Raw genomic sequence first — 115,343 nt, 5'->3', positions numbered from 1 at the left:
AATTCGGTCAAGGTGATCGAGAATTCGGAAGGCGCGCGCACCACGCCGTCGATCATCGCTTACATGGAAGACGGCGAGATTCTCGTCGGCGCGCCTGCGAAGCGTCAGTCGGTCACGAACCCGAAGAACACGCTGTACGCGGTCAAGCGCCTGATCGGCCGCCGCTTCGAAGAAAAAGAAGTGCAGAAAGACATCGGCCTGATGCCGTACAAGATCATGAAAGCCGACAACGGCGACGCATGGGTCGAAGTGCGCGATCAGAAGCTCGCTCCGCCGCAAATTTCGGCTGAAGTGCTGCGCAAGATGAAGAAGACCGCTGAAGACTACCTCGGCGAGCCGGTCACGGAAGCCGTGATCACGGTTCCCGCGTACTTCAACGACAGCCAGCGTCAGGCCACCAAAGACGCAGGCCGCATCGCCGGTCTGGAAGTGAAGCGGATCATCAACGAACCGACCGCAGCCGCTCTGGCATTCGGTCTGGACAAGGCCGAAAAGGGCGACCGCAAGATCGCGGTGTATGACCTGGGCGGCGGCACGTTCGACGTGTCGATCATCGAAATCGCCGACGTTGATGGTGAAATGCAGTTCGAAGTGCTGTCCACGAACGGCGATACGTTCCTGGGCGGTGAAGACTTCGACCAACGCATCATCGACTACATCATCGGCGAGTTCAAGAAGGAACAGGGCGTCGATCTGTCGAAAGACGTGCTCGCGCTGCAGCGCCTGAAGGAATCGGCTGAAAAGGCCAAGATCGAGCTGTCGTCGAGCCAGCAAACCGAAATCAACCTGCCGTACATCACAGCCGACGCATCGGGTCCGAAGCATTTGAACCTGAAAATTACGCGTGCGAAGCTGGAAGCGCTGGTTGAAGAGCTGATCGAACGCACCATTGAACCGTGCCGCGTGGCCATCAAGGACGCAGGCGTGAAGGTCGGCGAAATCGACGACGTGATTCTGGTCGGCGGTATGACCCGTATGCCGAAGGTGCAGGAAAAGGTTAAGGAATTCTTCGGCAAGGACCCGCGCCGTGACGTGAACCCGGACGAAGCCGTGGCCGTTGGCGCCGCGATTCAAGGCCAGGTTCTGTCGGGTGACCGCAAGGACGTTCTGCTGCTCGACGTGACCCCGCTGTCGCTCGGCATCGAAACGCTCGGCGGCGTGATGACGAAGATGATCAACAAGAACACCACGATCCCGACCAAGCACGCACAGGTCTACTCGACGGCCGACGACAATCAGGGTGCCGTGACGATCAAGGTGTATCAGGGCGAACGCGAAATGGCAGCTGGCAACAAGCTGCTGGGCGAGTTCAACCTCGAAGGCATTCCGCCGGCACCGCGCGGCACGCCGCAGATCGAAGTGAGCTTCGACATCGACGCGAACGGCATTCTGCACGTCGGCGCGAAAGACAAGGCGACCGGCAAGGAAAACCGCATCACGATCAAGGCGAACTCGGGTCTGTCCGAAGCCGAAATCGAGAAGATGGTGAAGGACGCCGAAGCGAACGCGGAAGAAGATCACAAGCTGCGTGAGTTAGCCGATGCCCGCAACCAGGGCGACGCGCTGGTCCACAGCACGAAGAAGGCGCTCACCGAATACGGCGACAAGCTCGAAGCTTCCGAGAAGGAAAAGATCGAAGCCGCGCTCAAGGACCTCGAAGAAACGCTGAAGAGCGGTTCGAGCGACAAGGCCGCGATCGAAGCCAAGATCGAAGTGGTGGCCACCGCCTCGCAGAAGATGGGCGAGAAGATGTACGCCGACATGCAGGCTGCGCAAGGCGCGGAAGCCGCGGCAGCAGGCGCGGCGGGTGCGGGCGGCGCGGGTGCATCGGCGGGTGGCGCGAGCCAGCAGCAGGACGACGTGGTCGACGCCGAGTTCAAGGAAGTCAAGAAAGACTAAAGCCAGGTCGCATTTCGACCGTAAAGCCGCACACAGCACTGTGTGCGGCCCGGCTGCACAAGGGATTGCGTCCAACCGGGCGACATGAACGTGCGAAAGCGGTTATCGCGCCTGGCGAGCCTTTTGGGGCTCTCCGGGCACATTTGTTTTATGGAGGGCGTTGTTTTCAGGCCATGTTGAAAGGGCATGAAACAGCGGCCGGACGAGTCGTTAGACTCCAGCATTCAAGAGGAGCCACCGCGTCGCATTGCGCGAGTGGCGTTGAACCGATATGGCGAAACGGGATTACTACGAGGTTCTGGGCGTCGCAAAGAACGCGAGCGACGACGAAATCAAGAAGGCTTATCGCAAGCTCGCGATGAAGCACCACCCCGACCGCAATCCGGGCAACAAGGATGCGGAAGGGCATTTCAAAGAGGTGAAGGAAGCCTATGAAATGCTGTCGGACTCGCAAAAGCGTGCCGCGTACGACCAGTACGGCCACGCGGGCGTCGATCCGAACATGGGCGGTGCCGGAGCGCAAGGCTTTGGCGGTTTTGCCGACGCATTCGGCGATATTTTCGGCGACATCTTCGGCCAGGCAGCCGGTGGCGCCGCGCGTGGCGGTGGCGGCCGCGCGGGCCCGCAGGTGTACCGCGGTGCCGATCTGCGCTACAGCATGGAAATCACGCTCGAACAGGCCGCACACGGCTACGACACGCAGATCCGCGTGCCGAGCTGGGTCTCGTGCGAAATCTGTCACGGTTCGGGTGCCAAGCCCGGCACCAAGCCGGAAACCTGCCCGACCTGTAGTGGTTCGGGTTCGGTGCGGATGTCGCAGGGCTTCTTCAGTATTCAGCAAACCTGCCCGAAGTGCCACGGCACCGGCACCTACATTCCCGACCCGTGCGGCCACTGCCACGGCGCGGGTAAGGTGAAGGAAACCAAGACGCTGGAAGTGAAGATCCCGGCAGGTATCGACGACGGCATGCGTATCCGTTCCGCCGGCAATGGCGAGCCGGGCATCAACGGTGGCCCGTCGGGCGATCTGTACGTCGAAATTCATATCAAGCAGCACTCGGTGTTCGAGCGCGACGGCGACGATCTGCATTGCCAGATGCCGATTCCGTTCACTACCGCGGCGCTCGGCGGCGAGATCGAAGTGCCGACCCTTGCGGGCCGCGCCAGCTTCACGGTGCCGGAAGGCACGCAATCGGGCAAGACGTTCCGTCTGCGTGGCAAGGGCATCAAGGGGCTGCGTTCGAGCATTGCCGGCGATCTGTACGTGCACGTGCAAGTCGAAACGCCGGTCAAGCTGACCGAGCCGCAGCGCGATTTGCTCAAGCAGTTCGAAAAGGCGCTGGTCGAGGGCGGTTCGCGGCATAGCCCGCAAAGCAAGAGCTGGTTCGATCGGGTGAAGAGCTTCTTCGATTAATGACAGTTTGATTTTGGCGGTAAGCATGACGGCAGATGAGCACGGCGCGGTTTTCGCATTGCTCGACGATTGCGACGCGTTGCCGGCGCGCCCTTCGAGTCGTCTGTACACGGGGTTTGTGCAGGAATGGGTGTGTGCGGATGCCGCGCAACTCGAAGCCGTGTGCGAGCGCGTGGCTGCGGAAACCCTGCGGGGTTTGCATGCCGTCGTGCTCGCCGACTATGAGTTCGGGCGGGATCTCCTCGGCGCCGAGGCGCATTGGTCTCTGAAAACGCAGCGTGGCGATGCCACGCTGCGTTTTTTATTGTTCGAACGTTGCGAGAAGCGTTCGCGTGAAGAGGTCGACGCGTGGCTCACGGCACGCGACCAGGGCGCGGTCGAGCCATCGGTGGCGGGCACGGCCAACGTGCGCGCGAGCGTCGATCCGCTGCAGTTCAACGCGGCGATCGACGGGGTCCACGCAGCCCTGCGCGCGGGCGATTCCTATCAGGTCAACTACACCTACCGGCTCGGCTTCGACGTGTTCGGCTCGCCCGTCGCGCTATATCGGCGGCTGAGAGCGCGCCAGCCGGTTCGCTACGGTGCGCTGATCGCGTTGCCGGACGGCGATTGGGTGTTGTCGTGCTCGCCGGAGCTCTTCGTCGAAAAGCAGGGCGAGACGTTGCACGCGCGGCCGATGAAAGGCACCGCGCCGCGATCCGACGACCCGGCGGCGGACCGGCGCGCTGCCGAATTCCTGGGCAACGATCCTAAAAACCGCGCCGAAAACGTGATGATCGTCGACCTGTTGCGCAACGATCTGTCGAGGGTGGCGCAGACGGGCTCGGTCAAGGTGCCGGCGCTCTTTTCGGTTGAGCCGTATGGGACGGTCTGGCAGATGACGTCCACTGTGCATGCGGCGTTGCGGCCCGGCACGTCGTTCGCCGGGATACTGCGCGCGCTGTTTCCCTGTGGCTCGATCACGGGCGCGCCGAAGCATCGCACGATGCAATTGATCGATGAACTCGAGAGCACGCCGCGTGGGCTCTATACCGGCGCCATCGGCTGGCTGGATGCGCCCTCGGCGGTTGCGGATGCAACGGGTGCGGGCACATCCACACCGGCTGCGAACGAAACCGCCTGCGGTGACTTCTGCCTGTCCGTCGCGATCCGCACGTTGACGCTGAGCCGGTCGGCGCAAACGGGGCAACTGGAAGGCAAGATGGGCATCGGCGCGGGGATCGTGCTCGACAGCGTCGCCGCCGACGAATACGCGGAGTGTCAATTGAAGGCCCGCTTTCTGACCCATGCCGAGCCGGGTTTCGAACTCTTCGAAACAATGTATGCGACGCGCGAAGAGGGCGTGCGGCATTGGTCGCGCCATCTTGCGCGGCTCTCGTCGAGCGCGGCGGTACTCGGCTTCAAACTCGACGATACGATCGCCAACGCCCTTCGCGCGGAGATCGCGGCGAAGTGCGCGGCGCTGCCCGCACAAACTCCGCATCGCATGCGGCTCGCGTTGAGCAAGGACGGTACGGCGAACATCACCGTGGCCGTGCTGACGCCGCTAGCCGACTCCACTGTCGGCGTGTTGCTCGGACCCGATCACGCCTTCCCGGCAACCGACGCCTACGACTTGCTGCTGCGTCACAAAACCACTCGCCGCGCCGAATACGATCGCGGCTGGCGCGAAGCCGAAGCGAAGGGCGCGTTCGACACGCTGTTCTTCAACGGGCAGGGCGAATTGACCGAAGGTGGCCGGTCGAATGTCTTCGTGAAGTTGGCTGGGCGCTGGTGGACGCCGCCGCTTGCGTCGGGCGTGCTGCCAGGCGTGATGCGCAGCGTTTTGCTCGAGGAGGCGTCGGGTCTGCAGGCGGCCGAACGTGTGCTCACCCGGACCGATCTGCAAAACGCCGAAGCGCTGATGGTGTGCAATGCACTGCGAGGCGCGCTGCCGGCGCGGATCGTGGACTGAGAGAGGCGCGCCGCCACGGGCTGGGACAGGTCGACCGGTCGCCGAAGAAAGACAACCGGCCTTGTATGCGTTTGAACGCGATATCGGATACGCGCCAAAGCGACCGACAACGGGCACGAAACGGCCCGTTCCGCTCGATCCTCTAACGCTCGAAACTCAGAACGTGTGCTCCGGCCCAGGGAACGAGCCGTCCTTCACGGCAGCGACATAAGCTTCCACGGCCGCGAGAATACTCGGCTGCCCCTGCATGAAATCCTTCACGAAGCGCGGCCGTTTGCCGGGGAAAATGCCCAGCATGTCGTGCAGCACCAGCACCTGACCCGAACAATCCAGTCCCGCGCCGATACCGATCGTCGGAATGCGCAGTTGCTTCGTGACGTCGCTTGCGAGCAGCGTCGGGATCGCTTCCATCACGATCAATTGCGCGCCGGCCGCCTGCACGGCGAGCGAGTCGCGCAGCAACTGCGTCGCGCCCGCTTCGGTCTTGCCTTGCACCTTGAAGCCGCCGAACGCATGCACCGATTGCGGCGTCAGGCCGACGTGAGCGCACACGGGAATCGAGCGCTCCACGAGGAAGCGCACCGTGTCCGCGAGCCATTCGCCGCCCTCGAGCTTCACCATTTGCGCGCCGGCGCGCATCAATTCAACCGAGCTTCTGAATGCCTCGTCCGGCGTGCCGTAAGTGCCGAACGGCAAGTCGGCCACGATCAGTGCCGCGGGCCGCGCGCGCGCCACGCTAGCCGTGTGATACGCGATGTCGGCGAGCGACACGGGCAGGGTGGTCGTCTGGCCTTGCAGCACGTTGCCGAGCGAGTCGCCGATCAGCAGCACGTCGACGCCCGCGCGGTCCAGCAGCGCGGCGAAGCTCGCGTCGTAACAGGTGAGCATGGCGATTCTTTCGCCGGCGTCGCGCATTGCCTGCAGTTTCGGCACGGTGATAGCGTTCCGGCTCGCTTCCTGCAAATAGGTCATGGGTCAATCCGTTGAGAAAAAAGAGGTGGCCACGCCGCTCAGAGCGACGTGCCTTTGACAAAGAATTCCTTGCGGCCGCGCATGGTTTCAATGCGTTCTGCGAGCAGCGCAAGGTCCGCGTCGGAGTCGAGCGGATTCAGGTGTTCGGCGTTGACCGTTAGCACGGGCGTGCGGTCGTAGTGATAGAAAAACTCGTTGTACGCATCGCACAGGGCGTGCAGATAGGCGTCGGAAATCTGCAGCTCCATCGGCACGGCGCGCTTCTGGATACGCGCGAACAGCACCTCAGGGCTCGCCTGCAGATAGACGACGAAGTCCGGCGCCGGCGCGCTGGCTTCGATACGCGCGGCAAGCGCGCGATACAACTGCCACTCGTCTTCCTGCAGCGTCAGACGCGCGAAGATGTCGTTCTTCTGCGTCATGAAATCGGCGATCAGCGGCGTGCCCGACACGTGCGCCGCGCTTACGTCCTGAGCCTGCTGCGCGCGTTGCAACGCGAAGTGCAGTTGTGTGGGTAACGCGTAACGCGCGGTGTCGCGGTAAAAACGTTCGAGAAAAGGATTGTCCTGCGGCCGTTCGAACAGTTCCTGCATCGACCAGCGCTGCGCAAGGCGCCGTGCGAGCGACGTCTTGCCGACGCCGATCGGCCCTTCGATCGCGAGATAGCCGAACGGCGGCCGCAGTTGCGGTGCCGTGACGGTGAGCGGCGATGAATTCATTCGCAGGGGCCCTTGCCGGCAGTGCCTTCACCGGCGGTCAATGCATTGAGCATAGGACACTGGCAAGGCCCTTTCACCTTCTCGATGCGCTGATCGCTCACGCCGCTGAGCAGCGCCTCGGCGCGGCCATGTTGCGGAATGACCAGTGCGGCGTCGATCTCGACGAGCGGCACCAGCGCGAAGGCGCGTTCAGTCAGGCGAGGATGCGGCACGATCAGATCGGCTTCGTCGATCGATTGATCGCCGAACAGCAGAATGTCCAGATCGAGTGTGCGCGGTGCGTTGCGAAACGGCCGCTCACGGCCGAACTGATGCTCGATCTTGTGGCATAGCGCAAGCAGATGCCGCACGGGGAGCGTCGTATCGACCTTCACGACGCAGTTGAAATAGTCGTCACCGCCCGCGTCGATCGGGGCAGTGCGATACAGGCTCGACTTGGCGAGCACGGTGATGGTGTGCTGTTGTGCGAGGCACACCACCGCGTCTTTCAGGGTCTGGCGCGCGTCCCCGAGATTCGCGCCGAGGCCGAGATAAGCAACCGTCATGGCATAACTTCCTGCAACTATCGTTCGACGGCAACAGCCAACGCTGTGTCAGTCTTCGTGCGAGCCATTATGGCCTGCTTCGTCGGCTGTGCGTTCGGCTGGCGTGCCGCCCTCCAATCCGTCGCCCGGCTTGCGGCTTCTCGCGCCACTGCTGCGCCGCCGTCGTTTTCTGGGGCTTCGGTCCTTCCCGCCTTGCGTGAGCAATGTCTCACGTGCGGCGATGTCTCCGTCTATGAACTCCGTCCACCACGCACCGACCGACTCATCGAGTTCGCCCGATTCGCAGCGCAACAGGAGGAAATCATACCCCGCTCTAAATCTTTGGTGTTCCAGCAGCTTCAGCGCGCTTCTTCCCGAGCGTTTCTCGAGGCGTAACTGCAGACCCCAGATCTCGCGCATATCCGATGAGAAGCGCTTGTGGATCGCGAGTTTCTCGGTCTGCATGTCGAGCACCTCGTCCATTGCGCGATGCAGTGCGGGGACCGGATATTCGCCGTTCGCTTCGAATTTTTGCCAACGCTGCTGCACGTCGTGCCATAACAACGTGGCGAACAGGAAGCCCGGCGACACCGGTTTGCCGGCGCGCACGCGGGCATCCGTGTTGTTCAACGCAAGCGTGATGAATTTCTCGCCGATGGGTTGTTCGAGCACCACGTCGAGCAGGGGCAGCAGGCCATGATGCAGGCCTTCCTGCCGGAGGCGTTTCAAACACGCGAGCGCATGGCCGGAGAGCATCAGCTTGAGCATCTCGTCGAACAGGCGCGCCGCAGGCACGTTGTTGATCAGATCGGCCATGTTGGCGATCGGCTCGCGCGTGCTGTCCTCGATCTCGAAGTCGAGCTTCGCCGCGAAACGCACCACGCGCAGCATGCGCACCGGATCTTCGCGGTAACGCGTGGCCGGGTCGCCGATCATGCGCAACAGACGCGCGCGCATGTCGGCCATGCCGTTGTGATAATCCAGCACGGTTTGCGTGGCCGGATCATAGTACATCGCGTTGATCGTGAAGTCGCGGCGCGTGGCGTCTTCGTGCTGCTCGCCCCACACGTTGTCGCGCAGCACGCGGCCGCTTGCATCAACTGCATGGGTGCGGCGATCGAGTTCGTCGCGCTTCAGGCGGCGCGGCGGCGCCGCGTCTGCCGCGGGTGGATCGACCAGTGCGCGGAACGTGGAGGTTTCGATGATTTCCTGCCCGAACTGCACGTGCACGATCTGAAACCGCCGACCGATGATGCGCGCGCGGCGGAACAGCTTCTGCACCTGTTCAGGCGTGGCATCGGTCGCGACGTCGAAGTCTTTCGGTTTGATGCCGAGCAGCAGGTCGCGCACCGCACCGCCGACGATGAACGCGCGGTGCCCGGCCTGTTGCAGACCCTCCGTCACGCGAATCGCGTTCCGCGAGATGAGCGACTGGTCGATGCCGTGCACGTCGTGCGGAATGATGACCGGCACGTCCGGGTCGCGTACGGTTTTCGCGGGCACGCTGGCGCGGGTGGGCTTGCGGCGCGCTTTGCTCGCGCCTGACGGCGTGCGCGCCGGCGCGTTGCCGGTGTCGTCTGCTTCGGCTTCGGCGGGCAGGGTGTCGTCAGCGGGTGCCGCGTCCTGGCCGAATAGCTTGCGGATAAATTTTTTGATCACGAGGGTTGGAAGAGTTCGAGGATGCGCCAGCCTTTGGCCTGCGCATGGGCGCGCAATGTGTCGTCGGGATTGGTCGCGATCGGGTCCGTGACTTTTTCGAGCAGCGGGATGTCGTTGTGCGAATCGCTATAGAAATAGCTGTGCTCGAAGTCGCTCCACGTCTTGCCGAGCGAGGCGAGCCACGCTTCGGTGCGCACGATCTTGCCTTCCTTGTAGCTCGGCGTGCCGGTGGGGCGCCCGGTGTACGGCGAATGCGGCTCGCCGTCGACGGTTTCCGCTTCGCAGGCGATCAGCGTGTCGACGCCGAATGCCTGCGCGATCGGGCGGGTGATGAATTCGTTGGTGGCGGTGACCACGCAGCACAGGTCGCCGGCTTCCTGGTGCTGCTTCACCAACTCCTGCGCCACGGGGAAGATCGCCGGCTTGATGACTTCGTGCATGTACTGCGCGTGAAAGTCGGCGAGCTGCGCGCGCGTGTACTTCGACAGCGGCGTGAGCATGGCGATCAGATAGGCGTGAATGTCGAGCCGGCCGGCTTTGTAGTCGGCGAAAAAGCGGTCGTTTTCACGGGCGAAATTTTCGGCGTCGACCATGCCGTGTTTCACCATGAAGCGGCCCCATTCGTGGTCGCTGTCGGTGGGGATGAGCGTGTGGTCGAGGTCGAAGAGTGCGAGGTTAGCCATGGGGGCCTATTTTACTTGAAGCGGCGGATGAAGCGGATGAGGTCGCCGAGTTGGGCGCGGCACGCCGTTCTTCGGCGTCCGGCGAGGCCAGCATGGTGCGCAACAGTGGCAGCGTGACCGCGCGTTTCTGTTCGAGCGAAAAGCGGTCGAGCGCGTCGAGCAGCGCCATCAGACTCGGCATGTCGCGGCGAAAATGGGTGAGCAGGTAGGCCGGCACGTCGTCGGCGAGCATGATGCCGCGCTCGCGTGCCGCGTGTTTGAGGACTGCGGCCTTGCCTTCGTCGGGCAGCGGCGCGAGATGGAACACGAGGCCCCAGCCGAGGCGCGTGCGCAAATCCTCGCGCACCGTCATACCGATGGGCGGCGCGTTGCCCGCGGCGACGAGTGCGCTGGTGGGATGCGCGCGCACTTCGTTGAACAGGTTGAAGACGGCGATTTGCTGTGCGGCGGAGAGTGCGTCGCAATCGTCGATCGCATACAGGGCGACGCGCGGGTCGAAGCTGAAGGCGGCGAGACTGCTCTGCGGGCCGGCGAAGCGCGCGTGCCCCGGCGACGCTTCGTGCACCAGCGCCTGCAGCAGATGCGTGCGGCCGCTGCCGGACTCGCCCCAGATGTAGAAGGTGCGATCGGCGACCGGGCCGGCGGCGAGCGCGTTCTCGAGCTCGCGCAGGCGCGTGACCAGCTCGGCGTTGGCGCCGGCGAAGAAATTGTCGAATGTCGATGGCGGCGGGGTGCCGAGATCGAGCGTCAGTTGACGAAGCACAGTAGGTTAATGCCGAAAATGAGGCCAAGCCGCAAATGGCCCGTCACGCGGGCCGGAATAGTCAACAAGCAGTCAGTTCTTATAAAGCGTGCTCGCCAGATAGCTTTGGCGCAACTCGCGCATGGCGACCGACAGGATCGCGCTGACGGGCAACGCCAGCAATACGCCGAAAAAGCCAAAGAGCTGCCCGAACGCGAGCAATGCGAAAATCACCGCGAGCGGGTGCAGGCCGATCCGTTCGCCCACCAGACGCGGCGTGAGAAAGAAGCTCTCCAGGATCTGGCCGACACCGTAAATCAGCGCGACCGCGCCGAAGCCGTACCAGTCGCCGAATTGCAGCAGCGCCGCGAGCAGCGCCAGCGCGAGACCGGTGGCAAACCCGATGTACGGGATGAACACCGCGAGCCCCGTGAAGATCCCGACCGGCAACGCGATCTCGAAGCGCGCGAGGCTCAGCGCAATCGCATAGTATGCGGCGAGCACGCCCATGACGAGCAACTGGCCGCGCAGATATTGCGACAGCATCTGGTCCATGTCGCGCGCGAGTTGCAGCGTCTTGTCGAGCCAGCGGCGCGGCACCACGATCTGTATGCGGGCGAGCATGCGGTTCCAGTCGTACAGCAGGTAGAACAGCACGAGCGGCACCATCACCACGTTGCCGACCACCGTCATCATGACATTGCCGCTCGTGCGGATGGAGGTCCACGCATACATCGCCACCGTCTGCGCGCTGCCTTCGAGCTGCCCCATCACGAGATCGCGGATACTGGCGAAGTCGAGTGAATCGGCGAGGCCCAGCATGGCCAGCTTGGGTTGCAGCCAGGCGTTCACGTGCGCGAACAGCACGGGCACCTGCTGCCGCAACTGCGGCCCTTCTTTCTGGATGACGGCGAGCACCAGCAGCACGAGCAAGGTCATCAGCAGCGTGAAGAGCAGCATCATGAGCAACGCCGCAAGACCGCGCGGCACGCGCCGGCGCACCATCCACGCGACGCCCGGCTGCAGAATGTACGCGAGAATCGCACCGAGCAGAAACGGCGTGAGAACCGGACTCAGCAGCCAGAGCAGTATGCCGATGCCTAGCGCAATGGCAAGCCAGGTGAAGGCGCGGCGCTGGACAGGTGTCGGAATCGAGGAGTTCTCTTGCAAGGTTGTTTCCCAGGTGTCGTTCAGGACCGGATGATTCAAATTCCAGCCAGTCGGCCGGCATCGGGTAAAATCGCATTTTACCGACCTTCGAGCTCGTCCCCATGAATCAACCGAAATCCGCCCCGAATTCAACTGGTTCGGCCCAAGGGTTGTCGTATCGCGACGCCGGCGTGGACATCGACGCGGGCGACGCCCTTGTCGACGCGATCAAGCCCTTTGCCAAAAAGACGATGCGCGATGGCGTGCTGGGCGGCATCGGCGGATTCGGCGCGCTGTTCGAAGTGCCGAAGAAGTATAAAGAGCCGGTGCTCGTGTCCGGCACCGACGGCGTCGGCACCAAGCTGCGCCTCGCCTTTCAACTGAACAAACACGACACCGTCGGCCAGGATCTGGTGGCGATGAGCGTGAACGACATTCTCGTGCAAGGCGCCGAGCCGCTGTTTTTCCTCGACTATTTCGCTTGCGGCAAGCTGGACGTCGGCACGGCGGCAACGGTCGTCAAGGGTATCGCGCACGGCTGCGAACTGTCCGGTTGCGCGCTGATCGGCGGCGAGACGGCGGAAATGCCGGGCATGTACCCTGACGGTGAATACGATCTGGCCGGTTTCGCGGTCGGCGCGGTGGAAAAGAGCAAGATTATCGACGGCAGCACGATTGCCCCGGGCGACGTGGTGCTCGGTCTGGCTTCGAGCGGCATCCATTCGAACGGTTTTTCGCTGGTGCGCAAGATCATCGAGCGCGCGCAGCCTGATCTGAACGCGGATTTCGACGGCCGCTCGCTCGCCGACGCGCTGATGGCGCCCACGCATATCTACGTGAAGCCGCTGCTGGCGCTGATGCAGCAAGTCGCCGTCAAGGGTATGGCGCACATCACGGGTGGCGGGCTGGTCGAGAATATTCCGCGCGTGCTGCGTGAAGGTTTGACGGCTGAGCTGGACCATCGCGCCTGGCCGCTGCCGCCGCTGTTCTCGTGGCTGCAAAAGCACGGCGGCGTGGCGGATGCGGAAATGCACCGTGTGTTCAACTGCGGTATCGGCATGGCCGTGGTCGTGTCGGCTGCGGATGCTGACGCTGCAATCGGTTTGCTGTCCGCCGCCGGCGAGCAGGTCTGGAAGATCGGCGTGATTCGCGAAAGCGCGGCCGGTGAGGCTCAGACCGTAGTGGTCTAAAGGCTTCGGAGTCTGCGCGGCGCGCTTTCAGAGTGCGCCGCGCGGGTCCGACGCTGCAAGGCTCAATGCCTCAGATGCAACGCTTCACAGCCCAGCTTCACAGCCCCGCTTTGCAGCCCCGTCTTACAGCTCCGCTTCACAGCCACCCTTCACATCAACGCTTCAATCGCCTCAAGCACCCGCGCTGTCGCGTGCGGATCGCAGCAATCCACCACCACTCGTTCCGTCATGCTGCGCAGCCATGTGAGCTGCCGCTTGCACAATTGCCGCGTTGCAAAGACCCCCTTGTCGCGCATGGTCGAATAATCGACCGCGCCATCCAGATATTCCCAGACCTGCCGATAGCCCACGCAACGCATGGACGGCATCTCGGGCAATAAGTCGCCGCGCTCGCGCAACTTCACGACTTCATCGACGAAACCGCTGGCCAGCATCGCATCGAAGCGCTTCTCGATCCGCGCATGCAGCACACCACGATCCGACGGCTCCAGCGCGATCGGCACGAAGCGCCATGCGGCGGCGGCGTCATCCACTCGGGCCGGCGCGGCCAGCAAGGCGGACATGGCCTGCCCGGTCAGCATGTAAACTTCCAGCGCCCGCTGAATGCGCTGTGAATCGTTCGGTGCGAGGCGCGCGGCCGTCACGGGATCGATCGCGGCAAGCCGGGCGTGCATGGCCGGCCAACCCTCGCGTGCGGCGTCGGCATCGAGCGTGGCACGCAGGTCGGCGTCGGCGGCAGGCAGATCGTTGAGCCCCTGGGTGAGCGCCTTGTAGTACAGCATGGTTCCGCCGACCAGCACCGGCAAACGCCCGCGAGCGTGGATCTCACTGGTCAGCCGCAAGGTGTCGGCGCGAAATTGCGCGGCGGAGTAGGCGTCGGTCGGATCGACGATATCGATCAGATGATGCGGCGCCACCGCGCGCTCTTCAGCGGTTGGCTTGGCGGTGCCGATATCCATCTCGCGATAGACCAGCGCCGAATCGACACTGATGATTTCCACCGGACGCCGCGCGGCCAGCGCCAGCGCGGCGGCGGTCTTGCCGGACGCGGTCGGCCCGAGCAGGCACGGGACCGTCGTGGGTGTGCGTGAAGTCATAGGCCAGGCGGTCGCGTGTCGCGGCAGCGTCACGTCACTGACCACGCATGAACAGCCGATCGAGATCGGACAGCGTCAACTGATACCACGTAGGACGTCCGTGATTGCATTGATCGGCACGCTCGGTCGCCTCCATCTGACGCAGCAGCGCGTTCATTTCATCGAGCGTCAGGCGCCGGTTCGCACGCACCGCGTGATGGCACGCGAGCGTGCCGAGCAGTTCGTGCTGACGTTCGGTCAACACGCGCGAGCCGCCAAATGCATGCAGGTCGGAGAGGACCGCGCGCGCCAGCGCCTGCAAATCCGCGTCTTTTAGCAACGCCGGCACGGCGCGGATCGCGAGCGTGGTCGGCGACAGCACGGCGAGGTCGAAACCGAGTGCGTCGAGCGTGTCGCGCTCTTCTTCCACGGTGCCGATTTCGATCGGGTCGGCCTGCATCGACAGCGGGATCAGTAGCGGTTGCACGGCAATCGTGCGGTCCGCCAACGCGTTTTTGAACTGCTCGTACAGAATGCGCTCGTGCGCGGCGTGCATGTCGACGATCACCAGACCGTGCGCGTTCTGCGCCAGCACGTAGATGCCGTGGATCTGGCCGAGCGCGAAGCCGAGCGGTTGCTCGTCGGCGGCGTGGAAAGCGGGCGTGGAGTACGGCGCGGACGCGTTATACGGCGACGGCGTTTCGCCGGCCGAATCGCGGACCTCGAAAAGCGTGGCGCCTTCCGCTGTGCCGGCATGCGTGTCTTTGCGGCCGAAGAGCGCGTCGTAGAACGCGAGCGGTTGGGCAACCGGCAGCGTGCCTTGCGTCATGCGGGCCTGACGCATCCAGGTATTGCCGGACTGTGGCGACGATCCGAAGCCGCCTGCTGTACCGCTTGATCCACCACCGAAACCGCTACCGAAACCGCCTGCACCCGCACCGGGGCTGCCTCCGCCGATGCCCGCACCGCCGAGCGGCGTCGCGCCGAACGAAGCCGGCCCGCCAGCGGAGGGCGCCAGATGCGCCGCATGCCCGCCCGCTGTCGTTTCCGGCGACGCGCCCGCATGCCGCGCCAATGCGCGCTGCACGGCGTGGAACACGAACTGGTGGATCGAGCGCGAATCGCGAAACCGTACTTCGATTTTCGACGGATGCACGTTCACATCGACCGCTTCAGGCGGCAGATCGAGAAACAGCACATAGGACGGGTAGCGCTCGCCGTGCAGCACGTCTTCATAGGCGGCGCGAACGGCGTGCGTGAGTAGCTTGTCGCGCACAAAACGGCCATTGACGAAGAAGTACTGCTGATCGGCGCGCCCGCGGCTCGCGGTCGGCAGGCCCGCACAACCGTAGACCGCAAGCGGGCCGGCGGATTCGTCGAGCGGCAGATGCGCCGTGGCAAACGTGTCGCCGAGAATCTTCGCGACCCGCACGGGCGGCTCGCTGGCGTTCCAGTGTTCGACGGCCTTGCCGTTATGCAGCACCGAAATCGCGACATCCGGCCGTGCCAGCGCCGCGCGGCGGATCTGTTCGAGGCAGTGGCCGAGTTCGGTCTGCTCGCTCTTCAGAAATTTGCGGCGCGCCGGCGTGTTGAAGTACAACTCGCGGACTTCGATCGTGGTGCCTTGTGTGCCCGCTGCGGGGCTCAGCACGCCGGTTTGCGCATCCACGCGCACCGCGTGCGACGCGTCGGCCGTGCGGCTCGTGATGGTCATCTGCGCGACAGATGCGATCGAGGCCAGCGCCTCGCCGCGGAACCCCAGCGTCGCGACGGCTTCCAGTTCGGCAAGCGAGCGGATTTTGCTGGTCGCGTGGCGCATCAACGCAAGAGCGAGTTCGTTCTCGGGGATGCCGCAGCCGTCGTCGGTGATCGAGATGCGCTTCACGCCGCCTTCGTCGAGCAGAATGCGCAGCGACTGCGCGCCCGCGTCGAGCGCGTTTTCCAGCAGTTCCTTGACGACCGACGCCGGTCGCTCGACCACTTCGCCGGCGGCAATCTGACTGATCAGTTGATCGGGAAGGGGCTGGATCGCGCGCAACGGGCGTGGTGCGGGCGCGGCGGCGGAAACCGCGGTCGCGGCGTCGAGGCCGGCTGGCGTTTCGGAGAATTCGGACATGGCGAAATTATAGCGATTCGGCGCGGCAGGCTCGCGGTGCGCTCGAGCGCACCGAAGCGCGGGAGATTTTTAATCGCCACCGGGCACTTTCTGTATCATGACGCGGTCAATTTGCCGCGGCGAGTGAGCGTTTGCCGCCATCGCCAGCTGGTCTGCTCATACGGCCATTTCCGCCACCGTCACATTCGCTTAATAAAGGATTCTCTTTGGACACGTTGCTACATTTCGTCAACCTTGTCTTGCACATCGACAAGTTCCTCGGAGACTTTATTCACGTGTACGGCGCCTGGGTCTACGCGGTGCTGTTTCTGATCGTGTTCTGCGAAACCGGGCTCGTGATTCTGCCGTTTCTGCCGGGCGATTCGCTGCTGTTCATCGGCGGGGCTTTCTGTGCGACCGGAGAAATGAACATTGGCTTGCTGATCGTGTTGCTGCTCGTGGCGGCCATCAGCGGCAATACCGTCAACTACATGATCGGGCGGGCCATTGGGCCGCGGGTGTTCAATTCGCACATTCCCTTTCTCGAGCGTTTTCTCGATCGCAGCGCGCTGCAGAAGACGCACAACTTCTACGAGAAGCATGGCGGCAAGACTATCGTGCTGGCGCGTTTCATTCCGGTGGTGCGCACCTTCGCGCCGTTCGTTGCGGGTGCATCCGAAATGACGGTGAGCCGGTTTCAGTTGTTCAATTTTGCCGGCGCTTTTTTCTGGGTATTGCTGTTGACGTTGCTCGGTTATTTTTTCGGCAACATTCCGTTTATCCGTCAGTATCTGAATGTGATCGTACTGGTGGGTATCGGTGCTGCGGTTGTACCGGTCGTGCTCGGCGCGTTGTGGAAGATGATGCGCAAGAACGCATCGAATGCGGGAAGCCGCTGAGGTTTTGCCGCAGGGTTAGTCCGATAAAAAACGGCGTCGCGAATCTCGCGACGCCGTTTTTGTTTGGTCTTTCTGAATCGCACGGAATTGACAATTAACAATTGGCAACGCGATTAATTGCGCCGTGTCAGCCGGTGGCGATTCTCGTCGCGCGGCAACACTCAGCTCACTGCACGCGGCGCCAGTGGCGTTTCCGGCGTCGGGTAGCCGGCTTCCTTGAACGTCTGGATGATCGCGCGGTTGGTGTCGAAGTAGACCTGCCAATAGCTCTCATTGTGCGTGTAGGGCCGCACGCAGAGCAGGGGGCCTTCCGGCGTGAAGCCCAGCACTTCGATGTCCGGCGCGGGACTCTCGGCCACGTTCGGAATTTGCGTGACAGCCGCCTTCAGCCGGTTCATCGCATCCGTCGGATCGACGCCATTGGCGATCTTCGCTGTCAGCTCGACGCGGCGCACGGGCAAGAGGCTGTAGTTCGAGATCGTGTCGGAAAAGATCTTGTTATTGCCGACGATAGTCGTCACGTTGTCCGGCGTCACGATGGTGGTGCCGAACAGACCCAACTCCGAGACCGTGCCGGTCACGCCGCCCGCGGTGACGAAATCGCCGACCTTGAACGGCCGCAGCACCTGCATGAATACGCCCGCGGCGAAGTGGGCAAGCAGGCCGCCCCAAGCGGTGCCAATCGCAAGGCCGAGGCCGGCGAGCAGCGCGGCGAACGAAGTGGTCTGTACACCGAATACCTGCAGGATCGCGAGGATCAGCAGCAGATTCAGCAGTGCGCCGAGAATCGAGCCGAGATAATGCGCCAGCGTGGGATCGACCCTTCCGTTGCGCGCCAGCACCTTGCGCAGCAGGCCAATGATCAGGCCGATGAGCCAACGGCCGACGATCCACAGGACGATCGCCCCGACGACCTTGGTGCCGAGGTCGATGCCCCGGGTCATGATGAAGACGCGAACGGTTTCGAGATCCAAGATGTTCCTCGTTGGGTAAGTTGCCTTCGACTGATTGAACAGCGGTGGTGCAATACAGCGGCAAATGCCCGGCGACGGGCGCAAACGGTAACACTCGGTGTTCGGAAGTTATAGGCGACGGCGCGCGCATCCGCAAGGACCGTTCCAGTTCCCTGATGGCTCGTCCGGGCTTGTCTGGCGGGAGAAGTCGGCCGCTTTGGCGGACGCGTTCGCAGCGATTGTGATTGGTGCGCGCTACATCGGCAGATGCGATTTCGAATACGGCGACGTTTGAATGACAAGGGTTGCGCCGGTACTGACTTTCGCGAAGTGCGAGCGGCGTGCCACATGGCGCCAGGCGAGCGCGACGATGATCGCGAGCCAGTATGCGCAGGCGCGCTCGAAGAACGCTATCGATGTGCTGAAGTGGCCATAGCGGCTCTGCGAGTCGGCGAACACCAGGAAGGTCAGCGCGGCATCGAGCAGGAACGCGACACACGCCAACGCGCCGAAAATGTGTGAACCATCGAGCGACGCGCCAGCTATGCGGCGGTTGCACAGATGACAGACGGCCAGCACGAAAGCCAGCAGAGCCAGGTTCGAGAGGAGATCGAACAGAAAATTGGTCATATGGGTGGAATGAAAGCGCGGGGCTGCGGTGTTGCCAAAGCGTCTGCTTACGCAGAGTCACAGCGTGTCTTGCTGGACCGGCGGCGATCATTGCACGTCTTTATGTCTCAATAAATGTTCAGGTTCGGAGTCCGTTGTTTCCTGGTTGAGCCGTGAAATTGGCTACGGAAAATGCCGGTGAAGTCATGCGAAATGGCGGCAAAGGCTGTCGGAAATATCCTTTGATCACGTGTTCTCACGTAGTTAGACATTGCCTCGCCTCATTGCAGTCTCTCTCGATCGACACGCGCTTCGCAAGCCACGCTAACCGGCTCAGCGAAGCGGCGAAAGGCGTCGCTTCGCGGCACGCGTACCCAGACGCCGGAAGCGCTCCTTCTTATGCTCTTCTTCGAAGTGGGCAAGCGACGGTTTCACCAGATCGCTGCGCGACACGATGCCGATCAGTCGCCGTGTGTCGACGTCGTCCACGACGGGCATGCGCTCCAGACCGTGAACGGCGAGCCGTGTTGCGACGAGGCGGCAGGTTTCGCCCGGCAATGCGACCACGGGTGTGTGCGTTCCCATCAGTTCAAGCAGCGTTGCCGCGGCGTGCTTGATGTCGCGAGCGGCACTCATGCGCTCAAGGGTCGCGCGGTCAATAACCCCAGTCACCGCGCCGTCCCGAATCACCGGATAGGCTCGATGCTTTTGCGCCGGGCCGAAGTGTCGTGCAAGCGTTTCGTCGATAGTCGCGTGTGCGTCGATCGTTTCGACGTCACGCGTCATGACCTCGTCGACGTAGTGGCGCTCCAACGGATCGACACCATATTCGCGGTAGATGTGATATCCACGGCGCGCGATTTTTTCCGTCATGATCGAGCGGCGCATCACGACTGTGGCAAAGCCGTGCGCGACCAGTGTGGCGGCGAGTAGCGGCAATAGCGCGTTGCTGTCATGGGTCAGGCCGAACGCGAACACGATTGCGGTGAGCGGAGCGCCCAAGGTCGCGCCGAGCGTGGCTGCCATGCACACGAGCGGCCACAGCGCCGGATCGTTGCCCGGCATCAGATGGCTCAACACTACGCCGAGCCCGGCGCCCAGCATCAGCAGCGGCGCAAGCACGCCGCCCGAGGTGCCCGAGCCGAGCGCGACGACCCACATGACGGCCTTCACGAGCAGTAGCGCGAGCGCAACCTGAAGCGCCAGATGCAGATGCAGCAGGTCGCCGATGACGTCGTAGCCGACACCCAGCGCGCGCGGCTCGATAAAGCCGCCAATTCCGACGACGAGTCCGCCGAGCGCGGGCCACCACATCCAATGGATACTGAGTTTGCCGAACAGATCTTCGGTCTTGTAGAGCGCGGCGGAGAGGCCCGTTGCCAGCGCGCCTGACAGTAAGCCGGCGATCACGCAGGTGAACAGCGACAACGCGCCGGGCGGCGCCGTTTCGAGCGGAAACAGCGGCCCCGCGCCGAACAGTGCGCCGCGCGCGAAGCCTGCCACCGCGCAGGCGAGCGCGACCGGCAAGAAACTGCGTGGCCGCCATTCGAACAACAGCAACTCGACCGCGAGCAGCACTGCCGCGACCGGCGTGCCGAACACCGCGGTCATGCCGGCTGCGGCGCCGGCGACCAGCAGCGTTTTACGCTCCGCCGCGCTCACGCGCACGCACTGCGCGATCAATGAACCCAAAGCGCCGCCCGTCATGATGATGGGACCTTCCGCGCCGAACGGCCCGCCGCTGCCGATCACGATGCCGGATGACAGCGGCTTGAGGATCGCCACCTTCGGCGACATACGGCTCTTGCCGAACAGGATCGCTTCGATGGCTTCCGGAATGCCGTGGCCTCGAATCTTCTCCGAGCCGTAGCGCGCCATCAGGCCGACGATCAGGCCGCCCGCCACCGGCACCAGCACGACCCAGATGCCTAACGTGTTGTGCGCCGGCGATCGATCCGCGAAGGAAAGCGTGCCGAAGAAAAACAGGTTCGTGAACAGGTGGATCAGATTCAGCAGCACGAAAGCCGCCGCCGTACTGATCACGCCGATGCACGCCGCCAGCAAGGCGATGCCGGGCAGGCGGCGGTTTTCGGCGAAGTCGCGCTTGTGGGTGTCGGCTGTCATGATCGGGACGAGATTGAGGTGAGTGGGCAGTGAGCGGCGTGGCGCGGACTAGAGATCGATTTGCGGCACGTTGAACGCGCCTTCGAGCGACTTCAATTCGGCGCGGTGCAGCGCGGCCAGTTTGGCCAGGGTCTTTTCGCCGGGCTTTTGCAGGTGTACTTCCACCTGGCGGCGATCGGTCTCGCTGACCTTGCGTTTGACGAGGCCGAGCGCTTCGCAACGCGATACCAGTGCCACGACGCCGTGATGCTGGGCTTGCAGCCGCTCGGCCAATTCGCCGATGGTCGCCCAGTCCCGCTGCGGATAGCCTTTGATGTGCAGGAGCAGCAGATATTGCAAAGGCGTGATGCCTTCGGTTTGGGCGGCCTGTTCAGAGAAGCGTTCGAATCTGCGCATCTGATAGCGGAACTCGGACAACTGCTCGAAATCGGACTTTTCCAGTTCGCGGCGTGGGGTTTTCATTGAAGCGTGGGTTTATCGGGAAATGCGATTTATATCATAACGTGATGTATTTGGGCGTGACGATGACGCTAGTCGAGACGGGTTGTCAGGCCGCGCGCTGCGACGCTTGCTGTGGCATGCGGGGCTGGCGGTATAAACCGGAGATCAGATTCGCCTGAGTCACCATCCCCGCGAGTTCTCTCGTCTGGCTGTCCAGCACTGGAATGTGGTGGTGCCCAAAGTCAGCGAATAGCGGCACCAGGTCCGCGATGGGCGTGGTGGTGTCGACCGTGCGGACGGGAGTTGTCATCAGCGTGCCGACGGTCGGTTCTTTCGCGCGGCGCCGGCCGAACAACCGGTGTCGAAGCCGTGTGAAAACGCCCGTTTGCCGGCCGCTGCCAAGATCGGCCCGCGTGACGATACCGATCACGTGCCGCTCTTCGTTCGTGACCGGCAGCGCCTTGATGCCGTGACGTTGCAGGATGCTCCACGCAGTCGTTGCGCGCGTCTGCGCCGACACGGTGATCACGTTACGCGACATGATGTTCGCGCAGGTGATCTCGTCGAAGCTGCGCGCGTAGGTTTGCAACTGCAAGGCGCGCAGCAGGGATTCCAGATCGTCAGGTGCGATGTCGAGCAGTTCGCTTTGCCGCTTGAGCACGGCGTCGAGATCCGCACGCGTGAAGCCGGGCCGCGGCTGAGCGTCCGGATCTGATTTGCTAGCGCCTGGCCGTGCCGAATGGGGATAACGGTGGCCAGTGATCGCGTGATACACGATTGCGGCGCCGAGGAGCGCCGCGGACTGAAGCGCGATCGGCGCGAGCACGAAGCGGTAGCCGAGCGCATGCACGGCCGGTCCGCCCAGCACGGCCGTGAGCGCGACCGCTCCGGATGGCGGATGCACGCAGCGCAGCACGAACATGGCGCAGATCGCGGCGGCGACGGCGACGGGAGCCGCGTGCAGCGGATCGCCGATCCAGCTTGCGCAGGCAACGCCGACAGTCGCCGAAACAAGGTTGCCGCCGATGATGGACCACGGTTGCGCAAGTGGACTCGCCGGCACCGCGAACAGCAGCACGGCCGAAGCGCCCATGGGCGCCACCAGCAACGGGATATTCCCGCCCGAACCGAGCAGCAGATGCGTGATGGCGGCGGTGAACGCAATGCCTATCAATGCACCGACGCACGAACGCAAACGCTCCTTCCACGCGAGAGCGACGGGCGGCGGTGCGAGGCGGGCGAGCCAGCGGTTGAGGGTAGGGCGGGGCAAGGTCGGTTGCGTTGGGTGAGGTTTGTGGGCTGGCGCGAGGGTTTCAGTGGATGGGCAGCGGGGCTGCGGTGGGTGAGATTATATGTGATTGTGATATAAATTGGCGCGAGGGTAGTTGTGTGGATTGACGAGCCGTGTGAGTGACTGGTCATCACAGGCCGGGCGCGGCGGGTTTCTCGTCGCTGTGCTAAGGCCGGAAGTGATGAGCGGAAAGACGGGGGACGGGCAGAAGAGGCGGTACGGAAACCCTAAATGCCGACCGCGACGCAACGCGGGGACGCATAGCGTAAAGAAACCGTGCCGAAAAAAGAAAAGGGCTCGCACGCTGACGCGTGCAAGCCCTTGAATCTTTTGGTAGGCCGTACGGGATTCGAACCTGTGACCAACGGATTAAAAGTCCGCTGCTCTACCAGCTGAGCTAACGACCCAAAAGAGAGCGAAATTATAGCGATAGCCCCGGCGAGCTGTCAACCCATCGAGCCTACGTAAGCAATCACCACTTCAGATAGTGAAAAGCCCAGGTATCACTACCCGGGCTTTTCAGCGAGAGGCGCGCGTGGCTATGACTTCGGACACTGCGCGTTACTGCCAGCTACTTGATCTGCGAGAGCTTGCTCTGGGCCGATTGCGCGACGTCCGAGCCGCCGTACTGCGCGACGATCTGCTCCAGCGTCTTCTTGGCCGCGGCCTTCTGACCCTGCTCGAGCTGATTGTTCGCAATCGCCAACAATGCTTCAGGCGCACGCGGATGCTGCGGATATTTCTGCACCACACCTTGCCAGGTCGCCGTCGAGCCCTTGTAGTCGCGCAACGCATACAACGCGTTGCCCAGCCAGTACTGCGCGGTCGGCTGGTAAGGGCTGTTCGGAAACTTGGAGATGAAGGTGCGGAACGACGCCGCCGCATTCTTGAAGTCGCCGTTGCGGAATTGCTGCGAAGCCGCGTTGAACGACTCGGTCTCACCCGGCTGCACCTCGCCCTGGACGCCGTCCACCGTTTGCTGCTGCGGCTCGAATTTCTTCAGGCGCGTATCCAGATCGGTGTAGTAGTCCTTTTGCTGCTTTTGCAGCGTGACGAGCTGATTGCCCATGTCCTCGTTCTGTCCACGCAACGTCGCGACCTGCTGATTGAGCTGGTCGAGACGATTGGACTGATCGAGGATCGTGCGTTGCGCGGCCGACAACTGACTCGACAGGCTATCGGTCTTCGAGCGCAGATCGAGAATGGCCTGACGGGCCTGATCGTCGTCGAAGATGCCCGCATGCGCGGGCACAGCCGCGAAGGCCGTGCCTGCGACGCAGGCCGCTGCGGCAAACCGCAGCCAGGAGAAACGATGCGTCATTCGGCTCATCACCCGTTACTTACTGTTGGTATACGAGGTCGGCGCGGCGGTTTTGTGCCCACGACGATTCGTCATGACCCGTAGCTTGCGGCTTTTCCTTGCCGAGGCTCACGGCTTCCATTTGCGAGTCCGTCACGCCCATCAGCGACAGCGAACGGCGCACAGCTTCAGCACGCTTCTGGCCGAGTGCCAGGTTGTACTCGCTGGTGCCGCGTTCGTCGGTGTTGCCCTGGATCAGGACGTGGCGTTGCGGATGGCTCTTCAGGTATTGCGCGTGTTGTTGCAGCAGCGATTGGTAGTCGTCCTTCACCGAGTAGCTGTCGAAGTCGAAGTAGATGCTGCGCTTGGCGAGCGGGCTGTTCGGATCGTTCAGCGGGTCGACGTTGACCGTCGCGACATCGTTCGGGTTCGGCTGTGCCGAGACCGTGCCACCCTTGTTAGCGTTCTCGTCGAGCTTGACGCCCGAGTGACATGCGGCCAGTGCACCGACCATCAATACAGCAAAAGCGAAGCGAAGTTTTGACATCATTTGGTTACTCTCCTTGTGTTATTGCATAAACGTTATTGCATAAACGGGCCCCAGGACGGCTCGCGTACGCTGCCACCCTGAACGGACAGGACCTGCCGAGTGCGACCGTCGGTCGATACTGCGGCCAACACGCCACGGCCGTTCACCTGTGTGGCGTAAAGAATGTACTGACCGTTCGCCGCGAAGCTCGGCGATTCGTCATGTGTCGTGTCCGTCAGGCCTGTGGCGGTGTTGCCTTGCAGGTCCTGGATATAAAGCTTGAAGCCGCCGCCGACGCGCGAGATATAAGCGAGCTGTTTGCCGTCCGGGCTCACGCGCGGGCTGGTGTTGTAGCTGCCCGTGAACGTGACGCGCTGTGCGGCGCCGGCGTTTTCGCCTTGGGCCGACATCTTGTAGATCTGCGGCTGGCCGCCACGGTCGCTGGTGAAATAGATCGACTGGCCGTCAGGCGAGAAGCACGGTTCGGTGTCGATCGAGCTGCCTTGCGTGAGACGGCGCAGGCCGCTGCCGTCTGCATTGACGGCGAAAATCTGCGTGTTGCCGGTGCGCGAGAGCGCGACCGCCAGCGTACGCCCGTCCGGCGACCACGCCGGCGCACTGTTATTGCCCTTCTGGTCCGACACCACGATGCGGCGGCCCGTGGGCAGATCGTGAATGTAGACGATCGGCTTTTTCTTTTCGAACGAAACGTAAGCGACCTTGGTGCCGTCAGGCGACCATGCCGGCGAGATGATCGGCTCGGGGCTCGACAGCGCGATGTGCGCGTCCTGGCCGTCCGAATCGGAGATCTGCAACTGATAACGGCCGCCCGTCTTGATGACGTACGACAGGCGCGTGGCAAACACGCCGCGGCCGCCCATGAGCTTCGCGTAGATGTAGTCGGCAACCTTGTGCGCGCTCATGCGCAAGCCGCTTTCCGGGCTCACCAGCACGAGGCCGCCGAGGCTTTCGCCCTTGACGGTGTCGTACAGCTTGAAGCGCACTTCATATTGACCGTTCGGCAGGCGGTTCACGCTGCCCGACACGAACGCGTTGGCGCCCTTGGCCTTCCAGCTGCCGAGGTCGACGGAATCCGTTTCGGCGACCGGGGTGGAGCCCGCGTCGATGTTAGTGAATTTGCCGCTGCGCTGCAGATCCTGACGCACGATCGTGCTGACCTGCTGCGGCGAGTTCGCTTCATTGGCGAAATTCGCCGTTGCGATCGGAAACTGGGTGGACCCGACGCCCGTGACGAGGACGTTGAGTTGTGCGTTGGCGGCGCCACCTACGGCGATCAGGCACGACGCTACAAGTGTCCGCAGGCCTAGCTTGGTCATCAAACTCATGCTGTATGGATTCCCCAAAAACGGTTTTACTAACGCTTCAAGACAGCAGACAGACCCGAAAACAACTAATTCGTTCCCGAGCGCGCCCCGATGGGCGGGGCGCTGCGTTTGCTGTCGACTGACTGTCGAACTGCTGCAATCAACCGGCCGGGCGCAACGTAATCAGGAAGCTGGTCGGTGTCTTGCCATTGATGTCCTGAGGCATCGGATCAGTACGCTGGACGGCCCGCAGCGCCGCGTCGTCCCACGCTGCGTTGCCGCTGCTGCGTGAAATCGTTGCGCCAAGCAAGGTGCCCGTCGGCGAGCAGCGCACGGAGACGACCGTCTCCAGGCCGCTGGTCTCACCGCCCCACGTGATGTTCGGGCGCACTGCACGACGCACCTTGTCCGAGTAGCCCGGCGAGGTCGCCGTGCCACCCGAGCCGCTGCCCGTGCCGTTCTTTCCGAGGCCATCGCTGGTGGTCGAGCCGGTGCCGCCGGTCGCGAGGCCTTGCATCTGCGCGAGGCGTGCGCGACGTTCCGCATCCAGTTTCTTCGCTTGCGCCGCGGCGTCGGCTTGCGCTTTGGCCTTCGCGGCTTTCTGCGCGTCGGCCTTCTTCTGCGCTTCAGCCTCGGCTTGCTTTTGCTGTTCCTGCTGCTGTTCCTTCAACTGCTGTTGCTTTTGCTGCTCGGCCAATTGCTGTTGCTTCAGCTTGTTGGCCTCCTGCTGTTGCTGCTGTTGCTGCTGTTGTTTCTGTTTCGCTGCGGCAGCCTTTTGTGCCGCGAGTTGCGCTGCCTGTTCGGCCGCCAGTTGCTGCTGTCGCTTCGCTTCAGCTTCCTGCTGGGCCTGCAGCTTCTGCTGACGTTGCTGCTCGGCCAACTGAGCCTGGCGAGCCGCCTCCTGTTGCTGGCGCTTCTTTTCCTGCAGCGCGATGTCGGCCTGCTCGTCGCGCACCGGCGGGGCAGGGGCGACCGGCACGGGCGCGGGCGGTGGCGGGACGGGACGCGGGATCACCGCGTCGGGCACTTCGGTCCACAGTTCCGCTTCAGCGCCCTCAGGCGTACTGTTTTGCCACTGAATGCCGTGATACAGGAAGAATCCGAGCAGCGCGTGCATCACCAGCGCGAACGCAAAGGCTCGCCCGGTGCCGCGTTCACGCGGTGGCTGGAGCGGGTATTCGGAGTTCTTGCGGATCATTGCGATTTGACGAGCAATCCAACGCGCTTGACGCCGCGAGCCTTGAGCTCGGACATCACGTTCATCACGACTTCGTACTTCACGGTCTTGTCGGCGGCGATGACGACCGGCTGATCCGGATGCGATTGCGCGCGCTCGGCGATAAAGCCGTTCAGATCGGCCTTGGTCATGTCTTCCTGCTGCTGCGCACCCGAATCGTCCTTGTATTTGACGCTCATGTTGCCGTCCGCGCGAATGTTCACGATGACGGGCGGCGTTTGCTGCTGCGGCGCCGCGCCACCGACTGTCGGCAGATTGACGATCGACGGCGCGACGAGCGGCGCGGTCACCATGAAGATCACGAGCAGCACGAGCATTACGTCGATATACGGCACGACGTTGATGTCGGCCATCGCGCGGCGCGAGCGGCTGCCGCGCATGCTGGAGGAGCGAGAGCCTGCCATCGTGGACTCCTTACTGTGCCTGACGCTGCAGGATGTTCGAGAATTCTTCGATAAAGGTCTCGAAGCGGATCGCCAGACGGTCGATGTCGTGCGCGTAGCGATTGTAGGCAACCACGGCCGGAATCGCAGCGAACAGGCCAATTGCGGTAGCCGTCAGCGCTTCGGCGATGCCCGGCGCGACATTCGCCAGGGTGGCCTGCTGCACGTTGGCGAGGCCGCGGAACGCGTTCATGATCCCCCACACCGTGCCGAACAGACCGATATACGGGCTGACCGAGCCGACCGACGCGAGAAACGCGAGATTGGCTTCGAGCACGTCCATTTCACGCTGGAACGCGGCACGCATGGCACGCCGCGCGCCGTCGAGAATCGCGCCCGGATCGTTCAGACGCTTTTCCTTGCCCTTCAGGAATTCGCGCATGCCGGACTCGAAAATCCGCTCCAGGGCGCCGATCGTGTGGCGGTTGTTCGCGGCACTTTGATAAAGCGCCTGCAGGTCGCCACCCGACCAGAAATCGCGTTCGAAACGTTCAGTCTGCGCGCGCGCCCGACGGATCGCAAACCACTTGCGGAAGATGAAGGTCCACGACAACAGCGACAACAGCAGCAACAGGGCCATGACGGCCTGCGCCAGCAGGCTCGCATTGAGTACGAGGGAAACGATCGACAGATCTTGTGTAGTGTTCATAAAGGTTCGTTTTAACGTCCCGGAAGGGGGCGTCCGGCTGCAAGGCCGCTCGAAGCTTGCCGTGAGCAAAACGGAAGCATCGGCGATATTGCAAGCCGAACCATGCTTTGTGTTGCTTGATCGTTACGAGTTCACTGGCCCCGTAACAACGGGGTTCAGTCATTGTCCGTTGACACGCCGCTGTCGCTCACGCCCGGACCGCGCCGCAAGGCGGCAAGAACCGGCGGAGGAATCGCGGCCGGCCGCAGCGCGATGCGGTCCACGCAGCCGACCCGGATGGAACCGGTAGCAAGCAGCGTGCCGTCGCGCCACGCTTCCTGCGCGAAATCGACCGAAGCGCGGCCGAGACGCTCGATCCGGCTGACTACGTTGACGACATCGTCGAGCCGGGCCGGCGCCCGGTAATCGACCGCGGTGCTGCGGACGATGAAAATCGCCCCCGACTCTTCCGTGAGCCGATTCTGGTCGACGCCGCACGCGCGCAGCCATTCGGTGCGCGCCCGTTCGAAAAATTTCAGGTAGTTCGCGTAAAACACGATGCCGCCGGCGTCGGTATCTTCGTAGTACACGCGGATGGGCCACGTATAGCCGATTTCCGTGCCGGGCTGGCTGGTCGACATATTCATGCGGCGCATTTTACCGGAACGCACACCCCAAGGTCTGTTTCAAGATGTGCGCCCCGTCTGGCGGGCGTTAGCCGCGATGAACGGACAACGCGGAGAACGATTGCGCCACCGGCATCAGCTCGATCGTGTTGATATTGACGTGCGCCGGGCGCGTGGCGATCCAGTAGATCGAGTCCGCGATGTCTTCGGGTGTGAGCGGTTGCACGTTTTCGTACATTTTGGCGGCTTTGTTGTCGTCGCCGCGAAAACGGACGTTCGAGAACTCGGTGCCGCCGCACAGGCCAGGTTCGACATTCGTCACCCGCAGCGCAGTGCCGGCCACATCGGCGCGCAGATTCAGGCTGAACTGATGCACGAACGCTTTGGTGGCCCCGTAGACGTTGCCGCCCGCGTACGGCCAGCTGCCGGCTGCCGAGCCCAGATTGAAAATGTGGCCGCGGTTGCGCTCCACCATGCCCGGCAGTAACGCGTGCGTGACCTGCACGAGACCTGTGCAGTTGGTCTCGATCATGGTGTTCCACTCGTCGAGACTCGCTTTCTGCGCCGGTTCGATGCCGAGTGCGAGGCCGGCGTTATTGACCAGCACGTCGATTGCGGCGAAGTCCGCCGGCAGCGAGGCAGGAACGGCCTCGACGGCGGCGCGGTCGCGTACGTCGAGTTCATACGGCAGAAGCGCGTCGCCGAGTTCATCGGCGAGTGCCTGCAGACGGTCCTTGCGGCGAGCTGTGGCGACCACACGATGGCCACCCTTGACGAAGGCGCGAGCGATAGCGGCGCCGAATCCCGCGGACGCTCCGGTGACGAACACGATCATTGCTGTGGTTCCCTGGCAGGTAGGAGAGAAAGGCCCCAAGCCTACTTCCATTGCCGCGCTGCGGCAAGGGTAAACCAGCCGTACGAGAGGCTTTGGGAGGGACGCGCCGCGGCCCGCCGGCGCTGTTCCGTCAGACGTTTGCGCGCTGCACAAGGCGGCGCTGAGGGCCGTCCAGTCGGCACCTGCGGCAGCGGCCGGAAGCCGGTTGCCTATTCGATCCTCTTCCAATAAACTAACGCGCTCATCCCTGCGTGACTGGCGATAGAACCGGTTCAAGCAATCGGATTCAAGGTGGAGCAACCCACCGTGAAGCGCAGGGTGCCGTTTTGCCGTTCGCCTGGGCAGCCGTGATCCGCGCGCATTGATCTGCGCTGGCGGTGGCTGTCCTGCCTCGCGTGTGCGGCGACTCTCCATCCGCCACGTCAGGGCTGGCCCAGCCGCCAGCAGCGCTGCGTACCCTCTACGCAAGATTCGGCGCACGATCCGGTCAACCTGAACACATTCAACGGAATCCGTATGTTTGACAGAGCCCAAAGCACCATCGCCAACGTCGATCCTGAACTCTGGAAGGTCATCGAGCAGGAAAACCGCCGTCAGGAAGAGCACATCGAACTGATCGCGTCGGAAAACTACACGAGCCCGGCTGTCATGGCTGCGCAAGGCTCGCAACTCACGAACAAGTACGCCGAAGGGTATCCGGGCAAGCGCTATTACGGCGGCTGCGAGTACGTCGATATCGCCGAGCAGCTGGCGATCGACCGCGTGAAGGAACTGTTCGGCGCCGAAGCCGCCAACGTGCAGCCGAATTCCGGCTCGCAGGCCAACCAGGGCGTGTTCTTCGCCATGCTCAAGCCGGGCGACACGATCATGGGCATGAGCCTCGCGCACGGTGGCCACCTTACGCACGGTTCGCCGGTCAACATGTCGGGCAAGTGGTTCAATGTGGTGAGCTACGGCCTGAACGAAGCTGAAGACATCGACTACGATGCCGCAGAAAAGCTCGCTCAGGAACACAAGCCGAAGCTGATCGTGGCGGGCGCCTCCGCGTTTGCGCTGCGTATCGATTTCGAACGCCTGTCGAAGATCGCCAAGTCGGTCGGCGCGTACTTCATGGTCGACATGGCGCATTACGCCGGCCTGATCGCCGCGGGCGTCTATCCGAACCCGGTTCCGCACGCCGATTTCGTCACCACCACCACGCACAAGAGCCTGCGCGGCCCGCGCGGCGGCGTGATCCTGATGAAGGCCGAGTTCGAAAAGCAGATCAACTCGGCCATCTTCCCGGGCATTCAAGGTGGACCGCTGATGCACGTGATCGCCGGCAAGGCCGTCGCGTTCAAGGAAGCGCTGTCGCCCGAGTTCAAGGCGTACCAAGAGCAAGTCGTCGAAAACGCGCGCGTGCTGGCGGAAACGCTGGTCAAGCGCGGTCTGCGCATCGTGTCGGGCCGCTCCGAAAGCCACGTGATGCTCGTCGACCTGCGCGCAAAGAAGATTACCGGCAAGGCTGCGGAAGCCGCGTTGGGTGCTGCTCACATCACGGTCAACAAGAACGCGATTCCGAACGATCCGGAAAAGCCGTTCGTGACGAGCGGCGTGCGACTCGGCTCGCCGGCCATGACCACGCGCGGTTTCGGCGTCAAGGAAGCCGAGCAGGTAGGTAACCTGATCGCCGACGTGCTGGACAACCCGGAAGACGCCGCAACGATCGAACGCGTGCGCGCGCAAGTCGCCGAGCTGACCCAGCGTTTCCCGGTTTACCGCTAAGCCGCCATGCACTGCCCCTTCTGCCGTCACGCCGATACGCAGGTTGTCGACTCGCGCGTATCCGAAGACGGCGCAACGATTCGCCGGCGCCGCCGCTGCCCGGCCTGCGACAAACGTTTTACGACGTATGAGCGGGTCGAGCTGGCGTTGCCGTCGGTCGTCAAGAAGGATGGCAGCCGCACGGAATTCGACCGCCGCAAGATCGTCGCGAGCATGCAACTGGCGCTGCGCAAGCGCCCGGTGGCCGCAGACGCGATCGACGCGGCGGTTGCCCGCATCGAGTATCAACTGCTCGGCAGCGGCGAGCGCGAAGTGCGCAGCGAGCGCCTCGGCGAACTCGTGATGAACGAGTTGCGTGCGCTCGACACCATTGCCTACGTTCGTTTTGCGTCTGTCTACCGGCGCTTCGAAGACGTCTCCGAATTCGAAGACGTGATCGAAGAATTTCGCCGCGCCTCTTCTCCTCCCAAGCCTCCCCGCAAACGCTGAACGCAGTCGCATCTCGCGTTGCGTCTGAGTAGCCGTTTTTCCCTGCGTCGTTTCGCGCATCCGCATCTCCCGTTGCCGTTATGGTTCGTCGCGTGCATTTTTGCGCGGGATAGCGTCTGAGTGCCACCTGGCCATTCGGCCGATTGTTGAGCGATTTGCAAATCGCTAGATTGGCTGCATTCTTCGAATCGATCAGGGATGCAGATGAAATGGAATGCAGTCTGTCCGCCGCGACGCCGCGGCTTCACGCTTGTCGAAACGCTGGCCGTGGTCGCGCTGCTTGCCGTGATCGCCGTACTGGGTACGCCCTCGTTCGTCGCGTGGTACGTGCGCGATCAGGTCGACGCCCGTGCGAAGGCGCTTGCCTCGACGCTTGCCTATGCGCGTAGCGAAGCGTTGCGCCAGGGCGCGCGAGTCACCGTCTGCCGGACCGATGCGGCCCGGCATTGTCTTGCGGCGGGGCAGCCGTGCGGCAATGGTGTGGCTGACTGGTCCTGCGGCTGGGCGGTCCTCGCTGAACGAGGCGGATCGTCATCGCTATTGCGCGCGCAGCCTCTCTTTGCAGCCGTGAGTATCACCGGCACGCAGACGAATCTCACGTTCACGCCGCCAGCGGGGCAATTGATCGGCACCTTCCGCAGTTTTGATATCGCGCCGCGTGCGCCGTCCAAGGCCACGCAAGGGGCCACGTGGCGGCGTTGCATTCGTATTGCCGCGGGTGGTCGCGCGCGGATCGCCGAAGGCACTTGCGGAGCGGCGTCATGAACCGATACCCGCAGAACCGGTATTCGCGCTGTTGCGGGTCGGCGTGTGGTGGCAGCTCATTGATCGAGGTCATGCTGGCTGTCGCGTTAATGGCGGTCACAGCGCTGGGCTTGATCGCCGGGCAATTGTGGACCGTGCGTGAAGCCCGCGCGATGTCGATGCGCGAACACGCCGCCTGGATAGCCGACTCCGTTGTGGAGGCGACGTACGCGTCTTCCGCGGGCGACGCGGCATTCAGGCAATGGAGCGCGCGGGCAGCGGTAGTTTTGCCGCATGGCGAAGCCTCGGTGCGTGACAACGGCGGTGTGTCCTTTGCGCGTGTTACGTGGGCAGCGCTGCGCGACATGCCGCATTCCGACGATGTGATCGACAAGCCCGTGCCCTGCGGCGGAGCGGATCTTCCCGTGGGGTCGTCATGCGTAGCGCTGGCGTTTGCACAATGATGCGGCGATCGAATCCCGCTCGCGGCCACACGCTGATCGAATTCGCGATTGCCATGGCGCTGGGGCTGCTGGTGACCGCGGGTGCTGTCTCGCTATATACGGCCCAGCGCAGTGCATTCGAACACGCGAGCGATGCGATGCGGATCCGCGAATCCGGCCTCATTGCACTGACGCTGATCGGCCAGCAATTGCAAATGGCCGGCTTCGTACCCGCGGACGTCGCGCGGTACAACAGTCCCGCACCGTTGTTCGGATGCTCGGGTGGCCGTCCGACCGGCGCTGACGATAGCCTTGCCTGCGAGACCTTGCCTAGTCATTCAGACGGCGTCGCGGTCAGCTATGTCGGTGACAACGTGTCCACATGGCCGTCCTCCAGCGGGCAAACAACCGACTGCCTCGGGCAGGCCGTGACCGGCGCCAGCGCAGCGCTCGGCGACAAGGGTGTGCTGGTCGTCAACCGGTACTTCGCCAGAGTCAGTGCTTCGACCGGTGAGCCGGAGCTTTATTGCGAGGGCAACGGCAAGGCGGGGTCCGCGCAGCCGCTGGTCGAAGGTGTCGAGCGCGTGCGGGTCAAGTACTGGTTGGCCGGTGCGCTGGCTGCAAGCGACGCGTCAGCCGTGACGGCCGATCAATGGGCGAAGGTCGTCGCCGTCGATCTCTGCGTGCTCGTGCGTGGTGCGCCACGAGGACAGCGTTCGCGCTATGTCGATTGTGACGGCGTCGGCGCTCTGGCTAGCGATTCGCGTCCGCGCCAGGCGTTCTCGCGGCGCGTTGCGATACGCAATCACGCGGAGGATGGGGCGTGACGAAACGGCGAATCGAACAGCAACAGCACCTGGCAGTCAGGCGATGCGTTAGGCGTCACGATCAAGTGGAAGACTTTTCGTGCTTCAGTCGAGTGCCCCGCGACAACCGTTCACGCATTCGGCAACTCGGTGCAGTCTTACCGATCGTCCTGCTGATTTCAGCGATGATGTTGGCCACTTCCGCGGCCTGGTTCGAGACATCGATTGCGGCAGCGCGTGGCGCCACCAACGTTCGCGAATACCTGCAGGCTTTCCATGCTGCAGATTCGGCGTTGACTTTGTGTACCCGCAGTGTGATCGCGAGGGCAACCACCCAAAGCGCGGCGCCGCTGCCGACCGTATCCGGCGAACCCGTTCAATGGAAACTCGAAGCCGCGTTCGAAGCCGGCGCCGTTACGCCCGTAGCGCAATGGCCCGGATCGCTACGAGCGCCGCAATGTCTGGTCGAGGCCTGGCGTCTGGCAACTCGCACTGATGCTCGAGCGTACTTATTGACTTCGCGCGGCTTCGGCCGGACGAATGCGTCGCAGGTGTGGTTGCAGGTGGAGCTGGTAATCGATGGAGAGAAGATTGAACGTCATTGGCGCCGCGTCGCCGCGCGGCCTTTCTGATTGGAGGTGTCATGAAGCCGCATACATCCGCCTTCACGCTGCTCGAATTGATGATCACGCTGGCGATTGTCGCCGCGCTGGCCGTGTTTGCCGTGCCTTCGTACCGCAGCCATGTCGCGCGAACTCATCGAATCGATGCGGCGGCCGCGCTGTATCGCGCGGCCCAATTCGTCGAGGGAGCGTCGAGCGACAACTTGTCGGCATTGCCCCCAGGTCTCGATCAGGCGCCGCAATTCGGCACACCCGTTTATCGCCTGCATGTTCTGCCCGCCGACGATGCGAACGGTGGCTACGCGATAGAGGCGGCGCCGAGCGAATCAGGTCCGATGCACGACGACACCTGCGGCATTTTCACGCTCGATGCGACAGGATTACGTAGCAACAAGAGTGGCACAACCGGCGGTTCAAACAGCGGAACAAACGGTTCGACAACTGCTAGCGCCGATTGCTGGAATACAAGCTAGCAAACCGGCAAGACGGCAATCAGCGTCAAGCTTCAATAACCGCTATTCGTCGAGTCGGCCCTGTCGCCAGACGACGCAGCGGAATCCTGCTTCATCTGTTGCCAGATCCGATAGGCTTCCCATCCGGCAAGGGCGAGGCTGCCCCATTTGAGCACAGGCTTGGCGCCCGCTGCGACCGTTGCGCGCAGTGGCTTGGCGAGGAGGATCGAAGCGATCGAACTGATGAGCGGATACTGTTTGAGGAGGGCGCCAATGCTTCCCGCGTTAAGAAAGCTCGCCTTCGAGCCTTGGCCCACACGCATGCCACCGAAGCCCGGCAGGATGAACTTGAGCCAACTGAAGTGCGTCACTGCCTGCCGCAATTCGATAGTCGCCTGAGCGAGTTCCATGCGCTCGACATCCGCGCGCACGAGCAGCAGTTCCTTGCGCAGCGCGCGCAAATGAGGTGCGCTCAGATCTTTGGCCTGGTGGCGCTTGTTACGGAAGGCGGTATCGGAATGGATCTGGCTCATGGCGTGTCGGCGGCAGTGAAGGTGGGGCGGTAGAACGGCGCTGCAAATCGCGCGAAATTCTTAAGGAAGACGCAGGGCACGCCGTTGCGTCTTCCGGGTCACGGTTTGCGGAATACGTCGCGGTCTTTTTCGAACTCGGCAATGGTCGCCTCGAACACCATCGGGGCATTGCGCAATCCGCTGCGCGCTTTCAGCGCACAGGCTAATCCCGCAATCGCATAGACCGCGGTGATGCCGGCGAGCGCTTGCCAGCGGTAGGTGTCCCAGAATGCGATGGCGATCAGCGCCGTGAGCGCGATCAGTGCCATTGTGGCGAGCATCATGGCGGCGAGGCCGAGAAACAGCACGCCGAGCAGACGGTCCTTTTCTTCGGCGAGTTCGATGCCGACCAGTTCCAGCCGCGTTTGCAAAATGGCAAACACGGAACCGATTATGCGGCGCAAAGGACTATGTTCTCCGCGCTGCGATTGTGTGTCGATCGTCATGGCTGTGGGCGTTGCGCGTGAAGGCCTAACCGGCGCGCACGCGCGCCAGAAGAAGCGGACCGGCCAGGCTTGCGCCGGTCAACTCGATTCGCTGATGCGCCGGACGGTTAGGTCCGACGCCGTCGCCAGTGTTACTTGCGGTTGATCAACAGCCCAAGCAGCACGCCGGCGCCCGCGGCGATGCCGATGGATGCCCACGGGTGCTCGTGCACGTAGTCGTCGGTGGCGCGGGCCGCTTTCTTACCTTTTTCGACCACTACGACCTGAACGTCAGCCGCTTTTTCCCTGGCCTGCTTCAGGCGCGTCAGCGCCGTTTCACGAAGTTCCGAAGCGCGCTCGCCGGTGGCGCTCGCGGCTTGTTTCAGCAGATCTTCAGCGTCCGCGAGGACGGTTTTGATATCCGACATCAATCTCTCCTTGTTGACTTCCGACATTGACAGCTCCCCTTCGTCTCACGCCACGCGTGAATCGTAACCAAAGAAACGGCCGCTGGCGAGCGCAGGGCTCGGTTGGTTCACAACTTCGCACGAACCGTTCCCGGTTGAAGCATAACGACAAAACCCCCGCCGCCAGCACAATATGCGGCAAAGTTTGCCTAGAATGGAGTTGATCTGTCCCGCAAAGTTTCCACTAAATCAGTGAAAATTACAAAAACGCATAAAGTAGTGACGCGATGTTCGTTCGTCACACACCGTCGCTCCCGTATGCTTTATCTTTGCGGGGCGCCGTCGGTGAATGCTGTCGCGGCAATGTCCAAACCTCTAGGAGATGCATGATGAGTCTACGTCTTGGCGATATCGCGCCGGATTTCGAACAGCAGTCGAGTGTCGGCCCGATCAAATTCCATGAATGGCTGGGCGATAGCTGGGGCGTGCTGTTTTCGCATCCGGCTGACTTCACGCCGGTCTGCACGACCGAACTGGGCTTGACGGCGAAGCTGGCTGATGAATTCGAGAAGCGCAATGTGAAGACCATCGCGTTGTCGGTCGACAGCGCCGAGTCTCACAAGGAGTGGATTAAAGACATTAACGAGACTCAAGCCGCCAATGTCGGCTTCCCGATTCTCGCTGATGGCGACCGGAAGGTTTCCGAGCTGTACGACATGATCCATCCGAATGCGAACGAAACGCTGACCGTCCGCTCGCTGTTCGTGATCGACCCGAAGAAGAAGGTGCGGCTCATCATCACCTATCCGGCCAGCACGGGCCGCAACTTCGACGAAGTGCTGCGTGTGATCGATTCGCTGCAACTCACCGACAATCACTCGGTCGCGACACCGGGTAACTGGAAGCAGGGTGATGACGTGGTGATCGTCCCGTCGCTGAAGGACGAGGAAGTCATCAAGCAGAAATTCCCGAAGGGCTACAAGGCGCTGCGCCCGTATCTGCGCATGACGCCGCAGCCGAACAAGTAAGCGGCGGTGAGTGACAAAGCGCGCCATGCACTGCGGCGTGCTGCGTCGAACAAAAAAAGCCAGTTCATATGAACTGGCTTTTTTATCGTGTTGCGCAAACGCCCCCAACGGCCGGCGGCATCAGCGCACCGCAGGTTTCAGAAGAAAGCCTGAATGCCCGTTTGCGCGCGGCCAAGAATCAGCGCGTGAATGTCGTGCGTGCCTTCATAAGTGTTCACGACTTCCAGATTCACCAGATGCCGCGCCACGCCGAACTCGTCCGAGATGCCGTTGCCGCCGAGCATGTCACGTGCGAGCCGCGCAATGTCCAGCGCCTTGCCGCATGAATTGCGCTTCATGATCGAGGTGATCTCGACGGCCGCGGTGCCTTCGTCCTTCATGCGGCCAAGTCGCAGCACGCCTTGCAGTCCGAGCGTGATTTCGGTCTGCATGTCGGCGAGCTTCTTCTGGATCAACTGGTTCGCGGCGAGCGGCCGGCCGAACTGTTTGCGATCCAGCACGTACTGACGCGCGGTATGCCAGCATGCTTCGGCCGCGCCGAGCGCGCCCCAGGCAATACCATAGCGCGCCGAGTTCAGACAGGTGAACGGACCGCGCAAACCGCTGACTTCCGGGAAACGGTTCTCTTCCGGCACGAACACTTCGTCGAGCACGATTTCGCCGGTAATCGACGCACGCAGGCCCACCTTGCTGTGAATAGTCGGCGCCGACAGGCCCTTCCAGCCCTTCTCGAGAATGAAGCCGCGAATCGCGTCCTTGCCGTCTTCTTCGAGCTTCGCCCACACCACGAACACGTCGGCGATGGGCGAATTGGTGATCCACATCTTCGAGCCCGACAGCGAATAGCCGCCGTCAACCTTCTTGGCCCGCGTGACCATGCTGCCCGGATCTGAACCGTGGTTCGGTTCGGTCAGGCCGAAGCAGCCGATCCATTCACCGGTGGCGAGCTTCGGCAGGTATTTCTGCTTCTGTGCTTCCGAGCCGAATGCGTGGATCGGCACCATGACCAGCGACGATTGCACCGACATCATCGACCGGTAGCCGGAATCGACGCGCTCCACCTCGCGCGCAATCAAGCCATACGCGACGTAGTTCAGGCCGGGGCCGCCGTATTGTTCGGGAATCGTCGGGCCGAGCAGGCCGAGTTCGCCCATCTCGCGAAAGATCTCGATGTCGGTCTTCTCGTGGCGGAACGCTTCGAGCACGCGCGGCTGCAGTTTGTCCTGCGCATAAGCCGCAGCGGCGTCGCGCACCATGCGTTCGTCTTCGGTCAGCTGCTGATCCAGCAGCAACGGGTCTTCCCAGTGAAACTGCGCGGCCTCGGCCATGGCTTATCTCCTGATTCCTTGCTTGACTAAACGTGCGTGAAGCTTGACTTAAGTTCCGCTATGCGAAACAATGTTTTGCAAACCACGTCCGAGTGTATCACCCCATGACGCCTGCATCCACTCCCTCCGAACCGCTCGACGAGCGCAAATTCGTCGTCGCCCTCGCACGCGGGCTGGATTTGCTGCGCGCGTTCAAGCCGGGAGAAACAATGCTCGGCAACCGCGATTTCGTCGAACGCACCGGCTTGCCGAAGGCGACCGTCAACCGGCTCGCCTACACGCTGACCGTGCTCGGCTATCTGCGGCTCGACGAAACCTTGGGCAAATATGCGCTCGACGCCGGTGTGCTGTCGCTCGGTTTCGCGCTGCTCTCGGGCACGGACACGCTCGAACTCGCTCGCCCGCACATGCGCACGTTCGCGCGCGAGGTGGGCGCGGCGGTTTCGCTCGGTTGCCGCGATGGGCTCGACATGATTTATCTGGAGACGATTCGCAGTGAAACCGCGTTGACGCTCGGACTCGCTTCCGGCTCGAAACTGTCCATGTTGACGAGTTCGATGGGGCGCGCCTATCTCGCCGTCCAACCGCTCGACGTGCGCGCCGCGCTGCTGGCCGAACTGCGGAAGGCGGCGGGCAAGGAAGGCGACGAACTGGTCGCCGATGCGGAGAAAGAAATCGCTGCCTTCGCCGCGCAACGCTGCTGCTATTCGTTCCGCGCGTGGCACGACGATGTCAATGCGGTCGCGGTGCCGTTTCGCGAGCCGCGCGAAGGCCGCTGGCTGGTGCTGAGTTGCAGCGGGCCGGCTTCGTCGATGGGAGAGGAGGTGTTTCGTGACAATGTCGCGCCGCGGCTGAAGGCGCTCGCGCGGCGTTTGGGCGATACGGGCTGAAGCGGCGGGTGCGGCTACGTGACTTGGCGTACGTCTGCTCGACCGGGCTCGACGAGATCAATCAGTTCAACCGCCAAACGGCTCAACGGCTCAACGGCTCAACGGCTCAACGGCTCAACGGCTCAACGGCTCAACGGCCCAACCGCCCAACCGCCCAACCGCCCAACCGCCCAACCGCCCAACCAACTCAAACCGCCCGGTCGTGATAATGCGCATTGAACAACGGCCCTTGCACGAAGCGCACGTCGTATTGCTGTAAAGCGTCGAACTGCGCTTCATCCACCACACGATTGAAGATCAGCGGAATCCGCAAGCGGCCGGCATAACCCACTAACGGTTTAACCGTCGCATCGCGCAAAGCGGTGCCCGCATCCATCTTGAGGAAGTCGAGCCGCGCGGTCTCCGACACCGACAGAATCTGTCCCGCGTTGGACAGATTGCCCGCCACCTTGAAGCCATAGTGCTGATAGCTCTTGGTCAGATAGCCGAGAAAAGTCTTGTGCGCGACCGCCGCAGCCGGCAACTCGATCACCACCCGCGACGGGTTCAATCCGAACGACACCAGCACGGTCGAAAAATGCCGCCCGTGGTCGTACTTCACACTCTTGAGCAGCCGCTCGTGTACTCGAAGAAAGAGCAGCCCATGCCGCTGCGCGCCGAAGAAATTGATGGCGTGCAGCGCGCGTGACATGCGGTCGAGTTCGACGAGATCCCGATCGTCGGCGATCCGGTCGAACGGATCGAACACGTCGGACGGCGCAGCGTCGAGCAAGTGCGTGACAGCCTGAAAGCCGAGTTCGTCGCCGAACCGGTCAACCCCCTCGGCCCCCGACGAAAGCGACTGCGCCAACGCATGCACGCTGATATCGAAGATCGGCTCGTAGGCGCTGGCGAGTTCCAGCTCTTCGAACCGCGCCAGCGCGACGTCGTGATGCAGGCCTTGCCCCATCGCCAGATGCGCGCCGAGAAACGGATGATCGGCGGCGCGGGCAATGAGAGCGGGGATTGTCGGCGGAATCATGTAGACGTATGGATGGCGATGGAGAGGCGCGCGGCAACGCAATCCGGTTGCCGCATCCATTGATGGTAGCAGTCCGCACCGCGCTCACATGAACAAATTGCTCATAACGTTATCCGCCGAACGCTCGTATCCACGGGCCACGGCGCGTTTGCGCAACCGTTTTTCAGGGTTTACGTTAATTTCACTATACGTAATTAGTTTTACCATACGTAAATCGCAGCACGCCTGCGATGGCGGGAATATTTGTGCCGCGTGGCCCGCATGTACCGGACACGCGCGCTTTTGGGCCGGTTCGGCCGCACCGCCGCCCAACCACCCAATCAGCAAGAGGGGAGACGACCCAATGAGCGCTAAACCGGCGGCGGCCGCCGCGAACGTCATCGAAGTCGAGCGCGTGCTCGGCGAAACGCATCACCCGGCATTCCAGCTGATGCTGCTCGTTCTATGCGGGCTGTGCCTCGTGATCGACGGTTTCGACGCGCAGGCCATGGGCTACGTCGCGCCGAGCGTGATCGGCGAATGGCATGTGTCGAAAGCGGCGCTCGGTCCGGTGTTCAGCGCCAGTCTGTTCGGCATGCTGCTCGGCGCGCTCGGGCTGTCGGTGCTGGCTGACCGCGTCGGCCGCCGTCCGGTGCTGATCGGCTCGACGTTTTTCTTCGCGCTGTCGATGCTCGCCACGCCTTTTGTCACGACGATCCCTGCCTTGATCGCACTGCGCTTCATCACCGGGCTCGGACTCGGCTGCATCATGCCGAACGCGATGGCGCTGGTCGGCGAATTCTCGACACCCGCGCATCGCGTCAAGCGCATGATGCTGGTGTCGTGCGGCTTCACGCTGGGCGCGGCGCTCGGCGGCTTCATCAGCGCCGCGCTGATTCCGGCCTACGGCTGGCGCGCGGTCTTCTGGGTTGGCGGCGCGGTGCCGTTGCTGCTCGCGCTGGCCATGCTTGCCGCGCTGCCGGAGTCGCTGCAATTCCTGGTGCTCAAGGGCCGCAGCGAGCGCGCCTTGCGCTGGCTCGCGAAATTCAACCCGGCGTTGACGATCGATGCGAATACGCGTCTCGTCGTGCGCGAGAAGGGCAACGACGGCGCGCCGGTCGCTGAACTATTCCGCGCCGGCCGTGGCCCGGTGACCTTGATTCTGTGGGCGATCAGCTTCATGAACCTGATCGATCTGTACTTCCTGTCGAACTGGCTGCCCACCGTGATGCGCGACGCCGGCTATTCGCCGAGCACGGCGGTGATCGTCGGGACGGTGCTGCAAACGGGCGGCGTGGTCGGCACCTTGCTGCTCGGCTGGTTTATCGAACGCTTCGGTTTCGTGCGCGTGCTGTTCGTCTGTTTCGTGGGCGCGGCGCTGGCGGTCGGCACGATCGGCACGGTAGCGCATGCGTTGCCGTGGCTGTTGATCGTCGTGTTCGCGGGCGGCTTCTGCGTGGTCGGCGGACAGCCGGCGGTCAACGCGCTGGCGGGCCATTTTTATCCGACCACGCTGCGCTCGACTGGGATCGGCTGGAGCCTCGGCATCGGCCGGATCGGTTCGGTGATCGGGCCGCTAATCGGCGGTCAACTGATTGCGCTCAATTGGTCGAACGCGTCGCTGTTTCATGCGGCGGCCGTGCCGGTGCTGTGCTCCGCGCTGCTGGTGATCGCGCTGGCCGCGGCGACGCGCCAACGCGGCCGCCCGTCCGAGGCGCAGACCGCGTGAGATGACGAGATCGAGTATCAACGGAGAACCTTGCATGGATACCCAAACACGTACGCCGAACACCGCCAGTTCGCGGCTTGAAATCGAGCCGGGCTATCAGTCGGGCTTCGCGAACGAATTCGCGACCGAAGCTCTGCCGGGCGCGTTGCCCGAAGGCCGCAACTCGCCGCAACGCGCGCCCTATGGTCTTTACGCCGAACAGGTGTCGGGCACGGCGTTCACTGCGCCGCGCGGTCACAATCGCCGCTCGTGGCTGTACCGGATTCGTCCGGCGGCTGTGCACAAGCCGTTCACGCAGTTGCCTTCGGAGCGACTCGTCGCCAACTTCGCCGAGGTGCCACCGACACCGCCGAACCAGTTGCGTTGGGACTCGCTGCCGATGCCCGCCGAGCCGACCGACTTCGTCGACGGCTGGGTGACGATGGCCGGCAACGGCGCAGCGGAATCGATGAGCGGTTGCGCGATTCATCTGTACGCGGCGAACCGCTCGATGCAGGACCGCTTCTTCTACAGCGCCGACGGCGAATTGCTGATCGTGCCGCAGCAAGGGCGCCTCCATATCGCCACCGAAATGGGCCGGCTCGACGTCGAGCCGTTCGAGATCGTGGTGATACCGCGCGGCGTGCGCTTCGCGGTGAGCCTGCCGGATGGTACGGCGCGCGGCTATATCTGCGAGAACTTCGGGGCATTGCTGCGTTTGCCGGATCTTGGCCCGATAGGCTCGAACGGCCTCGCCAATCCGCGCGATTTCCTCACGCCGCATGCGGCCTACGAGGATCGTGAAGGCAAGTTCGAACTCGTCGCCAAGCTGAACGGCAACCTGTGGCGAGCGGACATCGGCCATTCGCCGCTCGACGTGGTGGCGTGGCACGGCAATTACGCACCGTACAAGTACGATCTGCGCCGCTTCAACACGATCGGCTCGATCAGCTTCGACCATCCGGACCCGTCGATCTTTCTGGTGCTGCAATCGCAAAGCGACACGCCGGGCGTCGATGCGATCGACTTCGTGATCTTCCCGCCGCGCTGGCTGGCCGCCGAAGATACGTTCCGCCCGCCCTGGTTCCATCGCAACGTCGCGAGCGAGTTCATGGGTCTCGTGCACGGCGTGTACGACGCGAAGGCCGAGGGTTTCTTGCCGGGCGGCGGGAGTCTGCATAACTGCATGACGGGTCACGGCCCGGACGCGGACACGTTCGAAAAAGCCTCGCATGGCGACACGTCGAAGCCGATGAAAGTCGGCGACACGATGGCCTTCATGTTCGAGACGCGCACGCTGATCAAGCCGACCCGCTTCGCGCTCGAAACCGCGCAATTGCAGGCGCATTACTACGAGTGCTGGCAAGGTCTCAAGAAACACTTCAATCCGGAGCAACGATGAACGCATTGAGCGATCTTCAGGCGACGCTCGATCCGTCGCGCAAAAGCTGGGTCGAGTCGGCCAACGAGCCGAGCAATGATTTCTCGATTCAGAATCTGCCGTTCGGCATTTTCAGCGACGCTCTGAATGCGACGCGCCGCGTGGGCGTGGCGATCGGTGGCAGCATCGTCGATCTGGCCGCGCTCGAAAGCGCGGGTCTGCTGAGCGTGCCTTCATCGGGTGTGGGCGAGAGCGTGTTCGTACGCGACACGTTGAACGATTTCATCGCGCTGGGACGCGACACATGGCGCAGCGTGCGCGTTCAGTTGAGCAAGCTGCTGTCGCGCAATGACGCGACGCTGCGCGACGACGCCGAGCTGCGCAGCCGCGCGCTGATCCGCCAGGCCGACGCGCAATTGCATCTGCCGGTGCAGATTCCGGGCTACACCGATTTCTATTCGTCGAAGGAGCATGCGACGAATGTCGGCTCCATGTTCCGCGATCCGAAGAATGCGCTGCTGCCGAACTGGTCGGAGATGCCGATCGGCTACAACGGACGCGCGTCGTCGGTGGTGGTGAGCGGCACGCCGGTGCGTCGTCCTAACGGACAGTTGAAGCTGCCGGATCAGGAGCGTCCGGTGTTCGGCGCGTGCCGCAAGCTGGATATCGAGCTCGAAACGGGCTTCGTGATCGGCGCTGGCAACGCCCTGGGCGAGCCGGTTGCGTGCGCGGATGCCGAAGCGCATATCTTCGGCATGGTGCTGCTGAACGACTGGAGCGCGCGCGATATCCAGCAATGGGAATACGTGCCGCTCGGGCCGTTCAACGCGAAGACTTTCGCGACCACGATCTCGCCGTGGATCGTGACGCTCGACGCGCTCGAACCGTTTCGCGTCGCACAGCCGGCGCAAGAACCGCAGCCGCTCGACTACCTGCGCCACGACGGCGAGCATGCTTTCGACATCACGCTGGAAGTGACGCTGCGCCCAAAGCAGGCAGAGCGGGCGAGCACGATCACGCGGACCAACTTCAAGCACATGTACTGGACGATGGCGCAGCAGCTCGCGCATCACACGGTATCGGGCTGCAATACGCGCGTGGGCGACCTGATGGGCTCGGGCACGATCAGCGGGCCGACGGAAGATTCGTTCGGCAGCCTGCTCGAACTGACATGGAACGGCAAGAAGCCGCTGGAGTTGCAGGAAGGCGGCACGCGCAGTTTTATCGAAGACGGCGACGAGTTGACGCTCGCGGGTTGGTGTCAGGGCGAGGGTTATCGAGTGGGCTTCGGTGTGTGCGCTGGGGAGATTTTGCCGGCGTTGAAGTGACGCTGAAAGACCGCGCGAGCAGCACGCAAGCCGCATGACGAAAAACGGGGAAGCCAGGATGAACGGCTTCCCCGTTTTGCTATTCGCGCATCATGACGCGGTGACACCTTCAAGGCAGGCTATCAGCCGACGCTCCCCACCGGCGCATGCCGCTTCTCCCACCAGACCGCGCCGAGAAACGCCAACGCCGCAGCGAGCAGCACGCCGACTATCGCGTCGTTACCCACACTCTTCATCAGCGCACCGGCCACCAGCGGGCCGCCGAAACTGGCCGCGCTCCACGAGGCGCCAACAAGCGAGCTGGCCGACACCAGCGCGACACCGCGAAAGCGTTCACCGCAGGCCACCAGCGAGAGCGTGTAGATCGCGCCTGCCGCCGCGCCGAGCACATAGAGCAGCGGCCAGCAAAGCCACGGTGAAGTGACCGCCCAAGGCAGAAACGGCAGTAACGCTACGACGACCACACCGCAACCTATATGCACCCGCTCGCGGCCGAGCCGGTCGGCGAGCCAGCCGATCGGAAACTGCATCGTCGTATCGCCGAGCAGCAGAGCCGAGGCGAACAGCACGGCCACCTCGCTCGTGATGCCGTGCGACATCGCGAAGAGCGGCAGCAACGAGAGCGCGATCGTGTCGAACAACGCGAAGAAGCCAGTGCCGATCACGAGCGCCGGCATCTGCGGTAAGACATGACGCCAGCTGCCGTGCGCCGCGTGCTCGTCGTCGGAGGCTTGGGGTGTCGTGCGGATCGCGGCGAGCATCGGCAGCGCCAGCAGGAAGATCGCGCCGCACAGCAGGAAGCGCCAGTGCGCGAAGCCCGCGATCTGACTCACCAGCACCGGCCCCGCCATCTGGAACAGCGTGAAGTTGGTGGCGTAGATGGCGACGACGCGGCCGCGCGAGGCGTCGTCGGCCAACTGGTTGACCCAGGCTTCGCCGATCGTGAAGAGGAGCATCAGCGCTGCGCCGCACAGCACGCGCAACACGGCCCAGAGCCACAGGTTCGCGGTGAGTTGCATCAGCGCGGTGGCGAGCGCCACCACCAGCACGGCACCGACGATCACCTGGCGGCCGCCGAAGCGCGCCGCGATCCAGCCGGCGAGCGGCACGATGACGAGCCCGCCGCCCGCTTGCGCGGCCGTCAGCAGACCGACCACGTCGGTGCCATAGCCGGCTTGCGTGAGCGCGAGGGCCGTGAGGGGAAGTGTCGCGCCGCTGCCGAGTCCGACAACGGCGACACTGAGGATCAAAGCGAGGAAATCGCGAGTGAGGATGACTTTCATCGGCCGAGATGCTACTACGGCCGCGAGTCATGCGCAGTCTGGATCGAGGTTGCGATGCGAGCCGTTGCTGCGCCGGCTGGCCGGCACGAGTGTGGCCGTGAGTCGTCGCGCAGGGTACGGATAAGCGGCGATAAGGGCGCCGATCAGGCCAATCAGCCCGCCACGGCGACCCGTTGCGCGCGCCGGTCGATCGACACCGACCACAGCGTCAGCACGAGCGCGCCGATCGAGGTCGCCACGCCGACCCACGGCAGCGTCGTGAGCGGCGCGCCCGCGCCGATCGCCATGCCGCCGAGCCACGCGCCCGTCGCATTGCCGAGGTTGAAGGCGCCCTGGTTCAAGGTCGAAGCCAGATTCGGCGCATGGCTCGCGCGGTCGACGATCAGCATTTGCAGCGGCGGCACGATGGCGAAAGCGAGAACGCCCCAGGCGAAAATCGTGATCATCGCCGGGATTTCGGCATGCATGGTGCCGGCAAAGATGGTCAGGATGACGACGATGGCGAGCAGAAACGCCACCAGCGAAGGCATCAGCCGCCAGTCGGCGAGCTTGCCGCCGAGCGTGCTGCCCACCGTCAGGCCGAGACCGAACAGCAGCAACACGAGGGTCACGGCATGCGGCGTAAAGCCGGTCACGTCTTCGAGAATCGGCGTGATGTACGTGAAGGTGGAAAAGAGACTCGCCGATGCGAGCACGCTGATGCCGAGCACCATCAGCACTTGCGGGTTCTTCAACACGCTGAATTCGCGGACGAGGCTCGCCTTCTGCATTTCGATCTTCGCCGGCAGGCACACGGCGAGCGCGGCTGCCGCGACGAGGCCGATGCCCGTCACCGCCCAGAAGGTGGCGCGCCAGCCCACCGCCTGGCCGAGCGCGGTGCCGAGCGGCACGCCCAGCACGTTGGCGAGCGTGAGGCCCGTGAACATCAACGCGATGGCTTGCGCACGGCGGTTCGGCGCGACGAGGCCGGCAGCCACCACCGAACCGATGCCGAAGAACGCGCCATGGCAGAACGCCGTGACGATGCGCGCGGCCATCAGCACCGCGTAACCCGGCGCAACCGCGCACAGCAGATTGCCGACGATGAACACGCCGATCAGACTCATCAGCGCCTTCTTGCGCGGCATGTTGGCAACCGCGATCGCGACGATCGGCGCGCCGATGGTGACACCGAGCGCATACGCCGACACCAGCATGCCGGCCGCCGGGATCGAGACGGCCAGGTCGCGCGCGACATCGGGCAGCAGCCCCATGATCACGAATTCGGTGGTACCGATTCCAAAAGCGGCAACGGCAAGGGCGAGCAGAGGCAAAGGCATGATGAAGGAGCGTGAATCGGCGCGACGGGGGAACGTCGCGCGGCCGGCGCGCGTTTTCGGGGCGAGAACGCGTGCGCCGGACAAGGGGGTAAAGCAGTAGGGGATTCTACCTAAGTCAAAACAGCCTTGCTGAGCGTCAGGGCCGTTGTTGTTTTTCGCTGAAAACCGCGGCGGCTCGAACTCGCTTTTTGGCTAACGTGGGCCGTCGCCGGTATCGAAGATGTTGCCGTGGCGGCCTGCGCCTCCGGCGAAACGCGCCGCGCCGGCCACGCCTTCTTCGAAGACGGCCTGATAGCCGCCCGCGCCTTCGCGACGCAGTGCTTCCGCGAAATCATCCAGCATGCTGTTTTCCAGCACGGAGCGGCGATCGGCGAGCAACGCCGCCTGCGGCAACGCGGCGAGCTCCGCCGCCAGCTGTTCGGCTGCCGCGCGTGCCGTGCCTTTGGCTACGACGCGGTTGGCGAGGCCGAAGCTGAGCGCTTCCTGCGCACTCACCGCGCGGCCGGTCAGAATCAGGTCCAGCGCGCGTGACAGTCCGATCAGACGCGGCAGGCGGATCGTGCCGCCGTCGATCAACGGAATTCCGACACGACGGCAGAACACGCCGAGTACGGCGTCGTCTTCGACCACTCTCAGATCGCACATTGCGGCCAATTCCAGACCGCCCGCGACCGCATAGCCCGCAATCGCGGCGACGACCGGCTTGCTGAACCTCATGCGCGTCGGTCCCATCGGACCGGGGCCGCGACCGTCGGCGTGTAGCTCGTTGCGGCGGGTGTCGTCGGCGAGAGCGGTCAGGTCCGCGCCGGCGCAGAAGGTGCCGCCCGCGCCGAACAGCACCGCCGCGCGCCAGGCCGGCTCCGCTTCGAAGCGGGCGAACGCGGCGCTGAGCGCTTGCGCGACAGGACGGTCGACGGCATTGCGACGCGCGGGCCGCTCAAGAACGATCGTGGCGACGCCGATATCCTCATTAGCTTCGATGCGCACGTGGTCATTGAAATTATGCGATGGTTACCATCGTTGTCTCCGTATCGATCCGCGTTACCTGCTCATTCGGGTTTTCGCGCGGTGTGTTCATGCAGCGTAGTTAATACCGTGGCCTGTCATGCTTCTTTCACAATCGGCTCGTAGCTTTAGCGCTCTCCTAACGCGCTGGCGATATTTCGCCGGCTTATCGAGCCTGCCTTTGCCCTTGTCCAATTCATCGTCAACCGCCGCGCCGGCTTGTGCCGAGACGGTCTGGACCGTGCCGCTGCAAGAGCATTCATGGTACGACCATGTGCGCCTGAAACGCGTCTTCGTCACGGATGGCACGCGCCATCAGGTCGTGCTCGTCGACGTGCGCAAGCTGCTCGTGTGCGCCGATCGCGACAACACCGATTATGTTTTGAAGCCGGTCGCCGAATGGCATTCCGGCAAGGTGCGCGGCATTCGCGAGTTTCTCGATCCGGAGAACCCGCGCATTCCGCAGATGCCGTACGTGACGATCTCGACGCGTCGCGGGCCGGGTCTGCTCGGCTGGTTCGGGCTGGAGCGCGAGGGCGTGGTGGCCTTCCGCAATGGCCAGCATCGCGCGCGCTATCTGGCCGACGCGGGCGCGCGCTGGTTTCCGGTGGAAGTGCACGAGCGCGAAGCGATGTTGCTGCGTGAGCTTTGCGGCGCGGCAGACGACGCGCGCACGGCGGTCCGCGCGACGCCGCTGAACGGCAGCGGCGGAGTTTAAGCGGGCGTGCGCATGGCGATCTACGCGCGACTTCGCTGAACCACAGCGGCGGTGCCTAAGGTATCGGCGCTTAACGGGCGGGCGCACGCTGGTCTGCGCGACTTCGCTGAACAGCAGTAGCGGCGTTTAAGCGGGCGCGCGCAAAGCGATCCAAGCGACACCGCAAAACACCAGCAGTGGAATCTAAACCGCCGCGCGCACCACGTTGCGCGGCGTGCCGGCCTGCCACGCCGCGACGTTCGCGAGCGTGGTCTGCGCGATCTCGCTCATCGCCTCGCGGGTGAAGAACGCCTGGTGCGCGGTGACGATCACGTTCGGGAACATCAGCAGGCGCGCCAGCACGTCATCCTGCAAGGGCAGGTTCGAGTGGTCCTCGAAGAACAGGCCGCCTTCTTCTTCATAGACGTCGAGCCCGAGGTGGCCGAGCTGGCCGTCCTTCAACGCGCCGATCAATGCATTGCTTTCGACGAGACCGCCGCGGCCCGTGTTGATCAGCATCGCGCCGCGCTTCATCTTCGCGAGCGCGGCGGCGTCGATCAGGTGGTACGTGCCCGTCACCAGCGGGCAATGCAGGCTGACGACGTCGGACTCGGCGAGCAGCGTGTCGAGCGGCACATAGCGGGCGCCGAGCGCGAGCAGGTCGTCGGCGGGCGTGCCGGGATCGTGCGCCAGCACCTGCATGCCGAAGCCCGCCATGATGCGGCCGAACACACGACCGATCATGCCGGTGCCGATCACGCCCACGGTCTTGCCGTGAAGATCGAAGCCGAGCAGTCCATGCAGTGAAAAGTCGCCTTCGCGCGTGCGTGCGGCGGCGCGCGGCAAACGCCGGTTCAGCGCCAGGATCAAGCCGACCGCATGCTCGGCCACGGCGTGCGGCGAGTAGGCGGGCACCCGCGCGACGGTGATGCCGAGGCGTTCGGCCGCGGCCAGATCGACGTGATTGAAGCCCGCCGAGCGCAGCGCGATCATGCGCGTGCCGCCGGCATGGAGCCGCTCCAGTACCGCCGCATCGACGCTGTCGTTGACGAACGGGCACACCACTTCATAGCCTTGGGCGAGGACGGCGGTCTCGCTGTCGAGGTGCGATTCCTGGAAATGCAGCTCATAGCAGTGTGACGCATTGGCTTCGCTGAACGTGTCGCTGTCGTACTGGCGGCTGCTGAAAAGAATCATGCGCATGTCGGACTCCGAAGATGGCGTGCCAATGCTAAAGATCATTTTTTGCGAAGATGAATTGGCCAGGAGTTGAAAATAATATTGACAGCTTCGCCGAACTACAATATTTATTAAAAAAGCAGTCTTAAGAAAGCATGTTCACTCATGCTGTAATAATTGGCCATCAGCAGACTAAGTCTTTTTCACGGCGTTGGGCTACTTCGCGAGGAAAGAGTGACTGTCGAGCTATCGAAAATCCGTTCCACCGCCACGGACGCCGTTGCAATGCGGCATCTCCCCTTGGACGCGATTCGCGTCATTCAATTGCCATAAATTGTGTTTTCACTCAGTCGCTATGCCGGTTGAGTAATGTGGCGCGACATACTGGGTGAAAATGAATTCATTGGTATTTGGGGAATGAATCTTTCGGCATCCTGCCAATCAACCCAAAAATCGGCGAGCCAACATGATCGGTGAATTGCTGAGATCTCAACCCGAGATCGCGCTGTTCGCAAGCCTTGCAATCGGATATTTCATTGGCTCGTTCCGCATCGGACCCATTCAGCTGGGCGGCGTGTGCGGCACGTTGATCGTCGCGTTGCTATTGGGCCAGACAGGCGCACGCCTCGCTCCCGATCTGAAGAACATCGCGTTCGCGTTGTTCATCTTCGCGCTGGGCTTCACCGGCGGATCGCAGTTCTTCGCCAATGTCGGGCGCGGCTGGCGCTACGGTCTGCTGTCGGTGGTCGAGATCGTTTCCGTGCTGGCGCTGATCATGATCGCCGTGGTCGTCATGCGGCTCGACGCCGGCACGGCGGCCGGTCTACTGGCCGGCGCGGCGACGGAGTCGGCCGTGATCGGCACGGCGTCCGAGGCGATTTCCAAGCTCGGCTTCAGCGATTCCGAAACGCTGCGCTTGCAGGCCAACATCGTGACCGCGTACAGCGTGAGCTACCTGTTCGGCCTGATCACCATCGTGCTCTTCACCAGCCAGTTCGCGCCGCTGCTGTTGCGCGTCAATCTGCGCGACGAAGCCGAGCGCGTGTGGCGCAAGCTCGGTGGCGACGGCGCGTATGGCGAGGGTCAGCGCGCTGCCGCGCCGGCGCTCGTGGGCCGCGCGTTCGAAGTCGGCGCGGCGGCCGGCACGACGATCCGGGCATTCGAACAGCAGTACGGCTTCAACCTGACGGTCGAGCGGGTCCGGCGCAATGGCGCGGAGGTGCCCGCCGAACCGCAACTCACGCTCACGCGAGGCGACGTCATTCTGGTGGGCGGGCGGCGCGAAGCGATCGTGGCGGCCGCCGCAGGTCTCGGTGCCGAAGTGGACGGCGCGGACTTCGGCCAGGTGATGGCCGAGAAGCTCGACGTCGTGCTGACACGCCGCGACCTGCACGGCCTGACGGTCGCGCAGGTGCGCGAGCAGGCGGCGCCCGAAAACGGCCGCGGCGTCTACATCGCGGCGGTCACGCGACTCGAGACCACAGTGCCCGCGCTGCCCGGCACCGAACTCAATCGCGGCGACGTGCTCACGCTGGTGGGCGGCAAGGCGGATGTCCTGCGCGGCGCGAAGCGTCTGGGCTACGTGGTCGCGGCCACGCAGAAGACCGACTTCGTTTATCTGGGGCTCGGCGTGCTGGTCGGCATGGCGATCGGTCATCTCGGCGGGCGGGTCGGCGGCGTGTCGATCGCGCTCGGCACGGGCGGTGGCTGTCTGCTGTCGGGGCTGCTGTTCGGCTGGATCCGTTCGCGTTATCCGGTGATCGGCTCGCTGCCTTCGGCGGCGGCGCAAATCCTCAAGGACTTCGGCCTCGCCACTTTCATCGCCGCGGTGGGTTTGTCGGCGGGACCGGACGCCATCAAGCTGGTGCGCGAGTACGGACTCGCATTGCCGGTGGCCGGGATTCTGATGGTGCTCGTGCCCGGTCTGCTGTCGCTCTGGATCGGCCGCATGTTTCTCAAGCTCGAGGCGCCCATGCTGCTCGGCGCGATCGCAGGCCAGCAATGCAGCACGCCAGCGATCAGCGCACTGGTGGGCGTTACCGGCAACTCCACCCCGGTGATCGGCTACACGATCACGTATGCACTCTCGAACATTCTGTTGCCGCTAATGGGGCCGGTGGTAGTCGGCCTCGCCGGGAAATTCCACTAGGCGGCCAGATGTGCCGGGCGTGGCAAGCCATGCCACGTTTGGCCGATGCAGCAGACGGCACGCGCGGCGCGACACGATTGCGCCTCGCCTGCGCGGGCAGCAACCAGTACTCAGTATCGCAAACTATCCAGCGAGGGCACGATGGACTGGCTACATCATATTTTTCAGAAATCTCCGGAGATGGCGCTATTTCTGTCGCTCGCGGCCGGGTACTTCATCGGACAGATCAACTTCGGCAAGTTTCAGTTGGGCGGCGTGGGCGGCTCGCTGCTGGCTGCGGTGGTGATCAGTCAGGCGGGCGTGACGATCGACAACGGCGTGAAGTCGGTCATGTTCGCCGTCTTCATCTACGCGGTCGGCTACGACTCCGGCCCGGGCTTCTTCAACTCGCTGAACCGCAAGACGCTGCGTGAGATTGCCATGGCCGTGTTTCTGGCGGTCACCGCGCTGATCACCGTGGTGGTGTGCGCGAAGCTGTTCCACCTCAACAAGGGGCTCGCCGCCGGACTCGCGGGCGGCGCGCTGACGCAATCGGCGATTATCGGCACGGCGGGCGACGCGATTGCGCGTCTCGGCCTGCCCGCCGATCAGGTCAAGTCGTTGCAATCGGACGTGGCGATCGCCTACGCGGTGACCTATGTGTTCGGCTCGTTGGGCGCGATCATCGTGTGCGTGAATATCCTGCCCAAATTCATGGGCCAAAGTTTGCGCGATGCCTCGCTCGAAGTGGAACGCGAACTGACCGCGGGTGCGACGGCCACCGGGCCGGGGCAACTCTCCGCGCTGCCCGAGATGGTCGGCCGCGCGTACACGATCGATGTCAGCGCAGGGAAAACGGTGAAAGCCGTCGAGACGCAGCATCGAGACCTGTTGACGATCGAGCGGATCAAGCGTGACGGCCAGCCGCTCGACCCGGCGCCCGATCTGGTGCTGAAACCCAACGACGTGGTGCTCGTGGTGGGGCGCCGCGAGGCCGTGGTCGAATTCGGCGCGGCCGGCGGCGAGGTTGCCGCCGTCGAAGATGTCGGCGTCGTCATGCAGACACGCGAAGGCGTGTTCACGCGCAAGGGCATGAACCACACGACGATCGCCGCCGCGCGGCAAGTGGTGGATCGCGATATGCGGCACGGCGTCTACATCCAGAGTATTTCGCGTGCCGGTCAGCCACTGCCGGTACTGCCGGAAACCATCCTGGAGCACGGCGACGTCATCACTTTCTACGGTTCGCCGAAAGACACCAAGCGCGCCGTCGAAGCGGCCGGCTACGAGCTGCCGTACACCAACAAGACCGACTTCATCTACATGGGCGTCGGCCTCGTACTCGGTCTGCTGATCGGGCTGATCGTCGTCGACGTCGCCGGCATTCCGCTCACGCTCGGCTCGGGCGGCGGCTGCCTGCTGGCCGGGTTGCTGTTCGGCTGGATGCGCGGCAAGTATCCGATGTATGGCGTGATGCCGACGGCGGCCTCGCAACTGCTGAAGGACTTCGGCCTCGCGGCCTTCGTGGCGGTGGTCGGTTTGAACTCCGGCCTGCAGGCGGTAGTCACCGTCAAACAGAGCGGCTTGACGATCTTCCTGCTCGGCGTGTTCGTCACGTTGTTTCCGTTGTTGCTCACCATGCTGTTCGGCCGCTACGTGCTGAAGTACAACAACGCGGCCATTCTCGCGGGGGCGCTGACCGGCTCGCGCAGTGCGAATCCCGCCTTCGGCGGCGTGCTCGACAAGGCGGAAAGCTCCGTGCCGACCGTGCCGTTCGCGATCACGTACGCGATCGCGAACGTCGCGTTGACACTGCTCGGCCCGCTCGTGGTCGGGCTCGTGTAGCGCGCGTCTATCGATCTCTGTTACGCCGGCGCTAACCGGGCGATCGTTCGCCGCGCCGGCATCTTTCACCAGGCTCATTGGAGAACGCATCATGGCAAAAGAGAAGGGCGACAAGAAACGTGCGGATATGGCGCAACCGGGCATGTCGGCGCTGAGCCCGTTCGAGTTGAAGGACGAACTGATCAAGGCCGCCGGCGGCAGCGCCGTGGAACGACCCGCCAATGCGTCGATGCTCAACGCCGGGCGCGGCAACCCGAATTTTCTCGCGACGATTCCGCGCCACGGCTTCTGGCAACTCGGTCTCTTTGCGATGCGCGAGTCGGAGCGCTCGTTCGCCTACATGCCTGAGGGCGTGGGCGGCTTTCCGCGGCACGACGGCCTCGAAGAGCGCTTCGATCTATTCCTGCGCGAGAACAAGGGCGTGGCCGGCATCGACTTTCTGCGCGGTGCGGTGTCGTACGTGCGCGATCAGCTGGGTTACTCGGCCGGCGACTTTCTCTACGAAATGTGCGAGGGCATTCTCGCCTCAAACTACCCGGTGCCGGACCGCATGCTGAAGCTGTCCGAACTGATCGTCGGGCAGTATCTGCGTAAGGAGATGATCGGCGACCATCCTTTTGTCGGCGAATTCGACATATTCGCGGTGGAAGGCGGCACGGCCGCGATGACGTATATCTTCAACACGCTGCGCGAGAATCACCTGATCAAGGCGGGTGACACGATCGCGCTCGGCATGCCGATCTTCACGCCCTACATCGAGATTCCGCGCCTGAACGACTACCGGTTGAACGTCGTCAATCTCGAAGCCGACGTGGCCAATGGCTGGCAGTATTCGAAGAAGGAACTCGACAAGCTGCGCGATCCGAAGGTGAAGGCGTTCTTTCTCGTGAACCCGAGCAATCCGCCTTCGGTGAAGATCAATGACGAAAGCCTTCAATACATTGCCGAGATCGTCAAGGAACGGCCCGATCTGATCCTGCTGACCGACGACGTGTACGGCACCTTTGCCGACGACTTCGTCTCGTTGTTCGCGCTCGCGCCGAAGAACACCATTCTCGTGTATTCGTACTCGAAATATTTCGGTGCGACCGGCTGGCGCCTCGGCACGATCGCGACGCATCGCGACAACGTGCTTGACAGGCTGATCGCCGAGTTGCCGAAAGACACGAAGAAGCAGTTGCACGAGCGCTACGAATCGATCACGACGGAGCCGGACAAGCTCAAGTTCATCGACCGGCTGGTGGCCGACAGCCGCACGGTCGCGCTGAATCACACCGCGGGTCTGTCGACGCCGCAGCAGGTGCAGATGGTGCTGTTTTCGCTGTTCTCGCTGATGGACACGCCGGACGCCTACAAGAACGCGTTGAAGCGTTTGATTCGCAAGCGCAAGCAGGCGCTTTACGAAGAGGTCGGCATTTCCTTCGAGGACGACGATCCGAATCAGGTCGACTACTACACGATTCTCGACGTCGAATTCCTCGGCGAGCGGATGTTCGGGCGTGAGTTCGTCGATTGGCTGCTGAAGAACACGCAGCCATCCGAAATGCTGTTCCGCCTTGCTCGCGAGGCGCGGGTCGTGCTGCTGCCGGGCCTTGGCTTCGGCACGCAGCATCCGTCGGGGCGCGTGTCGTTGGCGAACCTGAACGAAGCCGACTACCGGCAGATCGGGCGCGCGTTGCGCAAGCTGATCGAGGAGTATGTCGAGCGTTTCAACGCGGCGACCGGCAAGAAACTCGACAAGACCACGGTGAAATGACGGCTTTGTCGACGGTGTCGTGGCGTCACGCATAGTCAAAAAACTTGCGCAACTGCGCGGATCGGTGAATGATCGAACACGCGGCCTCGCCAGCGTCCATGCTGGCGGGGCCGTTTGCTCCTTCGCGTCCTGACATTCACGTACCGATCATCATGCCGACTTCATCATTCACATCCGCCTCTTTTGCAGTGCCCTGTCCGGTTGTCGAGTCGCTCGACGCCATTCTTCCCGAAGAGCCGCTCCTGATGATGGGTGCCGGCCCCGTGCCGATTCCCGCGGCCGTGGCGAAGGCCAATGCGATCGTGATCAATCACCTGGGCGCAACGATGGTGAAGGTGATTGGGCAGGTGAAGTCGATGGCGCGCTATGTGTTCCAGACGAATTCGAAATGGGTGCTGGGTGTGGCCGGACCCGGCTCGGCCGCGATGGAGATGGCGATCTCGAACCTGGCGTGGGAAGGCACGCGGGTGCTGTCCATCAAGAACGGCTTCTTCAGCGAACGGATGGCGGAGATGGGCCGGCGCGTCGGCGCGCGGGTGAGCACGCTCGATGTTGCCGACCGGACGGTGGCGAGCCTCGAAGAGATTGCCGAGGCGATCCGGCGCGAGCGGCCTGAGATCGTGACGGTGGTGCAGGGCGAGACGTCCAATACGGTGTGGAATTATCGGCTGAAGGAAATTGCCGCGTTGGCGAAAGCGGCCGGCGCGCTGGTGATCGTCGATGCGGTTTGCACGTTGAGCACGATGCCGTTGGAAATGGATGCCTGGGGGATCGATGCGGTGATTACGGGTGGGCAGAAGGGGTTGTCGTCGATTCCGGGCGTGTCGTTGATTGCGTTTTCAGATGCGGCGTGGGAGAGGGTTAAGGGGCGCACGGCGCCGAATGCGCATTGGTGTCTGGATGCGACGCTTGCTGAGAATTTTTGGCATAACGCGGGGTATCACTATACGGCGCCTGTTTCTGGGGTTCTGGCTTTGCATGAGGCTTTGCGGTTGGTGTGTGCCGAGACGCTCGAGAAGCGGTTTGCTCGGCATTTGAGGTGTTCGCTGGCGTTGCAGGATGGGGTTGTGGCGATGGGGCTTCGGTTGTATGCGCCGGAGGCTTGTCGGTTGAATTCGGTTGTGGGGATTGAGGTGCCTGATCGGTTTAGTCCTGCGGATGTTTGTGCGCATATTTCGCGGATGCATCAGGTGGAGATTTCGGGGTCGTTTGGGTTGCCGATTGTTCGCGTCGGGCAGATGGGGGAGCAGTGTCGGGAACATAATCTTTTTCGTACTGTGCATGCGCTCGGGCGGACTATGGTTGATCTTGGGGTTAAGGTGGATTTGCCGGCGGGGGTTGCGGCTTTGGAGAGAGGGTTGTCGGGGGGGAGGTGATCGGGTTTTTTGCCTGCTCGGCGGTGGTTGTTTGTTGGTGGTGGTTTTGGGGGTGTTGGCCTGTCCTTGCTGGCTTTGTGGTCTATTAGCGTTGCCCCTGTGCGGGGCGGCACCTACTTTCTTTGCCGCGGCAAAGAAAGTAGGCAAAGAAAGCCGCTTTGAACCGCTAGCTCATAAGCGGGTCCCCCGCACAGTCACGGTAGTGGCGCATCTGGAATCTGTGTCCTCGCACATTCGGCCTTCGTGACAAGGCCGTCATACTTCCCGCCTCGCGCTTCGCGCTCGCCGGAAGGGCTGTTCAAAACCGGTGTTTTTAGTTGGGTGAGTGGGGGCCGTCGGCTTCGCCGAACCTGTCCGTATTTTTGTGGGCGAGGCGGTTAGCGGAATTAACCGCGTGCCTGAGTAAAACGCTCACCAAACAGAATAGCGAACTGATTCATGGCGCTCGACCAGTCGAATGCCGTTCGCACGGACTTGTTGAGCACATTGCGCAGCGCCAGCCAGAGCAACTTGATGGCGGCCTCGTCGTTGGGGAAGTGGCCGCGGGTCTTGATGATCTTGCGTAGTTGCATGTTCAGACTCTCAATGGCGTTCGTGGTGTACACCACCCGGCGTATGTCGGGCGGAAACACGAAGAACGGCGTGACGTTCTCCCACGCCCGTCGCCACGACTGCACGATGGTCGGGTACTTCGCGCCCCATGGCCCTTCGGCAAAGGCCTCCAGGGCCTGCTGCGCGGCCTGTTCGTTCGCGGCGGCGTAGACCGGACGCAGCGCTGCGGCGACGCTTTTGCGATCCTTGTAGCTGGCGTATTCCAGGCTGTTGCGGATCAGGTGCACGATGCAGGTCTGCACGGCCGTGCGCGGGTACGCCGTGCCGATCGCCTCGGCCAGCCCCTTCAGGCCGTCGACCACCGCGATCAGGATGTCCTGGCAGCCCCGGGTCTTCAGTTCGTTGAACACCTTCAGCCAGAACTTCGCACCTTCGGTCTGCTCGATCCACAGGCCGAGCACGTCGCGCTGACCGTCGGCCTGGATGCCCAGCGCCAGATACACTGCCTTGTTGCTCACCACGCCGTCGCCACGGATCTTCACGCGCAGCGCGTCGAAGAACACCACCGGATACATCGGCTCGAGCGGACGGCTCTGCCAGGCGAGCGTTTCGGCCATGACTTCGTCGGTGACCGAGCTGATGAAGTCGGGGGAGACCTCGGTGCTGTAGCTTTCGGCCAGAAACGCCTGAATCTCGCGCACGCTCATGCCCCGGGCGTACATCGCGATAATGCGCTCGTCGAAGCCCGTGAATCGGCGCTCGTGTTTGGGAATCAGGATCGGCTCGAAGCTGCCATCGCGGTCGCGCGGCAGATCGACCCTGACCGGGCCGCGCTCGGTGATCACCGTCTTGCCGCTGGCGCCGTTGCGCTCGTTGGTCTGCTCAGAGGGCCTGGGCTGGCCGGGCCGGTAGCCCAGATGCATGCTCATCTCGGCGCCCATCGCCCGCTCGATCAGTGCCTTGTTGAACGCCAGCATCAGGTCCTGAACCTCGGCGGGCGTCATCGGGCCCTTCACCAGTTCATCGAGCAGCGCTTCTGGCAGTGCAGGCAGCGGCCCGCGGGCCGCTGCCTGCGAGGCGACAGTGCGTCTCTTCTTCATGATTGGCATATCCATGATCTTCATCCTTCATGATATGCCTCGGCCCGCTTCGCCTCGGCGATGGCGTTCGGCCGGTGTGTTTCAGTACGCTCTGCGCGCCGAACGCCTCTTGCGTTTCAGCAGGACCGCGGCGGCCCATCATCAATTTTTGCGCGGTCGGGCTGTCGGCTTCGCCTTGGCGGTGGCGCTCGGCCGGTGAGGTTCAATACGCTCCGCGTCAAACGCGCCTCTCATTTCAGCACAACGGGGTTGGCCCATGTCTATTCGTTTGCGCCGAAGGCCCACCGGCTTCGGCTCGCGCAGGTCGCACAGACGGTAAGGTTCAACGTGCTCCGCGCACCAAACGTGGCTCGCACTTCAGCAGGGCAACGTCGGCCCATAAATGCCCGCTGATTGTTGAAGGCAACTGGACACATCTCGCCTCTCAGAAATGTCGTCACGCATGACTCGGTCATGCATCTCGCTAATCGGATTGGGCACACGTTTCGCGAATCATTCGCTGCGGTTTCTGCGGAAGTTTCTTCTGCGGCGTAGTCTTTTGCTCTGGCAGATTATTGGGCAATTTCGGAATTGGTTGCCGCGTACGCGTTTTAGCTCGTTCGGGTGATCGCTCGCAACGCGATATGTTTAAACTCGTTTTGTCGTGTACTTCACGACAACAGGTTTCGCAGCCTGCCTCACACAGAACTCGCATGCTTGCACTAGCAAGTGCGCGGCTGCCTTTGCACGCCTGATCACAATGGGCGGGCCTTGGCGGGGGAGCCCTACGGCTCGCCGGTTCTTGGTTCTGTGTGCCGGTCTGCGAATCCCGTCAATGTGCCCGCTCACCACCGTGCAAGCGCGTGGTGAGCGATCGAGACAAGTTTAGGGAGATCGCGCCATGAGTAAATCTGTCAAACGTTCACGGACCACAACGCGGCCGCCCGTTGACGCGGTTCAATACGAGAAACTGGCGCTGTCCGCATTCGGATTGATCGAACGGCAATTAAGCCAATTAGAAAAATTGGCGACGCTTGTGGCCTCGATAGTTAGGAGTCCGGCTGTGACAATGGAGGAGAGACATCGCCAGCGACGATTGCTGGAACTGTTGCTCGACACAGTCGAGGACTACCAATACGAAGTCGAGACTGACCGTGAGCTATATCAGGTCATTGCGCTGGACGCGAGGGGAGTGGTGCAAAGCCGGATCACAGCGCGCCATGCAGCGAAGGTTCTTGCCAAAGCGACGCGGAGGGCATCCGAAACCCGAGAAGACCGTAACGAAACGCAAGCCAAGCACCGCGAACCAGCACGATTCAAAACGATCGCTCGAACGAGAGCGACTGCGCATTGAGAGTCACGGAACACTGCCGGACCGGACCGGACCGGACCGGACCGGACCGGACCGGACCGGACCGGACCGGAGTCAGGGCTAGGGCTAGGGCTAGGGCTAGGGCTAGGGCCAAGGGCCAAGGGCCGGAAGCCGACCGTTCCGGCGAGCGCGGAGCGCGAGGCGGGAGGTATGACGGCCTTGTCACTGAGGCCGAATGCGCGAGAATCCCGATTCCAGATGGACCACTACCGCGGCTGTGCGGGGGACCCGCTTATGAGCTGGCGGTTCAAAGCGGCTTTCTTTGCCTACTTTCTTTGCCGCGGCAAAGAAAGTAGGTGCCGCCCCGCACAGGGGCAACGCTAATAGACCACTAACAAATCACGGAAAGGCCAACCCCCGAAGATCACAAAAAGCCTAAACACCAAGCACCAAAAAAACCTCAAAGCGCCGCAGGCAAATTATTAACCTTAGCATTCCGAAGATAAAGAAGAGTAGACAGCCCAACACCCGCAGCAGCGGCAACCGCCGCAAAAAGAAACACCGACCCATACCCAAACTCGCCAGCGATATACCCGGCCAACGGCCCAGTAATCCCCAACGAGAGATCGAGAAACACCGAATAAGCCGACAAAGCCGCCCCACGACTAGCCGGCGGCACAAGCCCAACCGCCTCGACCCCAAGAGCCGGAAACACCAAAGCAAACCCAAACCCGGTCAAAGCCGCGCCAGCAAGCGCAACATGAGGCTCAGGCGCCAGCCACAACATCAACAACCCGGCGCATTCAAACGAAAACGAAGCAATCGCGACCCGAAACCCGCCATAAGTCTTGATCGTATTGGCAAACAGCAACCGCGCCCCGATAAACAGCGTCCCAAACACCGTCAACGACAGCGCCGCATTCGGCCAATGCTTCGCCGCATAAAACAGCGTAATGAAAGTCGCGATCGACCCAAACCCGGCCGACCCGAGCGCCAACCCAATCCCATGCGGCAACACGCGAGTGAAAACACTGCGGTACGACATCCGCTCGCCATGCACGATCGGCACCGGCGCGATCGGACGAGCAAGATAAAACCCGAGCGCCGCCAGCAGAATCACCAGAATCCCCAATGCGGCAAACCCAACCGTGTGTTCAATCGCCACGCCCAGCGGCGCACCGATCGCCAGCGCGCCATACGTCGCGATACCGTTCCACGAGATCACCCGCGCATTGTTGCTCGTGCCCACCCGGCCGATCCCCCACAGAATCGCACCCGTGCCGCACAAGCTCTCGCCGAATCCCAACACGAGCCGGCTGCAGACCAGCAGCCCCAGGCTCAGCACGGGCCAGCGCCCGCACAGCACAGCCAGCAACAGCAAAACCCCGCTCGCGCCACACCCCATCAAACCAATCGTCACCGTCCGCTTCGGCCCCAACGTGTCCGCGGAACGGCCAGCCAGCGGCCGCGACGCCAGCGTCGCCAGATACTGCACGCTGATGGCGGCACCAGCCAGCACGGCGCTGTAACCGAGGTCGTCGTGGACGTAGCCCGGCAACACCGCAAGCGGAATTCCGATCGTCAGATAGCAAAGAAACGTGAAAAAGACGACCGGAATGATCTGCATGGTCGTCGCAAATTCGCTGCGAGGTGTCGCTGAGTCGGTGGACATGGGGAAAACGAGACTTGAATTCGGCGGGAAGGCTTGATTTTCCCATGGAACCGGTTTTCTTGCAGGATTTGCTTAATAATTCATCCGACAAAAATCGCTTTCCGGAACCCTATAGTGGTCCATTTTCGACCCGACGGCGCCTGTTTTCTCAGCAAGTCCGCTCGGAACGCGCTCGCTCAGATTGGTCTTTTATCCGTATAAAAGATCAAAATACGGCAAAAATCTCATCTCACCATAAGTCAACCGCCCCTCAAACCTATCTCGATATCGTTTTGCGGATATGTCCCGCATGCGATCGCCGCTATGGGTTGTATTTATTGACGGTGATAGTTTTCGAACCATCCCTGCTGCACGTCCCACGGACACAGAACATTCGAGAGTAACGAGACATGACTGAGCCGATTCGCTTCTATCACCGCAACGCGATCCGTGAGATCAAGGACGCGCCCGTCACCCGCACCGTGCTGCAGTATCTGCGCGAGGACGCGCATTGCACGGGCACGAAGGAAGGCTGCGCCGAAGGCGACTGCGGCGCGTGCACGGTCGTGATCGGCGAGCGCAACGAAGCGGGCGGCGTCGACTTCAAGGCGGTCAACGCCTGCATTCAGTTCGTGCCGACGCTCGACGGCAAGGCGCTCTTCACCGTCGAAGACCTGCGCCAGCCGGACGGGTCGCTCCATCCCGTGCAGGAAGCGATGGTCGAATGTCACGGCTCGCAGTGCGGCTTCTGCACGCCAGGCTTCGTCATGTCGATGTGGTCGCTCTATGAAAAGCACGGTCACGAGCACAGCTGCGCGAACAAGACGGTGCCGTCGCGCGAGGCGATCAGCAACGCGCTGACGGGCAACCTGTGCCGCTGCACGGGCTACCGTCCGATCGTCGACGCGGCGGTGCGCATGTTCGAAGCGCCCGCGCCGAAAGCGCCGGTCAATGTCGAGGCGCTCGCCACCACGCTCGCCACGCTCGAGCGCAAGGACACCTTCCACTACCAGCACGCCGGCCAGCAGTTCGACGCGCCGCGCACGGTCGAAGCACTCGCCAGGATCAAGGAAGTCGAACCGGCCGCGCGCATTCTCGCCGGCAGCACGGACATCGGCCTGTGGGTCACCAAGCAGATGCGCGAGTTGGGCAATATCGTCTACGTGGGACAGATCGCCGAACTGCAGAAGCTCGAGACCAACGACGAATGGATCGAGATCGGCTCGGGCGTCAGCGTCGAAAAAGCCTATGCGGAGATCGCGAAGCAATATCCCGAACTGATTGAAATGTGGCAACGCTTCGCGTCGCTGCCGATTCGCAATGCCGGCACGCTCGGCGGCAATATCGCCAACGGCTCGCCGATCGGAGATTCGATGCCCGGCCTGATCGCGCTCGGCGCACGTGTGATCGTTCGCGGCGGCGAGATCGAGCGCGAGATGCCGCTCGAGGACCTGTACCTCGCGTATCAGAAGAAGGACATGGCGGAGCATGAGTTCGTCGTCGGCCTGAAAGTGCCGACGCGCACCGGCGTGCGTCGGAACCTGCAATTCCGCACCTACAAACTGTCGAAGCGTTTCGATTCGGATATCTCGGCGGTGTGTGCCGCGTTCGCGTTCATCGCCGACGGCAACCTGATCCGCGAGCCGCGTATCGCGTTCGGCGGCATGGCCGCCACGTCCAAGCGTGCGACCCACGCGGAAGCCGTGCTGCGCGACGCCGAATGGCACGAAGCCACCGCGCAGGCCGCGATGCTCGCGCTCGGCAACGACTACGCGCCGCTGTCGGACATGCGAGCGACCAGCAACTATCGCCTCGAATCGGCGAAGAACACGTTGTACCGCTTCTGGCTCGAAACGCGTCCGAACAACCCGCTGCCGAAGAGCGCGCTGGATGTGCGCGCGGTCGCTGCGGCCTGCGCACCGGTCGGCGCCTGAGACGACGAAAGGATACGGAGAACACAACAATGAATCAGCATGCCGAACCGTTTCTGAAAGACCTTCAGGATCTCGAGGACTTCACCCAGGTCCACATCTCGCGTCCGCACGAGTCCGCGCATCTGCACGTAAGCGGCCGAGCTACCTATACAGACGACATTCCGACGCTCGCCGGCACGCTCCACGCAGCACTCGGCCTGTCGACGAAAGCGCACGCGAAGATCGTCTCGATGTCGCTCGACAAGGTGCGCGCCACGCCGGGCGTGGTCGCCATCTTCACCGCTGACGATATCCCGGGCGTGAACGACGTCGGCCCGATCATTCACGGCGACGACCCGATTCTCGCCGACGGCCTCGTGCAGTACGTCGGCCAGCCGATCTTCATCGTGGTCGCGACCTCGCATGAAACGGCGCGTCTCGCGGCACGCCGCGCGGAAATCGTCTACGAAGAATTGCCGGCGATTCTCACCGCGCAGCAGGCGCGCGCCGCGAACCAGCACGTGCTGCCGCCGATGAAACTCGCGCGCGGCGAAGCCGGCAACAAGATCGCCCGCGCCGCGCGTCGCGAGGCCGGCGAGATGCTGCTCGGCGGTCAGGAGCAGTTCTATCTGGAAGGCCAGATTTCGTACGCGGTGCCGAAGGACGACGACGGCATGCACGTCTACTGTTCGACGCAGCATCCGACCGAAATGCAGCACATGGTCGCGCACGCGTTGGGCGTGGCGTCGCACAACGTGCTGATCGAATGCCGCAGGATGGGCGGCGGATTCGGCGGCAAGGAATCGCAATCGGGTCTGTTCGCGTGCTGCGCGGCGCTCGCCGCATGGAAGCTGCTGTGCCCGGTGAAACTGCGTCCGGACCGCGACGACGACATGATGGTCACGGGCAAGCGCCACGATTTCCACTACACGTACGAAGTCGGCTACGACGACAAGGGCGTGATCGACGGCGTCACGGTCGACATGACCTCGCGCTGCGGTTTTTCCGCCGACCTGTCCGGTCCGGTGATGACGCGCGCGCTGTGCCACTTCGACAACGCTTACTGGCTCTCGGATGTCACGATCGACGGCTTCTGCGGCAAGACCAACACGCAGTCGAACACGGCGTTCCGCGGCTTCGGCGGCCCGCAAGGCGCGTTCGCGATCGAATACATCATGGACAACGTGGCGCGCTCGGTGGGCGAGGATTCGCTCGACGTGCGCCGCCGCAATCTGTACGGCAAGACCGAGCGTAACCAGACGCCGTATGGCCAGATCGTCGAAGACAATGTGATTCACGAACTGATCGACGAACTCGAAGCAACGAGTGAATACCGCGCGCGGCGCGCCGCGATCAACGAGTTCAACGCGAACAACGAAATACTGAAGAAGGGCATGGCGCTCACGCCGGTCAAGTTCGGTATCGCGTTCAACGTGACCCACTTCAACCAGGCCGGCGCGCTCGTGCACATCTACACCGACGGCTCGGTGCTGGTGAATCACGGCGGCACCGAAATGGGCCAGGGCTTGAACACGAAGGTCGCGCAGGTCGTCGCGCATGAACTGGGCATCGGCTTCAACCGCATTCGCGTCACCGCGACCGACACCAGCAAAATCGCCAACACGTCGGCGACGGCGGCCTCGACGGGCTCCGATCTGAACGGCAAGGCCGCACAGGACGCCGCGCGCCAGTTGCGCGAACGCCTGTCGGCGTTTGCCGCCGAGCGCTTCGGCGCAGGGCAGGTGAGCGTGTCGGAAGTGCGCTTCGTGCACGACCGGGTCGTGGTCGGCGAAATCGTCGTGCCATTTGAAGAAGTCATCGCAAAGGCTTACGTCGCGCGTATTCAGCTCTGGTCGGACGGGTTCTACGCGACGCCCAAGCTCTACTGGGATCAATCGAAGCTGCAAGGCCGGCCGTTTTACTACTATTCGTACGGCGCGGCGGTGTCGGAAGTGGTGATCGACACGTTGACCGGCGAAATGCGCGTGCTGCGCGCGGACGCATTGCACGACGTGGGCGCCTCGCTGAATCCGGCGCTCGATGTCGGCCAGGTGGAAGGCGCGTTCATTCAGGGCATGGGCTGGCTCACGACCGAAGAACTGTGGTGGAACGCGGGCGGCAAGCTGATGACGCATGCGCCGTCCACCTACAAGATTCCGACCGTCAACGATACGCCGCCCGACTTCCGCGTGCGCCTCTTCAAGAACCGCAATGCGGAGGACAGCATCCATCGTTCGAAGGCGACCGGCGAGCCGCCGCTGCTGCTGCCGTTCTCAGTGTTCTTCGCGGTGCGCGACGCGGTGTCGGCAGTGGGCAACCACAAGGTCAATCCGCCGCTGAATGCACCCGCGACCAGCGAGGAAATCCTCAAGGCGGTCGGCGCGGTGCGTGCCGCCACCGCGGCGGCTCGGCAGTAAGCGGATCGATAAGCGAGGCAATAAGCGGACCGATAAGCGCATCAATCAGCGGACCGCAATAGGCGCGGCAATGAGCCGGGGCAGCAACGCGTGGACAACACACTCACTGGAATTGGAATGATCGCCATGAACGATTTTTCGTCCGTTCAGATCGGCCGGCGCAGCGGCGTGCAAACGCCGCGTCCGGCGCCGATGCATATCGTGCTGTTCGGCGCGGGGCACGTCGGGCATGCACTGATCAAGCTGCTCGGCAGCTTGCCGTGCGTGGTCCAGTGGGTCGACGAGCGCGACGAACTGTTCCCCGACGAAACGCCGGCCAACGTGCAGGTCGAAGCCACCGACACGCCGGATGCGATCGTCGACACGGCGCCGCCCGGCGCCTATTTTCTGGTGATGACGCACAACCACGCGCTCGATTTCTCGCTGGCCGCGCGCATCATGCGGCGGCGCGATTTCACCTACTTCGGCATGATCGGTTCGAAGACGAAGCGCGTGAAATTCGAGCGCCGTTTGCTCGATCGCGGCGTGGATCTGGACCGGCTGGTGGAGATGACGTGTCCGATCGGCGTGGCCGGTATCGTCGACAAGGCGCCTGCGGCGATCGCCGTGGCGGTATGCGCGGAGTTGCTGCAGATCCGTTCGCGGCAGGTCGTGGCGCAAGTGGCAACGCAGAAGCTCTGCGCGGCTGTTTGATGGGCGGAAATCAGCCGGCCGGGACGGTGCGCTCAAGCAGCGCCCCAGCAGCGCACAAGCAACGCACAGGCAACGCACAGGCAACGCATGAGCAGCGTCCTGTGAACCGCAAACAACCTTAAACGTCAGCCCGTCGCGGCTGACGTTTCCTTTTTCGGCGTCCGTTTTGCGCGCCGCACCTTCTGCGCGACCAGCCCGTCCGACACGTGGGACATCAGCGCACGCAGCCAGCCCACATCGCTCGGTCGATCCGGCTGCGGATGCCAGAGCTGGTAGCACTTGATGCGCGGAAACGGAATCGGCACGTCGACCACCGCGAGCGGCAGCATGTCCGCGTAGTGCATCGCGAAACGGCGTGTCGTCGTGAAGATCAGATCGGATTGCAGCAGCGTCTGCGGCACCAGGCCGAAGTAGGGCAGCGTGGCGACGATGCGGCGCTCGGCGCGAGCCCGCGTGAAGCCCATGTCGATCGCGCCGCTGCTCGCCCCGCTATACGGTGTCGGTGCGAGATGCGGCGCGGCGAGATACGCTTCGCGCGTAAGCGGCATGCGCGTGAGCGGATGATCGGCGCGCATCATACATACGACCGTATCGGAGAACAGGTCGCTGCGCTCGAAGCGCGGGTCGGGCTTCGGCCAGTTGCCGATCACCAGATCGAGTTCGCCGGCGTCGAGCGCGGCGGAATGATCGAGCATCGGACTCAGCGAATCGATTTCGAGCCGCGCGTGCGGCGCCGCCTCGCGAAATTGCGCGATCACGGTCGGCATGAAGAAGTCGTTCAGATAATCCGGCGCGGCCACGCGAAAGGTGCGGCGCGAGCGGCCGGGATCGAAGTCGCCATGCGGCGTCGCGACAAAATCGACTTCGCGCAGTACGCGTTGCGCGGAGGCGAGCAGCGATTCGCCGTATTCGGTGGGCACCATGCCCGACTTGCCGCGCACCAGAATCGGGTCGTTCAGCGTCTCGCGCAGTTTGCGCAGCGCGGTGCTGATAGCCGGCTGGGTCTGATTCAGACGCAGCGCGGTCTGCGTGACGCTGCGCTCGACCAGCAGCGTGCGCAGCACGCGCACGAGCCAGATATCGAGGGAGGCGGCGGTGTCGTCCATGATTTAAGCGAGGCGGGGCAAGCGGACCGGATCCGATGAAGCGTCGTACGGCGTCGCCTGCGAGAGCGGGGCGCCAACGCGCACGAAGCAAAGGTCATAACCTTAGGCCTGTTTGCGGTGTAGCGGCATAGCAGGCAAGGTATGGCCGGCATCAGCAGGGCTGTTTTACCGCGACGAACCGGCGAAAGCGCCGTGGGACGCGCCTCGCGTCCGCTTCAGGCTTACGTCTCGCCTACGTCTGCTGGTCCACGAGCCCCGACGGCAGCGTACTGATGCGTTTGACTTCTTTCGATTCGAGCCAGTTCGGCGTGCGCGCGCAGTACAGCACCATGGGCAGCGCATCTTCGCCCCAGAACAACTGATCGTTCAGACGGAAGGTCGGCACACCGTAGACACCCAGGCCGATCGCATCCGCCGTGTTGCGCTGCAATTGCGCTTTCACTTCCGGGCTCTTGATGAGTTCCGGGCCGTCGGGCACACCGACGCGCTCGCACAATTCGGCAAAGGCCACGTCCGTCGACGGATCGCGGCCTTCACGCCAGATGAAGCGGAAAATCTCGCGCACGAAATTGACGTCGCCGTTCGCCGCGGTGGCGAGCAACAGCGGCTTCGTGGAATCGAACGGATGGGCGGGCGGCATCTTGTACGGAATGCCGAGCTGCTCCGCGCGAAACAGCGCGTGCCGGTACATGAAGGTGCGTTTGGAGGGCACACCGTAAGCCGGCCGCTGTCCCCAGTGACGGTAGAGGTCGTTCAGCACGACCGGCGTCAAGACGAAGTCGAAGCCCGGCCATTTGTCGTGCTGCTCGAGCAACAGGTACGTGAACGGCGAGACAAAGTCGTAAAACCACAGCGGTTGTCTGGCGTCGATGCCAACGGTCATAAATGTCTCCCGGATTGCTGTTCCGAACGGCCCGTCTCGCGGACCGACGAAATTGTAATGATCTTACGCGGAGCAGCCGCGGCTTGCATCCGTCAATATGGTTTCGCGGCGTCGTCGCTGGGCGTTTCGCCGATCTCGGCCGCTTCATTCGCGGCGGACGGACTGGAAGGACTAGATGGATTGGGTGGTGCTAACGCCGCGCCTGCTTCGCCATGTTCTCCAGTTTTGCCTGCTTCTCCGGCTTCTTGTGCTTCACCGCGCCCGTTATCGACGCCCGGCGCTTCATCCGCGGCGCCGTCGCGTTGCGCGTCGCGAGCCTGCGTGAGCCGCGCGCGCACGAAGCCGATGTGCTCGCGCAGCACGTAGAACTGATCCGCATAGGCCAGCGGCATCTTCAGACCGTTGACGGATTCCTCGATCGCGTCGAGCCGTTCGAGCAGCGACGCGCGTTCGGTGGGCGAATGGTCGCTGAGGGCGCTGCGCTCGATCGCGATCAGCGCGCCGTACCAGCGGTAAATGCGCGATTTCACCCGCCATGCATACAGCGACGGCACGAGACGCAAGGCCGGCACGAGCAACACGATCAGAGGCACCACGACCACCAGCAGCCGGTCGGCGAGACTCGCGAGCCAGAACGGCAGGATCCGGTAGAGGAAGCTCTTGCCCGACTTGTAGTAGCGGGCGGCGTCGTCGCTGATGGGGAAGTCGTGCGCGAGCGGCGCGGGAAACTCGCCGGCGCGCTGCAGGATGTTCGCCTTGCCGTGCACCTCGCGCGCGGCTTCGATCAACAGGTCGGATAGCGCGGGGTGCAGCGAGTCGCGCGCCACCAGTTCGACGGTCGGCGCCACCATATGAATCGGCGCGGACGGCAGGTTCTTGCCGAGGTCGAACGCGCCCATCGGCATCATGAGTTGTGTCAGATAGGGAAAGCGGCGCGTGTAGGCGTCGGCCTGCGAGAAATCGTAGAACTGCACGTTCGGCGTGCGGTAGAGCTTGCCCATCACCGCCGGTTGCGCCGAATCGCCGGCGAGGAACGCCGCGTCGACCTTGCCGGAGACGAGGGCGTCGGCGGCGTCGTCTCCCGAGAGCGGCAGCAGTTTGGTTGCGCCGCCCGGCACGATGCCGTTGGCCTTGAGCAGCGCGAGCGCCAGTTCGCGCGTGCCGCTGCCTTCCGCGCCGACAGCAAGCCGCTCGCCCTTGAACTCGGAGAGGCGCGTGATAGTCGGGCCGTGATAGAAGATCGCCAGCGGCACATAGGCCACGCTGCCGAGCGACATCAGACCGTTGGACGCGGAGCCGGGCGCGACGCCGTCCTGCACGAAGCCGACATCCACGTTCGAGTTCGGATCCGACAGGCGCTTGAGATTCTGCAGCGAGCCCTCCGAGGACAGCACGTTCAGCGTGATGCGGTTGCGCGCCAGAATCTCCTTGTACTTCTGGGCGGCATTCCAGAAGGTGCTGCCTTCCGGGCCGGCGCTGATCGTCAACGTGCTGGGCGGCGCGGGCTGAATCAGACGCACGGCGACCCAGATCGCGACGGCGGCGATCAGCAGGATCGGCCCGAACGAGACGGCGAGATCGCGCCAGGAGATCGCGACGAATCGGGCGACGAGACGGGGAGGGCTTTTGCGGCCGGTGGCTGGCTTCATCGGATGACGTGACGGCTACGGTCGAAAGTGAACAGGGGCGGCGCTCTGCGGCGCGCGAACCGGGGTGAAGCGCTCACGCCGCGCCACGCCGGCTGCCGCGAATGGCGCGCGAGCCACGCGGCAGCGCGCGTCGCGCCGATGGTACCTGAGATTCGCCGCACGGCGGCACGCATGGCCGCCGCGCTCACCGACAAAGCCGTAACAAATCGTGAACGGCGTGTGACACCGCTGCGGGTAACGCGATTCAGCCCTCGCGTATGACTAAACCCTTTGCGCTTCTGGCCCGGCTAGATTAAATTGTGCATCGCTGCCGTGAACAGACGTTTGCGCAGCGCGACCCGGCAAGACACACAAGAACTGGGCGCGCTCGCGGACTTCGCGGCTTGCCGGTCTGTCGTACCGCATTGCATGCCTGTCATCGCATGCGGCAATGGCAGCCAGCCTCTTCGCCTCTCGCACACCGTGTTGCAGCCATAGTCGGCCGTCGCTGGGCCGCGCCTTGTCGCGCGTCCAGCGTGGCTGCCGGAAGTCGTACGAAGCCGCTTTTATATGCGGTCCAATGTGAAGCTAAGGAGAAGAAAAGTATGAAATCGGTCGGTTTTCTGAAAACGCTGGGCTCGGTGGTGGCAATGGTAGTGGCGTGCAATGTGTACGCTCAGGCAAGCGACGCAACGGCAACGGGCACGACCGCCGCGCCGGCTGCGAGCGCCAAGTCGACCAAGAAGGCGAACAGCCAGTTGGGCCGCAAGGTGCGTAGCGCGCTGGCCAAGGCGCAAGGTATCGACGTGTCGAACATCGCCGTGCGCGCTCGTGGCGGCGCGGTGACGCTGACGGGCTCGGTGCCTGACCAGGCGCAGATCGACGCCGCAGGCGAAGCCGCCAAGGGCGTCGCTGGCGTGACGTCGGTGTCGAACAAGCTGAACGTCCAGCAGCAGTAAGCAGGCTGTCGCATCAGGCGAGGGCGGCGCCAAGCCGCCTTGCGCCATCGTGATGCAGTTGTGCACCAAGGTTCCGGCAAAAAACCGGAGCCTTTTTTATTTTAATTTGGCGATTTTTGAAGCGGTGATGATGGGTCCGGGCAGTCGCAAGCAACACGGCGGCATCGCCGCTGTGCGACTGTGCGCTGTGACACATTGCTGACGCGACCCGAAGCGTACTGTGATGCGTAGGGAACCGGAGTCAACGCCATGGAAACCTCGCTTTTGCGCTATACCGATCTGCCCATCAGCGATCGGGCGGCCTTCGAACTGGTGTGCGCGCGGCACGGTTTTGCACCGGCGCATTTCGACATCAGCGCCTGCGCGGATCCGAGCGATGCCGCGCACGAGCGCCTCGTCACCATCCGGCGCGGCGGCTGGGCGCAGTCTTATCACGACCGTCAAGGTCAATGGGTCCGGCAGTTCGAGGCCGATCTGACCTGCCGCTTCTTCAAATAGCAGCCGTCTGCTTGAGTCGAGCCTGAGCCTGAGCCTGAGCGGCAAGGCGTGGCGTGGCAATACGCGGCGCCGGCCTGCGCGCCCGTTCAGGCCAGCACGAGGCGCACGCCCACCAGCGTGAGCGTGGCGGCGAGCAGGTTGCGCAGCAGCGCGTCCGGCGCGCGTGAGGACAGAAAGCTGCCGATTGCGATGCCCGGCAGCGAGCCTACCAGCAGCGACAGCAGCATCGACCAGTCGATCGAGCCCAGCAGCCAATGGCCGGCGCCCGCCAGCAGGGTGAGCGGCACCGCATGCGCGATGTCGGAGCCCACGATGCGCGTGGTCGGCAGAAGCGGATAGAGCAACAACAACACCGTCACGCCGATCGCGCCCGCACCCACCGACGTCAGCGACACCAGCACTCCGAGCACCGCGCCGGTCAGGATGGTCAGCGCGAGCGTGCGTCCCTGACGCGGCGCGCGTTGCCGGCGCGCGCCGAGCGCCGCGAGTTGCGGACGAAACACGAGCGCCACCGCCGTCACCAGCAACGCCGCGCCGAGCACGATCTGGATCAGCCGGCTCGCACCGGGCGTGTCCATGCCGAAACGATGCAGCAGAATCAGCGTGATCGTGGCGGCCGGCACGCTGCCGGCGGCGAGGCGCAGGGTGATCTGCCAGTCCACGGTGCCCTTCAGGCCGTGCACGAGCGTACCGGTCGCCTTGGTGGCCGCGGCGTACAGCAGGTCGGTGCCGACGGCCGTGGCCGGATGCACGTTGAACAGCAGGACGAGAATCGGGGTCATCAGCGAGCCGCCGCCGACGCCCGTCAGTCCGACCAGAAAGCCCACGAACAGGCCGGAGACGGAGTACAGCAGATCGATGTGGGGAAGAGCCATTGAGCGGACCGCTGACGGTCGGGTGGGTTGGACGGATCAGGCCGCAAGGCCGGTGCGCCTGCCTTCGACAGTCGGTGAAGGGCGGCGGGAAGGCCGCCGCGGCGCGGCGAAAGCCGCTATTGTCGCAAAACTGCCGCGTTCGCGTACGAAGCGGTGTGCTGCGCTGCCCGCATACGGTCGATCAGCGCAAAAACCTCGGGGCGGTTTTCACGTGGCCTGGCTGGCGGCGCCCAAGCTTTGCCGGTTCTTTGCCGGTTGCGTTGCTGGCGATTGCCGGCGAGGCAGTCGCGGCGTTGCGCGGGCGCTCGTGAGACTGAAAGCGCAACTTCGGCCAACCCCAAGGTCGCGACGCGCGCTCAAAGCGCCCGGCGAATCTCCACGACGCCGAACGCCGCCAGCGTGAAGCCCACAATCCGGTCGATGGCGACGCGCATTTTGCTGCCGATCGCGTGGCGCGCGAGCGACACCACGGTCACGAGGAAACACCACCATGCAATCGAGCCGCAGAACACGCCACCCACGGTGGTCAGCGCAATGCTCGATGAAAACGCGCCGCGCGGGGCGAGCGTTGTGAACAGCGCGGCGAACATGATGACCGTTTGCGGATTGGTCAGCGTGAGCAGCAACGAACTCGCATACGCGCGCAGCGCGCCGGCGCGGCCCACCTGGGCGAGCTTGCCGTTGCCGCCTGACGCGCCGTTTGCGGTGCTGTCCGCTGCGTCGGCTGGGGCTTTCTGCAGCAACGTACGCACGCCCAGATACAGCAGGAACAACCCGGCGAGCAGATGCAACGGGCGGTCATACGCCAGCATGAACTGCGAGATGCTGACGAGGCCGAGCGCCGCGATCAGCCCATAGGCCGCGTCGCCGGTCGCGATGCCGAAGCCGATCGCGAGCCCCGCGCGCGGACCGCCGGTCAGCGTGCGGCGAATGCACAGCATGCCCATCGGGCCGACCGGCGCGGCAATGGCGAGCCCGACGCCCGCGGCGGTGAGGAAAAGACTGGTGGTGGACATGGCTATCCCGGATCGATTGTTCTGTTTCGTGTTGCGATTCGTGTGTCGCCGACACGCGTGGTATCGGCGAGCCCTTCAGCATAGCTAGACCGGAAACGCCGGGCAAGTCCGCGCATGAGGAGCGTGCTCGATCGACTCGCGCAGGCTCGCGTTTCTATAGCGTTGCTGATGAGCCTGGAAATAAGAGCGTGATAAGTGCGAGCCGCCGCGCCATGAACGAAGCAGGCGTAGTGATACCCGGAGCAATGGCGTTGGTAGTGCGGATGAGGATGGCCGTCGGGACGCTGGGGCCGAAGATGCGGGATGGGGCGCTGCAGGAAATGCGCTTTGGATGGATGCCCGCCTCGATGCGGCGGGCGTGCTCAATCGGTCTTGCCTTTTAATGCTTCTTCGCGGTGGCCGAGGCGCTTGGTGCTACCCGGATCGGCGGCGCGCCCGATGGCGAAGTGGCGGGTTGCGGTTTCTTCGCCTGCTTCGGTTTCTTGACTTCGCGGTTACTGCGCATTTGACCTTTTGCCATGATGGACTCCCAATTGGCGGTTTTTGCTCCGCATAGGAGCAGTAAGCTAGTGTGCGCTACTTTTGTCCGCGCGGGCAAACAATCTAAACCGCCCGGCTCCTTCTCCAGGTCTCGGACGGCAACTCGCCGAACTGCCCGCGATACTCGCTGGAGAAATTCCCAAAATGCCAGAACCCCCACCGCGTGGCGACCTCCGTCACTGAAGCGGAGCCGCGCAATTCACGGCGCACGTGATCGAGCCGGACGGCGCGCATATAAGCGGAAGGGTTGACGCCGAGCGTATCTTCGAACGCATATTGCAACGTACGCCGACTGGCGCGAAACCGCGCGCACAACTCCGCCACGGAAAGCGGACACTGCGGCGATTCCTCGATCAGCTCACGAACCCCACGCACCAGTTGCCAGTTGCGCGCAGTGCGAGCCTCGACGTTCCCGTGCGGATCGGCATCGCGCAGGTCCTGCAAAACATCGGCAAGACCGAATATCACCGACTTTTCGAACGCTGCGGCGACTGCGGCGTCGTCGAGCAAAGTGGGGGTGGCCGCGACGGCGTCGAGCAACTGCTTCAGCACCTCGCGAAAGCCCTGCAGTCTCGCGGGATCGACGTTCAATACGCCGGGTCTCGAGCCGAGCAGCAGGGTTATTTCGTCGAGTTGCGAGCGCAACAGCGGGTCGCCGATCGCGCCCGGCTCGATTTCGAGGTTCACCACCACATGCTTGTCGGGCGACAGAAATTCGAAACCGCCATCGCCGGAAAACACGTGCAAGCCATCGCGATGACTCGTCTGTCCACACAACAACGCATGGCCTTCGAGTTGAAACGGAATGCCCACCGCGACCCTGGATGCCGCTACCTGGCCGCGCTGATAGACCGTGCGGTTCAGGCGCTCGACCAGCACCCGCACGCCGCCCGCGTGGCATGAACTCACCGAGCCGTCGAAGGCGCCGCGTGAGATCTGGCAGTAGCTCTGGTTCCATGCGTCGAGCAGCATGGCCTGCTCGTCAATGTTGCGGCAACAACGAATCTCGACCGCGCCGCTCGTCTGATTGACCGCCTGCATAGCTTCTCCCGATTCTGATGGCGCTCCCCGAAAGCCTCGTGCCGACCAGTGTATGCGAAAAAAAAGCCCTGCCGTAGGGTTGGCGCGGAGCGTCTTTGCTTACCGTCTTTGCTTACCTGCTGCGCGGCCGGAAGCCTTCGTAATGCTTTTGTCAGGACGCGGAATTTTTACGGGATTTTTATCTTTTTGCCAATTTTGGATAGTCGCCACTTTTTGCCGCCCCTACTTTGTGCATCACGCAATGCACAGGAAAGGGAGTGACGTATGAGCACATCGGCAGGCAGGCTGGAAGGCAAGATCGCAATCGTGTCAGGCGGCGCGACGGGCGCGGGCGGCGCGGCCTCGTTGCTGTTCGCGCAGGAAGGCGCGCAGGTCGCCGTCGTCGATATCAATACGGATGCCGGTGAGGAAGTGGTAACGCGGATTCGCGCGGCAGGCGGCAGCGCCGAGCTGTTTGCCGCCGACGTGTCGAAGCGCGCGGCCGTCGATGCCGCCGTGGCCGGCATCATGGCGCGCTTCGGACGTATCGACGTGTTGTTCAATCATGCCGGCAGCATTGTCGTGAAGCCGTTCGTCGATACCACCGACGAAGACTACGACTGGCTCATGAACGTCAACGTGAAAAGCATGTTCATGATGACGCGGGCCGTGCTGCCGCACATGCTCGCTGCGGGCGGCGGCTCGATCGTCTGCACGGCGTCGATCTCGTCGGTGGCGGCGACGCCGCTCGAAGTGCTCTATTGCACCACCAAAGGCGCATGCGCGATGTTCGCGCGTGCCATCGCCGTCGAGTATCGCGACCGGGGCATTCGCTGCAATGCCGTGTGCCCTGGTTTCATCGACACGCCGCATGGGCGCCGCGAAATCAGCGCGCTCGCGAAGTACGGCTTCGATGCGAGCGAAGCCGCCTTGTCGGTGCAGCAGGGCCGCCTGTGCGCGCCGGAGGAAGTGGCGCGCGCCGCGCTCTTTCTCGCGAGCGACGACGCGAGTTTCGTCAACGGCGCACACCTGTACGTCGATAACTGTTTCACGGCCGCGTGAGCCGCTTTGCCTGGCGCGGCCACGCCGTTGAACCGGCTCGCCGGTTGGCCGCTTCGTCATAACCCTGTTCAAAGGATCGCGTCATGGACATCAACACGGCCTTGCCGTCGGCGGAATCCGCCGACAACGACGTCAAGCTGTTGCACAAGATGGGTTACGCGCAGGAACTGTCCCGGCGCATGGGGGCGTTCTCGAACTTCGCGGTGTCGTTCTCGCTGATCTGCATTCTGTCGGGCGGCATCACGTCTTTCCAGATGGGCCTGTCGGCGGCGGGCGGAGCGTCGATCGGACTCGGCTGGCCGCTCGGCTCGCTGTTCGCGCTGGTGGTGGCCGCGGCGATGGCGCAGATCGCCTCGTCGTATCCCACTGCGGGCGGCCTCTATCACTGGAGTTCGATTCTCGGCGGTAAAACTTGGGGCTGGCTGACCGCGTGGCTGAATCTGCTCGGCCTGGTGTTCGTGGTCGCCGCGATCAACTTCGGCACCTATGATCCGTTCTTCCGCACGCTGATCGCGCCGATGTTCGGCGTTAAGCCCGAGTCGCTCGGCTGGTGGCAGCAGACGCTGTTTCTGACCGTGATCACCGCGTCGCAAGCATTCCTCAATCATCGCGGCATTCGTATCACGAGCAGGATCACCGACCTGTCGGGCTATCTGATCTTCGTGGTGACGATCCTGCTGGTGGGGGCGTTGCTGGTGTATTCGCCGGTCAAGATCGATCTGTCGCGGCTCTACACGTTCACCAACTTTACGGGTGTGGACGGCGGCGCGTGGCCGAAGCAGACCATGGCGATGGCGTTTCTCTCCGGCCTTCTGTTGACCGCTTATACGATTACCGGCTTCGACGCATCGGCGCATACCTCGGAGGAGACGCATCAGGCGGCGCGCAATGTGCCGCGCGGTATCGTCGGTTCGGTGTTCTGGTCCACGACCTTCGGCTACGTGATGGTGTGCGCGTTCGTGCTGGTCATGCCGGATATCGGCGCGGTCGTGAAGCAGGGCACGGGTTTCTTCGAAGCGATTCTCGCGCCGATTCCGGGGCCGCTGCGCATTGTCATCGAACTGCTGATGTTCTTCATCAACTACGTGTGCGGTCTTGCTGCAGTGACCTCCACGTCGCGCATGATGTTCGCATTTGCTCGCGACGGCGGCCTGCCCGCATCGAAGTGGCTGCGTAAAGTGAATGCCGCGCATCGCACGCCGGGCGCCGCCATCTGGACCTCGGCGGTGCTGGCGATCGTCGTCACGCTCTATGGCGATGCTTTCACGGTGCTGAGCGCCGGTAGCGCGGTGTTCCTGTTCATCTCGTACGCCATGCCGATTGCGGCGGGCATTTTCGCTGAAGGCCGTACGTGGAACGAGAAAGGCCCCTTCCAGTTGGGCATGCTGTCGAAGCCGTTCGCGGTGGCGGCGGTGATCGGCGCGCTGGTGCTCGCGTATGTCGGCATGCAGCCGCCGAATCAGAAAGTAGTCTACGTGATTGCCGGTTTGCTCGCGGTGCTGCTGACGATCTGGTATGGCGCGGGCGTGCGCAAGAGTTTCGCCGGCCCGCCGATCGGCAAGGTGTCCACGGAACGCGAAAGCGAATTGCGCGGTATGGAGGGGCAGTTGGGAGAGAGTTGAAGCACTGCACTCGCCGCGCAGGTTTTGAACGCCCAAAAAAATAACGTCAGCCGGCCCGTGAGCCGGCTGACGTTTTTCATGTCGGCCGCAGTACCCGAATCCGGGTACTTTGAACGCGCGGCTTACATGCCGACGTATCCCACCGGCGTCGTCGCATTGGCCTTGGCGACCGACGCGTTGTTCGACACCACATACACCGGCGATTCGGTCAGGTTGAGCGTCAGCACACCGTTGCTGTAGTTCGCATTGGTCGCGTTGCCCATCATGTCGATCACCTTGACCGTGCCGCTCGTGCCCGGTTGATCGACATTGAGGCTGTACGCGACACTATAAGTCGAGCTGAAGCCCGCACTCGCGCTCCACACGTTGTTGTTGTGCGCCCACAGAGCGGTAATCACCGCGCCGTTGCCCACCTGCTGGAACGCGTACGCGTAGACGCCGGTCGGCGTGCCGTTGACCGGGCCCAGCGTCGTGGTGCCGTCGAGCGTGTGCGTCATCGCGCTGATCGCCATCGCCACCGGTTTCGGGCTGATGTTGGTCGAGCCGAATGCGCCCTGCGCGTCGCTCAGGTCGAAGAAGGTGCCGTAGCCCACTTCATCCGGATAGTCCGCGCCGTAGAACACGTAGGTTTGATCCGCGCCTTCGCCGAGCGTGATGATGTGCATGCGCGCGGCGACCGCCGCTTGCGCGTACAGCACGTTGGCGCTCGGATAGTTCGGACCGTACGACGAGCCGAGGTCGTAGCTGATGCCCGCTTCTGTCGAGAACAGATGCATGCCCGTACGGTAGTCGGTGGCCATTTCCGCGCGCAGATTGCGCATCTGGCCGCGCAACGAACCGTCGGCGGTGGACGGGTCGCTGTCGTAGCGCTCAGGCGGATGCGACGGCGACGTGCCCGCGTCGTAGTAACCGTGCGTGGCGACGGCGTCGATGTACTGGCCGAAGCCGAGCGGCGCGAGGCGTTTGAGGTGCGAAGTGGTCAGGCTCGGGAAAGCATCGGCCGGACCCATCACCATCGCGTGCGGATCGGTCGAATGAATGCCCTGATAGACGGCCTTGTACAACGCGACGTAGTTGGCGTCGGTATCCGTCCACATCTGGTTCGGTTCCCACGTCACCTGATAGTAGTTTGCCGACTGGGTCGGGAAGTACGCGGCGCGAATCGCGTTCGATTCGGTGCCGACGCGGCTCATGTAGCTCTGGTAGTACGACGTATCGGTCGGCAGCGTGGTGTCGTCCTGGAAGGCGCCGGTGCTGCTCGCCCAGGCCGGAATGCCGTCGAGGCGGATCAGCCGCATCACGTTGCCGCTCTTGTAGAACGGATCGAGATTGTCGGCCGACGGGTTGAAGGTGTTCGGGCCGTTCGGCTCCATGGTCGAGAGCTGGCGGTCGTCGATGGTCGACGAAATGCCCAGCGCGGCCAGCAGCGGGCCGTTGTCGTTCGCGCCCTGCATGCCGAAGCGATGCTGCTCCTGGCGCGCATACGTGACGGCCGGCACGACGCCGGACAGGTTCGGCGTCACGCCGAACGTCGCGATGCCGACCGGACGCGTGCCGGCCTGCGGCAACTGGCCGCCGTTCTTGGCCAGCGTGCCCGTTGCCGCGAAATAACCGGCGAGCGTCGACGTGCAATTGAACGTGATGGTCTTCGCACCGCTCGCCACGGCGGTGGTGCCGCTCGCGGCGACGCGGCCGAGCGTGTCGGTGACGGCCCAGTTCAGCGTGTCCGCGCTCGGCGCGTTGGTGTTGAAGGCGATCTGGAACGTGCTGCCGGAGGCGAAGATGCGCGTGCCGTCGGCGCTCGGCGTATCCGCAGAAATCGTCGCGCTGCCCGCGCCGGCTGATGTGGTCGGCGAGGCGCAGGTCATGGCCGCGGTGCCGCCCGTGGCGTTCAACGCAGCGGTGCCGGTGCTGGCGTTGCCAGCGGCGGACGTGGTGGCCGCGCTGGCCGGGCTGCTGGTGCCACTGCTGCCGTTGGACTGGGATGCCGCGTTGCTGACGGTGCCGTTACTGCCACCGCCGCCGCCGCATGCGGCGAGTGCGAGGGACAGTGTCGAGAGTAGGAGTAGTTGCGATTTCATCAATCTGTAAGCAATGCGTTGGCTGATCATTCGTCCGGCTCCTCGCGCAAAGCGCGTCAGGAGGTGGAGCGAACATCGGGGTTCATTTGCAAGCCAGCCGATGACCGAGGCTTCGACACTGGCGTCCTGGATGCGCGGCATTTCCGGCTGCGCGAAGGTGATGCCTTCCCGGGTTGTCGGCCTCGAACGCATTTCTCTGCAGGGAAACGCTTGTCGCGTGAAACCGGGCCGCTGACGCGAGCGGCTTTGGCGGAATCGGACGACCTGAGAACGTACGACGAACCGGCCAGCGTGTTGAGGAACAGCGCGATTCAGATCGCAGTACTTGAGTCCACGGCGCTAGCCGATGAACTTTTTACTGTTCCGTAAGCTAGAAATGCTCAATTTGGGAAGAATCGACCGCAACAATACGCATTAGTGTGCTTAAAAGAAGTAACGAGTCGTTACGTATGATCATTAATGCAGTACTAATTACATTGATCGAATGAAAAAGATCTGTCAGGTGAGACCAGTCTTTTTCCGCCACTGTGAATTGGGGTCGTAAGTATTTGAAATGGATGCCTAACTATCCGGCAGCGTCAATCGACTGAGAAATGGGCGCTAGCGCTCATGGGCCAGCCGAAAAAGTCTTGGGCTTGGCGTAAAAGTGCTGGGTCTTGGGTGTAAGGTTTCCTCGCGACATGGAGTTCGCGGCGGAACTGTCGCTGTTTTACGGAGACATTGGTGCGCTCCGCAAAAAGGAGCGCGCCATACACGAAGATGGGTGCCGACGTTATTTGGGGTCTGCAATAACGGGGGCGGCATCCCGTCCGCTGCGCAAAAAGGCAGTTAAGGCTGAGAGATCAATCGTGAGGATTCTTCAACTGGTTCATGCACCGCGATTGTCCGGGGCAGAAGTACTCGTAAAAGGGCTGGCCATTCACCATCAGCGCGGTGGCCATGAAGTCTGCATGACATCGCTGCTTCCGCAGCAGGACGACTTTGCCGACATTCACGCCGAGCTTCAGGCGGCGGGCGTCACCTGTCTGTTTCCCGATGTGCGCTACGGCAGGGTAGGCAAGTTGCTGTACCTGTATCGCGTGGTGCGGCGCTTTCGCCCCGACTTCATCGTGGCTCACGCAACGCTTGCCGCACTGTATGTGCGTCTTCTGCCGGTGAATACGCCGATTGCCTGGGTCATGCATTCCGGCGTCAACGACTTCGAAAACGGCGCGCTCAAGCGGGCCGAGCGCCTGCTCTCGCGACGGGCGCGGGCGATCATCGGCGTGTCGCAGCAGAATATCGACGATTACCTCCGCGAGATCGGCCGCCATCCGTCCATGGTCGTGATTCCGAACGGCGTGGATGCCCAGTTGTTCGCCGAGGCCAGCGACGCGGGCGCGCCGGATATCGACGCGCACCCGAAGCAGATCGTCCAGCTTGGCCGGTATATCGAAGGCAAGAGCCAGCTCGACACGATCCGCGCGTTCGAACGCGTGCTGCAATCGGAACCGGATGCGCGCCTCTTGCTGTGTGGTGTCGTCGAAGACCTCGACTATCACCGGGCGGTCCTGTCGCTCGTCCGTCAGCTGGGTCTGGAAAGCAAGGTGACGGTGAACGGACCGCGTTCCGACGTGGCCGCGCTGCTGCGCGCCTCGCGTGTCTTCGCGATGCCGTCGCGTTTCGAAGCGCAGAGCATCGGTTTTCTCGAGGCGCTTGCCTCGGGTATTCCTGTCGTGGCGAGCCGGATTCCGTCTTTTGGCTTTGCGAGCGCATTTGCCGGCGTCAACCTCGTCGATACGACCGACCCGGAAGCCTACGGCGGCGCATTGCTGAGCGCGCTCGGCACACCGCGCGCGAACCGGCAACTGGCCGGCTACACGCTGCACGACACGGCGGATCGTTACATGACGATCGCGCGGAAGTTCGTTCAACCGCTCCAGGTTTCGGCCTGACGCCAATCGGACCGGCCGGCTCGCATGCTATTGCGCGAGCCGGTCGATTCGCACTGTCTCCGAGAAAAGCCCCGGCAGGTTGCCGAATTCCTGAGCTTCGCCCAACGCGAGTCCGTTTCCTGATGGATAGCGCGACAACGCCGGCGCTCCGCCGGTGAAATAGAAATCGCCGAGGGTGGCGTCGGTCCGGCGAAACAGCACGAGTGCAGTCCCCTGCTTGTCGCGCACGAAAGCCGGAAAGACATCTGACCACGACATGTCGTGCAGTGTCGCCGCCCGCACCGGCGAACTTGCTGCGCCGCTCACGTCGAGCGTGGCGACATCGATCATGGCTTCCTCGCTCGTCTCGTCGAGATGCGGCGTTAGCAGGATCAGCGTGTTGCTGTCGCGGCCACGCACGGCGCCCATTGTCACTTTCACGAAGCCGGGGACGAAACTCGCCGGCAAGACGTTGCGCTCGCCGACGCTCAAGCGCGCACCTTCATTGTCGATGGAAGTGAGCGCGAGGCGTCCGTTTGCCCCGTCCACCGCGATCAGCGAGGCGCGCGAGCCGGCTGTCTCACGCACCAGCAGATTGACGTTCTGCGGCAGGTCCCTGGCCTGTGCCCAGAGCGCCGGCGCTGACGCCACCGAGGCTCCTGCTCCTTGCGCCGACGCGACCCATAGATCAAGTCCGCGGTCGGCCCGTTTTTGCGCGATCAGCACGCTGGCCCGCCCCGATGAGGTGAAGTCTCCAGCCACATATTGCTGCGTCAGTTCCGGCCTGAACGCATTGCTGGTTTGCAGCCAGAGGCGCGGGGCCTCGAAGTGGTCGCCAGCACTGCGAAGCAACCAGAAGGCGGTGCCGCCCTGGCGCGCCGCGACGATCATCAGATCCGCCTTGCCGTCGCCGTCGAAATCGCCGAGCAGAAAGCGCACGCTGTCGAAGCACAGTTTGTCGCCGGCGCAACTTGCCGCGGTGGCGCGCGGATCGAACGGGACGACGCTCGCGTACCACAGCGCGGGCGGCGACACCTTGGCGAGCGAGGCCGCATAAACGTTGAAACCTGGGCCGTCGTGTTGCCGCTGGACATACACTGCGGACTGCTCGCCCGAGCCGGCGATATCGCCCGCCATCACGGTGGCGAGCCGCAGGTCGTTCGCTTGCGTGTGTTGTGTGGTGGCCCAACGATAGCGCGTGGTGAGCGCTGTGCAGCCGCGCATGGTCAGCTTGCCGTCGTTTTCGCCGAGGCAATGCCGCATCGGCGTATAGACGAGGCCGAAATCCCACGGCGTCCAGCGCTGCGCCACGTCCCATTGATCGCAGGTCTCCGCGATCAGATAGCCGTCGCGTTCGGCGATGCACTGCGAAGTCGCGACGCTCACGAGCGCTGCGTTGCGCGTATTGCCCGGATAGACGCTCAACGGATCCCAGCGCCATTGCTGGGCCGGCGAGTCCGTGCACGCCGCCAGCGTCGGCGCACGGCCGGGCCCAGCCGAGCTCAGGCAGCGGCTGGCCGCCGCATTGAAGAGCTGAATCGGACGAGACACGAAGTCCGGCACGCGGCGATCAGTACGGTCGGCAAAGGCATAGCGGCGCGAAATCCAGTTGCCGTCCCACTGAAATTCACCGAATACATGCGACGACTCGCTGCCGTCGATCGAAAAATAGCTGGCGACGATGTCGCGCTTGCGCTGCACTTCGGCGGCCGGCAGATTGCCCGGCCAACTGCCGGTCGGATAGGTGACGTGGTAGACGATCGGCACGCCTTTGCCGAGCGTCTGGGCGACGTGGCGAGTCATGCGCGCGGAGAGGATGTGATCGGGATGCTCGATGAACGGCACGGTATCCGGGTTGAGCGTATAGATCAGCGTGGCCGGCGCGAGTATCGCTTTCAATGTGGCCGACAAGGCATCGCGATCGTACTTCACGCGCACGGAGCCGTCCGCGTTCATCGGATAAGTCGAGAGCGTGGCGTGTTGTTCCCACAGCAGACCGAGTGGCACGCGGCCGCCGCGCACGGCGCCGCCGGGCAGGCGCAGCTCCAGCAGGCGCACTTGCGGCCTCGCTTTCAGCACCATCTGATGCACGAGCTTGCCGGCGATCGTCACGTTGGACTCGAGCCACTCGTCGGGCACGCCTGCCATGCGCGCATAGGCGAGCCGTGAAGCCCGTTCGCGGGTTTGAACGTAAGCGAAGTCCGCGCCATTGGCGCCGCCGATCAGATGGACGGTGGTGATGCACCATCCCGCATCGAGACGCTCGCTGATGGCGGGGTCCACGAATAGCAGATCGTCGTCGAGGTGCGCGACCACGGTGACCAGCGTGCCGGCGCCACATTCGGCCGCGCGTGCGGAGGCTGGAAGGCAGGCGAAGAAGAGCAGCGCGAGACACGCAATGATGGAATCGCGAACGAGCCGGGTTGCCGATGATCGCATAGTGATTCGAGCCCTGACGGTAAGCTCGAATCATACTGTAGCGGCTCTGGCGGCCACGTTGCCGAACTCACAGTCGGCGGCAGAATGCGGCCCGGCACGGAATCGTGCCCGCGCGTCTGCTTGCGCTCGCGTTAGCGGAAATAGGCTTTGGTGTTGTCGTGGACGTCCGCGCGCGCGAGCAGTTCCGTCGGCGTAAGCCAGGCATATTCGCTGTGCTGCTCGGGCCGTCCGAGGCGCGCCGTGGCCGCGAGCGTCAGCGCATAGGCCAGCACGATGTAATGAGTCGATACGTCCGGCTCGCCCGCGAAGTTGTCGCTGTAGTGATGTTCGAACACGCCTTCGAAGCGCGCCGTCGAGCGCGCCAGATTCGCTATGCCGAGCTCGGCGTCGGCGATGCGCGCGAATGCCGCGTCGAGTGTTTCGTCTTTGTGAATGCGGCCGCCGGGAACGAACCAGGTGCCACGGGCCGGGCGATTGCGGCGGCGGCCGATCAGCACGCGCCCTTGGGCGTCGCTGACGATCAGATCGAATGCGACCAGCGGTGTGAGACGGACTACGTCCAGAAAATCGATCTCGGTCAGCATGTCATTTCCCCCGGTTTTTTTGCGCCGCTCGAACGTGTCCGATCAGCGTGATCCCGCAGCGTATCGAGCGTTCGTCATGATTCGCTAGTAGTCGCGATGGTGGTCATCGTTTCGTGTGAGCTGGCGCGACACGCTCGCCAGAAAAAGAGCGAGCAGAATCGCGCCGATCGTCGCGAAGAGAAACGCGCCGATCATTGCGGCCAGTACCAGCATCGTCCATGCAAGGCCGCTCATGTTTCGGCTCCGGCGTTCGGCTCCAGCGTGTTGATAGGCATGCTAACGTGCCCCCGTCTGCATGCTATGTGCGCCAGTCGCCGCAGAGCCTGTCACATCACGCCGAAGTATCGTCACATCGCGCCGCTAGCGCGCCACGTAACCCTCGGGTGTCGTCACCGCTTCCCTGAAGACGTCGGCGTTGCCGGAGACGACATAGACGGGCGCTGGCGAGAGTTTCAGGCTCGCCACGCCGTCGCGATACGGCAACGCCGTCGCGTTGCCCATCATGTCGAACACCGTCACTTCGCCCGTAGTGCCCGGCGCATCGACCCGCAGCCGGTAGTCCACGCTCCTGCTCGCGTCGAAACCGGTTCTGGCGCTCCATGCGTCGTTGTCATGCGTCCACAGCGCGGTCACGATCTTGCCGCCGCCGAGCCGACGGAACGCGTACGCGTAGACGCCTTTAGGCACGCCCTTGAGCGGGCCGAGCGTCACAGTACCGTCGATGATGCGCGTCATCGCCGCCACCGCAAGCGCCGCGGGCTTCGGGCTGATGCGAGTCGGACCGTAAGCGCCGGTCGGATGATCGAGTTCGAAGAAAATGCCGTAGCCTGGCGCGGCGTCCGGCATATCCGCCAGATAGAACACGTAGGTCATGTCGGCGCCTTCGCCTAGCAGGATCAGATGCGTGCGCGCCGTTACCGCCGCCTGGGCGTACAACACGTTCGCGCCGGGATAGTTCTTGCCATACGATTGGCCGATGTCGTAGCTGATGCCGGTTTCGGTGACGAACAACGGCGCGCCAGGCTTCAGGTATTGACGCATCTCGTGGCGCAGCGCCCGCATCGCAGCGGGCAGCGCGCCCGGCACCGTGCCCTGATTGCCGGTGTCCGCAACCCGCTCGGGTGGATGCGAGGGCGTCGTGCCGATGTCGTAATAACCGTGAATCGTCATGCCATCCATATAGCGGCCGATTCCGAGCGGACCGAGTTTGCGCATCCACGTGACATTGCCCTGCACCGACGAATAGGTCAGCCCCATCACCACCGCATGCGGATCCGTCTGATGGATCCCTTCCCAGACCGCCTTGTACATGGCGACGAAGTTCGCGTCGGTATCGCGCCACGGCAGACCGCCGTCGGCGTCCGGCTCCCATGTCACCTGATAGTAGTTGTCGCGCTGTTTGGGAAAGTAGGTCGTGCGAACGCGATTCGATTCGGCGCCGACTTTGGCCATGTAGTCCTTCATCTGCGTAAGCGAAGTCGGCACATAGCTATGCGTCTCTTTGCCGGTCGGACTCGCCCATTGGGGAATGCCGTCGAGCTGGATCAATCGCAAGAGGTCGCCGCGCCGGAAGAATGGTGTGAGCTGTTTGGCCGCGGGGTCGAATGTGCCGGTTTTTTTCGGCTCTTCCATATACCAGTTGCGATTGTCGTTGACCCACGTCAGACCGAGCGCGGTGTAGACCGGCCGGTAACCGTCGCCGTCGCAGCAGTGCTGGCCGGGTGCGAGATAGGCGGCGCCCTGCCCGCCGAAACGGTGCAGATCTTCATACGGAAAACGGACGGCGGGTAACGCCACGGAGGGATCGGGCAAGACGCCGAACGTCGCGATGCCCGCGGGGCGTGTGCCGCGCGATTCGAGCTTGCCATGCGCGCGCTCCAGTGACGCGGACACCGCGAAGTAGCCCGCGACGCTGGAGGCGCAACCGAGCGTGGACAGGGTCGTGCCGGCCGCAACGGGGAAGCGTCCACTGGCGCGCACGACATTCCACGCGTCGCGTATTTGCCAGTTGAGCGTGTCGCTTTGCTTGGGGCGTGAGGTGAAAACCAGCGCGAATGGTTTCGCCACGGCGAACAGACGTGTGCCGTCGCTGGGCGTGTCGGCTTCGAGCACATCGCCGTTCGCGCTCGTGGGTACTTGTGACGAAGGCGCCGAGCAACGCAAGCCCTCGCCGGGCGGCGCCTTCAGATCGGAGGGTGTGGCGGATTGCGCTGCGGCGCTCGATGCCATGTCGTTATTGATGGCAGGCTTCGTGGCAGGCACGAGCGTGCTGCCCGCTGCGGTGGGCGCCATTGCACAGCGCTTCTCGACACCGGGCGCCGGATCGCCGAATACGCCGTTGTTGCATTCGGCGCTATTCGAGAACGTCTTGACGACATGCTGTTGCGGCGTGCCATATAGCACGTCGCGCGTGCCACTGAACCGACAGGTGCCGTATTCGGCCGCGCACGGTGTCCACTTTCTGCCATCCGCTGAGAACTCGGCATTGCTCACACCATTCGCTTGCGGTGCGGCTTCTGCCGCCGCGCATCGAAACGTTGAAACGCCGAGCAAGATGAAAGCCGCCACCGAGGCGACCATGCTGATGCGCAGTCCTCTACGCTCGGCGGACAAGCCGCCGGCGCGCTTTCGCAGCGCGCGCTGTTCGCGTACATTCGACATGTGTTCCCCGTGTCGTTCGCTGTACTACCCCCAGACGACAAACGCGTCGCCCATTTGCTAGTTCACCAGGTCAGACCCGCCTTGCGGCACCCCTTCAGGCAATGTGTTGCGGAAACCGCATAGTGTATTTCCGCAAACCCCTGGCGGAAATGGCCCGCTTCCCACTCGACAGATTCCGCCACTGGCCCGTCTATTGCCGCGCGGTCTAAAGTTGTCTTATTCCGGTGTTTCACGTTTGAAACATTAATCGCCAGCTTTATATTCACGCGATCCAATAACAACCAATTAAATAATTTTGTCGCGCCTTCAAGTGCTTATATTGGATGTTCGTTTTACTTATTGCCACTCCGACGATTTATCGTCAGAAGATAGCCCAGTCTGGCGTTGCCGCAGAGCAGGTGCCGGTATAGCGAAGCCAGCTGCGCTCATTCTGACGTTCCGGCGGGAAAAAGTCACTTCAAATCGGTTTGGTGATGGATGGTTCGAATGGTAAGTCGGCCTTTTTCGAGTAGTCGCCGTGTGTGCGGTGCCGAACGAAATCGCGGTTTTATTTGCATTAACATTCGCAGAATGCCAATTCATTCATATGTGGAATCGGCAATTAATTCGTTGAAAAGACAGCGGTAGCGGGGTTGTTCCGAAAATCCCTGGGTGGTCACCCTGTCAATACGCCAACATGTACGCGCTTTCGGTCATGGCGGCTAAATGCTTGATTGGCGGTGACTATGATGCGCTGCACAGAGGAGGCCTCTCTGTGGCCGCCTGAAGTGATAAGTAGATCCGTTTTCTGGTGAGAGGATGACTATGACCTGCGCGAGTCTTGAGTCTGCAATGCTGCGCTGGGTGCACGCTCCGAACAAGGGTATGCGTCGCATCGCGATACTGATGTTCAACGACTGCTCGCTGCAAGGAGCAGGGGTTGTTGCCGAGGTGTTCCAGGCTGCGAATGAAATGGCTTCGTCCGGTTCGGGCGGCTGGTTATACGACGTTTCGTTCCTGTCGGCCGACGGCGGCATGGTGACTTCGTCGTCCGCGCTGCGGGTGTGGACAGACGGACTCGACGCACGGCATTACGGCGGTTTCGATGCGTTGTATGTGGCGGGCGGTAAAGGCGCATTCGCCGCCGCGAGCGACGAGCGGCTGATTGCCTGGCTGCGTCGCGTGCGCCGCAACACCGGCATGATCCGGCCGATCGCGGAAGGCCGGGCGCTGCTCGACGCTGCGTACGTGCCCGAGAACAAGGACAGCAAGGACAGCGCCGACCTGAATGGACAGTCCGCGCAGGCGCGCCAGCCTGAACAGGGTGCCGACGCGGGCGATCGCCTCGAATCGATGAGAAGCGCGCTCGCCATGATCAAGCGCGATCTGGGCAGCGCCACGGCGCGCACGGTTGCCGAGCGCCTGCTAGCCGATTCGTGCTCGAATCTCGCGCCGCTGCTCGGTGAAGACGGCGGACTGAGCCCTGGCGACAAGGTGCGCGCGGCCGCTCGCTGGCTTCAGGAGAATTGCCAGCAGGCGATTTCGATTGCCGACGCCGCGCAGTTCGCCGCGATGAGCGAGCGCAACTTTCTGCGCCGCTTCAAGATGGAAATGGGTATTACGCCCTCCAGTTTTCTGTTGCACGAGCGTCTGGCGGTGACCTGCAGCCTGTTGACCGAATCCGAATTGCCGGTCGACAAGATCGCGCGGCGCACCGGCATGGGCAATGGCGACCGCCTGGCGAAGGTGTTCCGCAAGCGGATGAGAATTTCGCCAACCGAGTTTCGGATTCAAAGCCGCCGACTGGTCGGCGAATAGCGCGACGGGGCCAGCCGGGGGCCGTGTGGCAATACGGCATCCGGTCCGAATTTCCGCCGATCTTTGAGAATTATAAGGAATGCGAATATGTTGACTCAGGGAGTTGTGAGCGCCGTGTCGGTCGAACCTAACGGTGCGGGTGCCGCAGTGGCGCACGGGCGTTGCGCGCGCATCGTCCCGGTCATTCTGGCGGGCGGTTCAGGCACGCGGCTGTGGCCGGTGTCGCGCGAAAACTTTCCGAAGCAACTGATCGACGTGGTCGGTTCCGACTCGCTGCTGCAAGCCACCGCGCGGCGCATGGACGGGTTTCCCGCGGGCTGGAAAGTGGAGGCGTCGCCGATCATCGTGTGCGGTGAGGAACATCGCTTCGTGATCGCCGAACAACTTCATGAAAATGGCGTCGACGCTCGTCTTATTGTAGAGCCGGCGCGACGCGATACGGCGCCCGCGCTGACGCTGGCGGCATCGCTGGCGTGCGCGGACGGTAGCGACGCGATTCTCGTCGTCATGCCGGCGGATCATTCGATCGCCGACGTGCCTGCCTTGCAGGCCGCGCTGGAACTTGCAGCGCAGTACGCGGAACAGGGTTCGATCGCGACGCTGGGCGTGCCGCCCACGCGCCCCGATACCGGTTTCGGTTATATCCGCATCGGCGCAAAGTTGGCGGATGGCGGGCACGCAATCGACGGTTTCGTCGAAAAGCCCGCGGAAGAACTCGCGGCGAAGTACGTCGCCGCGGGCGTGTATTGGTGGAACAGTGGCATCTTCATTGTTCGCGCTAGCGTGTGGCTCGACACGTTGAAGCGTCTGCAGCCAGAAATGCACTCGGCCTGCGAACGCGCCTTCACCGGCGGCCACGAGGACGGTGCGTATTTCCGCCCATCGGTTGACGCATTCCTCAGTGCACCCGCCAATTCGATCGACTACGCGGTAATGGAGCGTCTGACCGAAACAGCCGAACTGGACGCGACGGACAGCGCGGCCGCCGACGCGCCGGCGACGCCGCCCGGCGTCGTGGTCGGATTGGATGCCGGCTGGTCGGACCTGGGTTCCTGGGACGCCGTTTGGGCTGCGATGGAGAAGGACGTCGATGGTAACGCGGGCCGCGGCCGAGTGACGTTCGAAGGTGCGGTATCGAGCTACGCGCATTCGGAAGGGCGGCTGGTCGCCTGTGTCGGCACCACCAACGTCGTGGTGGTCGAAACCGCCGACGCGGTTCTGGTGGTCGACCGCTCGCATGTTCAGGACGTGAAGGGTCTCGTGTCGCGCATCAAGGCTCAGCATGCGCCGGAAGCAGAGGCGCATCGCAAGGTGCGGCGCCCTTGGGGTTTCTACGACTCGATCGATCATGGCGAGCGTTTCCAGGTCAAGCGCATTGTCGTGACGCCGGGAGCGCGACTGTCGTTGCAATTGCATCACCACCGCGCTGAACACTGGGTCGTCGTGCGTGGCACGGCGCTCGTCACGCGCGGCGAAGAGCAGTTCCTGTTGAGTGAAAACGAATCGACCTACATTCCGATCGGCACCCGCCACCGGCTCGAAAACCCGGGAAAGGTACCGCTTGAAATCATTGAAATCCAGTCAGGCACCTATCTCGGCGAAGACGACATTGTGAGGTTCAACGACAACTACGGCCGCTGCTCCTAAACAGCACGCCGGACTCAATTGCAGACAAGAACGGCAATAACGAGGTGACCAAAATGCGCAAGTTTCAGGATTTGCTCGCGCGAGTTTTCGATGTTGCATTGGTGTTGGCGGGCGCGGCGGTGGCTTCGCAGATCCGCTTTGATTACCTTGCTCAGTCCGGGTTCTATTGGGCGCTCGTGATGTTTTCCGCAGCCTTCGCGTTGGCCATCTTTCCAGCGTTTGGCGTCTACGAATCGTGGCGCGGCCGCTCCAAGCTGGCGCTGGCCGGCCAGGTCTCGCTCGCCTGGCTGATGGTGCAGGTCAGCGCCCTTGTGCTGATGTATTCGCTGCATCGCATCGACTTTGTGTCGCGCTTGTGGTTCTCGTATTGGACGGCGGTGACCGGCGGCCTGCTGATCGCCTACCGGCTGATGACGCACGCCGTACTGGCGCGCGCACGCAGCGCCGGCATGAATCTGCATCAGGTGGCGATTGTCGGCAGCGGCTCGCAGTGCGACGCCATCATTCGCCGGATCGGCGCCGCGCCGACCACGGGCTTTCGCGCCACGGCCGTGTTCAACGCCCGTCCGGATGTGTCGCCCGTTACCAGTCCGGGTGTGCCGGTGTTCGACACGGTCGAGGCACTGGCGGCCTACATGCGAACCAATAACGTACACGAACTGTGGCTCATGCTCTCGCTTAGCGAGGAGCCGCTGATCTGTTCGCTGGTCAGCGAATTCCGTGACGACCTGGTGAACATCCGCTTCATGCCGGACGTGCGCAGCCTCGCGTTGTTCGAGGGCAGCGGCGTGATCGATCTGCTCGGCGTGCCGGCGATCAACCTCGTGGCTTCGCCGTTGTCCGCCAGTTCGATGCTGAAGAAAGAGATCTTCGACCGATTGTTCGCGTTGACGGCGTTGATCGCCCTCGCGCCGGTCATGTTCGCGATCGCGCTGGCCGTGAAGCTATCCTCGCGCGGGCCGGTTCTGTTCAAACAGAAACGCAAGGGCGCGGACGGCCACGTATTTACGATCTACAAATTCCGCTCGATGCGTCTGCATACCGAGCAAAAAGGCACCGTCAGCCAGGCCACGCGCAACGATCCGCGCGTCACTAAAGTGGGCGCGTTCCTGCGCCGCACGAGCCTCGACGAACTGCCGCAATTCTTCAACGTGTTGCTTGGCGACATGTCGGTCGTTGGACCGCGTCCCCATGCACTCGAGCACGACGACCTCTATCAGAAAGTGGTCGCGGGCTATATCAATCGCTACCGGATTAAACCGGGGATCACGGGGTGGGCACAGATCAACGGCTTTCGTGGCGAGACCGACCGCATCGAGAAGATGGAACGTCGGGTGGAACATGACTTGTATTACCTGGGACATTGGTCGTTCGCACTCGACATGCGGATTATCGGCGCGACGATAGTCGCCGGACTGGTGCATCGAAACGCTTACTAAGTAGTTAACAAAACGCCAGACGCTACCTCCCCCGAGGAAAACGCCGTGGCGAACGGAGGAAACATCATGAGCTCGCTTGGTTTACGCACGGGAAGTCTCCTGGTTTTCGCTACTGCAGCCCTGCTTTCCGGATGCGGAATCGCACCGGGCCAGCGGATGATCACGCCTGCCGCAATTCAGGACACGGGTGGTGATTTCAGTACTGAACCGAATACGCAACAACAGATCCAGATCACCGACATCAACCTCACGATGCTGCGCAAGATGAGCCAGGCGCAGAGCACCGCGCCGCTCTCGCCGCAAATGGTCGCACTGTTCGGCAAGCCGACCGTTTATAAGGTCGGCCCCGGCGACGTGCTGCAGATCGTCGTGTGGGATCACCCGGAACTCGCTGCCGCGCTCGGACAGCCGGCACAGAACCCGAAGGCGACGGATGCCGCACCTGGCTTCCTGATCGACGAAAACGGCGATGTGCAGTTTCCGTATGCAGGCACCGTGCACGTGGCCGGCAAAGACGTCGCCTCGATCCAGAAGGACCTGTCGCGCCGTCTGAGCAAGGTGTATCAGAAGCCGGAAGTGACGGTGCGGGTGGCCTCGTTCCGCGCGGCGCAGGTCTATGTCGACGGTGAAGTGCGCACGCCGGGCGCCCAATCGGTCAACGACATTCCGATGTCGCTCACGACCGCGATCAGCTTGAGCGGCGGTCTTAGCGCGAATGCGGATCGCAGCCGCGTGGTGTTGCTCCGCAACGGCGTGCCGTATCAGCTCAACCTGGACGATCTGATCAAGCGTGGCCGCAATCCGTCGGATATCTATCTGCAACCGGGCGACGTGCTGCGTGTGGCTTCGCGTGAAGACAGCGGCGTCTACGTGATGGGCGAGGTCAACAAGCCGGCGACCATCCTGCCGATGCGCAACGGTTCGTTGACGCTTTCGCAGGCGATTTCCGACAGCGGCAGCTTCGACTCCAACACGGCCGCGGCCCGGCAACTGTTCGTGATCCGCAATTCGACGAGCGACAAGCCCGAGGTGTACCACCTCGATGCGACCTCGCCGGTGTCGATGGTGCTAGCCAACCAGTTCGAGCTGCAGCCGAAGGACGTGGTGTACGTCGGTCAAGGCGGTCTGGTCCGCTTCAACCGTGTGTTGAACCTGCTGCTGCCGGCGATCAATGCGGCTGTAACGGGCGTGGTCCTCGCGAAATAACAACCGTGCAACGTGATCTTGAACCGCCGGGCTTTGTTGGGTGAAGAAAATGGCAATCAACTTCGAAAACCGCTACACCGACGTGTCCGGACCGGACGAGCTTCATCTGTCGGACTATCTGCGTACGATCGTGCGAGGTTGGCGCACGATCGTGATGGTGACGCTGATCGCGCTCGCGCTGGGGTGCGCGTACGCTTTCCTCGCGCCGCCGACTTACCGCGCGGATGTCCTGTTCCACGTCGAGGACAAGACGGCCAATGCCAACGCGAACGGCAAGGATTCCTTGCCGCCGCTTACCGGCATGTTCGACACCAAGCCTTCGACGGCGGCCGAGATCGAGTTGCTGAAGTCGCGTCTCGTCACGGAAGAAACCGTCAAGAAACTGCACCTGGATATCACGGCTGGGCCGCGTTATTTCCCGATCATCGGCGGAATGATTGCGGGGTTGGTGAACGGGCAATGGGGCTTCAAGTTGCCGCAGTTCATCAACCTGTCCGGCTATGCCTGGGGTGACGAGAGCATTTCGGTGTCGCAGTTCGACACGTCGAAGGAAATGTACGACACGACCTTCACGCTGGTTTCCGGCGCCGACGGTTCTTATGTGCTGCGCGACAAGAACGGTATCGCGATTCTGTCGGGCAAAGTGGGCGAGACCGTGGAAACGGATACCGCCGACGGCCCGATCACACTGCGCGTCGACAAGCTGGTCGGCCCCGCCGGCTCGCGTTTCGAACTGCAGCGCGCCTCGACGCTGAGCACGGTGGACCGCCTGCAAAAGGCGCTCGTGGTGCAGGAAACCACGTTGCAGTCCGGCGTGATCCGCGCGAGCCTGGAAGGCGGCGACAGCGGCTTGACCGCGGCGATCGTCAACAGCATGGCGCGCGAATTCGTGCGTCAGGATGTGGAGAGCCGTTCGACCGAAGCCGAGCACATGCTCGCCTTCCTCGATCAGCAACTGCCGGGCTTGCGCAAGGAACTCGACGACGCCGAGCAACGCTACAACAAGTTCCGCAATACGCACGGCACGGTCGACCTGGGCGAAGAAAGCCGCCTGTTGCTGCAACAGATCGTCGATAACAAGACCAAGCTGATGGATCTGCAGCAGCAACGCGCGGAGATGTCACAACGCTTCACGGCGAATCACCCGGCGGTGGCCGCGCTCGACGCGCAGATCGCCGCGTTGCAAGGCGCCGCGGCGAACATGAACCGCAGCGTGGCGGTGATGCCGGATACGGAGCAGACCGCTTTGCGTCTGCTGCGTGACGTGCACGTCGATACGGAGCTGTACACCAATCTGCTGAACAGCGCGCAGCAACTGCGCGTGGCGAAAGCGGGCCAGGTGGGCAACGTGCGCGTGGTCGACTTCGCCGAAGCACCTGACGAACCCGTGCGTCCGAAGCGCGTGATCGCGATCCTGATCGCGCTCGGCGGCGGCCTCGTGCTCGGCATTCTGCTGACCTTCTTCAAGCGCGCCATGTACGGCGGCGTGGAACGGCCGGACGAACTCGAAGGCATGCTCGGCGTGCCGGTGTTCGCGGTGGTGCCGCGCAGCCAGACCCAGTTGAAGCTGCAGGAGAACGTCATGCTGCGCCGTCGCGGGCTGCATGTGCTCGCGCAGCAGGCGCCGGAAGACATCGCCGTGGAAGGCGTGCGCAATCTGCGCACCTCGCTGCAACTCTCGCTCGATCACGCCGAGAACAACGTGGTGATGATCACCGGCTCGCGGCCCGATTCCGGCAAGTCGTTCCTCTCGGTGAACCTGGCGGCGCTGGTGGCCTCGGCGAACAAGCGCGTGCTGATCATCGACGGCGATATGCGGCGCGGCGACGTGCACTCGCATTTCGGTGTCGCGCATCAGCCGGGTCTGTCCGACGTGCTGAGCGGCGGCGACCTGAGCGCGATGATCCAGCGCGACGTGCTGCCGGGTCTCGACGTGCTCGCCAAGGGCACGCTGCCCTCGCATCCTGCCGAACTGCTGATGAGCAAGCGCTTCGAAACGATGCTCGAAGAACTGAAGTCGCACTACGACCTCGTGATCGTGGATACGCCACCGGTTCTCGCGGTGACCGACTCGACGTTGATCGGCAAGTACGCGGGCACGACGCTGCTGGTGGTGCGCCACGGCCGTCACCCGCTCAACGAGGTCATGGAGACGGCCAAGCGGCTGCGCAACGGCGGCGTGCCGCTCAAAGGCGTGCTGCTGACCGACGTGCCGCAGGAAGGGGCGTTCCTCGGCTCGGGTTATCAGGGCGGTTATTACGGGTACGACAGCATCGCCGGTTGAGACGGCGGCTGGCGGCCGGCGGTTCGACGAAGTTCACCAGGCTATGGCACCAGGCTGTAGCACTGGGATTGCAAAGGTTAACGAGGAGAATGCTCCATGAAACGTAAGGTCGCGCTGATCACCGGCATCACAGGACAGGACGGATCGTATCTGGCGGAGTTGTTGCTCGCCAAGGATTACGACGTACACGGCATCAAACGCAGGTCATCTCTGTTCAATACAGACCGGATCGATCACCTGTACCGCGATCCCCACGATCCGGACCAGCGACTCTTTCTGCACCACGCGGATCTGACCGACTCCACCAGCCTTCTGCGCGTGATTCAGCGTGTCGAGCCCGACGAGATCTATAACCTCGCCGCGCAGAGCCACGTTGCGGTGTCGTTCGAGGAGCCGGAATACACCGCTAACGCGGACGGCCTCGGCGCGCTGCGGATTCTCGAAGCGATCCGGATTCTCGGGCTGCAGGAAAAGACGCGCTTCTATCAGGCTTCGACTTCGGAGCTGTACGGCCTCGTGCAGCAGGTGCCGCAGTCGGAGACTACACCGTTCTATCCGCGCAGCCCGTATGCGGTGGCCAAGCTGTTCGCGTACTGGACCACGGTCAATTATCGCGAGGCTTACGGCCTCTATGCCTGTAACGGGATTCTGTTCAATCACGAATCGCCGGTGCGCGGCGAGACGTTCGTCACGCGCAAGATTACGCGCGCTGTCGCGCGTATCGCGGTGGGCATGCAGAAGACGCTGTATCTCGGCAATCTGTCGGCACTGCGCGACTGGGGTCATGCCCGCGATTACGTCGAGATGCAATGGCGCATGCTCCAGCAGGAGCGGCCGGAGGACTACGTCATCGCCACGGGCGTGCAGTACAGCGTGCGTCAGTTCGTGCAGCACGCGGCCGCCGAGCTTGGCGTCACCGTGCGCTTCGAAGGCACCGGCGTGGATGAAATCGGCATCGTCGAGAAAGTGGAAGGGCGCGAGATCAAGATGTCGCCGGGCGACGTGATCGTGCGCGTCGATCCGCGCTACTTCCGGCCCGCCGAAGTCGAGACGCTGCTCGGCGATCCGTCGAAGGCGCATGCGAAGCTCGGCTGGCAGCCGACCACGTCGTTCGCCTCGCTCGTCAAGGAAATGGTGCGCGCGGACTATCAGATTGCACGACGTGACGCGCTCGTCACGCTGGCCGGATTCACGGCGCTGGAACATCACGAGTAACTTGCGATGAACAAACAAGCACGCATTTTCGTCGCGGGCCACCGTGGCATGGTCGGCTCCGCGCTGGTCAGGCGTCTTGCCGCCGAGGGGTATCCGAATGTGATCACCCGCTCGCGGCAGCAGCTCGACCTCACGGATCAGGCGGCCGTGAATCGCTTCTTCGAAAGCGAACAGATCGACGTGGTGCTGCTCGCGGCCGCGCGCGTGGGCGGCATTCTCGCGAACGCGACGCGCCCGGGTGAGTTCATCTATGAAAACCTGGTGATCGAAACCAACGTGATTCACGCGGCGTACCGGGCCAAGGTCGAGCGGCTGGTGTTCTTCGGTTCGTCGTGCATCTATCCGAAGCAGTGTCCGCAGCCTATCCGCGAGGAGTATCTCCTGACTTCGCCGCTCGAACCGACCAACGACGCCTATGCGATCGCGAAGATCGCCGGCGTCAAGTTGTGCGAAGCCTACAACCGTGAGTACAACACCCAGTACGTGGCGTTGATGCCGACCAATCTGTACGGCCCGAACGACAACTACGATCTGAATAGCAGCCACGTGTTGCCGGCGCTTCTGCGCAAGGCTCATGAAGCGAAGGTGAACGGCGACTCCACGCTGTCGGTGTGGGGTTCGGGCACGCCGCGCCGCGAATTCCTGCACGTCGACGATCTGGCCGCGGCCACGTTGTTCGTGCTAGAGCACAACGTGACGGAAGGCCTGTTCAATGTCGGCGTGGGTGAAGACCTGTCGATTCGCGAGCTGGCCGAATGCATCTGCAAGGTGGCGGGCTTCGACGGTGAACTCGTGTTCGACGCCTCGAAACCCGACGGCACGCCGCGCAAGCTGCTCGACGTCTCGCGCCTCGCGCAAATGGGCTGGCGCGCAACGATCGGTCTGGAGGACGGGATCGCATCCACGTACCGGGACTTCGTTGAATCCCATGCCGGTTCGACACCCGCTGCCGCCGTCGAGGTATAGCCGCACGGGTTGCCGCTTCAGCGCGGCTTTGAAATGACTAGCTGGGGACGCTGTGCGAGCGCGGAACGCGCCATGCACGCAGGACGAATCTTCGAGGAGTGGCATAAAAATGACAGCGTCAGTCACGATCTTTCACAACGTCGTGTGGTCGCGCCACAAGGGTGTCGTGTTTTCCGCGTTGCATAACATTTCGGCTTCAGGCGCGATTCGCTATTCAATGGTGCAGATCGCCGATACGGAGCATGACCGCGTCGGGTTTTCCGACGTCGATTATTCGTTTCACCGCTATCCGATGCAGAAGCTGTTCGACGGCTGCTACGAAGACGTGCCGACCATGAAGCTGATCGCGCGCCTCACGTGGGAAGTCTTGCGCACCAAGTCGGACCTGATCGTGCTGCCGGGCTATCACCGCCCGGAATATTGGGCCATGCTCGCGGCCTGCATCGTGACCGGCAAACGGCGCGCGGTGTTCTGCGATTCGACCGCGCGCGACCGGCCCAAGAAGCTGCTGACGTCGATTCCCAAGCGCGTGTTTTTCTCGCTGTGCGACGGCTATTTCGGGTTTGGCGAGCGCAGCCGCGAGTATCTGCTTTCCCTCGGTGCGAAGCGCGAGAAGATTTTCGTGCCGTGTCAGGCGGCGGCGTTGCCGGGTTCGTTTTCGCCGGAGCGTGCGCTGGTCGAGCGGGTTGCCGCTCGCGCGGGCAATCAGCCGGTGTTTCTGTTCGTGGGGCGTCTGTCCGAAGAGAAAGGCATCGGCACGCTGATCGAGGCGCTCGCCGGATTGCGGCGGCGTGTTCCGGCGGCGAAGCTGCGCATTGTCGGCACGGGCCCAATGCGTGAAGCCTTGCATGCGAAGGTGGCCGAGCTCGAACTCGGCGACGCGGTGACATTCGTCGGCAGTCTGCAGGACGAGCCGCTTACGCAGGAGTATTACGGCGCGACCTGCATGGTGCTGCCGAGCTACAGCGAACCGTGGGGACTGGTGGTCAACGAAGCGCTCGCGCATGGTTGCCCGGCGGTGGTCAGCGAGAGTTGTGGCTGCGTGCCGGAACTGGTGATCGACGGGGTGAGCGGCTACGCGTTTACCGCGGGCGATGTCGCCGGGCTGCAGCGCACCATGCTCAAGGCAATGGAAGCGTTCGCCGATGCGGGCGGCACCGCGCGCCGGTGCATGGATGTGATTCGCCGTTTCGACCCGCCTTCCGCGGCTGCCAATATCGCCCGCGGCTGTGCGCTGATGTTGAGCGACTAAGCCGGCCTCCGCCCCGCCCGGTCACTTCGCGCGTAAGACGCCCTAACTCGTTTGGCAGTCACAATGAAGCTACTGATCTACGGCATTAACTATGCGCCTGAACTGACGGGAGTGGGCAAGTACACGTCGGAAATGGCCGTATTGCTGGCCGACCGCGGCCATGACGTGCGGGTGGTGTGCGCGCCACCGTACTATCCGGAGTGGCGTGTCGCAGAGGGCTATGCGTCCTGGCGTTATCAGCACGAGACCCGCGACGGGGTGGAGATCTGGCGTGCTCCGCTGTGGGTGCCGTCGCGTCCGAGCGGCCTGAAGCGCATGCTGCATCTGGCGACCTTCGCGGCGACTTCGTTGCCGCTGCTCGCATGGCAGGCGCTGTGGCGTCCTCACGCGGTCATTCTGATCGCGCCGACCTTAATGTGCGCGCCGGGTGCGCTGATGCTCGCGCGCATCACGCGCGCGAGTGCGTGGCTGCATATTCAGGATTACGAGGTCGATGCGGCATTCGATCTGGGTCTGCTGAAAAGCCCACGCGCGGCCCGCACGGCACGCTGGATCGAAAGCGCGTTGCTGCGGCGCTTCGATGCGGTATCGTCGATCACGAAGCAGATGAGCACGCGCGCGACGGCCAAGGGCGTCCCTTCGTCGCGGGTGGTCTGCCTGCCGAATTGGGTCGACGTGTCGGCCATTTTTCCGCTTGCCCGGCCTAGCGAGTTCCGGCGCCTGCTCGGTATTCCGGATAAGCAGAAAGTCATTCTGTATTCCGGCAACATGGGCGCGAAGCAGGGCATCGAAACGCTCGCCGATGCGGCGGTCGCGCTGGCCGCGCGCCAGGATCTCACTTTCGTGTTCTGCGGCAGCGGCGCCGCCAAAGCTGATCTGCTCGAACGCTGTTCCGGCTTGACAAATTGCGTGTTCATGCCGCTGCAACCGGTAGGGCGTCTGAACGAACTGCTCAATCTCGCCGACATTCACGTGCTGCCGCAACGCGGCGACGCGGCGGATCTCGTCATGCCGTCCAAGCTCACAGGGATGCTCGCGAGCGGCCGCGCGACCATCGCGATGGCGCGCCGTGGCACCGCGCTGTACGAAGCCGTGGCGTCACGGGGCGTTGTCGTGCCGCCGGACAACGTGAAAGCGCTGGCGGCGGCGATCACGGCGCTCGCTGGTGACGCGGACCGGCGCGCGGCGCTCGGCAAAGCCGCGCGCAATTATGCGGAGCGCGCGCTCTCGCCAGAGTCGACGATTCGCACCTTCGAGGAACGGCTCGCGTTGCTGTTGCGTAAGTTGGGAGGCAAACCTTCGAAAGGCGCGGCACGCTCTGTAGGCCCGCGGCCTTCAGGCGCCGCGGCGCGGCGACGGCTCAAACCGGCCACGGCGGAGAAAGCCACGCCGGATTGATCCGGACCGCGGCCTCATCATGGAGCTGATGTCACCACGGAGAACGGTAGACGCCGCGTTTGCCCGACGTGTAGGGATCGGCATAGGTGGTTTTCGCGGTGCCGTCCGCCGCCAGCGCGTTGGCAGCCGGATTCGGACGGCCCGGCTGGCCCGCTACACGCACCTGGCCGTTGGCCGCGGCGGGCGCCTTGCGCTGGCCCTTGCCGACCGCCGGTTGCGCACCCTGCCCCCCACCCAGCACGGTCATGCGTTGCGTATCGAGCAACGCGGCGCGCTGGGCGTCGTCGGTATTGCCTTGCATGTTGTCCGTGCCGTAGGGATTCGGCGAGCCGAGCAACGCCTTCTCGCTGTCGCGATGCGCGGCGCGCCGGTTGGCGGGAAGCTGTGCGTTGACGCCGTAGGCGTTGACCGCGGTCGCGGCGGGTGCGGGTTCGGGCGCGGCCTTCTGCGCGAAAGCCGGCGCCGCGCACGATCCGATCGCGAGAAGCATCCAGGTAGCGGTGTGTCGAAGCGAGGTGTTCATCTTGTTCCCCAAGGAGATGCGGTCGGGATAAAGCTATCGTGCGCCAACCAGTACGCGTGTAGCCGCCAAAACGCTTGCCGGCACGGCCACAGTGAAAAGTCCCGCAAGGCGCCGCAACATAATGTAAAGAATTTGCCTGGCATGCCTGCGTATGTTTACCACTGTTCGTGGTTCGGAGAAAGCTGATGGGTAACATTGCCGACGATCCCCATATCGGCCGCATGCCGCAGGCCGATGCTGTGCGCGAAGACGGTCGCGTCATCGAGCTGGCGCAGGCCGGCAAAGGAAATTATCAGGCGCGGCGCGGCGCGCTGATCGAACTGATCTGGTTCGTGCTCGAAGCCTGTGTGATCAACAACAAACTGCTGCCGTTTTCCGGTGTGCGCGTCGCCTTGCTGCGACTGTTCGGCGCGAAGATCGGTACAGGTTGCCGGTTCGTGCATCCGGTGCGCGTGAAGGCGCCGTGGAATCTCGAGGTGGGCGACAACTGCTGGTTCGGTGTCGATGTCTGGATCTACAACCAGACGCTGATTCGCATCGGCTCGAACGTGTGCATCTCTCAAGGCACGTTCCTCACCGCCGGCTCACATGACATGAGCACCACGATGGATCTGCACGTTGCGCCGATCATCATCGAGGACGGCGTCTGGATCACGTCGAAATGCGTGGTGCAAATGGGCGTGACGATTGGCCGTTCGGCGGTCGTGACGCCTTTGTCGGTCGTGCATCGGTCGCTGGACGCCGAGGGCGTGTACGGTGGAAATCCGTGCCGCTTCATCAGGAAACGGTTCGACTCCGTGACCTGACCCACAGACATAGAACCACAGCGTTCGTACGCTGAGGAGGCCGAGGTCGCAGTGCCGGAATGTGGGCTGCCGCAACGGATTGTCGCGCGATAGGGTGAGCGGCACCCGAGGCGGCACGCCTGCAGAACCCGGTTGCGACGTTTGCGTAGCATGGTTGCCGGCCGTGGCCGGCGAACCGTGACGCGCTCAAGAAATGCGTGAAGAAGATCGGGAGTAGGGGATGTTCATCGATACGCGTACTGTTGAACAAAACACGGTTGTTGAAACGACGGTCTGCATCATCGGTGCAGGCGTTGCCGGAATTACGCTTGCGCTCGAAATGTCCAGGGCGGGTATCGACGCCTGCGTGCTCGAAAGCGGTGGCTTCGGGCCTGACGACGCAACCCGCGACCTGTATCGCGGCGAGAACGTCGGGCTTCCCTATACGTTCGCGGACGGCTCGCGCAGCCGGTACTTTGGCGGCAGCAGCAACTGCTGGGGCGGCTGGTGCCGCCCGCTCGACCCCTGGGACTTCGAAAAGCGCGACTGGATCGCGCACAGCGGCTGGCCGTTCGGTCTCGACGAACTGGCGCCCTACTATGCGCGCACGCATGAACTGCTGAAGCTCGGTCCGCAGAATTTCGACCCCGCTTACTGGGAGCGCGAGATCGGGCGCCAGGATGTGCGCCGTCTGCCGCTCGCCACCGGCGATATGCGTGACACCGTCGCGCAGTTCAGCCCGCCGGTGCGCTTTGGCAAGACGTATCGCGAGGAACTGTCGCACTCCACGAGGGTGCGCGTGTTCCTCCACGCAAACGTGCTCAATATCGACGCCGACGCACAAGGCACGACGATTTCGAGGGTGAAAGTGGGCACGATCAGCGGCCGCCGAATTTCGGTGACCGCGAGGATTTTCGTGCTGGCTACAGGTGGCATCGAAAACGCGCGCCTGCTGCTCGCGTCGAACAATGTGCAGGCCGCCGGCCTCGGCAATGCCAACGATCTGGTCGGCCGCTACTTCATGGACCATCCGCGCATGATGTCGGGCAAAGTGCGCTTTCGTCCGGGCGTCGCGCGCAACAAGCTATACGACATCAAGTATCACTATCAGAATGCGGCGGTGTCGGCGCACGGTACGAAGATCTCGTCCCAGTTCGCGCCAAAGCAGGAGTGGATGGAACGCGAGAAACTGCTGAATTCGCGTGTCTGGCTCTACTCGAAATGGTACGGCGAAGGCAGTGCGGGCTCCGAGGCGCTGATCCGTTTCAAGGAAGCGTTGATGGGCAAGGACCAGCCGGGTCGCAGCCTGAAGCGCGACATCGAGACGATGATTTCGCACCCGCTGCATACCGTCGGCTTCGGTTTGACGCGGCTGTTGCAATGGCCCGCGCTGATCACGGACGTCACGCTGCAGGCGATCGTCGAAGCGGTGCCCGATCCGGATAGCCGCGTGACGTTGTCGACCGATAAGCGCGACCATTTCGGCATGCCGCGCGTGCGCGTGGAGTGGCGCCTCGGCGAACAGGTGCAGCGCACTTTCGATAAGACGTTCCAGTTGCTCGCGCAGGAATTGCAGATGGCAAACGTCGCGGACGTCACGCTCGACGAGCCGCTCGAAGGCCGGACGTGGCCGGTGAAACTCGAAGGCACGTGGCACCACATGGGCACCACGCGCATGCACGATTCGCCGCGCGAGGGCGTGGTCGATCGCGATTGCAAGGTGCATGGCATGAGCAATCTGTACATTGGCGGCAGCTCGGTGTTTCCGACCGTCGGCGCCAATTTCCCGACCATCACGATTGCCGCGCTGTCGCTGCGCCTCGCCGGTCATCTGAAGCGGCAACTCGATTTGCCGGATCTCGTCGGCACGAGCCGCGTCGACGCCGCGAACAGCGCCAGCATGTCGCTTCAGTCGCAGTCTCAGGTCGATACGTTGCCGATCGCGGCATCGACCTTGACGCCCTTGATGAAGGAGCAGTGAACGCGCAATGAAGACGAGGGAAAAATGGCGCGCCCCTGGCGCGCCATTTTCAATTCAGGTTGGGACTTTGTGCGCTGTAGTGTCGCGATGTCATGAGCCAGGCGCGTGCGCGTACTGCGCGCCGCGTGACTGGCCCCGCGCGTTCAGCGGCTTTGCTGGGTTGCTTCGCGCAGTGTGGTGAGCGTGTTGTCACGCACGTCTTCGTGGCGGCCCTTGGATTCGAGCAGGGCGGTCAGTGCGCTGACCATGGTCTCGACCCGGAAACGCGCATTGAATGTGCGAGCCGCCTGCGCGCGCATCGCCTCGCGAGCGGTGTCGTCGAGTTCGAGCCAGCGTATGAGATTCTTTTCCGTACCGTCGACCGTATCCGCGGCCACCAGCCCCGCACCGTCCGCTTCGATCTCGCGCCACACATTGACCTTGTCGGAGATCAGCGCCGGCAGCCCGCAGCCGAGCGCCTCCGCCACCGCCACGCCGAAATTCTCCTGATGCGACGGCAAAATGAACACATCGCTCGCATGAAAAGCACCCCACTTCAGGTCGCCTTGCAGCATCCCCGGCAGACTCACACGATGCGCGACACCGGCCGCCTGCGCCTGAGTGCGCAGCGTCGTGGCCCAGCCGGTTTCGTCCGGGCCGGCAATGACGAGGTGCAGCGTTTGATCGCGGCTGGCAATGCGCGCGAATGCGTCGATCAGCAGATCGCAGCCTTTTTTCGCATGCACGCGGCCGAGAAACAGCACGATGCGCTTGCCGCGCAAGCTGGGGATGGCCTGCAGGAATGCTTCGCGCAGCGGCGCGGGTTCGAGTTGCGGCACCGCCGTGCCGAACGGCACGATGCGTTCGTGCGCCCGGTACAGCCAGAACGATTGGCGCGCTCGCGTGCGTTCTTCTTCCGTCGTGAAGATGACGGCGCGCGCATCGCGCAACACGCGATACTCGGCCCACGGCCAGTACAGCCACTTCTTCAGATGCTTGAGCGGGTAGGCCTCTTTGAACCACGGGTCCAGCATGCCGTGTACATATACGTAATACGGCACCTCGCTGTTGTGCAGGACTTTCCAGGCCGCGAAGCCGTGGTATTGCCACAAGCCGTGGACGATCACCGCGTCGAAGCGCTTCGCGTTGGCGGCAAGCCAGGGCGCGAGGCGCTCACTGAAGCTGTAGCGGCCGCGGGTCGGGCCGAAGGCGTGGACCGGGAACGGGAAAGCCGCGAGGTAGGCCTCGCTGGGCGCATCGCACGTCGCCACTTCGATCTCGTGCCCGGCTTCCTGCATGGCCACGCCGCTGCGGCGCACGCCTTCAACGGGACCGCCGGCACGTGGGTCGACGCTTGCAAGCAGGTGGAGGATTTTCATCGGATGATATCGGGTCGGTTGGAGCGGTGCCTCTGCGGCGTGTGCGGGACGAGCGCCCCGAACTGGCGGGAGTCGCTGCCGGTATTGGCTGTGCTCGACATGCCGAGCGTGGACGGGAGGTCGGCGCGGCCCATGCCGGGTTGGATCCGGCCGGGCAACTCGGGCATTGCCTCCGCCCGTACATGCGGCGGACGGCGAAAGCGTCGCGCGCGAGCCGGCAGCGCGCGCTGCAAACGCGCGTGAGTGGCGATCATCAAGCCGAGCGCGACGCCGAATATCAGGCCCGAAAAACGCGGGCCGAGCGGATTGCCGCCGATCGACGTGGCCGGCAACGCCGCAAACAGCATGATGGCGCGCCCGAGCACCGGCAACATGGGCGCGTCGGGCACGACAGAGCGCCAGTAGCGATACGAGAACAGGCAGATCGCCAGCGCCGCGAGCGTGACCAACGGCATGGCGAGGCCGAACAGCAGGCCGCCCGCGAAGAACTGATAGACCCAGAAATTGTGTCCCGCGGCCCACTCGCTGATTGCGTAGAAGTCTTTCTCGCTGATCTGACCGGCGAGGTCGGGCAGATAGACCGGTGAGTAACGGTAGTAGTGACCGTAGCCCTCGCCGAATAGCAACGTCTCCGGTTCCGCCGTCACCTGATCGTACTGGTCTCGCATTTCCGCGAGACGCGTGACGGTGGTCGGATCCTTGCCGGAGCGGGTCTCTTCGGAGAAGAAAATGCGCTGCGTCCAGTGTTCGGCGACGGTGGGGAAACTCAGCGCCGCAACGCCGGCCGCGCCGGCGAGCACGGCACTGATAATGATCGTGCGGCTCATCGCGCGCCAGATATGGCGGATAGACGGCGCGCTGAGTGCCATGGCGATCAGGAACAGCAGCACGGTGCCGATCATCGCGCTGCGGGTCACACTGAGCAGCTCGATGACAACGCTCAGGGCGAACACCGACACGGTGAAAAAGGAAAAACGCTTCGCCACGATAAATTCGTGGAGCAGCACGCCTTGCAAACCCAGCAGGGTCACGGAGAGGATGCGGAAGCGCACGTCGTCGAGACCGCCGCCGGTCGCCATGCCGTAGACCAGGGTGAACACGAGGCTGATGACGTTGGCGACGAACAGGGCTTTTTCGAACTGGGCGATGCGGAATTCGCTCCACGGGCGACATGCCACGAGATAGCCCAGCATGAAGAGGACGAATGGCAACAGCACGCGCAAGTAGTTGCCGGTGTCGTTATCCTGAACCAGTTGCGCGACGATGCTGCCGAACACGCACAGCATCACGCTCCACGTCACGGCCGAGCGTAGCCGCGAACGTTCGCGAAAGCGCGGTGCGATGAGAAGGAGCGCAATGCCCGCGGCGATCGCCGGAAGGACGAAGATGAACTGCGCGAAGTGGCCGGTATTCGCGTCGGTCGCCTTGTAGTCGAACGCAAGCGGTAGCAGAAAAATCCATATCCAGGGCGTTGCATACTGATGGCGCATTACTGATTCCTCCCCGTCGCCTTCGATCCGCCGTCGGTCTATAGCGGACGGTCTCGCATCGGGTTATTTTGAAGGAATCTCCCGCGCTGTTAGTTGGCTGGACCGCATTCGTCGAGCATTGTCTGGGTTCTGGCGTCGGCGGAAAGCGCATGCTCTGCAAGACGCGCGCAAACTTGCGTATCTTGTCGGCCAATGCCTTGAAGTTGGCGCGCACGCACGCTTGCCGACACCGAAGATGCAAAAAGGGCCACGCGCCCGTGAACGACGACAGCAACCATCTTGCATGGGATCAGAGTAGGGTAAAAGCGCTAAAGCGCCAACTCTTCTCGCTCGCATGTGCGTAGGACCAGAGTGAGGCGCTGAAGCGTCAACTCTGGTCGACAGGGGGAACAACATGAAATTATTCGGCGGGGCGGGACCCACAACAGCCGGGCGGGCGGTCGAGCTGGACTTCGTGCGCGGCATCGCCATCATCATGGTGATGGGCTTTCACTTTCATGCTGTTCACACCGGCAATTACCTCATTCAGATTATTGAGTACCCGCTGAAGAATTTCGGCCGCGAAGGCGTGAATCTGTTCTTCACGCTCAGCGGTTTTCTGGTGGGTGGCCTGCTGCTTCGACAGTACGCCGAGACCGGGCACGTCGACGCACGGCGCTTTATCATCCGGCGGATTTTCCGCATCTGGCCCGCGTATTACGTGCTGATCGTCTTTCATGTGCTGGCCGGACGCCACCCGTGGAATTCCTTCCTGATCCAGAACCTGACCCACTTGCAGAACTATCTGGGCACCTCGATTACGCAGACGTGGAGCCTTGCCGTCGAAGAACACTTCTATCTGGTGCTGCCCGCGCTTCTGCTTCTGTTCGCGCGCTGGCGTCTCGGCGCCTGGACGATCGTCAGCGTGCTCACCGGCATCTGCGCGATAGTGCTCACCGCGCGCTGCTTCGCCGTGGCGGGCGGCAACCTCGAGGCGGCTTTCGCGTATACGCAATACCGGATCGACAGTTTGCTGGTCGGCGTGATTCTTTCCGCGATCTACTGGATGAAACCCGGCGTCTACCATCAGCTCGCGAAGCGCAAGTGGCTGCTGATCTTCAGCGTCGTCCTGCTTTGCGCATGGCTTGCCTTCGCAACGAAGAATCTCGCGCTGGATGAAAGCATCGGCTATACGATCCAGGCGATCGGATTCGCCGCGCTGATCGTGCTGGTACTGGAGTACTCCGGGTCGCTGCGTCAATCGTGGCTGTATCGCGGCGTGGCGTGGATCGGCCTTTATTCGTATGGTATTTACTTGTGGCATTCGCTCGCGCTCGCGCCCGGCGACATGCTGATTCGCAAAGCGACCGCGTTGGGTCTCGCGCCGAGCCTCATCTGGGCTGTCGCGCTTGCGGCGCAGTTTGCGATTGCGATTACGATCGGCTACGTGACCACGCGCGCCATCGAGTACCCGTTCCTGCTGATGCGCAACGCGCTGTTCCCGGAAAAGCGCAGCAGTTCGGTGCGCGAGCAGGTGCCTGCCGCCGCGGCGGGTGGCCAGTTGTCCTGAGCAGGGGGGATGCGGCCGGTTACGCGTGTATCCGGCCAATTAACCGATGCCACAAATGCCACAAATGGCGAGGCGTCCATCGTAATGCTGGACGCCTCGCGTTTTTTGAAAAACCGTTGCTGTGCAGTCAGGCCATTTGTTGCAGCAAGGTCTGCTTGAACTGTCCAAGCGTATGCCGTGACAACAGATCTTCACGCGCGCCCGGCACGGTTTCAGGCGCGTGCGGCCAGGAGGTCATCGTCTCGGTGATCGCACGGCCGATCGACGCGGAACTCAGGTCGCTCAGGATCGGCCCCAACTCGCAACGCCGGCTGAACCAGCCGATCAAACCGTCTTCCGTCGCGATGACGGGTTTGCCGAAGCGGTACGCCTGCACCAGCACGCCGCTCATGCCGTAGTGCCCCTTATAGCCGAGCCAGACCGCGTCGCACGCGGAGAACAGGTCGCGCTCCGTATCATTGGAAATGAATGTGTCGAGCACCAGCGGTGCAGGCTTGAGGCTTCGCACATGGTTGCGCATGAAGTGGCGCGTGCCCGCGTCCTGCTCGCCGGCGACGATCAACGTGGGGGCATGCTCGAGTCGCGTGAGCGCATGAACCAGTTCGTAGATGCCCTTGCGTTCCGTGATCGCGCCGTACACCAGCAAATAGCGTTGTTCGGGATCGAGCCCCAGACGGTTGCGGGCCAGCGCCGGGTCCTCCGCCTGCTCATCGGGGAACGGGTCGGCCACATAGGCGATGGCCGCGCTGTGTTTCCACGCGTTATGGGCCGCCCATTCGGGCAGCGTGGGGTCGATCGTCAGCAGCGTGCGCAGGCCGGTGGTGCGGATCGCGCGCTTGAATAGCTGCGACTTGACCGCATTGACGAGCGGACGATCGGGCGCCTTGATGCCGACCTTGTGGTGATGAAACGTCGCGCGCATCGTGATGCCGATCCACGGCGTGTCGCCGAATGGCGAGCCGAGAAACGGCAGCGAATAAAAGAAGTAATCGACGTAAGGCACGACCACGAGACGGATGGACTGCATGCGGCTGATGATCGTGTACACACGCTTGAAGTAGCGGTGAAAGCGCCAGTATTCGTTGGGCTCGCGCAGGCGGCTGCGCGGCCGCTCCTCGGGATCGACGAAAGCGATCTGCTGGTCCGGGCGGTTAGCGGCGGTGATTTGCCGCGCGAGCCGGTGGTCTTCGTTCGCGCATTCGGTCACGAGCATGCACGGATAGCCGGCCTCCGCGCAGGCCTGCATGGTCCACTCGACATAGCGCCAGCGGTGCCCGGTCAGATTCGGTTCCACAATCAGGACGTAGTCTTGTTCCATTGCGTCGGCAGCCATTTACGTTGGGTGAAAAAGTGCTCGTGCGCCTGTTTCTGAACGGCGTCGGCTGAGCAACGTTAGCACCGCCGGAATGGGTAGAAGCACTAATTTGACCCGCTTTGTTGGTTAACGTACTAGGGGGTGTTGGCCGCGGCGGAACCCGCCTAGCTGATGGCGGTTGTCGGCGATTCTCTCGCGGTATGGTCGTGCATGGAATTCGATGAAAAACTTCGCCAGCTTGCTGGTGCAATCTAACTAATTATGCGCCGGCGGCGTTCGCAGCGATGCGTGAAATCGCTGTGCGTGGCCGATTCACCGGCGCTGCGATTCGACGGAGAGATAGCTTGCGGGCGATCAGGCTTCCGGCGTTCTCGATGGCGGGCAGCTTCGGCGCGAGTGCGGCGACGTGGGTCCTGCTGCAACAGTTCGCTGTGCGTGGACTTGTAGCGATCAAATTTCTTGCGATCGGGCGGATGCTCGGGCCGGCGGCGATCGGCAGCGTGAGCGTGGCTTTGCTCGCGGTGGCGATTGCCGAGGCGTTGTCCGACACCGGGCTGGCGCAAGCGGTCATTCAAGGCGAACATCCGCCGTCGCGCTCGCAACTCGGCGCGCTGTGGACGACATTGACGGCGCGAGGCGTGCTCATCTCGCTGCTGCTGGTCGCGCTCGCCCCATTGCTGAGCGATCAGTTTCACCTGAACGGCTCGTTGGTATTGATCCAGCTCGCCGCGCTGTTGCCTTTGCTGCGCGGGCTGGCTTCGCCTGCTTATTACGTGGTGCAGCGCGAGCGGCGGTTCCAGCACATCGCCGGGGTGGAGGTGGCGGCGGCGTTCGTCGATTGCTCGGTCGGGCTCGTGCTCGCGTATTTCGGCGCGGGCGCTGCGTCCGTGCTGCTCGGCCTCGTGGCAGGCGAAAGCCTGAAAAGCACGCTGACCTGGGCGACCATGAAACCGCGCCCGCCGATCCGCGCCGTGTGGTCGGGCATCGGCCACTATGTCGGCTTCAGCCGCTGGATCTGGGCCAGCAGCGTGATCAACCTGCTGCTCAACCAGTTCGACAAGGTGGTGGTCGGCAAGCTGCTCGGGCCGGCTCAACTGGGCAGCTATCAGATGTCGTCGCGGCTCGCACAGATGCTGCTCGCGGACGCCGCGATCGCCATGTCGCAATACCTGTTCCCCACGTTCGCGGCTCATTACCGGCGCAATCCGCAGTCGGCGGCGCGCGTCATCAAGATCTATCTGCTGGTGGTCGCAATCGGGCTCACCGGTTTCGTCGCGCTGCTGAGGCTGGTCGCCGAGCCGCTCTTCTCGCTGGTTCTCGGCGCGGCGTGGCTGCCGGCGGTGCCGCTCTTCAAAATCCTCGTGATCAACATGGCGATCGGTGCGTTGATCGCGGTACTGGTGGCTTATCTGCGCGCGGTGGGCGACGCGAAAGCCACCGTGCACGCATCGGCGATCCAGGTCGTGGTGCTGCTGCTGAGCGCGCCTCCCGCCGTTCACTGGTGGGGCGTGACGGGCATTGCCTGGTCCATGACGCTCGGCCTCGGCTGCGCCGCCGCGTGGATGCTGTTCAGGACGTTGACAACGAGGACCCCATGATGCGCGTATTCCATCTGGTCCTTGCACCGCGCCTGTCGGGGGCCGAAGTCCTGGCGAAAGACCTCGCGCTCGATCAGTGCGCCGAGGGCATGGCGGTGTGCGTGGCTTCGCTGTTGCCGGCGCATGCGGAATTCGCGCCCCTGCAGGACGAATTGGAGCGCCATGGCGTGGAGTGCGTATTTCCGCAGCGGCGGCATCGCGCGCTCATCAAGCTATGTCATCTGTTCGCCGCGGTGCGGCGCTTTCGCCCGGATGTGATTTTTGCGCACGCGACCATTCCGTCGTTCTACGCGCGTGCGTTGCCGCTGCGCGTGCCGGTGGTGTACGTCATGCATTCGGCGACCAACGACTTCGAGCGCCCGCTGTTCCGGCGCGTCGAGCATATCCTCTCGGGACGTGCCCGCGTGGTGATCGGCGTTTCGGAGCAGGGCGTGACGGACTACGTGCAGGCCATCGGGCCGCATCCTTCCATGACCGTAGTGCCGAACGGCGTGGACCTCGAACGCTTTTCGTTCACTGACGGCGCGGAGCGCGACGGCCGTGCGGCGCAGGTGGTGCAGATCGGCCGGTACGCGGCAGTGAAGAATCAGCTTGCGACGGTGCGGGCTTTCAGCGAAGTACTCAGGCGGGGGAAAGACGCACGTCTTATGCTGTACGGCGTGGTCGAAGACCCGGACTATCAGCGCGCGGTCATTGCGCTGGCGAAAACGCTTGGCATTGCGGAACGCGTCGTGGTCGCGGGCCCGCGCACCGACGTCGCCACTGTGCTGTCCGAGTCGAACGTGTTCGTCATGCCGTCGGAATCCGAGGCGCACAGTGTGGCATTTCTCGAGGCGTTGGCCTCCGGCGTGCCGATCGTGGCGAGCAAGATTCCGGCCTTCGCATTCGCGAACGGCTTTCCGGGTGTCCAGCTGATCGATACAGACAATGTGCAGTGCTACGCCGACGCAGTGATTGCCGCATTGGGGCAGGAGCGGGCGCAACGTTCGCTGACTGGCTTGACGCTCAGGGATACCGCCGACCGTTATCGCGCGATCGCGCGTCAGGTAAGCCTTGCCGTGTCGGCCCGTTAGGGCGCGTCACCCGCAAGCGTTCGTCGTCGTTGGTTCATGACCGGCTTGCAACTGACTGTGCCATCAGTGATGGCTGGTGAGGTCGCGTGTGTCGGGTACCGACTCGGGGGCGGGTTCCGCGGCCGGCGGCATCTGGAGTTCAGTCTCGCGCTGCGCAAGCGTGACAAGACGCTGAGCTTCCTTGCTGCTGGAATCGATCTGCAGCGCGGTGCCGGCGTTGTGCGAGACACACGTCCATCGCGCGATATATCCGCAGCCTCGCGCGAGACTCAATAACGCATCGCGTTGCTGTTCGCGCGCGCTCAGCGTCGAGCGTATATTCAACGCGTCGCGATTATCCGGTTGCGCGGCAATCGCCGCCGCGAGGCGCGCTTTGGTTGCCGATAAATTGTTCTCCTGAAGATTGGCGCGCGCGGCGCGCAGATGCCGGGACACGTCCGCGCGTACCTTATCCGGTGGCTTGCCTGACTGGCCGCCCGAATCGCTTTTCGCGCCGGGCTCAACGGATGCGACGCGGCGCGCGAGCGGCGGTGAAGCGGCCGGTGGCGGAATCGGTGGCGAGCGCGCCGGCGCGGGCCGAAGCGCGGCGACCGTCGTAGGTTTCTGTGCGGCTACGGTCGCCACGGGTTTCTGCGGGAGAGCGGCAACGGGCTGCTGCGCGAGGGCGGCAACGGGCTTCTGCGGGAGCGTGACCACGGGCTTCTGCGCGAGAGCGGTAACGGGCTTCTGCGGGGCAGCGGCAACGGGTTTCTGCGGGACAGCGACAACGGGTTTCTGCGCGAGGATGGTCGCGGGTTTCTGAGGCAGGGCGGTCGCGGATCGCTGGGCGCCCGCCGGCGCGGACTTCTGGGGCAAGACGGCAAGCGGCGCGACACGCTGTGTCTGCACCTTGCCGGAGACCCCAATAGGTGTGCCGACCTTCGAGTCATTGCTACGGATGAAACCCAGATACACCGCGGATGTCACCACCAGCACCGACGCGGCCAGCACGAGTGGCTGGCGCAACCGTTGATACGTAGGCACCGCGACGACGGGTTTCTCGACGAACTCATAAGGATTGACCAGCGCGCGCGAGGACGGACTCCAGATCTTGCGGATGGGCAGTCGGCTGTCCACCAGCGGCTGTGAGTCGTTCAGCGGCTCGTGTAACGGGACTTGCAGGGAAGAACGCGGGGCAGCGCGCGCGCCGAGCGACTCGTGCGGCCACTGATGACACGAAGGACAAGGCGTGAAGCGACCTGCTAGCGGGACACCGCAGTGTCCGCATCGGGATGGATCGTGCTGATCGGAGGTCAAGTCGCTAAGCATCGCCGTGTCGCAAAGGGGCGTCGAATGCCGGCGCCACAATCAGAAAAACAAGGCACCGTAACGAAGCTTGCAAGCAAGGTTACTGTGCGACTACGTAACCCCGCGCTTGCATGCACGCGCCATACGCGGCCCAATACTGTGTCATTGGCGGCTCGGGCGCCGGCAGAGGCGGCAGCTTCACACCGGATGCCGCAGCCACCTGGGCCGCACTCGCAGCCGCCGTTTCCGAGGCGCCGTTTTCCGCGCTTGTCGCAGATGTCGCCGATGCCGCCGTAGTCGTAGTTCCCGCCAGCGGAGCGCTCGCGGCCTTGGGCGCCGAAGCACCTTTGGTCGGCGGCGTAGCAGCCGTGGTAGCGGCGGGCGCGCTTGCGCCTGCTGCGGCGGCCGCGGCCGGCATGCTGGCGCCAATCGGCGCGCTCGAGAAACTGCTGGAAGGCAATGGCGGTCGCGACGGCACACCCGTCGACGAGTTCTTGGTGGCAGCCGGCTTGCGTGGCGGAATCTGCGGTTCCCGGGTGATGTTGACCTTGGTCTGCTTGTTCGCCGCCGCGTAACACGTTGCGTTGTCGATACTGCGCTGGTAAGGGCTTTGACTTCGAATCGGATAGGTGAGCGGCTGCCATGCGAAGGCAGCACTGCTACACACCACTAGCGTCAGTACGGTATATGTTTTGATTTGCATCGCAGTCGCTCCCGCAGCGATGTTTCGCCTCTCGTAGGCAATCGCGCTTCGCGGTATGTTCTGATAGCTGCTGATTTTGCCGCTGAACGGCGGCTCACTGCCGCGAAGGCTGCTTTCCTGAGCGTAACACCGTGTATTGTCGACGCAATACACTGCCATAGCGCGCGAAACCGCCATCCTGCAGTCGAATCAAGACACGTCGGCGCGAATTGGCGGGAAAGTCAGGGCTATCCCTGGGCATGCCGGCCGTGCCGGGAGCGGCCGGCCAGTCAAAGCGAGCGTCGTCAAACCCGGGAAATTCCTGTTCTGGAGGTGCATGATGACCAACCTTACCTGGCTTGTCGTGGCTGACGGAAGACAGGCGCGTGTCTTGAGTGCGCCCGGTCTCACGCTCGCTACGCAAGCCTACCGGGCACGATGTTGCGCCCTTGTGTCCCTATGGGGTGGGCTTGGCGCTGCGCGATTGCTCGACGTCACGGAACCAGGTTTCCGCTCGGGAGCGCTCGGCAACGCTGGAGTGGGGTTGTCGCGCATTCAAGTCTTGATCGACGAACCTGTAAGCCCATTCGACCCCGTCTCTCGTGGCTTCCTCTTCAGTCAGCCATTCCGGTTGGGTCGTCATCGGACGGTCGTAGACTGCGGCTCCCGCGCCTCGGCTGACGCTCACACTCGCAACCCAGG

At 63.2% G+C, this 115,343-nt stretch carries 98 protein-coding genes, 1 tRNA gene and 1 riboswitch (2 of these 100 only partly in view); of the genes, 46 read left to right on the top strand and 53 right to left on the bottom strand.

All coding sequences use genetic code 11. The annotated features are described in order from the left end of the window. From dnaK to pabB, 3 genes are all read left to right on the top strand, one after another. Positions 1-1,899, top strand: the 3' portion of a protein-coding gene (gene dnaK / locus BLW71_RS13015) for a molecular chaperone DnaK (protein WP_091796669.1). Its footprint begins 63 nt before the window's first position; 1,899 of the gene's 1,962 nt are visible here — the last part of the coding sequence; its start codon lies off the left edge, out of view; the stop codon is at positions 1,897-1,899. A gap of 271 nt (positions 1,900-2,170) precedes the next feature. Beyond that, positions 2,171-3,313 (top strand): molecular chaperone DnaJ, encoded by a 1,143-nt coding sequence (gene dnaJ, locus BLW71_RS13010; protein ID WP_091796668.1) that lies wholly within the window; start codon positions 2,171-2,173, stop codon positions 3,311-3,313. A 25-nt stretch (positions 3,314-3,338) separates the two neighbouring features. Next, positions 3,339-5,267: an aminodeoxychorismate synthase component I gene (gene pabB, locus BLW71_RS13005; RefSeq protein ID WP_091796667.1), complete on the top strand. Its 1,929-nt coding sequence runs from the start codon at positions 3,339-3,341 to the stop codon at positions 5,265-5,267. A gap of 156 nt (positions 5,268-5,423) precedes the next feature. Here the strand turns inward: pabB and panB are convergent, their stop codons facing one another. From panB to BLW71_RS12970, 7 genes are all read right to left on the bottom strand, one after another. Further along, positions 5,424-6,239 (bottom strand): 3-methyl-2-oxobutanoate hydroxymethyltransferase, encoded by an 816-nt coding sequence (gene panB / locus BLW71_RS13000; protein ID WP_091796666.1) that lies wholly within the window; start codon positions 6,237-6,239, stop codon positions 5,424-5,426. A gap of 38 nt (positions 6,240-6,277) precedes the next feature. After that, complete coding sequence (locus BLW71_RS12995) at positions 6,278-6,958, bottom strand: deoxynucleoside kinase (RefSeq protein ID WP_091796665.1); 681 nt, start codon at positions 6,956-6,958, stop codon at positions 6,278-6,280. Then, positions 6,955-7,503, bottom strand: a complete 549-nt coding sequence (gene folK / locus BLW71_RS12990) for a 2-amino-4-hydroxy-6-hydroxymethyldihydropteridine diphosphokinase (RefSeq protein WP_091796664.1) — start codon at positions 7,501-7,503, stop codon at positions 6,955-6,957. The genes BLW71_RS12995 and folK overlap by 4 nt, the downstream gene beginning before the upstream one ends. Positions 7,504-7,551: 48 nt before the next feature. Then, the gene (gene pcnB, locus BLW71_RS12985; RefSeq protein WP_091796663.1) at positions 7,552-9,141 is read right to left on the bottom strand and encodes a polynucleotide adenylyltransferase PcnB; all 1,590 of its coding nucleotides are present in this window, start codon (positions 9,139-9,141) and stop codon (positions 7,552-7,554) included. Next, on the bottom strand, positions 9,138-9,824 hold the full coding sequence (locus tag BLW71_RS12980) for a histidinol-phosphatase (RefSeq protein WP_091796662.1): 687 nt from the start codon (positions 9,822-9,824) through the stop codon (positions 9,138-9,140). Before BLW71_RS12980 ends, pcnB begins: the two co-directional genes overlap by 4 nt. Continuing rightward, on the bottom strand, positions 9,817-10,587 hold the full coding sequence (gene hda / locus BLW71_RS12975) for a DnaA regulatory inactivator Hda (protein WP_091796661.1): 771 nt from the start codon (positions 10,585-10,587) through the stop codon (positions 9,817-9,819). Before hda ends, BLW71_RS12980 begins: the two co-directional genes overlap by 8 nt. Before the next feature lie 72 nt (positions 10,588-10,659). Then, entirely contained in the window at positions 10,660-11,736 is a 1,077-nt protein-coding gene (locus tag BLW71_RS12970; RefSeq protein WP_091800797.1) for an AI-2E family transporter, read from the bottom strand. A gap of 101 nt (positions 11,737-11,837) precedes the next feature. Between BLW71_RS12970 and purM the strand changes: the two genes are divergently transcribed. Next, positions 11,838-12,905, top strand: coding sequence for a phosphoribosylformylglycinamidine cyclo-ligase (gene purM, locus BLW71_RS12965; RefSeq protein ID WP_091796660.1), 1,068 nt, complete (start codon positions 11,838-11,840; stop codon positions 12,903-12,905). A gap of 149 nt (positions 12,906-13,054) precedes the next feature. On the opposite strand, the gene miaA is transcribed toward purM, so the two are convergent. Next, complete coding sequence (miaA, locus tag BLW71_RS12960) at positions 13,055-14,002, bottom strand: tRNA (adenosine(37)-N6)-dimethylallyltransferase MiaA (RefSeq protein ID WP_091796659.1); 948 nt, start codon at positions 14,000-14,002, stop codon at positions 13,055-13,057. 34 nt (positions 14,003-14,036) lie between these two features. Beyond that, positions 14,037-16,097, bottom strand: coding sequence for a DNA mismatch repair endonuclease MutL (gene mutL, locus BLW71_RS12955; protein ID WP_091796658.1), 2,061 nt, complete (start codon positions 16,095-16,097; stop codon positions 14,037-14,039). A 206-nt stretch (positions 16,098-16,303) separates the two neighbouring features. Between mutL and BLW71_RS12950 the strand changes: the two genes are divergently transcribed. After that, a complete protein-coding gene (locus BLW71_RS12950) occupies positions 16,304-16,975 on the top strand; it encodes a DedA family protein (RefSeq protein ID WP_091796657.1) in 672 nt (223 codons plus the stop codon). A gap of 161 nt (positions 16,976-17,136) precedes the next feature. On the opposite strand, the gene BLW71_RS12945 is transcribed toward BLW71_RS12950, so the two are convergent. The 14 genes from BLW71_RS12945 to ydfG all read right to left on the bottom strand — a co-directional run bounded on the left by BLW71_RS12945 (position 17,137) and on the right by ydfG (position 29,316). Continuing rightward, positions 17,137-17,949 (bottom strand): mechanosensitive ion channel family protein, encoded by an 813-nt coding sequence (locus BLW71_RS12945; protein ID WP_091796656.1) that lies wholly within the window; start codon positions 17,947-17,949, stop codon positions 17,137-17,139. A gap of 234 nt (positions 17,950-18,183) precedes the next feature. Next, positions 18,184-18,558: a hypothetical protein gene (locus BLW71_RS12940; protein WP_091796655.1), complete on the bottom strand. Its 375-nt coding sequence runs from the start codon at positions 18,556-18,558 to the stop codon at positions 18,184-18,186. A gap of 312 nt (positions 18,559-18,870) precedes the next feature. Continuing rightward, positions 18,871-20,661, bottom strand: coding sequence for a chloride channel protein (locus tag BLW71_RS12935; protein ID WP_091796654.1), 1,791 nt, complete (start codon positions 20,659-20,661; stop codon positions 18,871-18,873). A 48-nt stretch (positions 20,662-20,709) separates the two neighbouring features. Further along, positions 20,710-21,123, bottom strand: coding sequence for a MarR family winged helix-turn-helix transcriptional regulator (locus tag BLW71_RS12930; protein WP_091796653.1), 414 nt, complete (start codon positions 21,121-21,123; stop codon positions 20,710-20,712). Positions 21,124-21,208: 85 nt separating this feature from the next. Next, positions 21,209-22,372 carry an HPP family protein gene (locus BLW71_RS12925; RefSeq protein ID WP_091796652.1) on the bottom strand — a complete coding sequence of 388 codons (1,164 nt, stop codon included), beginning with the start codon at positions 22,370-22,372 and terminating at the stop codon, positions 21,209-21,211. Between the two features lie 352 nt (positions 22,373-22,724). Continuing rightward, positions 22,725-22,800 (bottom strand) — tRNA-Lys (locus BLW71_RS12920). A gap of 164 nt (positions 22,801-22,964) precedes the next feature. Continuing rightward, positions 22,965-23,714, bottom strand: a complete 750-nt coding sequence (ybgF, locus tag BLW71_RS12915) for a tol-pal system protein YbgF (protein ID WP_091796651.1) — start codon at positions 23,712-23,714, stop codon at positions 22,965-22,967. A 19-nt stretch (positions 23,715-23,733) separates the two neighbouring features. Then, positions 23,734-24,243, bottom strand: coding sequence for a peptidoglycan-associated lipoprotein Pal (pal, locus tag BLW71_RS12910; RefSeq protein WP_012431817.1), 510 nt, complete (start codon positions 24,241-24,243; stop codon positions 23,734-23,736). A 32-nt stretch (positions 24,244-24,275) separates the two neighbouring features. Further along, complete coding sequence (gene tolB / locus BLW71_RS12905; RefSeq protein WP_091796650.1) at positions 24,276-25,568, bottom strand: Tol-Pal system beta propeller repeat protein TolB; 1,293 nt, start codon at positions 25,566-25,568, stop codon at positions 24,276-24,278. Positions 25,569-25,707: 139 nt separating this feature from the next. Further along, positions 25,708-26,745: a cell envelope integrity protein TolA gene (gene tolA / locus BLW71_RS12900; protein ID WP_091796649.1), complete on the bottom strand. Its 1,038-nt coding sequence runs from the start codon at positions 26,743-26,745 to the stop codon at positions 25,708-25,710. Continuing rightward, complete coding sequence (gene tolR / locus BLW71_RS12895) at positions 26,742-27,188, bottom strand: protein TolR (protein ID WP_007179120.1); 447 nt, start codon at positions 27,186-27,188, stop codon at positions 26,742-26,744. Before tolR ends, tolA begins: the two co-directional genes overlap by 4 nt. A gap of 10 nt (positions 27,189-27,198) precedes the next feature. Then, positions 27,199-27,876, bottom strand: coding sequence for a protein TolQ (gene tolQ, locus BLW71_RS12890; RefSeq protein ID WP_007179119.1), 678 nt, complete (start codon positions 27,874-27,876; stop codon positions 27,199-27,201). Between the two features lie 155 nt (positions 27,877-28,031). Then, entirely contained in the window at positions 28,032-28,511 is a 480-nt protein-coding gene (gene ybgC, locus BLW71_RS12885) for a tol-pal system-associated acyl-CoA thioesterase (protein ID WP_091796648.1), read from the bottom strand. 58 nt (positions 28,512-28,569) lie between these two features. After that, a complete protein-coding gene (ydfG, locus tag BLW71_RS12880; RefSeq protein ID WP_091796647.1) occupies positions 28,570-29,316 on the bottom strand; it encodes a bifunctional NADP-dependent 3-hydroxy acid dehydrogenase/3-hydroxypropionate dehydrogenase YdfG in 747 nt (248 codons plus the stop codon). A gap of 241 nt (positions 29,317-29,557) precedes the next feature. After that, a riboswitch (ZMP/ZTP riboswitch) is annotated at positions 29,558-29,666 on the top strand. Positions 29,667-29,832: 166 nt separating this feature from the next. On the opposite strand from ydfG, the gene glyA reads away from it, so the two are divergent. The 7 genes from glyA (at position 29,833) to BLW71_RS12840 (ending at position 34,658) form a co-directional block, all read left to right on the top strand. Beyond that, positions 29,833-31,080 (top strand): serine hydroxymethyltransferase, encoded by a 1,248-nt coding sequence (glyA, locus tag BLW71_RS12870; RefSeq protein ID WP_091796646.1) that lies wholly within the window; start codon positions 29,833-29,835, stop codon positions 31,078-31,080. Between the two features lie 6 nt (positions 31,081-31,086). Further along, on the top strand, positions 31,087-31,569 hold the full coding sequence (nrdR, locus tag BLW71_RS12865; protein ID WP_091796645.1) for a transcriptional regulator NrdR: 483 nt from the start codon (positions 31,087-31,089) through the stop codon (positions 31,567-31,569). A gap of 204 nt (positions 31,570-31,773) precedes the next feature. Next, positions 31,774-32,334 carry a GspH/FimT family pseudopilin gene (locus BLW71_RS12860; protein ID WP_177205026.1) on the top strand — a complete coding sequence of 187 codons (561 nt, stop codon included), beginning with the start codon at positions 31,774-31,776 and terminating at the stop codon, positions 32,332-32,334. Continuing rightward, entirely contained in the window at positions 32,331-32,777 is a 447-nt protein-coding gene (locus BLW71_RS12855) for a type IV pilus modification PilV family protein (RefSeq protein WP_091796643.1), read from the top strand. The genes BLW71_RS12860 and BLW71_RS12855 overlap by 4 nt, the downstream gene beginning before the upstream one ends. After that, a complete protein-coding gene (locus BLW71_RS12850; protein ID WP_177205025.1) occupies positions 32,774-33,583 on the top strand; it encodes a PilW family protein in 810 nt (269 codons plus the stop codon). Before BLW71_RS12855 ends, BLW71_RS12850 begins: the two co-directional genes overlap by 4 nt. Then, positions 33,580-34,194: a pilus assembly PilX family protein gene (locus tag BLW71_RS12845; protein WP_286161992.1), complete on the top strand. Its 615-nt coding sequence runs from the start codon at positions 33,580-33,582 to the stop codon at positions 34,192-34,194. The genes BLW71_RS12850 and BLW71_RS12845 overlap by 4 nt, the downstream gene beginning before the upstream one ends. 11 nt (positions 34,195-34,205) lie before the next feature. Further along, positions 34,206-34,658, top strand: a complete 453-nt coding sequence (locus tag BLW71_RS12840) for a type IV pilin protein (RefSeq protein WP_091800788.1) — start codon at positions 34,206-34,208, stop codon at positions 34,656-34,658. A gap of 32 nt (positions 34,659-34,690) precedes the next feature. Here BLW71_RS12840 and BLW71_RS12835 read toward each other — a convergent pair whose 3' ends face one another. The 3 genes from BLW71_RS12835 to BLW71_RS12825 all read right to left on the bottom strand — a co-directional run bounded on the left by BLW71_RS12835 (position 34,691) and on the right by BLW71_RS12825 (position 36,089). Next, the gene (locus BLW71_RS12835; protein ID WP_091796642.1) at positions 34,691-35,170 is read right to left on the bottom strand and encodes a DUF3318 domain-containing protein; all 480 of its coding nucleotides are present in this window, start codon (positions 35,168-35,170) and stop codon (positions 34,691-34,693) included. A 98-nt stretch (positions 35,171-35,268) separates the two neighbouring features. Then, positions 35,269-35,655, bottom strand: coding sequence for a phage holin family protein (locus BLW71_RS12830; protein WP_011486908.1), 387 nt, complete (start codon positions 35,653-35,655; stop codon positions 35,269-35,271). A gap of 131 nt (positions 35,656-35,786) precedes the next feature. Continuing rightward, positions 35,787-36,089, bottom strand: a complete 303-nt coding sequence (locus BLW71_RS12825) for an ElaB/YgaM/YqjD family protein (protein ID WP_091796641.1) — start codon at positions 36,087-36,089, stop codon at positions 35,787-35,789. Positions 36,090-36,430: 341 nt separating this feature from the next. Here BLW71_RS12825 and BLW71_RS12820 point away from each other — a divergent pair, with 341 nt between their 5' ends. After that, on the top strand, positions 36,431-37,069 hold the full coding sequence (locus tag BLW71_RS12820; protein ID WP_091796640.1) for a peroxiredoxin: 639 nt from the start codon (positions 36,431-36,433) through the stop codon (positions 37,067-37,069). 137 nt (positions 37,070-37,206) lie between these two features. On the opposite strand, the gene BLW71_RS12815 is transcribed toward BLW71_RS12820, so the two are convergent. Beyond that, positions 37,207-38,397, bottom strand: a complete 1,191-nt coding sequence (locus BLW71_RS12815) for an acyl-CoA dehydrogenase (RefSeq protein WP_091796639.1) — start codon at positions 38,395-38,397, stop codon at positions 37,207-37,209. Between the two features lie 104 nt (positions 38,398-38,501). On the opposite strand from BLW71_RS12815, the gene BLW71_RS12810 reads away from it, so the two are divergent. Then, a complete protein-coding gene (locus BLW71_RS12810; RefSeq protein ID WP_091796638.1) occupies positions 38,502-39,287 on the top strand; it encodes an IclR family transcriptional regulator in 786 nt (261 codons plus the stop codon). A gap of 187 nt (positions 39,288-39,474) precedes the next feature. Here the strand turns inward: BLW71_RS12810 and BLW71_RS12805 are convergent, their stop codons facing one another. Beyond that, positions 39,475-40,308 carry an EAL domain-containing protein gene (locus BLW71_RS12805; RefSeq protein ID WP_091800785.1) on the bottom strand — a complete coding sequence of 278 codons (834 nt, stop codon included), beginning with the start codon at positions 40,306-40,308 and terminating at the stop codon, positions 39,475-39,477. Positions 40,309-40,651: 343 nt separating this feature from the next. On the opposite strand from BLW71_RS12805, the gene BLW71_RS12800 reads away from it, so the two are divergent. The 3 genes from BLW71_RS12800 to fahA are packed head-to-tail and all read left to right on the top strand — an operon-like array spanning position 40,652 to position 44,704. Further along, on the top strand, positions 40,652-42,016 hold the full coding sequence (locus tag BLW71_RS12800; RefSeq protein WP_091796637.1) for an MFS transporter: 1,365 nt from the start codon (positions 40,652-40,654) through the stop codon (positions 42,014-42,016). A 34-nt stretch (positions 42,017-42,050) separates the two neighbouring features. Then, a complete protein-coding gene (gene hmgA, locus BLW71_RS12795) occupies positions 42,051-43,397 on the top strand; it encodes a homogentisate 1,2-dioxygenase (protein WP_091796636.1) in 1,347 nt (448 codons plus the stop codon). Next, entirely contained in the window at positions 43,394-44,704 is a 1,311-nt protein-coding gene (gene fahA / locus BLW71_RS12790) for a fumarylacetoacetase (RefSeq protein WP_091796635.1), read from the top strand. Before hmgA ends, fahA begins: the two co-directional genes overlap by 4 nt. A gap of 122 nt (positions 44,705-44,826) precedes the next feature. Here the strand turns inward: fahA and BLW71_RS12785 are convergent, their stop codons facing one another. The 3 genes from BLW71_RS12785 to BLW71_RS12775 all read right to left on the bottom strand — a co-directional run bounded on the left by BLW71_RS12785 (position 44,827) and on the right by BLW71_RS12775 (position 48,293). Next, the gene (locus tag BLW71_RS12785) at positions 44,827-45,987 is read right to left on the bottom strand and encodes an MFS transporter (RefSeq protein ID WP_091796634.1); all 1,161 of its coding nucleotides are present in this window, start codon (positions 45,985-45,987) and stop codon (positions 44,827-44,829) included. Between the two features lie 152 nt (positions 45,988-46,139). Next, positions 46,140-47,306 (bottom strand): MFS transporter, encoded by a 1,167-nt coding sequence (locus tag BLW71_RS12780; protein ID WP_091800783.1) that lies wholly within the window; start codon positions 47,304-47,306, stop codon positions 46,140-46,142. A gap of 192 nt (positions 47,307-47,498) precedes the next feature. Then, a complete protein-coding gene (locus tag BLW71_RS12775) occupies positions 47,499-48,293 on the bottom strand; it encodes a crotonase/enoyl-CoA hydratase family protein (protein ID WP_091796633.1) in 795 nt (264 codons plus the stop codon). Positions 48,294-48,411: 118 nt separating this feature from the next. Here BLW71_RS12775 and BLW71_RS12770 point away from each other — a divergent pair, with 118 nt between their 5' ends. Then, positions 48,412-49,029 (top strand): plasmid fertility inhibition factor family protein, encoded by a 618-nt coding sequence (locus BLW71_RS12770; protein ID WP_091796632.1) that lies wholly within the window; start codon positions 48,412-48,414, stop codon positions 49,027-49,029. Positions 49,030-49,212: 183 nt separating this feature from the next. Here the strand turns inward: BLW71_RS12770 and BLW71_RS12765 are convergent, their stop codons facing one another. After that, positions 49,213-50,211, bottom strand: a complete 999-nt coding sequence (locus tag BLW71_RS12765; protein WP_091796631.1) for a 2-hydroxyacid dehydrogenase — start codon at positions 50,209-50,211, stop codon at positions 49,213-49,215. Positions 50,212-50,653: 442 nt separating this feature from the next. Here BLW71_RS12765 and aspT (BLW71_RS12760) point away from each other — a divergent pair, with 442 nt between their 5' ends. The 4 genes from aspT (BLW71_RS12760) (at position 50,654) to BLW71_RS12745 (ending at position 57,292) form a co-directional block, all read left to right on the top strand. Further along, positions 50,654-52,336 carry an aspartate-alanine antiporter gene (aspT, locus tag BLW71_RS12760; RefSeq protein WP_091796630.1) on the top strand — a complete coding sequence of 561 codons (1,683 nt, stop codon included), beginning with the start codon at positions 50,654-50,656 and terminating at the stop codon, positions 52,334-52,336. A gap of 141 nt (positions 52,337-52,477) precedes the next feature. After that, positions 52,478-54,160 carry an aspartate-alanine antiporter gene (gene aspT, locus BLW71_RS12755; RefSeq protein WP_091796629.1) on the top strand — a complete coding sequence of 561 codons (1,683 nt, stop codon included), beginning with the start codon at positions 52,478-52,480 and terminating at the stop codon, positions 54,158-54,160. 91 nt (positions 54,161-54,251) lie between these two features. After that, positions 54,252-55,916, top strand: a complete 1,665-nt coding sequence (locus tag BLW71_RS12750) for a bifunctional aspartate transaminase/aspartate 4-decarboxylase (protein WP_091796628.1) — start codon at positions 54,252-54,254, stop codon at positions 55,914-55,916. A gap of 152 nt (positions 55,917-56,068) precedes the next feature. Continuing rightward, positions 56,069-57,292 (top strand): pyridoxal-phosphate-dependent aminotransferase family protein, encoded by a 1,224-nt coding sequence (locus tag BLW71_RS12745; protein WP_091800780.1) that lies wholly within the window; start codon positions 56,069-56,071, stop codon positions 57,290-57,292. A 386-nt stretch (positions 57,293-57,678) separates the two neighbouring features. Here the strand turns inward: BLW71_RS12745 and BLW71_RS12740 are convergent, their stop codons facing one another. After that, positions 57,679-58,953 (bottom strand): IS256 family transposase, encoded by a 1,275-nt coding sequence (locus BLW71_RS12740; protein WP_143048384.1) that lies wholly within the window; start codon positions 58,951-58,953, stop codon positions 57,679-57,681. 871 nt (positions 58,954-59,824) lie between these two features. On the opposite strand from BLW71_RS12740, the gene BLW71_RS12730 reads away from it, so the two are divergent. Next, complete coding sequence (locus BLW71_RS12730) at positions 59,825-60,277, top strand: hypothetical protein (RefSeq protein WP_091796626.1); 453 nt, start codon at positions 59,825-59,827, stop codon at positions 60,275-60,277. Between the two features lie 418 nt (positions 60,278-60,695). Here BLW71_RS12730 and BLW71_RS12725 read toward each other — a convergent pair whose 3' ends face one another. Continuing rightward, positions 60,696-61,907, bottom strand: coding sequence for an MFS transporter (locus BLW71_RS12725; RefSeq protein ID WP_091796625.1), 1,212 nt, complete (start codon positions 61,905-61,907; stop codon positions 60,696-60,698). A gap of 389 nt (positions 61,908-62,296) precedes the next feature. Here BLW71_RS12725 and xdhA point away from each other — a divergent pair, with 389 nt between their 5' ends. From xdhA to xdhC, 3 genes are all read left to right on the top strand, one after another. After that, positions 62,297-63,820, top strand: a complete 1,524-nt coding sequence (xdhA, locus tag BLW71_RS12720) for a xanthine dehydrogenase small subunit (RefSeq protein WP_091796624.1) — start codon at positions 62,297-62,299, stop codon at positions 63,818-63,820. Between the two features lie 29 nt (positions 63,821-63,849). After that, positions 63,850-66,216, top strand: a complete 2,367-nt coding sequence (xdhB, locus tag BLW71_RS12715; protein WP_091796623.1) for a xanthine dehydrogenase molybdopterin binding subunit — start codon at positions 63,850-63,852, stop codon at positions 66,214-66,216. Between the two features lie 126 nt (positions 66,217-66,342). After that, positions 66,343-66,909: a xanthine dehydrogenase accessory protein XdhC gene (xdhC, locus tag BLW71_RS12710; protein ID WP_091800777.1), complete on the top strand. Its 567-nt coding sequence runs from the start codon at positions 66,343-66,345 to the stop codon at positions 66,907-66,909. A gap of 125 nt (positions 66,910-67,034) precedes the next feature. On the opposite strand, the gene BLW71_RS12705 is transcribed toward xdhC, so the two are convergent. The 3 genes from BLW71_RS12705 to BLW71_RS12695 form a co-directional block, all read right to left on the bottom strand. Further along, on the bottom strand, positions 67,035-68,015 hold the full coding sequence (locus BLW71_RS12705) for a LysR substrate-binding domain-containing protein (protein WP_091796622.1): 981 nt from the start codon (positions 68,013-68,015) through the stop codon (positions 67,035-67,037). 232 nt (positions 68,016-68,247) lie between these two features. Beyond that, positions 68,248-68,898, bottom strand: coding sequence for a 2-hydroxychromene-2-carboxylate isomerase (locus BLW71_RS12700; RefSeq protein ID WP_091796621.1), 651 nt, complete (start codon positions 68,896-68,898; stop codon positions 68,248-68,250). A 92-nt stretch (positions 68,899-68,990) separates the two neighbouring features. Beyond that, positions 68,991-70,547 (bottom strand): TAXI family TRAP transporter solute-binding subunit, encoded by a 1,557-nt coding sequence (locus tag BLW71_RS12695; RefSeq protein ID WP_091796620.1) that lies wholly within the window; start codon positions 70,545-70,547, stop codon positions 68,991-68,993. Between the two features lie 584 nt (positions 70,548-71,131). Here BLW71_RS12695 and BLW71_RS12685 point away from each other — a divergent pair. Beyond that, entirely contained in the window at positions 71,132-71,485 is a 354-nt protein-coding gene (locus tag BLW71_RS12685; RefSeq protein WP_091796618.1) for a BON domain-containing protein, read from the top strand. Between the two features lie 249 nt (positions 71,486-71,734). Further along, a complete protein-coding gene (locus BLW71_RS12680; protein ID WP_091796617.1) occupies positions 71,735-71,983 on the top strand; it encodes a hypothetical protein in 249 nt (82 codons plus the stop codon). Positions 71,984-72,069: 86 nt separating this feature from the next. On the opposite strand, the gene BLW71_RS12675 is transcribed toward BLW71_RS12680, so the two are convergent. From BLW71_RS12675 to BLW71_RS12665, 4 genes are all read right to left on the bottom strand, one after another. Beyond that, positions 72,070-72,858: a sulfite exporter TauE/SafE family protein gene (locus tag BLW71_RS12675; RefSeq protein ID WP_091796616.1), complete on the bottom strand. Its 789-nt coding sequence runs from the start codon at positions 72,856-72,858 to the stop codon at positions 72,070-72,072. Positions 72,859-73,214: 356 nt separating this feature from the next. Beyond that, positions 73,215-73,874 carry a LysE family translocator gene (locus BLW71_RS12670; RefSeq protein ID WP_091796615.1) on the bottom strand — a complete coding sequence of 220 codons (660 nt, stop codon included), beginning with the start codon at positions 73,872-73,874 and terminating at the stop codon, positions 73,215-73,217. Positions 73,875-74,253: 379 nt separating this feature from the next. Further along, complete coding sequence (locus BLW71_RS41630) at positions 74,254-74,394, bottom strand: hypothetical protein (protein ID WP_177205024.1); 141 nt, start codon at positions 74,392-74,394, stop codon at positions 74,254-74,256. 83 nt (positions 74,395-74,477) lie between these two features. Continuing rightward, the gene (locus BLW71_RS12665) at positions 74,478-75,455 is read right to left on the bottom strand and encodes a helix-turn-helix domain-containing protein (RefSeq protein WP_091796614.1); all 978 of its coding nucleotides are present in this window, start codon (positions 75,453-75,455) and stop codon (positions 74,478-74,480) included. 264 nt (positions 75,456-75,719) lie between these two features. On the opposite strand from BLW71_RS12665, the gene BLW71_RS12660 reads away from it, so the two are divergent. Together BLW71_RS12660 and BLW71_RS12655 are read left to right on the top strand one after the other, a co-directional pair. Then, entirely contained in the window at positions 75,720-76,496 is a 777-nt protein-coding gene (locus tag BLW71_RS12660; protein ID WP_091796613.1) for an SDR family NAD(P)-dependent oxidoreductase, read from the top strand. A gap of 83 nt (positions 76,497-76,579) precedes the next feature. Next, a complete protein-coding gene (locus BLW71_RS12655; RefSeq protein ID WP_091796612.1) occupies positions 76,580-78,118 on the top strand; it encodes an amino acid permease in 1,539 nt (512 codons plus the stop codon). Positions 78,119-78,240: 122 nt separating this feature from the next. On the opposite strand, the gene BLW71_RS12650 is transcribed toward BLW71_RS12655, so the two are convergent. After that, the gene (locus tag BLW71_RS12650) at positions 78,241-79,782 is read right to left on the bottom strand and encodes a glycoside hydrolase family protein (protein ID WP_286161991.1); all 1,542 of its coding nucleotides are present in this window, start codon (positions 79,780-79,782) and stop codon (positions 78,241-78,243) included. Between BLW71_RS12650 and BLW71_RS42255 the strand changes: the two genes are divergently transcribed. Together BLW71_RS42255 and BLW71_RS12645 are read left to right on the top strand one after the other, a co-directional pair. After that, positions 79,757-80,209 carry a hypothetical protein gene (locus BLW71_RS42255; RefSeq protein ID WP_286161990.1) on the top strand — a complete coding sequence of 151 codons (453 nt, stop codon included), beginning with the start codon at positions 79,757-79,759 and terminating at the stop codon, positions 80,207-80,209. The two genes, BLW71_RS12650 and BLW71_RS42255, sit on opposite strands and share 26 nt — an antisense overlap. A gap of 838 nt (positions 80,210-81,047) precedes the next feature. Then, positions 81,048-82,133 carry a glycosyltransferase family 4 protein gene (locus BLW71_RS12645; RefSeq protein ID WP_091796610.1) on the top strand — a complete coding sequence of 362 codons (1,086 nt, stop codon included), beginning with the start codon at positions 81,048-81,050 and terminating at the stop codon, positions 82,131-82,133. A 27-nt stretch (positions 82,134-82,160) separates the two neighbouring features. Here BLW71_RS12645 and BLW71_RS12640 read toward each other — a convergent pair whose 3' ends face one another. From BLW71_RS12640 to BLW71_RS12630, 4 genes are all read right to left on the bottom strand, one after another. Continuing rightward, positions 82,161-84,551 carry an RICIN domain-containing protein gene (locus tag BLW71_RS12640; RefSeq protein ID WP_091796609.1) on the bottom strand — a complete coding sequence of 797 codons (2,391 nt, stop codon included), beginning with the start codon at positions 84,549-84,551 and terminating at the stop codon, positions 82,161-82,163. Between the two features lie 131 nt (positions 84,552-84,682). Continuing rightward, positions 84,683-85,135: a GDP-mannose mannosyl hydrolase gene (locus tag BLW71_RS12635; RefSeq protein WP_091796608.1), complete on the bottom strand. Its 453-nt coding sequence runs from the start codon at positions 85,133-85,135 to the stop codon at positions 84,683-84,685. A gap of 84 nt (positions 85,136-85,219) precedes the next feature. Next, positions 85,220-85,369 (bottom strand): hypothetical protein, encoded by a 150-nt coding sequence (locus BLW71_RS41625; protein ID WP_177205023.1) that lies wholly within the window; start codon positions 85,367-85,369, stop codon positions 85,220-85,222. Positions 85,370-85,495: 126 nt separating this feature from the next. Continuing rightward, positions 85,496-87,796, bottom strand: coding sequence for a hypothetical protein (locus BLW71_RS12630; protein ID WP_091796607.1), 2,301 nt, complete (start codon positions 87,794-87,796; stop codon positions 85,496-85,498). A gap of 804 nt (positions 87,797-88,600) precedes the next feature. Between BLW71_RS12630 and BLW71_RS12625 the strand changes: the two genes are divergently transcribed. The 9 genes from BLW71_RS12625 (at position 88,601) to BLW71_RS12585 (ending at position 101,000) form a co-directional block, all read left to right on the top strand. Beyond that, a complete protein-coding gene (locus BLW71_RS12625; RefSeq protein ID WP_091796606.1) occupies positions 88,601-89,593 on the top strand; it encodes a helix-turn-helix domain-containing protein in 993 nt (330 codons plus the stop codon). An 87-nt stretch (positions 89,594-89,680) separates the two neighbouring features. Then, positions 89,681-91,240, top strand: a complete 1,560-nt coding sequence (locus tag BLW71_RS12620) for a mannose-1-phosphate guanylyltransferase/mannose-6-phosphate isomerase (protein ID WP_091796605.1) — start codon at positions 89,681-89,683, stop codon at positions 91,238-91,240. Positions 91,241-91,293: 53 nt separating this feature from the next. Continuing rightward, positions 91,294-92,679 (top strand): undecaprenyl-phosphate glucose phosphotransferase, encoded by a 1,386-nt coding sequence (locus BLW71_RS12615; protein ID WP_091796604.1) that lies wholly within the window; start codon positions 91,294-91,296, stop codon positions 92,677-92,679. A 66-nt stretch (positions 92,680-92,745) separates the two neighbouring features. Beyond that, complete coding sequence (locus BLW71_RS12610; protein ID WP_177205022.1) at positions 92,746-93,885, top strand: polysaccharide biosynthesis/export family protein; 1,140 nt, start codon at positions 92,746-92,748, stop codon at positions 93,883-93,885. Between the two features lie 49 nt (positions 93,886-93,934). Next, on the top strand, positions 93,935-96,169 hold the full coding sequence (locus BLW71_RS12605; protein ID WP_091796602.1) for a polysaccharide biosynthesis tyrosine autokinase: 2,235 nt from the start codon (positions 93,935-93,937) through the stop codon (positions 96,167-96,169). A 96-nt stretch (positions 96,170-96,265) separates the two neighbouring features. Then, the gene (gene gmd / locus BLW71_RS12600; RefSeq protein WP_091796601.1) at positions 96,266-97,384 is read left to right on the top strand and encodes a GDP-mannose 4,6-dehydratase; all 1,119 of its coding nucleotides are present in this window, start codon (positions 96,266-96,268) and stop codon (positions 97,382-97,384) included. A gap of 6 nt (positions 97,385-97,390) precedes the next feature. Next, positions 97,391-98,350, top strand: coding sequence for a GDP-L-fucose synthase family protein (locus BLW71_RS12595; RefSeq protein WP_091796600.1), 960 nt, complete (start codon positions 97,391-97,393; stop codon positions 98,348-98,350). Between the two features lie 109 nt (positions 98,351-98,459). Next, positions 98,460-99,602 carry a glycosyltransferase family 4 protein gene (locus BLW71_RS12590; RefSeq protein WP_091796599.1) on the top strand — a complete coding sequence of 381 codons (1,143 nt, stop codon included), beginning with the start codon at positions 98,460-98,462 and terminating at the stop codon, positions 99,600-99,602. A 63-nt stretch (positions 99,603-99,665) separates the two neighbouring features. Then, positions 99,666-101,000: a glycosyltransferase WbuB gene (locus BLW71_RS12585; RefSeq protein WP_091796598.1), complete on the top strand. Its 1,335-nt coding sequence runs from the start codon at positions 99,666-99,668 to the stop codon at positions 100,998-101,000. 31 nt (positions 101,001-101,031) lie between these two features. On the opposite strand, the gene BLW71_RS12580 is transcribed toward BLW71_RS12585, so the two are convergent. Further along, positions 101,032-101,523: a hypothetical protein gene (locus BLW71_RS12580; protein WP_091796597.1), complete on the bottom strand. Its 492-nt coding sequence runs from the start codon at positions 101,521-101,523 to the stop codon at positions 101,032-101,034. A gap of 185 nt (positions 101,524-101,708) precedes the next feature. Here BLW71_RS12580 and BLW71_RS12575 point away from each other — a divergent pair, with 185 nt between their 5' ends. Together BLW71_RS12575 and BLW71_RS12570 are read left to right on the top strand one after the other, a co-directional pair. After that, positions 101,709-102,329, top strand: a complete 621-nt coding sequence (locus tag BLW71_RS12575; RefSeq protein WP_091796596.1) for a DapH/DapD/GlmU-related protein — start codon at positions 101,709-101,711, stop codon at positions 102,327-102,329. A 220-nt stretch (positions 102,330-102,549) separates the two neighbouring features. After that, positions 102,550-104,289, top strand: coding sequence for an FAD-dependent oxidoreductase (locus BLW71_RS12570; RefSeq protein WP_091796595.1), 1,740 nt, complete (start codon positions 102,550-102,552; stop codon positions 104,287-104,289). 143 nt (positions 104,290-104,432) lie between these two features. Here BLW71_RS12570 and BLW71_RS12565 read toward each other — a convergent pair whose 3' ends face one another. Further along, positions 104,433-105,647, bottom strand: a complete 1,215-nt coding sequence (locus BLW71_RS12565; RefSeq protein ID WP_091796594.1) for a glycosyltransferase — start codon at positions 105,645-105,647, stop codon at positions 104,433-104,435. Then, the gene (locus BLW71_RS12560) at positions 105,644-107,137 is read right to left on the bottom strand and encodes a hypothetical protein (protein WP_091796593.1); all 1,494 of its coding nucleotides are present in this window, start codon (positions 107,135-107,137) and stop codon (positions 105,644-105,646) included. Before BLW71_RS12560 ends, BLW71_RS12565 begins: the two co-directional genes overlap by 4 nt. Before the next feature lie 394 nt (positions 107,138-107,531). On the opposite strand from BLW71_RS12560, the gene BLW71_RS12555 reads away from it, so the two are divergent. After that, on the top strand, positions 107,532-108,686 hold the full coding sequence (locus tag BLW71_RS12555; protein ID WP_091796592.1) for an acyltransferase family protein: 1,155 nt from the start codon (positions 107,532-107,534) through the stop codon (positions 108,684-108,686). A 127-nt stretch (positions 108,687-108,813) separates the two neighbouring features. On the opposite strand, the gene BLW71_RS12550 is transcribed toward BLW71_RS12555, so the two are convergent. After that, positions 108,814-110,004 carry a glycosyltransferase gene (locus BLW71_RS12550; RefSeq protein WP_408300954.1) on the bottom strand — a complete coding sequence of 397 codons (1,191 nt, stop codon included), beginning with the start codon at positions 110,002-110,004 and terminating at the stop codon, positions 108,814-108,816. 341 nt (positions 110,005-110,345) lie between these two features. Between BLW71_RS12550 and BLW71_RS12545 the strand changes: the two genes are divergently transcribed. Together BLW71_RS12545 and BLW71_RS12540 are read left to right on the top strand one after the other, a co-directional pair. After that, on the top strand, positions 110,346-111,599 hold the full coding sequence (locus tag BLW71_RS12545; protein WP_091796590.1) for an oligosaccharide flippase family protein: 1,254 nt from the start codon (positions 110,346-110,348) through the stop codon (positions 111,597-111,599). Beyond that, positions 111,599-112,672, top strand: a complete 1,074-nt coding sequence (locus tag BLW71_RS12540) for a glycosyltransferase family 4 protein (RefSeq protein WP_091800774.1) — start codon at positions 111,599-111,601, stop codon at positions 112,670-112,672. Before BLW71_RS12545 ends, BLW71_RS12540 begins: the two co-directional genes overlap by 1 nt. 63 nt (positions 112,673-112,735) lie before the next feature. Here the strand turns inward: BLW71_RS12540 and BLW71_RS12535 are convergent, their stop codons facing one another. The 3 genes from BLW71_RS12535 to BLW71_RS42785 all read right to left on the bottom strand — a co-directional run. After that, complete coding sequence (locus BLW71_RS12535; protein ID WP_286161989.1) at positions 112,736-113,788, bottom strand: hypothetical protein; 1,053 nt, start codon at positions 113,786-113,788, stop codon at positions 112,736-112,738. Between the two features lie 271 nt (positions 113,789-114,059). Next, positions 114,060-114,662 carry a hypothetical protein gene (locus BLW71_RS12530; protein ID WP_091800771.1) on the bottom strand — a complete coding sequence of 201 codons (603 nt, stop codon included), beginning with the start codon at positions 114,660-114,662 and terminating at the stop codon, positions 114,060-114,062. Between the two features lie 436 nt (positions 114,663-115,098). Then, on the bottom strand, positions 115,099-115,343 hold the 3' portion of the coding sequence (locus BLW71_RS42785; protein WP_091800768.1) for a DUF6566 family protein. The gene runs 70 nt beyond the window's last position; the window shows 245 of its 315 coding nt (coding positions 71-315); its start codon lies off the right edge, out of view; it ends in the stop codon at positions 115,099-115,101.

The sequence above is a fragment of the Burkholderia sp. WP9 genome, from assembly GCF_900104795.1.
GTDB lineage: Bacteria > Pseudomonadota > Gammaproteobacteria > Burkholderiales > Burkholderiaceae > Paraburkholderia.
The sequence above is the reverse complement of the archived record's forward strand: the minus strand, read 5'-3'. Positions and strand labels throughout refer to the sequence as shown.

What these genes read in the sequence shown, in the direction of transcription:
- BLW71_RS12630 (WP_091796607.1), bottom strand. Translation starts at nt 87,796, where the DNA reads ATGTCGAATGTACGCGAACAGCGCGCGCTGCGAAAGCGCGCCGGCGGC.
- ybgF (WP_091796651.1), bottom strand. Translation starts at nt 23,714, where the DNA reads ATGACGCATCGTTTCTCCTGGCTGCGGTTTGCCGCAGCGGCCTGCGTC.
- aspT (WP_091796629.1), top strand. Translation starts at nt 52,478, where the DNA reads ATGGACTGGCTACATCATATTTTTCAGAAATCTCCGGAGATGGCGCTA.
- BLW71_RS12700 (WP_091796621.1), bottom strand. Translation starts at nt 68,898, where the DNA reads ATGACCGTTGGCATCGACGCCAGACAACCGCTGTGGTTTTACGACTTT.
- BLW71_RS12550 (WP_408300954.1), bottom strand. Translation starts at nt 110,004, where the DNA reads ATGGAACAAGACTACGTCCTGATTGTGGAACCGAATCTGACCGGGCAC.
- miaA (WP_091796659.1), bottom strand. Translation starts at nt 14,002, where the DNA reads ATGACTTCACGCACACCCACGACGGTCCCGTGCCTGCTCGGGCCGACC.
- mutL (WP_091796658.1), bottom strand. Translation starts at nt 16,097, where the DNA reads ATGTCCGAATTCTCCGAAACGCCAGCCGGCCTCGACGCCGCGACCGCG.
- aspT (WP_091796630.1), top strand. Translation starts at nt 50,654, where the DNA reads ATGATCGGTGAATTGCTGAGATCTCAACCCGAGATCGCGCTGTTCGCA.
- dnaJ (WP_091796668.1), top strand. Translation starts at nt 2,171, where the DNA reads ATGGCGAAACGGGATTACTACGAGGTTCTGGGCGTCGCAAAGAACGCG.
- hmgA (WP_091796636.1), top strand. Translation starts at nt 42,051, where the DNA reads ATGGATACCCAAACACGTACGCCGAACACCGCCAGTTCGCGGCTTGAA.
- BLW71_RS12595 (WP_091796600.1), top strand. Translation starts at nt 97,391, where the DNA reads ATGAACAAACAAGCACGCATTTTCGTCGCGGGCCACCGTGGCATGGTC.
- BLW71_RS12835 (WP_091796642.1), bottom strand. Translation starts at nt 35,170, where the DNA reads ATGAGCCAGATCCATTCCGATACCGCCTTCCGTAACAAGCGCCACCAG.
- BLW71_RS12605 (WP_091796602.1), top strand. Translation starts at nt 93,935, where the DNA reads ATGGCAATCAACTTCGAAAACCGCTACACCGACGTGTCCGGACCGGAC.
- BLW71_RS12725 (WP_091796625.1), bottom strand. Translation starts at nt 61,907, where the DNA reads ATGTCCACCGACTCAGCGACACCTCGCAGCGAATTTGCGACGACCATG.
- BLW71_RS12780 (WP_091800783.1), bottom strand. Translation starts at nt 47,306, where the DNA reads ATGCCTTTGCCTCTGCTCGCCCTTGCCGTTGCCGCTTTTGGAATCGGT.
- BLW71_RS12590 (WP_091796599.1), top strand. Translation starts at nt 98,460, where the DNA reads ATGACAGCGTCAGTCACGATCTTTCACAACGTCGTGTGGTCGCGCCAC.
- BLW71_RS12585 (WP_091796598.1), top strand. Translation starts at nt 99,666, where the DNA reads ATGAAGCTACTGATCTACGGCATTAACTATGCGCCTGAACTGACGGGA.
- BLW71_RS12830 (WP_011486908.1), bottom strand. Translation starts at nt 35,655, where the DNA reads ATGACGATCGACACACAATCGCAGCGCGGAGAACATAGTCCTTTGCGC.
- BLW71_RS12815 (WP_091796639.1), bottom strand. Translation starts at nt 38,397, where the DNA reads ATGGCCGAGGCCGCGCAGTTTCACTGGGAAGACCCGTTGCTGCTGGAT.
- ydfG (WP_091796647.1), bottom strand. Translation starts at nt 29,316, where the DNA reads ATGATCGTGTTCGTCACCGGAGCGTCCGCGGGATTCGGCGCCGCTATC.
- BLW71_RS12940 (WP_091796655.1), bottom strand. Translation starts at nt 18,558, where the DNA reads ATGACCAATTTTCTGTTCGATCTCCTCTCGAACCTGGCTCTGCTGGCT.
- xdhB (WP_091796623.1), top strand. Translation starts at nt 63,850, where the DNA reads ATGAATCAGCATGCCGAACCGTTTCTGAAAGACCTTCAGGATCTCGAG.
- BLW71_RS41625 (WP_177205023.1), bottom strand. Translation starts at nt 85,369, where the DNA reads ATGAGCGGCCTTGCATGGACGATGCTGGTACTGGCCGCAATGATCGGC.
- BLW71_RS12580 (WP_091796597.1), bottom strand. Translation starts at nt 101,523, where the DNA reads ATGAACACCTCGCTTCGACACACCGCTACCTGGATGCTTCTCGCGATC.
- BLW71_RS12770 (WP_091796632.1), top strand. Translation starts at nt 48,412, where the DNA reads ATGCTTCTTTCACAATCGGCTCGTAGCTTTAGCGCTCTCCTAACGCGC.
- BLW71_RS12655 (WP_091796612.1), top strand. Translation starts at nt 76,580, where the DNA reads ATGGACATCAACACGGCCTTGCCGTCGGCGGAATCCGCCGACAACGAC.
- BLW71_RS12680 (WP_091796617.1), top strand. Translation starts at nt 71,735, where the DNA reads ATGGAAACCTCGCTTTTGCGCTATACCGATCTGCCCATCAGCGATCGG.
- BLW71_RS12785 (WP_091796634.1), bottom strand. Translation starts at nt 45,987, where the DNA reads ATGAAAGTCATCCTCACTCGCGATTTCCTCGCTTTGATCCTCAGTGTC.
- BLW71_RS12640 (WP_091796609.1), bottom strand. Translation starts at nt 84,551, where the DNA reads ATGCGATCATCGGCAACCCGGCTCGTTCGCGATTCCATCATTGCGTGT.
- BLW71_RS12825 (WP_091796641.1), bottom strand. Translation starts at nt 36,089, where the DNA reads ATGTCGGAAGTCAACAAGGAGAGATTGATGTCGGATATCAAAACCGTC.
- BLW71_RS12750 (WP_091796628.1), top strand. Translation starts at nt 54,252, where the DNA reads ATGGCAAAAGAGAAGGGCGACAAGAAACGTGCGGATATGGCGCAACCG.
- BLW71_RS12660 (WP_091796613.1), top strand. Translation starts at nt 75,720, where the DNA reads ATGAGCACATCGGCAGGCAGGCTGGAAGGCAAGATCGCAATCGTGTCA.
- BLW71_RS12615 (WP_091796604.1), top strand. Translation starts at nt 91,294, where the DNA reads ATGCGCAAGTTTCAGGATTTGCTCGCGCGAGTTTTCGATGTTGCATTG.
- BLW71_RS12745 (WP_091800780.1), top strand. Translation starts at nt 56,069, where the DNA reads ATGCCGACTTCATCATTCACATCCGCCTCTTTTGCAGTGCCCTGTCCG.
- tolB (WP_091796650.1), bottom strand. Translation starts at nt 25,568, where the DNA reads ATGAGTTTGATGACCAAGCTAGGCCTGCGGACACTTGTAGCGTCGTGC.
- purM (WP_091796660.1), top strand. Translation starts at nt 11,838, where the DNA reads ATGAATCAACCGAAATCCGCCCCGAATTCAACTGGTTCGGCCCAAGGG.
- gmd (WP_091796601.1), top strand. Translation starts at nt 96,266, where the DNA reads ATGAAACGTAAGGTCGCGCTGATCACCGGCATCACAGGACAGGACGGA.
- BLW71_RS12995 (WP_091796665.1), bottom strand. Translation starts at nt 6,958, where the DNA reads ATGAATTCATCGCCGCTCACCGTCACGGCACCGCAACTGCGGCCGCCG.
- BLW71_RS12840 (WP_091800788.1), top strand. Translation starts at nt 34,206, where the DNA reads ATGAAGCCGCATACATCCGCCTTCACGCTGCTCGAATTGATGATCACG.
- BLW71_RS12540 (WP_091800774.1), top strand. Translation starts at nt 111,599, where the DNA reads ATGCGCGTATTCCATCTGGTCCTTGCACCGCGCCTGTCGGGGGCCGAA.
- tolR (WP_007179120.1), bottom strand. Translation starts at nt 27,188, where the DNA reads ATGGCAGGCTCTCGCTCCTCCAGCATGCGCGGCAGCCGCTCGCGCCGC.
- BLW71_RS12765 (WP_091796631.1), bottom strand. Translation starts at nt 50,211, where the DNA reads ATGCGCATGATTCTTTTCAGCAGCCGCCAGTACGACAGCGACACGTTC.
- BLW71_RS12860 (WP_177205026.1), top strand. Translation starts at nt 31,774, where the DNA reads ATGAAATGGAATGCAGTCTGTCCGCCGCGACGCCGCGGCTTCACGCTT.
- nrdR (WP_091796645.1), top strand. Translation starts at nt 31,087, where the DNA reads ATGCACTGCCCCTTCTGCCGTCACGCCGATACGCAGGTTGTCGACTCG.
- BLW71_RS12800 (WP_091796637.1), top strand. Translation starts at nt 40,652, where the DNA reads ATGAGCGCTAAACCGGCGGCGGCCGCCGCGAACGTCATCGAAGTCGAG.
- glyA (WP_091796646.1), top strand. Translation starts at nt 29,833, where the DNA reads ATGTTTGACAGAGCCCAAAGCACCATCGCCAACGTCGATCCTGAACTC.
- pal (WP_012431817.1), bottom strand. Translation starts at nt 24,243, where the DNA reads ATGATGTCAAAACTTCGCTTCGCTTTTGCTGTATTGATGGTCGGTGCA.
- BLW71_RS12560 (WP_091796593.1), bottom strand. Translation starts at nt 107,137, where the DNA reads ATGCGCCATCAGTATGCAACGCCCTGGATATGGATTTTTCTGCTACCG.
- BLW71_RS12530 (WP_091800771.1), bottom strand. Translation starts at nt 114,662, where the DNA reads ATGCAAATCAAAACATATACCGTACTGACGCTAGTGGTGTGTAGCAGT.
- BLW71_RS12665 (WP_091796614.1), bottom strand. Translation starts at nt 75,455, where the DNA reads ATGCAGGCGGTCAATCAGACGAGCGGCGCGGTCGAGATTCGTTGTTGC.
- BLW71_RS12610 (WP_177205022.1), top strand. Translation starts at nt 92,746, where the DNA reads ATGAGCTCGCTTGGTTTACGCACGGGAAGTCTCCTGGTTTTCGCTACT.
- BLW71_RS12675 (WP_091796616.1), bottom strand. Translation starts at nt 72,858, where the DNA reads ATGGCTCTTCCCCACATCGATCTGCTGTACTCCGTCTCCGGCCTGTTC.
- xdhA (WP_091796624.1), top strand. Translation starts at nt 62,297, where the DNA reads ATGACTGAGCCGATTCGCTTCTATCACCGCAACGCGATCCGTGAGATC.
- BLW71_RS12575 (WP_091796596.1), top strand. Translation starts at nt 101,709, where the DNA reads ATGGGTAACATTGCCGACGATCCCCATATCGGCCGCATGCCGCAGGCC.
- ybgC (WP_091796648.1), bottom strand. Translation starts at nt 28,511, where the DNA reads ATGCGCCGCATGAATATGTCGACCAGCCAGCCCGGCACGGAAATCGGC.
- BLW71_RS12555 (WP_091796592.1), top strand. Translation starts at nt 107,532, where the DNA reads ATGAAATTATTCGGCGGGGCGGGACCCACAACAGCCGGGCGGGCGGTC.
- BLW71_RS12620 (WP_091796605.1), top strand. Translation starts at nt 89,681, where the DNA reads ATGTTGACTCAGGGAGTTGTGAGCGCCGTGTCGGTCGAACCTAACGGT.
- BLW71_RS12730 (WP_091796626.1), top strand. Translation starts at nt 59,825, where the DNA reads ATGAGTAAATCTGTCAAACGTTCACGGACCACAACGCGGCCGCCCGTT.
- BLW71_RS12805 (WP_091800785.1), bottom strand. Translation starts at nt 40,308, where the DNA reads ATGATTCCGCCGACAATCCCCGCTCTCATTGCCCGCGCCGCCGATCAT.
- BLW71_RS12930 (WP_091796653.1), bottom strand. Translation starts at nt 21,123, where the DNA reads ATGAAAACCCCACGCCGCGAACTGGAAAAGTCCGATTTCGAGCAGTTG.
- xdhC (WP_091800777.1), top strand. Translation starts at nt 66,343, where the DNA reads ATGAACGATTTTTCGTCCGTTCAGATCGGCCGGCGCAGCGGCGTGCAA.
- BLW71_RS12740 (WP_143048384.1), bottom strand. Translation starts at nt 58,953, where the DNA reads ATGCCAATCATGAAGAAGAGACGCACTGTCGCCTCGCAGGCAGCGGCC.
- BLW71_RS12625 (WP_091796606.1), top strand. Translation starts at nt 88,601, where the DNA reads ATGACCTGCGCGAGTCTTGAGTCTGCAATGCTGCGCTGGGTGCACGCT.
- BLW71_RS41630 (WP_177205024.1), bottom strand. Translation starts at nt 74,394, where the DNA reads ATGGCAAAAGGTCAAATGCGCAGTAACCGCGAAGTCAAGAAACCGAAG.
- panB (WP_091796666.1), bottom strand. Translation starts at nt 6,239, where the DNA reads ATGACCTATTTGCAGGAAGCGAGCCGGAACGCTATCACCGTGCCGAAA.
- BLW71_RS12705 (WP_091796622.1), bottom strand. Translation starts at nt 68,015, where the DNA reads ATGGACGACACCGCCGCCTCCCTCGATATCTGGCTCGTGCGCGTGCTG.
- BLW71_RS12565 (WP_091796594.1), bottom strand. Translation starts at nt 105,647, where the DNA reads ATGAAAATCCTCCACCTGCTTGCAAGCGTCGACCCACGTGCCGGCGGT.
- folK (WP_091796664.1), bottom strand. Translation starts at nt 7,503, where the DNA reads ATGACGGTTGCTTATCTCGGCCTCGGCGCGAATCTCGGGGACGCGCGC.
- BLW71_RS12850 (WP_177205025.1), top strand. Translation starts at nt 32,774, where the DNA reads ATGATGCGGCGATCGAATCCCGCTCGCGGCCACACGCTGATCGAATTC.
- BLW71_RS12695 (WP_091796620.1), bottom strand. Translation starts at nt 70,547, where the DNA reads ATGAAGCCAGCCACCGGCCGCAAAAGCCCTCCCCGTCTCGTCGCCCGA.
- BLW71_RS12855 (WP_091796643.1), top strand. Translation starts at nt 32,331, where the DNA reads ATGAACCGATACCCGCAGAACCGGTATTCGCGCTGTTGCGGGTCGGCG.
- tolA (WP_091796649.1), bottom strand. Translation starts at nt 26,745, where the DNA reads ATGATCCGCAAGAACTCCGAATACCCGCTCCAGCCACCGCGTGAACGC.
- BLW71_RS12810 (WP_091796638.1), top strand. Translation starts at nt 38,502, where the DNA reads ATGACGCCTGCATCCACTCCCTCCGAACCGCTCGACGAGCGCAAATTC.
- fahA (WP_091796635.1), top strand. Translation starts at nt 43,394, where the DNA reads ATGAACGCATTGAGCGATCTTCAGGCGACGCTCGATCCGTCGCGCAAA.
- BLW71_RS12980 (WP_091796662.1), bottom strand. Translation starts at nt 9,824, where the DNA reads ATGGCTAACCTCGCACTCTTCGACCTCGACCACACGCTCATCCCCACC.
- BLW71_RS12670 (WP_091796615.1), bottom strand. Translation starts at nt 73,874, where the DNA reads ATGTCCACCACCAGTCTTTTCCTCACCGCCGCGGGCGTCGGGCTCGCC.
- BLW71_RS12935 (WP_091796654.1), bottom strand. Translation starts at nt 20,661, where the DNA reads ATGACAGCCGACACCCACAAGCGCGACTTCGCCGAAAACCGCCGCCTG.
- pabB (WP_091796667.1), top strand. Translation starts at nt 3,339, where the DNA reads ATGACGGCAGATGAGCACGGCGCGGTTTTCGCATTGCTCGACGATTGC.
- tolQ (WP_007179119.1), bottom strand. Translation starts at nt 27,876, where the DNA reads ATGAACACTACACAAGATCTGTCGATCGTTTCCCTCGTACTCAATGCG.
- BLW71_RS12685 (WP_091796618.1), top strand. Translation starts at nt 71,132, where the DNA reads ATGAAATCGGTCGGTTTTCTGAAAACGCTGGGCTCGGTGGTGGCAATG.
- BLW71_RS12570 (WP_091796595.1), top strand. Translation starts at nt 102,550, where the DNA reads ATGTTCATCGATACGCGTACTGTTGAACAAAACACGGTTGTTGAAACG.
- BLW71_RS12635 (WP_091796608.1), bottom strand. Translation starts at nt 85,135, where the DNA reads ATGCTGACCGAGATCGATTTTCTGGACGTAGTCCGTCTCACACCGCTG.
- BLW71_RS12820 (WP_091796640.1), top strand. Translation starts at nt 36,431, where the DNA reads ATGAGTCTACGTCTTGGCGATATCGCGCCGGATTTCGAACAGCAGTCG.